General features: G+C 63.4%; 110 protein-coding genes and 1 tRNA gene (1 of these 111 running past the window's edge). 42 read left to right on the top strand and 69 right to left on the bottom strand.

Translation table 11 applies throughout. From position 1 onward, the window contains the following. Positions 1–121 precede the first annotated feature (121 nt). Positions 122–625 (top strand): putative toxin-antitoxin system toxin component, PIN family, encoded by a 504-nt coding sequence (locus FFS45_RS10465; protein WP_137954557.1) that lies wholly within the window; start codon positions 122–124, stop codon positions 623–625. Positions 626–703: 78 nt separating this feature from the next. Further along, entirely contained in the window at positions 704–1,876 is a 1,173-nt protein-coding gene (locus FFS45_RS10460) for a pyridoxal phosphate-dependent aminotransferase (RefSeq protein WP_137954556.1), read from the top strand. A 157-nt stretch (positions 1,877–2,033) separates the two neighbouring features. On the opposite strand, the gene FFS45_RS10455 is transcribed toward FFS45_RS10460, so the two are convergent. Next, positions 2,034–2,678 carry a glutathione S-transferase gene (locus tag FFS45_RS10455; RefSeq protein ID WP_137954555.1) on the bottom strand — a complete coding sequence of 215 codons (645 nt, stop codon included), beginning with the start codon at positions 2,676–2,678 and terminating at the stop codon, positions 2,034–2,036. 126 nt (positions 2,679–2,804) lie between these two features. Here FFS45_RS10455 and FFS45_RS10450 point away from each other — a divergent pair, with 126 nt between their 5' ends. The 6 genes from FFS45_RS10450 (at position 2,805) to FFS45_RS10425 (ending at position 9,231) form a co-directional block, all read left to right on the top strand. After that, entirely contained in the window at positions 2,805–4,361 is a 1,557-nt protein-coding gene (locus FFS45_RS10450) for a 3-hydroxyacyl-CoA dehydrogenase (RefSeq protein ID WP_137954554.1), read from the top strand. Next, complete coding sequence (locus tag FFS45_RS10445; RefSeq protein ID WP_137954553.1) at positions 4,358–5,146, top strand: oxepin-CoA hydrolase, alternative type; 789 nt, start codon at positions 4,358–4,360, stop codon at positions 5,144–5,146. The genes FFS45_RS10450 and FFS45_RS10445 overlap by 4 nt, the downstream gene beginning before the upstream one ends. 33 nt (positions 5,147–5,179) lie before the next feature. Next, complete coding sequence (locus FFS45_RS10440; protein ID WP_137954552.1) at positions 5,180–5,899, top strand: histidine phosphatase family protein; 720 nt, start codon at positions 5,180–5,182, stop codon at positions 5,897–5,899. 24 nt (positions 5,900–5,923) lie between these two features. Further along, complete coding sequence (locus FFS45_RS10435; protein WP_137954551.1) at positions 5,924–7,030, top strand: phosphotransferase; 1,107 nt, start codon at positions 5,924–5,926, stop codon at positions 7,028–7,030. Between the two features lie 30 nt (positions 7,031–7,060). Beyond that, complete coding sequence (locus FFS45_RS10430) at positions 7,061–8,320, top strand: acyl-CoA dehydrogenase family protein (RefSeq protein ID WP_137954550.1); 1,260 nt, start codon at positions 7,061–7,063, stop codon at positions 8,318–8,320. A 209-nt stretch (positions 8,321–8,529) separates the two neighbouring features. Continuing rightward, positions 8,530–9,231, top strand: coding sequence for a glutathione binding-like protein (locus FFS45_RS10425; RefSeq protein WP_137954549.1), 702 nt, complete (start codon positions 8,530–8,532; stop codon positions 9,229–9,231). A 141-nt stretch (positions 9,232–9,372) separates the two neighbouring features. Here the strand turns inward: FFS45_RS10425 and FFS45_RS10420 are convergent, their stop codons facing one another. The 28 genes from FFS45_RS10420 to FFS45_RS10285 form a co-directional block, all read right to left on the bottom strand. After that, on the bottom strand, positions 9,373–9,837 hold the full coding sequence (locus tag FFS45_RS10420; protein ID WP_137954548.1) for a MaoC family dehydratase: 465 nt from the start codon (positions 9,835–9,837) through the stop codon (positions 9,373–9,375). Continuing rightward, positions 9,834–10,292, bottom strand: coding sequence for a MaoC family dehydratase (locus tag FFS45_RS10415; protein ID WP_137954547.1), 459 nt, complete (start codon positions 10,290–10,292; stop codon positions 9,834–9,836). The genes FFS45_RS10420 and FFS45_RS10415 overlap by 4 nt, the downstream gene beginning before the upstream one ends. Before the next feature lie 41 nt (positions 10,293–10,333). After that, the gene (locus FFS45_RS10410) at positions 10,334–11,470 is read right to left on the bottom strand and encodes an acyl-CoA dehydrogenase (protein ID WP_137954546.1); all 1,137 of its coding nucleotides are present in this window, start codon (positions 11,468–11,470) and stop codon (positions 10,334–10,336) included. Between the two features lie 10 nt (positions 11,471–11,480). After that, positions 11,481–12,677: an acyl-CoA dehydrogenase family protein gene (locus tag FFS45_RS10405; RefSeq protein ID WP_137954545.1), complete on the bottom strand. Its 1,197-nt coding sequence runs from the start codon at positions 12,675–12,677 to the stop codon at positions 11,481–11,483. Between the two features lie 48 nt (positions 12,678–12,725). After that, a complete protein-coding gene (locus tag FFS45_RS10400; RefSeq protein ID WP_137954544.1) occupies positions 12,726–13,151 on the bottom strand; it encodes a DUF1178 family protein in 426 nt (141 codons plus the stop codon). A gap of 270 nt (positions 13,152–13,421) precedes the next feature. Beyond that, positions 13,422–14,012, bottom strand: coding sequence for an NUDIX hydrolase (locus tag FFS45_RS10395; RefSeq protein ID WP_137954543.1), 591 nt, complete (start codon positions 14,010–14,012; stop codon positions 13,422–13,424). Positions 14,013–14,053: 41 nt separating this feature from the next. Further along, positions 14,054–14,350 carry a DUF2818 family protein gene (locus FFS45_RS10390; RefSeq protein WP_137954542.1) on the bottom strand — a complete coding sequence of 99 codons (297 nt, stop codon included), beginning with the start codon at positions 14,348–14,350 and terminating at the stop codon, positions 14,054–14,056. Continuing rightward, positions 14,350–15,822: an NADH-quinone oxidoreductase subunit NuoN gene (gene nuoN / locus FFS45_RS10385; protein WP_137954541.1), complete on the bottom strand. Its 1,473-nt coding sequence runs from the start codon at positions 15,820–15,822 to the stop codon at positions 14,350–14,352. Before nuoN ends, FFS45_RS10390 begins: the two co-directional genes overlap by 1 nt. Positions 15,823–15,847: 25 nt before the next feature. Then, positions 15,848–17,338 (bottom strand): NADH-quinone oxidoreductase subunit M, encoded by a 1,491-nt coding sequence (locus tag FFS45_RS10380; RefSeq protein ID WP_137954540.1) that lies wholly within the window; start codon positions 17,336–17,338, stop codon positions 15,848–15,850. A gap of 24 nt (positions 17,339–17,362) precedes the next feature. Further along, complete coding sequence (gene nuoL, locus FFS45_RS10375) at positions 17,363–19,444, bottom strand: NADH-quinone oxidoreductase subunit L (RefSeq protein ID WP_137954539.1); 2,082 nt, start codon at positions 19,442–19,444, stop codon at positions 17,363–17,365. Positions 19,445–19,462: 18 nt separating this feature from the next. Beyond that, on the bottom strand, positions 19,463–19,768 hold the full coding sequence (gene nuoK, locus FFS45_RS10370) for an NADH-quinone oxidoreductase subunit NuoK (RefSeq protein WP_090687962.1): 306 nt from the start codon (positions 19,766–19,768) through the stop codon (positions 19,463–19,465). A gap of 20 nt (positions 19,769–19,788) precedes the next feature. Beyond that, positions 19,789–20,505, bottom strand: coding sequence for an NADH-quinone oxidoreductase subunit J (locus tag FFS45_RS10365; protein WP_137954538.1), 717 nt, complete (start codon positions 20,503–20,505; stop codon positions 19,789–19,791). A gap of 139 nt (positions 20,506–20,644) precedes the next feature. Continuing rightward, positions 20,645–21,133, bottom strand: a complete 489-nt coding sequence (nuoI, locus tag FFS45_RS10360) for an NADH-quinone oxidoreductase subunit NuoI (RefSeq protein WP_012401389.1) — start codon at positions 21,131–21,133, stop codon at positions 20,645–20,647. Positions 21,134–21,148: 15 nt separating this feature from the next. Next, positions 21,149–22,207 carry an NADH-quinone oxidoreductase subunit NuoH gene (nuoH, locus tag FFS45_RS10355; RefSeq protein ID WP_137954537.1) on the bottom strand — a complete coding sequence of 353 codons (1,059 nt, stop codon included), beginning with the start codon at positions 22,205–22,207 and terminating at the stop codon, positions 21,149–21,151. Next, positions 22,208–24,541, bottom strand: coding sequence for an NADH-quinone oxidoreductase subunit NuoG (gene nuoG, locus FFS45_RS10350; RefSeq protein ID WP_137954536.1), 2,334 nt, complete (start codon positions 24,539–24,541; stop codon positions 22,208–22,210). A gap of 110 nt (positions 24,542–24,651) precedes the next feature. After that, positions 24,652–25,980 (bottom strand): NADH-quinone oxidoreductase subunit NuoF, encoded by a 1,329-nt coding sequence (gene nuoF / locus FFS45_RS10345; protein WP_137954535.1) that lies wholly within the window; start codon positions 25,978–25,980, stop codon positions 24,652–24,654. Next, positions 25,977–26,462 (bottom strand): NADH-quinone oxidoreductase subunit NuoE, encoded by a 486-nt coding sequence (gene nuoE, locus FFS45_RS10340; RefSeq protein ID WP_137954534.1) that lies wholly within the window; start codon positions 26,460–26,462, stop codon positions 25,977–25,979. The genes nuoF and nuoE overlap by 4 nt, the downstream gene beginning before the upstream one ends. A gap of 133 nt (positions 26,463–26,595) precedes the next feature. Next, positions 26,596–27,849 (bottom strand): NADH-quinone oxidoreductase subunit D, encoded by a 1,254-nt coding sequence (locus FFS45_RS10335; protein WP_137954533.1) that lies wholly within the window; start codon positions 27,847–27,849, stop codon positions 26,596–26,598. A 9-nt stretch (positions 27,850–27,858) separates the two neighbouring features. Then, positions 27,859–28,461, bottom strand: a complete 603-nt coding sequence (locus FFS45_RS10330; protein WP_137954532.1) for an NADH-quinone oxidoreductase subunit C — start codon at positions 28,459–28,461, stop codon at positions 27,859–27,861. Positions 28,462–28,481: 20 nt separating this feature from the next. After that, on the bottom strand, positions 28,482–28,961 hold the full coding sequence (locus FFS45_RS10325; protein WP_006052903.1) for an NADH-quinone oxidoreductase subunit B: 480 nt from the start codon (positions 28,959–28,961) through the stop codon (positions 28,482–28,484). A 63-nt stretch (positions 28,962–29,024) separates the two neighbouring features. Continuing rightward, a complete protein-coding gene (locus FFS45_RS10320; RefSeq protein WP_137954531.1) occupies positions 29,025–29,384 on the bottom strand; it encodes an NADH-quinone oxidoreductase subunit A in 360 nt (119 codons plus the stop codon). A 158-nt stretch (positions 29,385–29,542) separates the two neighbouring features. Beyond that, positions 29,543–29,627: transfer RNA gene (locus FFS45_RS10315), tRNA-Leu, on the bottom strand. A gap of 112 nt (positions 29,628–29,739) precedes the next feature. Continuing rightward, positions 29,740–30,117 (bottom strand): preprotein translocase subunit SecG, encoded by a 378-nt coding sequence (gene secG / locus FFS45_RS10310; RefSeq protein ID WP_137954530.1) that lies wholly within the window; start codon positions 30,115–30,117, stop codon positions 29,740–29,742. Positions 30,118–30,197: 80 nt separating this feature from the next. Further along, positions 30,198–30,977 carry a triose-phosphate isomerase gene (gene tpiA / locus FFS45_RS10305; protein ID WP_137954529.1) on the bottom strand — a complete coding sequence of 260 codons (780 nt, stop codon included), beginning with the start codon at positions 30,975–30,977 and terminating at the stop codon, positions 30,198–30,200. 263 nt (positions 30,978–31,240) lie between these two features. Continuing rightward, positions 31,241–32,266: an NAD(P)H-quinone oxidoreductase gene (locus FFS45_RS10300; protein ID WP_137954528.1), complete on the bottom strand. Its 1,026-nt coding sequence runs from the start codon at positions 32,264–32,266 to the stop codon at positions 31,241–31,243. 126 nt (positions 32,267–32,392) lie between these two features. Then, positions 32,393–34,540, bottom strand: coding sequence for a polyribonucleotide nucleotidyltransferase (pnp, locus tag FFS45_RS10295; RefSeq protein ID WP_171029620.1), 2,148 nt, complete (start codon positions 34,538–34,540; stop codon positions 32,393–32,395). A 316-nt stretch (positions 34,541–34,856) separates the two neighbouring features. Continuing rightward, complete coding sequence (gene rpsO, locus FFS45_RS10290; protein WP_090688003.1) at positions 34,857–35,129, bottom strand: 30S ribosomal protein S15; 273 nt, start codon at positions 35,127–35,129, stop codon at positions 34,857–34,859. 164 nt (positions 35,130–35,293) lie between these two features. Further along, entirely contained in the window at positions 35,294–36,616 is a 1,323-nt protein-coding gene (locus tag FFS45_RS10285) for a branched-chain amino acid ABC transporter substrate-binding protein (protein WP_137954527.1), read from the bottom strand. Positions 36,617–36,831: 215 nt separating this feature from the next. Between FFS45_RS10285 and FFS45_RS10280 the strand changes: the two genes are divergently transcribed. Next, positions 36,832–37,389, top strand: a complete 558-nt coding sequence (locus tag FFS45_RS10280) for a hypothetical protein (protein ID WP_137954526.1) — start codon at positions 36,832–36,834, stop codon at positions 37,387–37,389. Positions 37,390–37,502: 113 nt separating this feature from the next. Here the strand turns inward: FFS45_RS10280 and FFS45_RS10275 are convergent, their stop codons facing one another. The 6 genes from FFS45_RS10275 to FFS45_RS10250 form a co-directional block, all read right to left on the bottom strand. Continuing rightward, positions 37,503–39,056 carry a 2-isopropylmalate synthase gene (locus tag FFS45_RS10275; protein WP_137954525.1) on the bottom strand — a complete coding sequence of 518 codons (1,554 nt, stop codon included), beginning with the start codon at positions 39,054–39,056 and terminating at the stop codon, positions 37,503–37,505. 375 nt (positions 39,057–39,431) lie between these two features. Then, entirely contained in the window at positions 39,432–40,301 is an 870-nt protein-coding gene (gene pssA / locus FFS45_RS10270) for a CDP-diacylglycerol--serine O-phosphatidyltransferase (protein ID WP_137954524.1), read from the bottom strand. Positions 40,302–40,324: 23 nt separating this feature from the next. Beyond that, positions 40,325–40,969, bottom strand: a complete 645-nt coding sequence (locus tag FFS45_RS10265) for a phosphatidylserine decarboxylase (protein ID WP_137954523.1) — start codon at positions 40,967–40,969, stop codon at positions 40,325–40,327. 135 nt (positions 40,970–41,104) lie between these two features. Then, positions 41,105–42,121, bottom strand: coding sequence for a ketol-acid reductoisomerase (ilvC, locus tag FFS45_RS10260; RefSeq protein ID WP_137954522.1), 1,017 nt, complete (start codon positions 42,119–42,121; stop codon positions 41,105–41,107). Positions 42,122–42,236: 115 nt separating this feature from the next. Beyond that, the gene (ilvN, locus tag FFS45_RS10255) at positions 42,237–42,728 is read right to left on the bottom strand and encodes an acetolactate synthase small subunit (RefSeq protein ID WP_137954521.1); all 492 of its coding nucleotides are present in this window, start codon (positions 42,726–42,728) and stop codon (positions 42,237–42,239) included. Between the two features lie 114 nt (positions 42,729–42,842). Beyond that, positions 42,843–44,606, bottom strand: a complete 1,764-nt coding sequence (locus tag FFS45_RS10250) for an acetolactate synthase 3 catalytic subunit (protein WP_137954520.1) — start codon at positions 44,604–44,606, stop codon at positions 42,843–42,845. A 351-nt stretch (positions 44,607–44,957) separates the two neighbouring features. Here FFS45_RS10250 and FFS45_RS10245 point away from each other — a divergent pair, with 351 nt between their 5' ends. From FFS45_RS10245 to FFS45_RS10200, 10 genes are all read left to right on the top strand, one after another. After that, the gene (locus tag FFS45_RS10245; protein WP_137954519.1) at positions 44,958–45,521 is read left to right on the top strand and encodes an RNA polymerase sigma factor; all 564 of its coding nucleotides are present in this window, start codon (positions 44,958–44,960) and stop codon (positions 45,519–45,521) included. Further along, positions 45,518–45,952: a DUF3619 family protein gene (locus FFS45_RS10240; protein ID WP_137954518.1), complete on the top strand. Its 435-nt coding sequence runs from the start codon at positions 45,518–45,520 to the stop codon at positions 45,950–45,952. The genes FFS45_RS10245 and FFS45_RS10240 overlap by 4 nt, the downstream gene beginning before the upstream one ends. A 16-nt stretch (positions 45,953–45,968) precedes the next feature. Beyond that, a complete protein-coding gene (locus FFS45_RS10235) occupies positions 45,969–46,721 on the top strand; it encodes a DUF3106 domain-containing protein (RefSeq protein WP_137954517.1) in 753 nt (250 codons plus the stop codon). Between the two features lie 71 nt (positions 46,722–46,792). Beyond that, positions 46,793–47,314: an RDD family protein gene (locus tag FFS45_RS10230; protein WP_283204754.1), complete on the top strand. Its 522-nt coding sequence runs from the start codon at positions 46,793–46,795 to the stop codon at positions 47,312–47,314. A gap of 78 nt (positions 47,315–47,392) precedes the next feature. Then, complete coding sequence (locus FFS45_RS10225) at positions 47,393–48,337, top strand: UDP-2,3-diacylglucosamine diphosphatase (RefSeq protein WP_137954515.1); 945 nt, start codon at positions 47,393–47,395, stop codon at positions 48,335–48,337. A gap of 77 nt (positions 48,338–48,414) precedes the next feature. Further along, on the top strand, positions 48,415–49,446 hold the full coding sequence (locus tag FFS45_RS10220) for a glycosyltransferase family 1 protein (RefSeq protein WP_137954514.1): 1,032 nt from the start codon (positions 48,415–48,417) through the stop codon (positions 49,444–49,446). A gap of 20 nt (positions 49,447–49,466) precedes the next feature. Next, complete coding sequence (locus FFS45_RS10215) at positions 49,467–50,135, top strand: diacylglycerol kinase (protein ID WP_137954513.1); 669 nt, start codon at positions 49,467–49,469, stop codon at positions 50,133–50,135. A 142-nt stretch (positions 50,136–50,277) separates the two neighbouring features. Beyond that, complete coding sequence (locus FFS45_RS10210; protein ID WP_137954512.1) at positions 50,278–51,003, top strand: TetR/AcrR family transcriptional regulator; 726 nt, start codon at positions 50,278–50,280, stop codon at positions 51,001–51,003. A 2-nt stretch (positions 51,004–51,005) separates the two neighbouring features. Beyond that, positions 51,006–51,590, top strand: a complete 585-nt coding sequence (locus tag FFS45_RS10205) for a TIGR00730 family Rossman fold protein (protein WP_137954511.1) — start codon at positions 51,006–51,008, stop codon at positions 51,588–51,590. Between the two features lie 55 nt (positions 51,591–51,645). Further along, positions 51,646–52,392, top strand: coding sequence for an SDR family oxidoreductase (locus FFS45_RS10200; protein ID WP_137954510.1), 747 nt, complete (start codon positions 51,646–51,648; stop codon positions 52,390–52,392). A gap of 35 nt (positions 52,393–52,427) precedes the next feature. Here FFS45_RS10200 and FFS45_RS10195 read toward each other — a convergent pair whose 3' ends face one another. From FFS45_RS10195 to FFS45_RS10120, 16 genes are all read right to left on the bottom strand, one after another. Next, entirely contained in the window at positions 52,428–53,063 is a 636-nt protein-coding gene (locus FFS45_RS10195) for a DUF924 family protein (RefSeq protein WP_137954509.1), read from the bottom strand. Next, the gene (locus FFS45_RS10190) at positions 53,060–53,791 is read right to left on the bottom strand and encodes an alanyl-tRNA editing protein (protein WP_137954508.1); all 732 of its coding nucleotides are present in this window, start codon (positions 53,789–53,791) and stop codon (positions 53,060–53,062) included. Before FFS45_RS10190 ends, FFS45_RS10195 begins: the two co-directional genes overlap by 4 nt. A 188-nt stretch (positions 53,792–53,979) precedes the next feature. Beyond that, the gene (locus FFS45_RS10185; protein ID WP_137954507.1) at positions 53,980–54,390 is read right to left on the bottom strand and encodes a group II truncated hemoglobin; all 411 of its coding nucleotides are present in this window, start codon (positions 54,388–54,390) and stop codon (positions 53,980–53,982) included. A gap of 86 nt (positions 54,391–54,476) precedes the next feature. After that, positions 54,477–57,071, bottom strand: a complete 2,595-nt coding sequence (locus FFS45_RS10180; RefSeq protein WP_171029619.1) for an FtsX-like permease family protein — start codon at positions 57,069–57,071, stop codon at positions 54,477–54,479. Beyond that, positions 57,068–57,679 carry a DUF4126 domain-containing protein gene (locus FFS45_RS10175; RefSeq protein ID WP_137954506.1) on the bottom strand — a complete coding sequence of 204 codons (612 nt, stop codon included), beginning with the start codon at positions 57,677–57,679 and terminating at the stop codon, positions 57,068–57,070. Before FFS45_RS10175 ends, FFS45_RS10180 begins: the two co-directional genes overlap by 4 nt. Before the next feature lie 286 nt (positions 57,680–57,965). Then, on the bottom strand, positions 57,966–58,286 hold the full coding sequence (gene sugE, locus FFS45_RS10170) for a quaternary ammonium compound efflux SMR transporter SugE (protein WP_090688075.1): 321 nt from the start codon (positions 58,284–58,286) through the stop codon (positions 57,966–57,968). A 96-nt stretch (positions 58,287–58,382) separates the two neighbouring features. Further along, positions 58,383–59,081 carry a two-component system response regulator KdpE gene (gene kdpE, locus FFS45_RS10165; protein ID WP_137954505.1) on the bottom strand — a complete coding sequence of 233 codons (699 nt, stop codon included), beginning with the start codon at positions 59,079–59,081 and terminating at the stop codon, positions 58,383–58,385. Further along, on the bottom strand, positions 59,074–61,956 hold the full coding sequence (locus FFS45_RS10160) for a DUF4118 domain-containing protein (RefSeq protein ID WP_137954504.1): 2,883 nt from the start codon (positions 61,954–61,956) through the stop codon (positions 59,074–59,076). The genes kdpE and FFS45_RS10160 overlap by 8 nt, the downstream gene beginning before the upstream one ends. 252 nt (positions 61,957–62,208) lie before the next feature. Further along, positions 62,209–62,787 carry a potassium-transporting ATPase subunit KdpC gene (kdpC, locus tag FFS45_RS10155; protein ID WP_137954581.1) on the bottom strand — a complete coding sequence of 193 codons (579 nt, stop codon included), beginning with the start codon at positions 62,785–62,787 and terminating at the stop codon, positions 62,209–62,211. Positions 62,788–62,838: 51 nt separating this feature from the next. After that, on the bottom strand, positions 62,839–64,923 hold the full coding sequence (gene kdpB / locus FFS45_RS10150; protein ID WP_137954503.1) for a potassium-transporting ATPase subunit KdpB: 2,085 nt from the start codon (positions 64,921–64,923) through the stop codon (positions 62,839–62,841). A 44-nt stretch (positions 64,924–64,967) separates the two neighbouring features. Further along, positions 64,968–66,773 carry a potassium-transporting ATPase subunit KdpA gene (kdpA, locus tag FFS45_RS10145; protein ID WP_137954502.1) on the bottom strand — a complete coding sequence of 602 codons (1,806 nt, stop codon included), beginning with the start codon at positions 66,771–66,773 and terminating at the stop codon, positions 64,968–64,970. Beyond that, a complete protein-coding gene (gene kdpF, locus FFS45_RS10140) occupies positions 66,770–66,862 on the bottom strand; it encodes a K(+)-transporting ATPase subunit F (RefSeq protein WP_007175651.1) in 93 nt (30 codons plus the stop codon). Before kdpF ends, kdpA begins: the two co-directional genes overlap by 4 nt. Next, on the bottom strand, positions 66,859–66,972 hold the full coding sequence (locus FFS45_RS10135) for a hypothetical protein (protein ID WP_063495261.1): 114 nt from the start codon (positions 66,970–66,972) through the stop codon (positions 66,859–66,861). The genes kdpF and FFS45_RS10135 overlap by 4 nt, the downstream gene beginning before the upstream one ends. A gap of 287 nt (positions 66,973–67,259) precedes the next feature. Then, on the bottom strand, positions 67,260–68,234 hold the full coding sequence (locus tag FFS45_RS10130) for a quinone oxidoreductase (protein WP_137954580.1): 975 nt from the start codon (positions 68,232–68,234) through the stop codon (positions 67,260–67,262). 59 nt (positions 68,235–68,293) lie between these two features. After that, entirely contained in the window at positions 68,294–68,683 is a 390-nt protein-coding gene (locus FFS45_RS10125; protein ID WP_137954501.1) for a methylglyoxal synthase, read from the bottom strand. Between the two features lie 75 nt (positions 68,684–68,758). Then, entirely contained in the window at positions 68,759–69,538 is a 780-nt protein-coding gene (locus tag FFS45_RS10120) for an SDR family oxidoreductase (RefSeq protein ID WP_137954500.1), read from the bottom strand. 267 nt (positions 69,539–69,805) lie between these two features. Between FFS45_RS10120 and upp the strand changes: the two genes are divergently transcribed. The 9 genes from upp to rng all read left to right on the top strand — a co-directional run bounded on the left by upp (position 69,806) and on the right by rng (position 78,204). Continuing rightward, entirely contained in the window at positions 69,806–70,456 is a 651-nt protein-coding gene (upp, locus tag FFS45_RS10115) for a uracil phosphoribosyltransferase (protein ID WP_137954499.1), read from the top strand. A 427-nt stretch (positions 70,457–70,883) separates the two neighbouring features. Continuing rightward, positions 70,884–71,612 carry a YebC/PmpR family DNA-binding transcriptional regulator gene (locus FFS45_RS10110; RefSeq protein ID WP_137954498.1) on the top strand — a complete coding sequence of 243 codons (729 nt, stop codon included), beginning with the start codon at positions 70,884–70,886 and terminating at the stop codon, positions 71,610–71,612. A 246-nt stretch (positions 71,613–71,858) separates the two neighbouring features. Beyond that, entirely contained in the window at positions 71,859–73,136 is a 1,278-nt protein-coding gene (purD, locus tag FFS45_RS10105; RefSeq protein WP_137954497.1) for a phosphoribosylamine--glycine ligase, read from the top strand. Between the two features lie 49 nt (positions 73,137–73,185). Continuing rightward, on the top strand, positions 73,186–74,109 hold the full coding sequence (gene hemF / locus FFS45_RS10100; RefSeq protein WP_137954496.1) for an oxygen-dependent coproporphyrinogen oxidase: 924 nt from the start codon (positions 73,186–73,188) through the stop codon (positions 74,107–74,109). 88 nt (positions 74,110–74,197) lie between these two features. Beyond that, on the top strand, positions 74,198–74,905 hold the full coding sequence (locus tag FFS45_RS10095; RefSeq protein WP_249362746.1) for a nicotinate-nucleotide adenylyltransferase: 708 nt from the start codon (positions 74,198–74,200) through the stop codon (positions 74,903–74,905). A 4-nt stretch (positions 74,906–74,909) separates the two neighbouring features. Further along, positions 74,910–75,362: a ribosome silencing factor gene (gene rsfS / locus FFS45_RS10090; RefSeq protein WP_137954494.1), complete on the top strand. Its 453-nt coding sequence runs from the start codon at positions 74,910–74,912 to the stop codon at positions 75,360–75,362. A gap of 54 nt (positions 75,363–75,416) precedes the next feature. After that, positions 75,417–75,887: a 23S rRNA (pseudouridine(1915)-N(3))-methyltransferase RlmH gene (gene rlmH, locus FFS45_RS10085; RefSeq protein WP_137954493.1), complete on the top strand. Its 471-nt coding sequence runs from the start codon at positions 75,417–75,419 to the stop codon at positions 75,885–75,887. A 208-nt stretch (positions 75,888–76,095) separates the two neighbouring features. Next, a complete protein-coding gene (locus FFS45_RS10080) occupies positions 76,096–76,725 on the top strand; it encodes a Maf family protein (protein ID WP_137954492.1) in 630 nt (209 codons plus the stop codon). A 9-nt stretch (positions 76,726–76,734) separates the two neighbouring features. Then, the gene (rng, locus tag FFS45_RS10075; RefSeq protein WP_137954491.1) at positions 76,735–78,204 is read left to right on the top strand and encodes a ribonuclease G; all 1,470 of its coding nucleotides are present in this window, start codon (positions 76,735–76,737) and stop codon (positions 78,202–78,204) included. 89 nt (positions 78,205–78,293) lie between these two features. On the opposite strand, the gene FFS45_RS10070 is transcribed toward rng, so the two are convergent. The 3 genes from FFS45_RS10070 to FFS45_RS10060 form a co-directional block, all read right to left on the bottom strand. Beyond that, entirely contained in the window at positions 78,294–80,093 is a 1,800-nt protein-coding gene (locus FFS45_RS10070) for a chloride channel protein (protein WP_137954490.1), read from the bottom strand. Positions 80,094–80,095: 2 nt separating this feature from the next. Beyond that, positions 80,096–80,512 carry a helix-turn-helix domain-containing protein gene (locus tag FFS45_RS10065; RefSeq protein ID WP_137954489.1) on the bottom strand — a complete coding sequence of 139 codons (417 nt, stop codon included), beginning with the start codon at positions 80,510–80,512 and terminating at the stop codon, positions 80,096–80,098. 168 nt (positions 80,513–80,680) lie between these two features. Further along, positions 80,681–81,703 carry an aldo/keto reductase gene (locus FFS45_RS10060; RefSeq protein ID WP_137954488.1) on the bottom strand — a complete coding sequence of 341 codons (1,023 nt, stop codon included), beginning with the start codon at positions 81,701–81,703 and terminating at the stop codon, positions 80,681–80,683. Between the two features lie 112 nt (positions 81,704–81,815). Here FFS45_RS10060 and FFS45_RS10055 point away from each other — a divergent pair, with 112 nt between their 5' ends. From FFS45_RS10055 to FFS45_RS10035, 5 genes are all read left to right on the top strand, one after another. Beyond that, positions 81,816–82,733: a LysR family transcriptional regulator gene (locus FFS45_RS10055; RefSeq protein ID WP_137954487.1), complete on the top strand. Its 918-nt coding sequence runs from the start codon at positions 81,816–81,818 to the stop codon at positions 82,731–82,733. 325 nt (positions 82,734–83,058) lie between these two features. After that, positions 83,059–83,799, top strand: coding sequence for a response regulator (locus FFS45_RS10050; protein ID WP_137954486.1), 741 nt, complete (start codon positions 83,059–83,061; stop codon positions 83,797–83,799). A gap of 90 nt (positions 83,800–83,889) precedes the next feature. Then, positions 83,890–84,411 carry a low molecular weight phosphatase family protein gene (locus FFS45_RS10045; RefSeq protein WP_137954579.1) on the top strand — a complete coding sequence of 174 codons (522 nt, stop codon included), beginning with the start codon at positions 83,890–83,892 and terminating at the stop codon, positions 84,409–84,411. A gap of 379 nt (positions 84,412–84,790) precedes the next feature. After that, entirely contained in the window at positions 84,791–85,666 is an 876-nt protein-coding gene (locus FFS45_RS10040; RefSeq protein ID WP_137954485.1) for a GyrI-like domain-containing protein, read from the top strand. A gap of 2 nt (positions 85,667–85,668) precedes the next feature. Beyond that, positions 85,669–86,787, top strand: coding sequence for a peptidase (locus FFS45_RS10035; RefSeq protein ID WP_137954484.1), 1,119 nt, complete (start codon positions 85,669–85,671; stop codon positions 86,785–86,787). A 12-nt stretch (positions 86,788–86,799) separates the two neighbouring features. Here the strand turns inward: FFS45_RS10035 and aspS are convergent, their stop codons facing one another. Together aspS and FFS45_RS10025 are read right to left on the bottom strand one after the other, a co-directional pair. Next, on the bottom strand, positions 86,800–88,071 hold the full coding sequence (gene aspS / locus FFS45_RS10030; protein WP_137954483.1) for an aspartate--tRNA(Asn) ligase: 1,272 nt from the start codon (positions 88,069–88,071) through the stop codon (positions 86,800–86,802). Positions 88,072–88,374: 303 nt separating this feature from the next. Continuing rightward, complete coding sequence (locus FFS45_RS10025) at positions 88,375–89,286, bottom strand: LysR family transcriptional regulator (RefSeq protein ID WP_137954482.1); 912 nt, start codon at positions 89,284–89,286, stop codon at positions 88,375–88,377. Positions 89,287–89,441: 155 nt separating this feature from the next. Here FFS45_RS10025 and FFS45_RS10020 point away from each other — a divergent pair, with 155 nt between their 5' ends. Beyond that, positions 89,442–90,224, top strand: a complete 783-nt coding sequence (locus FFS45_RS10020) for a class I SAM-dependent methyltransferase (RefSeq protein ID WP_137954481.1) — start codon at positions 89,442–89,444, stop codon at positions 90,222–90,224. Positions 90,225–90,327: 103 nt separating this feature from the next. On the opposite strand, the gene FFS45_RS10015 is transcribed toward FFS45_RS10020, so the two are convergent. The 5 genes from FFS45_RS10015 to FFS45_RS09995 all read right to left on the bottom strand — a co-directional run bounded on the left by FFS45_RS10015 (position 90,328) and on the right by FFS45_RS09995 (position 95,027). Beyond that, positions 90,328–91,095, bottom strand: a complete 768-nt coding sequence (locus FFS45_RS10015) for an ATP-binding cassette domain-containing protein (protein ID WP_171029618.1) — start codon at positions 91,093–91,095, stop codon at positions 90,328–90,330. Continuing rightward, positions 91,095–92,093 (bottom strand): ABC transporter permease, encoded by a 999-nt coding sequence (locus FFS45_RS10010; RefSeq protein ID WP_137954479.1) that lies wholly within the window; start codon positions 92,091–92,093, stop codon positions 91,095–91,097. The genes FFS45_RS10015 and FFS45_RS10010 overlap by 1 nt, the downstream gene beginning before the upstream one ends. Continuing rightward, complete coding sequence (locus FFS45_RS10005; RefSeq protein WP_137954478.1) at positions 92,093–93,187, bottom strand: sugar ABC transporter substrate-binding protein; 1,095 nt, start codon at positions 93,185–93,187, stop codon at positions 92,093–92,095. The genes FFS45_RS10010 and FFS45_RS10005 overlap by 1 nt, the downstream gene beginning before the upstream one ends. A 576-nt stretch (positions 93,188–93,763) precedes the next feature. Next, entirely contained in the window at positions 93,764–94,492 is a 729-nt protein-coding gene (locus FFS45_RS10000; RefSeq protein ID WP_137954477.1) for a FadR/GntR family transcriptional regulator, read from the bottom strand. Positions 94,493–94,640: 148 nt separating this feature from the next. Beyond that, positions 94,641–95,027 (bottom strand): DUF488 family protein, encoded by a 387-nt coding sequence (locus tag FFS45_RS09995; RefSeq protein ID WP_137954476.1) that lies wholly within the window; start codon positions 95,025–95,027, stop codon positions 94,641–94,643. A gap of 158 nt (positions 95,028–95,185) precedes the next feature. Between FFS45_RS09995 and FFS45_RS09990 the strand changes: the two genes are divergently transcribed. Further along, entirely contained in the window at positions 95,186–95,728 is a 543-nt protein-coding gene (locus FFS45_RS09990) for a dihydrofolate reductase (protein WP_249362743.1), read from the top strand. A gap of 47 nt (positions 95,729–95,775) precedes the next feature. Here FFS45_RS09990 and FFS45_RS09985 read toward each other — a convergent pair whose 3' ends face one another. Beyond that, positions 95,776–97,134 (bottom strand): MFS transporter, encoded by a 1,359-nt coding sequence (locus FFS45_RS09985; protein ID WP_137954475.1) that lies wholly within the window; start codon positions 97,132–97,134, stop codon positions 95,776–95,778. A 242-nt stretch (positions 97,135–97,376) separates the two neighbouring features. On the opposite strand from FFS45_RS09985, the gene FFS45_RS09980 reads away from it, so the two are divergent. Next, positions 97,377–99,098 carry a tannase/feruloyl esterase family alpha/beta hydrolase gene (locus FFS45_RS09980; RefSeq protein WP_137954474.1) on the top strand — a complete coding sequence of 574 codons (1,722 nt, stop codon included), beginning with the start codon at positions 97,377–97,379 and terminating at the stop codon, positions 99,096–99,098. 172 nt (positions 99,099–99,270) lie between these two features. After that, complete coding sequence (locus tag FFS45_RS09975) at positions 99,271–99,615, top strand: hypothetical protein (protein ID WP_249362742.1); 345 nt, start codon at positions 99,271–99,273, stop codon at positions 99,613–99,615. A 108-nt stretch (positions 99,616–99,723) separates the two neighbouring features. On the opposite strand, the gene bamA is transcribed toward FFS45_RS09975, so the two are convergent. From bamA to FFS45_RS09960, 3 genes are all read right to left on the bottom strand, one after another. Beyond that, a complete protein-coding gene (bamA, locus tag FFS45_RS09970) occupies positions 99,724–102,039 on the bottom strand; it encodes an outer membrane protein assembly factor BamA (protein WP_137954473.1) in 2,316 nt (771 codons plus the stop codon). A gap of 763 nt (positions 102,040–102,802) precedes the next feature. Further along, positions 102,803–104,602 (bottom strand): EAL domain-containing protein, encoded by a 1,800-nt coding sequence (locus FFS45_RS09965; RefSeq protein ID WP_137954472.1) that lies wholly within the window; start codon positions 104,600–104,602, stop codon positions 102,803–102,805. Positions 104,603–104,756: 154 nt separating this feature from the next. Beyond that, on the bottom strand, positions 104,757–105,674 hold the full coding sequence (locus FFS45_RS09960) for a LysR family transcriptional regulator (protein WP_137954471.1): 918 nt from the start codon (positions 105,672–105,674) through the stop codon (positions 104,757–104,759). A gap of 194 nt (positions 105,675–105,868) precedes the next feature. On the opposite strand from FFS45_RS09960, the gene FFS45_RS09955 reads away from it, so the two are divergent. The 4 genes from FFS45_RS09955 to FFS45_RS09940 all read left to right on the top strand — a co-directional run bounded on the left by FFS45_RS09955 (position 105,869) and on the right by FFS45_RS09940 (position 110,278). Beyond that, on the top strand, positions 105,869–106,816 hold the full coding sequence (locus FFS45_RS09955; RefSeq protein ID WP_137954470.1) for a hydroxymethylglutaryl-CoA lyase: 948 nt from the start codon (positions 105,869–105,871) through the stop codon (positions 106,814–106,816). 59 nt (positions 106,817–106,875) lie between these two features. After that, the gene (locus FFS45_RS09950) at positions 106,876–108,027 is read left to right on the top strand and encodes a CaiB/BaiF CoA-transferase family protein (protein WP_137954469.1); all 1,152 of its coding nucleotides are present in this window, start codon (positions 106,876–106,878) and stop codon (positions 108,025–108,027) included. A gap of 134 nt (positions 108,028–108,161) precedes the next feature. Next, positions 108,162–109,598 (top strand): MFS transporter, encoded by a 1,437-nt coding sequence (locus FFS45_RS09945; RefSeq protein WP_137954468.1) that lies wholly within the window; start codon positions 108,162–108,164, stop codon positions 109,596–109,598. Between the two features lie 212 nt (positions 109,599–109,810). After that, positions 109,811–110,278, top strand: coding sequence for a VOC family protein (locus FFS45_RS09940; protein WP_137954467.1), 468 nt, complete (start codon positions 109,811–109,813; stop codon positions 110,276–110,278). Positions 110,279–110,428: 150 nt separating this feature from the next. On the opposite strand, the gene trpS is transcribed toward FFS45_RS09940, so the two are convergent. Both trpS and FFS45_RS09930 read right to left on the bottom strand, forming a co-directional pair. Next, on the bottom strand, positions 110,429–111,466 hold the full coding sequence (trpS, locus tag FFS45_RS09935) for a tryptophan--tRNA ligase (RefSeq protein WP_137954466.1): 1,038 nt from the start codon (positions 111,464–111,466) through the stop codon (positions 110,429–110,431). 274 nt (positions 111,467–111,740) lie between these two features. Continuing rightward, on the bottom strand, positions 111,741–112,142 hold the full coding sequence (locus FFS45_RS09930; protein ID WP_137954465.1) for a type II TA system antitoxin MqsA family protein: 402 nt from the start codon (positions 112,140–112,142) through the stop codon (positions 111,741–111,743). On the opposite strand from FFS45_RS09930, the gene FFS45_RS09925 reads away from it, so the two are divergent. After that, positions 112,141–112,362: a hypothetical protein gene (locus FFS45_RS09925; RefSeq protein ID WP_137954464.1), complete on the top strand. Its 222-nt coding sequence runs from the start codon at positions 112,141–112,143 to the stop codon at positions 112,360–112,362. The genes FFS45_RS09930 and FFS45_RS09925 overlap by 2 nt on opposite strands. A gap of 42 nt (positions 112,363–112,404) precedes the next feature. On the opposite strand, the gene FFS45_RS09920 is transcribed toward FFS45_RS09925, so the two are convergent. Together FFS45_RS09920 and FFS45_RS09915 are read right to left on the bottom strand one after the other, a co-directional pair. After that, positions 112,405–112,629 (bottom strand): hypothetical protein, encoded by a 225-nt coding sequence (locus FFS45_RS09920; RefSeq protein WP_137954463.1) that lies wholly within the window; start codon positions 112,627–112,629, stop codon positions 112,405–112,407. 136 nt (positions 112,630–112,765) lie between these two features. After that, a protein-coding gene (locus FFS45_RS09915) for an alpha/beta hydrolase (RefSeq protein WP_137954462.1) crosses the window boundary here: on the bottom strand, positions 112,766–113,442 show its 3' portion. 76 nt of this gene lie beyond the right edge of the window; the window shows 677 of its 753 coding nt (coding positions 77–753); its start codon lies beyond the right edge, outside the window — the gene reads right to left on this strand; the stop codon is at positions 112,766–112,768.

Raw genomic sequence — 113,442 nt, 5'->3', positions numbered from 1 at the left:
ATCCGCTTGATTTTTCTTATAAATCAAGGCCTTGTGACGCCGCTCAGAATCAGAACGATTATCATAGAGGCTTGCAGGCACGCCGTGCCTGGCGTTAATGACGAAAGCCAGATTGTAACGAATGCCCGCCTCCCCTGCCGCACCCGCCCTGCGCGTGGTCCTCGATTCGAACGTATGGATCGACATCCTCGTCTTCGACGATCCACACACGCGTCCCATCCGCGCCGCCCTTGAAAGCGGCGCGCTCGAAGCGTTGATCGACGCCCGCTGTCTCGCGGAGCTCACCTACGTGCTCGACTACCCGCAGTTTGCCAAACGCGAGGTGGACAAGGCGGAGGCGCTTGCAACCGTGACGCGCCTCGCACAACTGGTCGAGCAAGCCGAGCCGGCGCTAGCCGCCGCGCCGGCTGAAAACGTCCGCCCGCTGCCGAAGTGCAAGGACCGCGACGACCAGAAGTTCCTCGAGCTGGCGCACGCCGCGCAAGCCGACTGGCTGGTGTCGAAAGACCGTGCGGTGCTGAAACTGGCGCGCCGCATCGCCCGCGACTTCGGTTTCCAGATTGCAGAGCCGAGGCCGTTCGTCGCCTCCTGCGTCCTGCAGGCCGACGAGCCCGCGCCGGCCTGACGCGCACACTACGCGCAGATTCCCTACAATCGAGCTTCACCCTGTCCTCAAGACCATCGTTTAAGCACCGATAGCGCCATGAATGCACCGCACGACACGCCGATGATCCCGTCGTTTCCGTCCCGTCTGCCGGACGTGGGCACCACCATTTTCACCGTGATGAGCGCGCTCGCCGCGGAAAAAGGGGCCGTGAACCTCGGCCAGGGCTTTCCGGACTTCGGTTGCGATCCGCGTATCGTCGACGCGGTGGCAAAGGCCATGCGCGACGGCCACAACCAGTACCCGCCAATGGCAGGCGCGGCGCCCCTGCGCCAGGCAATCTCGGACAAGATCGCCAGCCTGTACGGCCGCCGCTATGACGCGAACAGCGAGATCACCGTCACGGCGGGCGCCACCCAGGCGCTCCTGACTGCGATTCTCTGCACCGTGCACCCGGGCGACGAAGTGGTCGTGGTCGAACCCACCTATGACAGCTACGTGCCGTCGATCGAACTGGCCGGCGGCAAGCCGGTGTTCGTCACGCTGGAAGCGCCCGAGTACAGCATCCCGTTCGACAGGCTCGCCGCCGCGATCACGCCGAAAACCCGCCTGTTGCTGATCAACACGCCGCACAACCCGACCGGCACGGTCTGGCGCGCCGAGGACATGCGCAAGCTCGAAGAAATCGTCCGCGGCACCAACGTGCTGATCCTGTCCGATGAGGTCTACGAGCACATGGTGTATGACGGCGCGCCGCATGAGAGCGTCGCGCGCTACCCGGAGCTCGCGCAGCGCAGCTTTGTGGTGTCGAGCTTCGGCAAGACCTATCACGTGACGGGCTGGAAGGTGGGCTACGTGGCCGCGCCCGCCGCGCTCACAGCCGAATTCCGCAAGGTCCATCAGTTCAACGTGTTCACGGTGAACACGCCCATGCAGGTGGGCCTCGCGGACTACATGCGCGACCCGGCGCCGTATCTGGACCTGCCGGCCTTCTATCAGAAGAAACGCGATTTCTTCCGCGCCGGCCTCGCCAACACCCGTTTCAAGCTGCTGCCGTGCACCGGCACCTACTTCCAGTGCGTCGACTATTCGGCCATCAGCGACCTGCCGGAAGCCGAATTCGCGCAATGGTTGACCGCCGAGATCGGCGTCGCCGCAATTCCGGTGTCGGCGTTCTATCACGAGACGCATGAATCGGGGGTGGTGCGCTTCTGCTTCGCGAAGCAGGAAAGCACACTCGCCACGGCGCTCGAACGGCTGGCGCGTCTCTAGAATGACGCCCGCGATGCCGCGAACGAACCTGCGTTCTGCGCCATCGCCAGCGGCAGCGGCGCGCGTCTGCGCCTGTGCGCCGCTGGGCAAGACAAGCAGAGCGAGCCGCCCGAGCTTCTCACACCAGCGAGACAGTTCGAACGGCTGCCGCCCCTCGCTACTTCGCGGTCGCCGCGATGTAAGCCTTGCGGTCCGCCGTCACACGCTGCGCCGCGGGCCGCTCGCCCACCGCCTTCACGTAGCGTTTCCAGTCCACGCCCGCATCGAGCAGAAAGTCGCGGCCGTAGATGATCTGCGTCGTCATGCCGACCAGCGGCAGGCTCACGAACCCGGCTATATCGGCCACGCTGAATCTGTCCCCGCGCAGAAACGGCTCGAACTTCGCGAGCCGTTTGAAGCCGGCAATATGCCGCGTCAGCAGCTTTTCCACTCGCCCCTTGGTTGCGTCGGTCACCGTGCCGCCGAAGAAGGCTTCCTTGTAGAGATCGCGCGCCACCAGTTCCAGGTGCAGATCGACGAACGTGATCAACTCGCGCTCTTTGGCAGCTTCCCATGGGTCTGCGGAAAAAATCCCCTTCTCGGGAAAGCGCGCGTGCAGGTACTCGATAATCGCCTGCGATTCGCACAGGTCGCCCTGCCCGGTCTGAATGAACGGCACCTTGCCGAGCGGCGAATGCGCGAGCAGCGACTCTTCCTGGCCCGTCATCACGAAAGACTCCTCGAACGGGATGTCATGTTCGAGCAGCACGAATTTGACTTTGTTGTAGTAGTTGGACAGCGCAAAGCCGCACAGTTTGATCACCGGGTGTCTCCTTGTGTCAGGTGGTCGGGGCCGCTCATTAGAACCGAACTGGTGGCCTTTGAATCAATCATCCAGTAAATTGCACGATCGTGCTATTCTAAAATAACCATGGAGTCGAGCAACCCAATGACCTCTCGCAATTACAGCATCGAGACTATCGGCATTGTCGGAACGGGCGCAATGGGGCGCGGCATCGCGCAGATCGCCGCGCTGGCGGGCCTGACGGTCCGTTTGTACGACACCAACCCGGCTGCCGTCGGAGCGGCGCGCGACTACCTCGCAGAGACCTTCGCCAAACTCACCGCCAAAGGCAAGCTCGACCAGGCCCGCTCGCTCGCGGCGCTTGCCAACGTGACCGGCGCACAGGCGGTCGGCGACCTGGCGGACTGCGACCTGGTAGTCGAGGCCATCGTCGAAAAGCTCGATGTCAAGCAGACCCTCTTTCGCGAACTGGAAACCGTCGTCAGCGGCCGCTGCCTGCTGGCGTCGAACACGTCGTCGCTGTCGATCACGGCAATTGCCGCCGGCTGCACCGACCCGTCGCGCGTGGTCGGCTATCACTTCTTCAACCCCGTGCCGCTGATGAAGGTCGTCGAAGTAATCGACGGACTGCGCAGCGACCCTGCCGCCGGCGATGCGTTGATGGACCTCGCGCGCCGCATGGGGCATACGCCGGTGCGGGCGAAAGATATGCCGGGCTTCATCGTCAATCACGCCGGGCGCGGCATGAATACCGAGGGCCTGCGCGTGGCCGGCGAAGGCGTCGCGAGCTTTGTCGAGATCGATCGCATCATGCGCGAGCAGGCCGGCTTTCGACTCGGCCCGTTCGAGCTGCTCGATCTGACTGCGCTCGACGTGTCGCATCCGGTGATGGAATCGATCTATCATCAGTTCTACGAAGAACCGCGTTTCACGCCGTCACCGATCACCGGCACGCGGCTCGCGGGTGGCCTGATCGGCCGCAAGACAGGCGAAGGTTTTTATCGCTACGACGACGGCAAGCAACAGGTGCCTGACGAAGCGGCCGCGCCGACGGTGTTGCCTGAGCGCGTGTGGGTCAGCAGGCGCTATCCCGAAGCACGTGAGGCTTTGTTGCAACTGATCGCCAAGGCCGGAGTTGCGCTCGATGAGGGCAATACGCCCGCGGCAGACTCGCTTATCATCGTCACACCGTTTGGCCACGATGCAACCACCGCAGCCGTCGACGAAGGCCTCGATGCGCGCCGCGTCGTCGCCGTGGACGCACTGTTCCCGTTCGCCGCCGCGCAACGCCGCACGTTGATGACCACGCCGGCCACGACCCGGATCGCACGCGACACCGCGCATGCGCTGCTCGCCGCAGACGGCATCCCCGTAACGGTGATCCGGGATTCGACCGGCTTCGTGGCGCAGCGCGTGGTGGCGACGATCGTCAACATCGGCTGCGAGATCGCGCAGAAGCAGATTGCCACGCCCGCAGACATCGACCTCGCGGTCACGCTCGGCCTCGGCTATCCGCGCGGCCCGCTCGCGCTCGGAGACGCACTCGGCGCACGCACCATTCTCACGATTCTGCGCAACATGTTCAGCGTGCTGGGCGACCCGCGCTACCGTCCGTCGCCGTGGCTCGCGCGGCGCGCGCAACTGGGTCTGTCATTGACGCAAGGCGACGCCGCCGATGCACAACCGGAGGACCAGTCATGAGCGCCGAACTGCTCACCTCACGCCCGGATGAAAGCGAATCGACGCTCGTCCTCACGCTCTCGAACCCCGGTCTGCGCAACGCCTTGCATCCCGACATGTACGCAGCGGGCATCGAGGCGCTCAATAGCGCCGAACGCGATCCATCGGTGCGCGCGGTGGTCATCACGGGTGCGGACCAGTTCTTTTGCGCCGGCGGCAACCTGAACCGGCTGCTGGAGAATCGCGCGAAAGATCCTTCCGTGCAGGCACAAAGCATCGACCTGCTGGGCGAGTGGATCGAGTCTGTACGCGGATTGTCGAAGCCGGTCATCGCCGCAGTGGAAGGCGCCGCGGCCGGCGCGGGCTTCTCGCTGGCGCTGGCGTGCGATCTGCTGGTCGCCGCCGACGATGCCAAGTTCGTGATGTCGTACTCACGCGTCGGCCTGACGCCCGACGGCGGCGGCTCGTGGTTTCTCGCCCAAGCCTTGCCTTACCAGCTTGCCACTGAAGTTCTGCTCGAAGGCAAACCAATCGGCGCCGCGCGCCTGGCCGAACTTGGCGTGGTCAACCGTCTCGCCAAACCCGGTGCGGTACGCGAGACCGCGATCAGCTGGGCCGACGATCTCGGCAAGATTTCGCCCAACGCCACGGCCCGCATCAAGGGCTTGATCGCCACGGCCCGCACGCAGCCGCTCGCCAATCATCTGGTGGCCGAACGCGACAACTTCGTCGCCTCGCTGCATCACCGCGACGCACTCGAAGGCATCAGCGCGTTCCTCGAAAAACGCGCCCCCCGGTACAAGTGAGCACCCATTTGCGAGTAAGCCAGCGAGGCCGACATGCCTGAGTACCAACTGCCCAAACGGCGTCGCATCTACCTGATGCGCCATGGCGACGTAACGTACTTCGATGCCACGGGGCGCGCCATCGATCCGGAAACGGTGCCGCTGAACGCCCACGGCCGCGACCAGGCGAGCGCCGCCGGGCACGCATTCGCCGCGCATCAGATCCGCTTCGACCGGGTCATTGTCAGCGGCTTGCCGCGCACCGTCGAAACTGCCCAGCGTGTGCTGGCTGAAACCCATCAGCACATCGACCTCGATGTCGAACCCGCGTGGCAGGAAATTCGCGGCGGCAGGCTAAACGATATTCCGGCGGCCGATATTGAAGCCGCCTTCCTCAGCGTATTCGACGGCGTGGTCCCTGAGAGCACGCGCTTTCTTGGCGGTGAAACGATCGGCGAGCTATTCGACCGCGTGCTGCCGGCGCTCGCGACGCTGCGCGAGGACACGTCGTGGGACACCGTGCTGCTGGTTCTGCATGGCGGCGTGAATCGCGCGCTCCTTTCGCATGCCATCACGGCAGGCGGGCGCACGTTCTTCGGCCATCTTTCGCAGGCCACCGGTTGCATCAACGCACTGGACGTAGGCGAGGCCCCGCACGACTGGGTGCTGCGCACGCTCAACTACGCCCCGCCGTCGCCGCTGCATCGCGATGTACGGAACACGACGATGGAAATGCTCTACGCCCAGTTCATCCAATACAAGCGCGAGGCGTAGCGAACACTCACCTGGAGGAGACAAATGGGCGAAGCCACGAAGACGGGCGAACCTGAACACAAACCGGATTACTCGGCGTTCGTCGGCACGCGGCCGGTTACAGAGCGGCAGCGCTTCGACAGTGACGCGCTCGGCGCCTGGCTGGCACAACATGTGGATGGCTTCGCGGGACCGCTCACTATCGAGCAGTTTGCGGGTGGCCAGTCGAATCCCACCTTCAAGCTGATCACGCCGTCGCGCACCTATGTGATGCGCGCGAAACCCGGGCCTACGGCGAAACTGCTGCCGTCCGCACATGCAATCGAGCGCGAGTACCGCGTCATGCATGCGCTCGCCGGCACCGACGTGCCGGTCGCGCAGATGCTCGCGCTGTGCGAGGACGAAAGCGTGATCGGCCGCGCATTCTACGTGATGGAGTTCGTCGAGGGCCGCGTACTGTGGGACCAGTCGCTGCCCGGCATGACACCCACTGAGCGCAGCGAGATCTACGACGAGATGAACCGCGTGATCGCCGCACTGCATAGCGTCGATGTGGCCGCGCTCGGTCTCGCCGACTACGGCAAACCGGGCAACTACTTCGCACGGCAGATCGGCCGCTGGAGCAAACAGTATCTCGCTTCGGAGACCGAGCCGATCGAAGCCATGACACGCCTCATTGAATGGCTGCCGCAGCATATGCCGGATGAAACCGGCGCGCGTGTCTCGATCGTCCACGGCGACTACCGGCTCGACAACCTGATCTTCCATCCGCATGAACCACGCGTACTCGCCGTGCTCGACTGGGAGCTGTCGACGCTCGGCGACCCGCTTGCCGACTTCGCTTATCACTGCATGGCGTGGCACGTCGATCCGGCGCAGTTCCGCGGCATTGCAGGGCTCGACTGGGCCGCGCTCGGCATCCCCGATGAAGCACAGTACGTGGAACGCTATTGCGCACGCACCGGCTTTGAGATTCACGGCGACTGGAACTTCTATCTGGCCTACAACATGTTCCGGATCGCGGCGATCCTGCAAGGCATCATGAAACGCGTCGTCGACGGCACCGCGGCAAGCGCGCAAGCGCTCGATGCAGGCCGGCGCGCAAAGCCCATGGCGGAGCTCGCCTGGCGCTACGCGCAGAAAGTGCGCTAACCGACACCCCCGTCATCCGCGAGGTCTTACATGAATTTCGATTACACCCCGAAGGTTCAGGCACTGCGCGAGAAACTGCTCGCCTTCTTCGACGAACACATCTACCCGAACGAAAAGGCCTTCGCCGGCGAAATCGCCCGTAACCGCGCAAACGGTAATGCGTGGTTGCCGACTGAGCTGATCGAGCAACTGAAGCAGAAAGCGCGCGACGCCGGCCTATGGAATCTGTTCCTGCCCGACTCCGCACGCGGCGCCGGCCTGACGAACCTCGAATACGCGCCGCTGTGCGAGATCATGGGACGCGTGCCCTGGGCGCCGGAAGTGTTCAATTGCAACGCACCCGACACCGGCAATATGGAGACCATCGAGCGTTACGGCAGCGAGGCGAACAAACACGAGTGGCTCGAGCCGTTGCTGCAAGGTCAGATTCGTTCTGCATTCCTGATGACCGAGCCCGAAGTGGCTTCGTCCGATGCAACCAACATCCAGACGAGCATCGTGCGCGACGGCGACCACTATGTGATCAATGGCCACAAGTGGTGGTCGTCCGGTGCGGGCGATCCGCGCTGCAAGGTGTACATCGTGATGGGCAAGACGGACCCTGAGGCGCCGCGCCACCAGCAGCAATCGATGATCCTGGTGCCCGCCGACGCAACCGGCATTACCGTGCACCGTCCGTTGACCGTGTTCGGCTATGACGACGCGCCGCACGGCCACATGGAGATCACGCTCGAAAACGTGCGCGTACCGGCCTCCAACATGCTGCTCGGCGAAGGGCGCGGCTTCGAGATCGCGCAAGGCCGGCTCGGGCCGGGCCGGATTCACCACTGCATGCGCCTGATCGGGCTTGCCGAACGCGCGCTCGAACTGATGGCGAAGCGCTCGCTGCAACGTGTGGCGTTCGGCAAGCCGGTGGCTGCCCAGGGCGTCACGCTGGAGCGTATCGCCGAAGCACGCTGCATGATCGAGCAGGCGCGGCTGCTGACGCTCAAGACTGCGTACATGATGGACACGGTCGGCAACAAGGGCGCACGCGGCGAGATTGCCATGATCAAGGTGGTGGCGCCGAACATGGCGTGCCAGGTAATCGACTGGGCCATGCAGGCGCACGGCGCGGCCGGTCTCAGCGAAGACTTTCCGCTCGCCTATGCCTACACGTCGGCACGCACGCTGCGCTTCGCCGATGGCCCGGATGAGGTGCACCGCAACGCTATCGCCAAGCTCGAACTCGCGCGCTATATGGATGCCGGGGCAGCGGCACGCGTGGAGACGCCGATTACCCGTTCGTGATACGGGACCGACCGCAACGCGGCGGTCGCGCCGGGTTCCCACCGTGGTCCCGCCGCGGTCTCACGGCCATTCGGCAGCTGCCCTGCAGCGTCGCCCGATCTATGCTCTAATTTTTGCCTGCTTCGGCGCCGCGTAGTGCGGCGCCGCTTTCATGCATGGGACCAGGGCCGCGCGCCTAAGCGCCTACTCCGGTCGACACAGGAGCCACAATGATCGACGTCTATAGCTGGGCGACCCCCAACGGCCACAAGGTTCACATCATGCTCGAAGAGACTGGGCTCGCCTACACCGCACACCCGGTCGACATCGGCGCCGGCGACCAGTTCAAGCCGGAATTTCTCGCCATCAGCCCGAACAACAAGATTCCCGCCATCGTCGATCCGGACGGCCCGAAAGGCGTCGACGGCAAGCCGTTCTCGCTATTCGAGTCAGGCGCAATCCTGGTCTATCTGGCCGAAAAAACCGGCAAGCTCCTGCCTGCCGATCCGGCCGGGCGCTACGCCACCCTGCAGTGGCTGATGTTCCAGATGGGCGGCATCGGTCCTATGCTCGGGCAGACGCATCATTTCCGCATCTATGCGCCGCAGCCGATCGAATACGCGATCAACCGCTATACGAACGAGACGCGACGTCTATATGGCGTGATGGACACGCAACTGGGCAAGACCCGTTATCTCGCAGGCAACGACTATACGATTGCAGATATTGCGTCGTTCCCCTGGACACGCTCGTGGCAAAACCAGGGTATCGAACTGGACACGTTCCCGCATGTGAAACGCTGGCACGAAGAAATCGCCGCGAGGCCGGCCGTGCTGCGCGGTGTGGAAGTACTGGCTTCGGCGCGCAAGCCGTTGATGGACGAGAAGGCGAAGGAAGTGCTGTTCGGCGCGACGCAGTACGCCAAGCACTGAGATTCAGTAGAACGGATGCGTGGACGGCGGGAAACCGTCCGCGCAATCCGCGAGTCGCATACCGTGTATGCGTCCGTCGTACTGACCTGGCTAGTACGACGGACGCTGCGACATGAATATCACCGCTTTTGCAGCCAACTGCTAGAAATAATGCCGCGTGATGAACTCCGCCACGCACACCGGCCGCTCACTACCTTGCCGTTCCAGCGTCACGTTCCACACCACCTGGACGCCCGACTCTTCCACATCATCCACGCTTGCCACGGCAAAACGCGCGCGAATTTCCGAGCCGACCGGCACGGGTGCGGTGAACCGCACCCGGTTCAGGCCATAATTGACGCCCATCCGTTGCTTGAGCGCCACCGTCTTTTCCAGCAGTCCCGGAATTAGCGACAAGGTCAGAAAGCCATGCGCGATCGGCCCGCCAAACGGCGATTCGCGCCGCGCCCGCTCGGGGTCGACATGAATCCATTGATGATCGCTGGTTGCGTCGGCAAAGCCGTTCACGCTCGCTTGATCAACGCGTAGCCATTCACTGACGAGCGGCTCGGCGCCCACCAGCGAACGGAGCGCCTGTGCGTCGAGCACGACCACCTCGCGCTTCATGCGCTTGACCCAGGATGGCGCAAGCCGAACAGCGCTTTGGAGCGCACGGTAATCACCGTCTCGCCGTGCTGGTTGATCCCCGCCCATTCGGTTGCAACGATGCCGCGGTCCGGCTTGCTCGACGACACGCGCTTGTCGAGCACCGCATTGGTCATGCGAATCGTATCGCCAACCCGCACCGGCTTGAACCAGCGGATTTCATCGACGCCCGGTGAACCCATCGAGGTTGAACCCGCGAGCACGTTGCGCACCAGCAGACCCATCATCACCGAACAGGTATGCCAACCGCTCGCGACCAGACCGCCGAAGGACGAAGCCGCCGCAGCGGCGTCGTCAACGTGAAACGGCTGCGGATCAAACTGCTCGGCAAACCGGACGATCTCGTCGTGAGTGAACGTGTGCTCACCGCATTCGACCACCGTACCGACTTCCATATCTTCGAAACTCAATCCCATCCCGATACCTCACTCGTTAGAGCCAGCGGCCAGCCAAGGGGTCATGCTTCAGCGCTGGCAAAATGTGACAGCGCGGCGAAACGCGCCAGATGATGGTCGACGTCGCCCAGCGTGGTTTCGATAATCGCCAGGCGCTTGAACAGGTGGGCTGCCGCCACTTCGTTCGTCACGCCCATGCCGCCGTGCAACTGCACCGCCTGCTGACCGACGAAACGCGCCGCCTGACCCACCCGCACCTTAGCCGCCGAGACCGCGCGGCGCCGTTCATCGGCATCGCTGCTCGCATAGCGCACGGTGGCCAGGTACGTCGCCGAACGCGCCTGCTCGGCATGAATCAGCATCTCCACCATCCGGTGTTGCAGAGCCTGAAAACGCGCAATCGGCTGACCGAATTGCTGCCGTGTCCTGGTGTATTCGACGGTGGCGTGATTCAGCGCGTCGAGTGCACCCACGGCTTCCGCGCACAGCAACACCGTACCATAGTCCGCGATCTGCTCGAGTGCAGCGGCCCCTGCATGCTGGCCGCCCAGACGCCGTGCCGGCGTGCCGGCAAATGCCAATGACGCCGCCCGCTGGCCGTCGATCGTGCGGTAGTCGGTGACCTGCGTGCCGGCCGCGTCGCGCGCGACCACGAACAGCGCGATCTCGCCGTTCAGACGCGCGGGCACAATCCAGTGGTCCGCCTGTGCACCGTGCAACACCACCGACTTCTTGCCGCTCAGCGCGTAATGCTCGCCTTGCTGCGTGGCGGTTGTGTCGACGGAAAACAGATCGTAGCGGGCATGCGGCTCATGAAACGCCACGGCGAGCTTGATCTCGCCTTGTGCCGCACGTTCGAGCAACGCAGTATCTTCGCTCTGCCCGGCGCTTGCCGAGCCCGTAACCCGCAGTGCCTCGATACCCACTGCCGTCGCCCAATACGGCTCGACCACCAGCGCCCGGCCCAGCTCCTGCATCACCACCAGCATATCGACAAGGCTGCCATTGAAGCCGCCCTGCTCTTCCGGCACCGGCAATGCGGTCAAACCGAGTTCGGTGAAGGCCGCCCAATGCGTATCGGAGACGCCCGCGTCCGAATAGACAATCGCCTGGCGCGCTTCGAAGCCGTAGTGCTTGTCCAGATAGCGGCGCAGTGCGTCGGCGAATTGCTGTTGTTCGTCGGTAAATGTGAAGTCCATGCGCCGCTCCTCAGAGTCCGAGAATCATCTGCGCGATGATGTTCTTTTGAATTTCGTTCGAGCCACCGTAAATCGACGTCTTGCGGAAGTTGAAGTAATACGCGGCCAGCGGCGCGGCATCGTCATCACCGGCCGTGCTGTGGGCGTGTTCGCCTTCGAGGAACGCGACATCGAACGGTGCCGCCATCGGTCCAACGGCTTCGAACATCAGTTCGGTCAAGCCTTGCTGAACCTCGGTGCCCTTGATTTTCAGCATCGACGCTTCCGGTCCCGGCCCGCGCCCGCCCACCTCATTGGCGACCACGCGCTGAACCGTCACTTCCAGCGCCATCAACTCGATTTCCAGGCTCGCGACCTTCGCAGCGAACACCGGGTCGTGCAGCAGCGGCTTGCCGTTTTTCTTCTGCTCGAGCGCGAGACGCTTCAGGAACATCAGTTCGCGCTTCGATTGCCCCACACGTGCAATGCCGGTGCGCTCGTGTCCGAGCAGGTACTTCGCGTAGGTCCAGCCGCGATTTTCTTCGCCGACCAGATTCTCGAGCGGCACCTTCACGTCCTCGAAGAACACTTCGTTGACTTCGTGATCTTCGTCGAGCGTGATGATTGGGCGCACGGTAATGCCCGGCGTCTTCATGTCGATCAGCAGGAACGAGATGCCCTCCTGCTTTTTCGCTCCGCTGTCGGTGCGCACGAGGCAGAACATCATGTCGGCGTGCTGGCCGAGCGTGGTCCAAGTCTTCTGGCCGTTGACGACGTAGTGGTCGCCAACGCGCTCGGCGCGCGTGCGCAGCGACGCCAGATCCGAGCCCGAGCCCGGTTCGGAATAGCCCTGACACCACCAGTCCGAGCCGTCCAGAATGCGCGGCAAGTAGCGGCGCTTTTGCGCCTCGTTGCCGTATTTCATCAGCACGGGCGCGACCATCGCGACGCCGAACGGCAGCACGGGAGGCGCGCCAATGCGGGCGCATTCTTCGTCCCAGATGTGCCGTTGTGTAGCGTCCCAGCCCGGACCGCCGTACTCCTTGGGCCAGGCAGTGGCCGACCAGCCGCGTGGGCCGAGCAGCTTGTGCCAGCTCGCGATGTCTTCGCGATTCAGACGCTTGTGATTGAGTACTTTGTCGCTCAGTTCGCGAGGCAGATTCGCTTCGAGCCAGGCGCGGATGTCGGCGCGGAACGCGTCGTCAGCGGGAGAGTAATTCAGATTCATGCGCAGTGTCTCCTGGCCGCGGCTGCCCGCCGCCAGTGAGCCGCTGCGCTATTGCAACGGTTCCTTCAGAGCGGCCGGGATCGGCAACGGCATCACTTCAATGCCTTCCTCGACCAAGGCTTTCGCATCTTCCGCTGTGGTGACACCGCGAATGTTGCGAGCGGGCGCTTCGTTGTAGTGAATGCGCCGCGCTTCCTCGGCGAAGCGGTCACCCACGTTCTCGGTCTTTTCCAGTACCTCGCGCAGCGCGCGCATGACGCGCGCCTGCATTTCCCCGGCGCCCGCAGGGGCTGGCGCCTCGGTCGCGCCCGACAGGTTCAGCCGGGGCGCCGACGGCAAACGGCTCACTTCGGTCGCGCCGCAAATCGGACATTCAACCAGCTTGCGGGACAACTGCGACTCAAAGTCTTCGGCGGAAGCAAACCAGCCTTCAAACCGATGGCCGTGCGGGCACTGTAAATCGAGGACCTTCATGTGGAATCAGGGCTTGCGTATGAGTTTAGCGCAAAATGGAAATTTGTGAACGATCGTTCGGAAATTTTGCGTGGCGCGCCTTTGGTACGTCAGTCCAGCGTATTTCCGCGTCCAGCAGCAATCGAGCACGCGTGCGCGATTTTAACGCTTCGGACCGATGCTCGCCGACCGGCCATAAATGACCACGGCAGCCGCGAGGGCTGCCGTGGTTTGCTGCGTGCCGGGCTGGTCCGGCGGCTTAGCCCGGATCCCGGGCCGCGCCGCCTGCAATCAGTTCGGCTCAGGCTCAGCGGCCGGCCATGTACCCGACAACACTTTCTCCAGCCAGAACGTGCCGATGATCGTCTTCACGTCGGTGATCTTGCCGGTCCGAACCCATTCGGAAACTTCAGGAACGGTTGCGGTGAACAGTTCGAGAAACTCGCCGTCGTCGAGCTTGCGCTCGCCGGCGGTCAAGCCGCGTGCGAGGTAGATGTCGATAAATTCAGTTGAGTACGAGATGATCGGATGAATCCGCGTCAAAAACACGTACTCGCGCGCCGTATAGCCGGTTTCTTCGCGCAGTTCACGCTTGGCACAGGCAAGCGCGCCCTCGTTCGGATCAAGCTTGCCAGCCGGATATTCATACATCACCTTGCCGATCGGATAGCGATACTGGCATTCCAGCAGCACGCGGCCATCGTCGAACAGCGGGATCACCATCACGGCGCCCGGGTGCTTCACGTACTCGCGTGTTGCGCTCTTGCCGTCCGGCAAGCGGACCGTGTCGCACTTGAGTGTCAGGAACGGACCCTGGTGGATCGTCTTGCTCTCGAGACAGGTCTCGGTAAGCGCTGCGTCGTGATCGGGAAGTTCAGCCATGTGCAACCTCAGGACAGCGTGGTGCGCGACAGCGCGAGCCGTCAGCGCCGTTTGACGAGATACTGGAAAGTGAAACCGGGAAACCCGAACACCAGAAACAGGCTGAAGGTGATCGCGTAGAACTGCCAGCCTTGCTCGAAACGGTTACCCGCGCGAGCTTCGAGCATGAAGCCGAATGCGCCCACTACAAAGTACAGTGCAATCAGCTCGGCAATTCGCAGCCACGCACTCTTCTTCTCCGCCTTGAGCGGCACGACGGCGAAGAGGCGTTGATTCAGGAACGGCAGGTTGGCGCCCGCGAGCGCCAACAACACAATAAACCAGCCAGCAGCAGACATCAGAGCGTCAGCGTATGGGTGATCGCTTGCAGACAGACCTTCAGCAGCGGATCCGGCACGATGCCGAGCACCAGCACGGCGAGACCGTTCAGCGCGAGCAGCGCACGGTTGCACGCATCACCCTTGATCGGCGTGGTGTCGAGCGGGTCGTCGAAGTACATGAGCTTGACGATACGCAGGTAGTAGAACGCGCCGAACAGCGAGGTGATCACGGCCAGCACGGCCAGCCACGTCAGACCGGCGTTCATCGTCGCTTGCAGCACGGCGAGCTTGGCGTAGAAGCCAACCGCCGGCGGAATGCCCGCGAGCGAGAACATCATGATCATCATCACGAACGCGAACACCGGGCTACGCTGATTCAGGCCCTTGAAGTCGTCGAGCGTCTCGGCTTCGAAGTCGCGGCGTGCCAGCAGCATGACGATGCCGAAAGTGCCGAGCGTCGTCACCAGGTAGACGATGCTGTAGAACATGGCCGAACCGTACGCGCTTGCGGCGCTGGCCGTCTTGCCGTCCACCACCCCGGCCAGCAGGCCGAGCAGGACGAAGCCCATGTTCGAGATCGCCGAGTAAGCGAGCATCCGCTTGACGTTGCGCTGCACGATACCGGTGATATTGCCGACGATCAGCGACAGCGCCGCAAGGATCACCAGCATTTCCTGCCAGTCCACTGCCAGCGGCAGCAGACCCATCACGAGGAAGCGCAGAGCCCATGCGAAGGCCGCGACCTTCGGGCCACCGCCGGTCAGCAGCGTCATGGCGGTCGGTGCGCCCTGATACACGTCAGGCACCCACATATGGAACGGCACTGCGCCCATCTTGAACGCCACGCCGGCCACGATGAAGATCACGCCGAACAGCAGGACCACGTCGTTGATACGGCCTGATGCCACGGCCTTGAACACTTCGTTGATGTCGAGCGATCCCGTTGCGCCGTAGAGCATCGAGATGCCGTACAGCAGGAAACCGGAGGCCAGCGCGCCGAGCACGTAGTACTTCATGGCCGCTTCGTTCGACTGGGCAGCGTCGCGGCGCAGCGCGATAACCGCATACAGCGACAGCGACATCAGTTCCAGACCGAGGTACAGCGTCAGGAAGTTGTTGCCCGAGATCATCACCAACTGGCCAAGCAGCGAGAACATGCCCAGCAGGAAGAAGTCGCCGCGGTACAGATCGCGGTCTTCCAGATACTTGCGCGAGTAGACGATCGACACCGTATAACCGAGCGATACCACCGCCTTCATCGTGTTGGCGAAGGCGTCCACCACGTACATGTGCCCGAAGAAGTAATGCACTTGCGGGTCGAAGGCATTCACGCCGAACCAGACGCCGGCAACCAGCGTCGAGATGAGGGCGATGAAATACGTGGTGCGTCGGGCCGCCTGGCCGAAGAACGTGTCGTTGAGCCACGCGATAACTACGGCGAGCATCAACAGGCCGTCGGGCAACAGGGCAGTCATAGGTGCGTTTTGCATGGTGTTTAGATTCCTCCGCTCTGCGTTACTGTGGCAACGGCAGTTTCGATTGCGCAACGTGGGAGAGGAGGTTTTCCACGGATACGTGCATCACATCGGTAAAGGGCTTCGGATACAGGCCCATGAACAACGTCAATGCGGCCAGCACGATCAGCATGAAGAACTCGCGATGGTTGATATCGAGCAGTTTCTTCACGTGGTCGTTTGCCACCGCGCCAAAATACACGCGCTTGTACATCCACAGCGTGTAGGCCGCGCCAAGAACCAGCGTGACCGCGGCGCCGCCTGCAATCCAGAAGTTGTACTGGACCGCAGCCAGAATCACCATAAATTCGCCGACAAACCCTGAGGTTCCCGGCAGGCCGCAGTTGGCCATTGCAAACAGCATCACCAGCGCCGCGAACTTCGGCATCGTGTTGACGACGCCGCCGTAATCGGCGATCTGGCGCGAGTGCATCCGGTCGTACAGCACGCCGATGCACAGGAACATCGCGCCGGAGACAAAACCGTGCGAGATCATCTGCACGATTGCGCCTTCCGCGCCGAGCTGGTTGAAGATGAAGAAGCCAAGCGTGACGAAGCCCATGTGCGCAATCGACGAATACGCAACCAGCTTCTTCATGTCGGCCTGCACCATCGCTACCAGACCAATGTAAATAACCGCAATCAGCGACAGCGTGATGACGACCGGTGCCAGGAAGTGGCTTGCGTCCGGCGTGATCGGCAGCGAGAAGCGCAGGAAACCGTAGGCGCCCAGCTTCAGCATGATCGCCGCCAGCACCACCGAGCCGCCGGTCGGCGCTTCCACGTGGGCGTCAGGCAACCAGGTGTGGACCGGCCACATCGGCACCTTCACCGCGAACGCAAGGAAGAACGCAATGAAGAGCAGCACTTGCGGCGTCATGCCGATCTTCAGGTTCTGCCATGTCGCCAGATCGAAGGTGCTGGTCTGCGTGTACAGATACAGCAGCGCGACCAGCATCAGCAGCGAGCCCATCAGCGTGTACAGGAAGAACTTGAACGCCGCATACACGCGGTTCGGGCCGCCCCACACGCCGATGATGATGTACATCGGGATCAGCGTCGCTTCGAAGAACACGTAAAACAGCATCCCGTCCGCTGCGCTGAACACGCCGACCATGATGCCGGAGAGGATCAGGAAAGAGGCGAAATACTGGGCCACGTTCTTCGTAATGACCTGCCACCCGGCAATCACCACGATCACCGTGATCAACGCCGTCAACACCACGAACCACATCGAGATCCCGTCGACCCCGAGGTGATACGCAATGTTGAAGCGCTCGATCCAATGCACATTTTCAACGAACTGCAGATCCGCCGTGCTCGAATCGAAGCTGGTGAACAGCGGAATCGTGACGATGAAGCTGAGAACCGAACCCACCAGAGCCAGCCAACGCGCCGGGCCAGGATTCTTGTCAGAACCGATAGCAAGAACCAGCAGGCCGAACACAATCGGCAACCAGATGGCAATACTTAAAATCGGATACGTGTGCATTGTGTGGTGTCCCCTCGCCTTCTCTTATTTGCCGCCAAGCGTTACAAACAGGGTCAGGAGCCCCAGCATGCCAATGATCATGGCAAACGCGTAGTGGTAGATGTAGCCCGACTGGAGGAAGCGGATCACCCCGGCAAACCAGCCGATAAAGCGTGCGCTGCCATTGACGATGCCGTCGATAACCACCACGTCGCCCTCTTTCCAGAGGCCCCGGCCGATTGCCACCGCGCCGCGTGCGAACACGACCTCGTTGATCTTGTCCATGTAGTACTTGTTATCGAGCAGCGTATAGATCGGGCCAAAGGCGCGGCGCACGACTGCCGGCAGATCCGGACGCTTCAGATACAGGAACCACGCGGTCACGACGCCGGCAAGCGCCAGCCAGACCGGCAGACCCGACACGGAGTACAAGCCCATCCGCGCCCAACCCGGGAATTCATCGGCCATCTCCGCCAACGCCGGATGGTTCGCGCCGATGTAGATCACCTTGTCGAACACCACGCCGTGCGCGAAGAAATCGCCGAACAGCAGCGGGAAAACCGCGATCGCACCGATGATGACCGACGGAATCGCCAGCAGCACCAGCGGCACCCACACCACCCACGGGCTTTCGTGCGGCTCGTGCGCATGGCCGTGATCGTCGTGGCCGTGATCGTCGTGGCCGTGACCATGATCGTCGTGACCGTGCGCAGCGTGGGCGGCGGCCTCGATCGCCATCGGCGATTCCGGATGCTTCGGCTTGCGGAAGCGCTCTTCGCCGTGGAACACCAGGAAGTACATGCGGAACGAGTACAGCGCCGTGACGAACACGCTCGCCACCACCGCGAAGTACGCGAAGCCCGAACCCGGCAGATGCGACAGCTTCACTGCATCGATGATCGAGTCTTTCGAGTAGAAGCCCGAGAAGAACGGCGTGCCAATCAGCGCCAGCGAGCCGATCAGCGACGTGATCCACGTGATCGGCATGTACTTGCGCAAGCCGCCCATGTTGCGCATGTCCTGATCGTGGTGCATGCCGATGATCACCGAACCCGCGCCGAGGAACAGCAGCGCCTTGAAGAACGCGTGTGTCATCAGGTGGAACATGGCGACCGGGTAAGCCGAGACGCCGAGTGCCACGGTCATGTAACCGAGCTGCGATAGCGTGGAGTAGGCCACCACGCGCTTGATGTCATTCTGGACAATCCCGAGGAAGCCCATGAACAGTGCGGTAATCGCGCCGATGATCGTGACGAACGACAGCGCCGTATCCGACAGTTCGAACAGCGGCGACATGCGCGTGACCATGAAGATACCGGCCGTCACCATGGTTGCCGCGTGAATCAGTGCGGAGATCGGCGTCGGGCCTTCCATCGAATCGGGCAGCCACACATGCAGCGGGAACTGCGCCGACTTACCCATCGCGCCGATGAACAGGCAAATACACGCGACCGTCAGCAGACCCCAGTGGGTGCCGGGGAAGGTCAGCGCGGCAAGCTCATGGCTCTTGGCGAACACGTCACCGTAGTTCAGCGAGCCGGCGAACGCCAGCAGGAGGCCAATGCCGAGCAGGAAGCCGAAGTCGCCCACGCGGTTGACGATGAACGCTTTCATGTTCGCGTAGATCGCGCTTTCGCGGGTGAAGTAGAAGCCGATCAGCAGATACGACACGAGGCCCACCGCTTCCCAGCCGAAGAACAGCTGCAGCAGGTTGTTGCTCATCACGAGCATCAGCATCGAGAACGTGAACAGCGCGATGTACGAGAAGAAGCGCTGGTAGCCGTCGTCGTCGGCCATGTAGCCGATCGTGTAGATGTGCACCATTAGCGACACGAAGGTCACCACGCACATCATCATCGCCGTGAGCGAGTCGACCAGGAAGCCGATTTCGAACTTCAGCTTGCCGACCGACATCCACTCGTAGATCGTCGCGTTGAAGCTCGCGCCGTTCATCACGTCGAAGAAGACGATGGCAGACAGAATAAAGGAGATCGCGACGCCGAGAATCGTGACCGTGTGGGCCCCTGCGCGCCCTACCGCCTTACCGAACAACCCTGCGATCAGGGAGCCGGCCAGCGGTGCAAGCGGTACCGCCAGCAACAGGTTTTCGTTGAGTGTCGTTGACATAACAGTCTTGCCTCGAGATTAACCTTTGAGCTGATCGAGATCCTCGACATTGATCGTGTCGAGGCTACGGAACAAGGTCACCAGAATCGCCAGGCCGATTGCCGCTTCCGCTGCCGCAACCGTCAGCACGAAGAAGACGAAGATCTGGCCGTGCACGTCGCCGAGGTAATGCGAGAACGCGACGAAGTTGGTATTCACCGCCAGCAGCATCAGCTCGATCGCCATCAGGATAATGATGACGTTGCGGCGGTTCAGGAAGATGCCCACAACGCTGATCGAAAACAGGATCGCGCCGAGCACAAGGTAGTGAGCAAGGGTCAACATAATTTCTCTCCTGTCTCCTCTCAGCTATTTTTAGCCGTTGCAGCAGCCGCGGCCGTCGCAGCAGCAGCGGCGGCTGCGGCCTCGGCTGCTGCGGCAGCTTCTTCCGCCGCGATCGTAGCCGCGGTCTTTTCGGAAGGCATCTTCACCACGCGCACGCGGTCTTGCGCGCGCACCTTGACCTGATCGCTCACGCGCTGGCGCTTGCTGTCCTTCGCGTGGCGCGTGGTCAGCGCGATGGCGGCGATGATCGCCACCAGCAGCACCAGACCTGCGACTTCGAACGCGAAGATGTAGTCGGTGTAGATCACTTTACCGATCAGGCGCGTATTCGACCAGTCTGCCATCGCGCTGCCGGCCGCAACCGTCGTGTCGCGCAGCGGCGTAACCGTCGCGCCGAAGCCGTGCCAGAGAATCAGCGCGGTTTCGATCACGATGATGCCGCCCACTACCGTGGCCATCGGCACGAAGCGCTTGAAGTCGCGCCGCAGGATGTCGATGTTGATGTCCAGCATCATCACCACGAACAGGAACAGCACCATCACCGCGCCCACATACACGAGCACCAGCAGGATCGCGAGAAACTCCGCCTGCAGCAGCATCCAGATGGCCGCCGCATTGAAGAACGCGAGCACCAGGAACAGCGCGGACGCCACCGGGTTGCGCGAGGTGATCACCTTCAGCCCGGACACCACCAGGAGCAGGGAGAAGATGTAGAACAGTACGGTCGTGAATTCCATGATTACCGGTTCATCGTTAGGCCATCGTCAGGCATTGTTCTTTGGCGCATACGCGCCACGCTACAGCGGTCAAGCAGCAGCCTACGGCCTGACTGCAGGCCGGTACAACCTGAAACGTCAAACTAAAGCGTATTCAACTTCAACGATACGGCGCATCCGCTGCCTTGTTCGCTGCGATCTCCGCTTCGTAGCGGTCGCCCACGGCCAGCAGCATGTCCTTCGTGAAATACAGGTCGCCGCGCTTCTCGCCGTGATACTCGAGAATGTGCGTCTCGACGATCGAGTCGACCGGGCAGCTCTCTTCGCAGAAACCGCAGAAGATGCACTTGGTCAGGTCGATGTCGTAACGCGTCGTGCGACGGGTATTGTCCGCGCGCGTTTCCGATTCGATCGTAATGGCGAGCGCCGGGCACACCGCTTCGCACAGCTTGCAGGCGATGCAGCGCTCTTCGCCGTTTTCATAGCGGCGCAGCGCGTGCAGCCCGCGAAAACGCGGCGAGATCGGCGTCTTCTCCTCGGGGAACTGCACCGTGATCTTGCGCTGGAACGTATAACGTCCGGTCAGCGCGAGACCCTTGAGCAGTTCCGTCAGGAAGAAGGTCTTGAAGAAGTTTTGGATTGCGGTCATAGGTTCGTCCGCCCTTTATTTCCAGATATTCAACGGCGACATGATCCAGAAGCCGACCACCACCAGCCACACCACGCAGACCGGAATAAACACCTTCCAGCCCAGACGCATGATCTGGTCATAGCGGTAGCGCGGGAACGTGGCGCGCGCCCAGATGAATACCGACAGCAGCAAGAAGACCTTGGCGACGAGCCAAACGATGCCCGGGATGAACGACAGGAAGCCGAACGGTGCGCTCCAGCCGCCAAGGAACAGGGTTGATGCGAGTGCCGAGATCACGATCATGTTGATGTACTCGGCGAGGAAGAACAGCGCGAACGCCATCCCCGAGTAATCGATCATGTGACCCGCGACGATTTCCGACTCCCCTTCCACCACGTCGAACGGGTGGCGGTTCGTTTCGGCGATGCCCGAAATGAAGTAGACGACGAACATCGGCAACAGCGGCAGCCAGTTCCATGACAGGAAGTTCAGGCCGTGGGCGGCGAAGAAGCCGCGCTCCTGCGAACCGACGATATCCGAGAGGTTCAGCGTGCCCGCGGTCATCAGCACGACCACCAGCGCGAAGCCCATCGAGATTTCGTACGACACCATCTGCGCCGCAGCGCGCATCGCGCCGAGGAACGCGTACTTCGAGTTCGAGGCCCAGCCGGCGAGAATCACGCCGTACACGCCGATCGACGAGATCGCCATCGCGTACAGCAGACCGGCGTTGATGTTGCCGAGCACCGCGCCCGCCTGGAACGGAATCACCGCCCAGACCGCAAAGGCCGGCACCACCACCATGATCGGCGCGATCAGGTAAATCCAGCGGCTCGCCTGGGCCGGCTGAATCACTTCCTTGAGCAACAGTTTCAGCACGTCGGCGATCGGCTGCAGCATCCCGCCGGGGCCGACGCGGTTCGGACCGAGACGCACGTGCATCCAGCCGATCAGCTTACGTTCCCAGAGAATCAGGTAAGCCACGCACAGCAGGATCACGACGGCTACCACCAGGATGCGCACCAGTGCCCACACCGTGGGCCATGCCGCACCGAGAAGTTGAGTGCCGCCCGAGTTGATCGATTCGAACATTTACGCCTTCTCCACCAGCAGTTCACCGAACAGGCTGCCCAGCGCTGCACCGGCAGGCGTGGCCGCCGATACGCGGACGACTGTCTCCGCAAGATTTGCATCGCGCACGGCCGGCAACTGGACCGAGTGCTCACCCTGGCGCACGCGCACCGCGTCGCCGTCTTTCAAGCCCAGCTTGTCGAACAGCGCAGCCGGCAGGCCGACCGTGTTCGCGGCGCGCGCGGCCGCCGTCAGATGCAGCGATTCCGCGCGGCGCACCAGCGGGTCGGCGTGGTAGATCGGCACATCGGCGATGCGCTCGAACGCGCCTTCGGCCGCCTTCGGCGCCGCACCGCGCGCCACTGCCACACCGGTCTTGTTCGACAGGCGCGCGCTCAGATCGCCGTCGCCCAGCGCCGCCGTGCGCACTTCTTCCGAGGTATCGAATTCGAAGCCCGGCACGCCGAGCAGGCTGCCGAGCACGCGCAACACCTTCCATGCCGGACGCGTGTCGCCGAGCGGGCGCACCACGCCGTTGAAGGTCTGCACCGTGCCTTCCGCGCTCACGAACGTGCCGGCCGTTTCCGTGAACGGTGCGATCGGCAGCAGCACGTCGGCGTAGTCAGCACCAGTCTGGAACGGCGACAGCACCACGACCATTTCAGCCTGGTTCAGCGCGGCCAGTGCCTGCGCCGGGTTGGCCGTGTCGAACTCCGGTTCGACGTTGAGCAGCACATAACCCTTGCGCGGCTGTTCGAACGCTTCGCGAGCGTTCAGGCCGCCCTCGCCCGGCAACGCGCCGACGAGGTGCGCACCCACCGTGTTCGCCGCTTCCGTGAGGAAGCCGAGCGTCGCGCCGGTGGTGTCGGCGATCCATTGAGCCGCCGCATGAATGCGGGCGAAGTCCGGATGGCGGACCGCGCCGTTGCCGAGCAGCACGAAACGCAGCTCACCGGCCGCGAGCGACGCTGCGGCCTGCTTGTGTGCGTCGCTTGCCTGCGTACCGGCGAAAGCTTCCGGCAAAGCCGCGCCGCGCGCTTCCGCAACCGCAGCCGCGATACCGGCAATCTGCTCCAGCCATGCGGACGGCGCAGCGACCACGCGCTTTGCTTGCGGGATCAGTGCGTCGTCATGGGTGGCTTGCACGAGGGTCAGCTCGGCGCCGTTCTTGGCAGCCTGGCGCAGACGAGCGGCAAACAGCGGATGATCGCGGCGCAGGTCCGAGCCGATAATGAGCGCCGCGTCGACGTTCGACAGATCGGCGATCTTCGTGCCGAGCCACGGTGCGCCATTCACCGGCGCCGAGAAATCCGTCTGGCGCAGGCGGAAGTCGACGTTAGGCGTGCCGACCGCTTGCGCGAGTTGCTTGATGAGGAACAGTTCTTCGACCGTGCTGTGCGGGCTGGCCAGTGCGGCCAGCGCTTCCGCGCCGTGATCGCCCTTGATGCCCTTGAGGCCCTTGACGACGTAGTCGAGCGCGCTTTGCCAGTCGGTTTCAACCCACTTGCCGCCTTGCTTCAACATCGGCTTGGTGAGGCGTTCCGGGCTGTTCAGGCCTTCATACGAGAAGCGGTCCTTGTCCGAAATCCAGCATTCGTTGATCGCTTCGTTTTCGAACGGCAGCACGCGCATCACGCGGTTGTTCTTGACCTGCACCACGAGGTTCGCGCCGACCGAATCGTGCGGGCTCACCGACTTGCGGCGCGACAGCTCCCAGGTGCGGGCGCTGTAGCGGAACGGCTTGCTGGTCAGTGCGCCGACCGGGCACAGATCGATCATGTTGCCCGACAGTTCGGAGTCGACCGTCTTGCCGACGAACGAGGTAATTTCCGAATGCTCGCCGCGGCCCAGCATGCCCAGTTCCATCACGCCGGCCACTTCCTGGCCGAAGCGGACGCAACGCGTGCAGTGAATGCAGCGCGTCATTTCTTCCATCGAGATCAGCGGGCCGACGTTCTTATGGAACACCACGCGCTTTTCTTCGCTGTAGCGCGAGGACGACTTGCCGTAGCCCACCGCCAGATCCTGCAACTGGCATTCGCCGCCCTGGTCGCAGATCGGGCAATCGAGCGGGTGGTTGATCAGCAGGAATTCCATCACGGCTTGCTGACCCTGCACGGCCTTTTCGGACTTGGTGCGCACGATCATGCCCGCCGACACCGGCGTGGCGCATGCAGGCACGGCCTTCGGCATCTTTTCGACGTCGACCAGGCACATCCGGCAGTTGGCCGCAATCGACAGCTTCTTGTGATAGCAGAAGTGAGGAATGTACGTGTCGACCTTATGCGCAGCCTGGATCACCATGCTGCCTTCAGGCACCTCTACTTTCTTGCCGTCTATTTCAAGTTCAACCATGATGGTCAATCTTCCTTAACCTGTTACCGCTCAATCGTTCGCCCGTTCATTCGCCACACGGCGATGAACCCCGCGGTTGACGCTTCCGGTGTATGGCCGCTGATTGCTCTTTAAGCCGCCACCGTTTCCGAAGCCGTTGCTGCGCCGGCATGACCGCCTACGAGGCAGCGCTTGTTGGCGACGTGATATTCGAATTCATCCCAGTAGTGCTTGAGCATGCCGCGCACCGGCATGGCCGCTGCATCGCCGAGCGCACAGATCGTACGGCCCATGATGTTGCCGGCCACTGAGTTCAGCAGATCCAGATCTTCCTGGCGGCCGAGGCCGTGCTCGATACGATGCACGACGCGATACAGCCAGCCGGTGCCTTCGCGGCAGGGCGTGCACTGGCCGCAGGACTCTTCGTAATAGAAGTACGACAGACGCAGCAGCGAACGGACCATGCAGCGCGTCTCGTCCATCACGATCACCGCGCCCGAACCGAGCATCGATCCCGCCTTGGCGATCGAGTCGTAGTCCATGTCGGTGTGCATCATCATCTCGCCCGGAATCACCGGAGCGGACGAGCCGCCAGGAATCACGGCCTTGATCTTCTTGCCGCCGCGCACACCGCCGGCGAGTTCCATCAGCGTCGCGAACGGCGTGCCGAGCGGAACTTCGTAGTTGCCCGGACGTTCGACGTCGCCCGAGACCGAGAAAATCTTGGTGCCGCCGTTATTCGGCTTGCCCATTTCCAGGTAAGTCTGCGGGCCGACCGTCAGCAGGAACGGCACTGCCGCGAACGTCTCGGTGTTGTTGATGGTGGTCGGCTTGCCGTACACACCGAAGCTCGCCGGGAACGGCGGCTTGAAGCGCGGCTGGCCCTTCTTGCCTTCCAGCGACTCGAGCAGCGCGGTTTCTTCGCCGCAGATGTAGGCGCCGTAACCGTGGTGCGCATGGAGCTGGAACGAGAAGCCCGAGCCCATGATGTTGTCGCCGAGGAAACCGGCGCGGCGCGCCTCTTCCAGGGCCTGTTCGAAGCGCTGATACACCTCGAAGATTTCACCGTGGATGTAGTTGTAGCCGACCGTAATGCCCATCGCATACGCGCCGATGGCCATGCCTTCGATCAGGGCATGCGGATTCCAGCGCAGGATGTCGCGGTCCTTGAACGTACCCGGTTCGCCTTCGTCCGAGTTGCAGACGAGGTACTTCTGCCCCGGGAACTGGCGCGGCATGAAGCTCCACTTCAGGCCGGTCGGGAAGCCCGCACCGCCCCGGCCGCGCAGACCCGACGCCTTGACGTCGGCAATCACCTGCTCGGGCGGAATCTTCTCTTCCAGAATACGGCGCAGCTGGACGTAACCGCCGCGCGCCACGTAGTCTTCGAGATGCCAGTTGTCGCCGTTCAGGCCGGCGAGAATCAGCGGTTTGATGTGACGATCGTGGAGAGACGTCATTTCGAAAGTTCCTCGAGCAGCTGGTCGATCTTGGCGCGGCTCATGAAGCTGCACATACGGTGATTGTTCACCAGCAGCACCGGTGCGTCGCCGCACGCGCCCATGCATTCGCCTTCTTTCAAGGTGAACTTGCCGTCCGCCGTGGTTTCGCCGAAGTCGATGCCGAGCTTCTGCTTCAGGTACTCGGCAGCGCTTTCCGAGCCGCCATCCGGACCGAGCTGGCACGGCAGGTTCGTGCAAAGCGTGATCTTGTGCTTACCGACCGGCGCCGTCTCGTACATCGTGTAGAAGGTCGCGACCTCCTGCACGGCGACTGCGGGCATGCCGAGATAGTCGCCGACGAACTGCATCAGTTCGGGCGACAGCCAGCCATGCTCTTCCTGAGCGACGGCCAACGCCGCCATCACGGCGGACTGTTGCTGACCGGCGGGATACTTCGCGATCGCACGATCGATTTCTTTCAGGCCTTCAGCTGAGATCATTTTCAGACACGACTCTTTCAATTCCTACCGAACGAAAACCTGTCGCGTGCTGCATGTTGCGACAGACCCGGCGTTCCTTTTTGACCACGCGCACACTACGGCTGCGACGCGCACGCCACGATGAAAACCGCTCTTAACGATCGATTTCGCCGAACACGATGTCCTGCGTGCCGATAATCGTCACGGCATCGGCAATCATGTGACCGCGCGCCATTTCGTCGAGCGCGGACAGATGGGCATAACCCGGTGCGCGAATCTTCAGGCGATACGGCTTGTTGGCGCCGTCCGAGACCAGATAGATGCCGAACTCGCCCTTCGGATGTTCGACAGCCGCATACGCCTCGCCTTCCGGCACGTGGAAGCCTTCCGTGAAGAGCTTGAAGTGGTGAATCAGCTCTTCCATGTTCGACTTCATGCCGACGCGCGACGGCGGCGCAACTTTATGATTGTCGATCATTACGGGGCCCGGATTGTTGCGCAACCACTCAATGCATTGTTTCGCGATACGAGTCGATTGACGCATTTCCTCGACGCGAACCAGGTAGCGGTCGTAACAATCGCCGTTCACGCCCACCGGAATGTCGAAGTCCAGCTTGTCATACACTTCATACGGCTGCTTCTTGCGCAGATCCCACTCGATACCCGAGCCACGCAACATTGCACCGGTCATGCCGAGCTGCAACGCCCGCTCCGGACTCACCACGCCGATGCCGACCAGACGCTGCTTCCAGATCCGGTTGTCGGTGAGGAGCGTTTCGTATTCGTCGACACAATGCGGGAAGCGGGTGAAGAAGTCGTCGATGAAGTCGAGCAACGAACCCTGGCGGGTCTCGTTCATCTTCGAGAGCGCCTTCGCGTTGCGGATCTTCGATGCCTTGTACTGCGGCATCGCTTCCGGCAGATCACGATACACGCCGCCCGGACGGTAGTAAGCCGCGTGCATCCGGGCGCCGGACACCGCTTCGTACACGTCCATCAGGTCTTCGCGTTCGCGGAAGGCGTACAGAAACACCGCCATCGCGCCCACATCGAGCGCATGCGAGCCGATCCACATCAGGTGGTTCAGCACGCGGGTGATTTCGTCGAACAGGACGCGAATGTACTTCGCACGCACCGGCACGTCGATGCCGAGCAGCTTTTCGATGGCCAGCACATAACCGTGCTCGTTGACCATCATCGACACGTAGTCGAGACGGTCCATATACGGCACGGACTGGATGAAGGTCTTGTTTTCCGCGAGCTTTTCAGTAGCGCGGTGCAGGAGGCCGATATGCGGGTCGGCGCGCTGGATCACTTCGCCGTCGAGTTCGAGCACGAGGCGCAGCACACCGTGCGCGGCCGGGTGCTGCGGGCCGAAGTTAAGCGTGTAGTTCTTGATCTCTGCCATGGCGTTCCCTTAGTGTTTCAGACCGCCATAGCGATCCTCGCGGATCACGCGCGGCGTGATTTCCCGCGGCTCGATCGTCACAGGCTGATAGACGACGCGCTTCTCTTCCGGGTCGTAACGCATTTCGACGTAGCCGGAAATCGGGAAATCCTTGCGGAACGGGTGACCGATGAAACCGTAGTCGGTCAGGATACGGCGCAGGTCCGGGTGACCTTCGAAGACAATGCCGTACAGGTCGAACGCTTCGCGCTCGTACCAGTTGGCCGAGCTCCAGATATCGACCACGGACGGGATCAGCGGCACATCGTCGTCCTGTGCGAACACGCGCACACGCAGGCGCCAGTTGTTCGTTACCGACAGCAGATGCAGCACCGCCGCGAAGCGCGGACCGTCGTAAGCACCGTCGCCGTAGGTCTGGTAGTCGATACCGCACAGGTCGACCAGTTGCTCGAAGCGCAGCGACAAATCGTCGCGGAGGCGCGTCGCAATATCTTGATATTCTGTGGCACTCACGACGATCGTGAGCTCGCCGATTGCTTCGGTGACGCTCAGCAGGCGGCCGCCAAAGGCCGCCTCGAGGTTCGCTTTCAGGGTCTCGAGTTTGCTTGCCATTTTGTGGGGAGGCTCTGGCTTTATTGACGGGCGATGGTGTTGGTGCGGCGGATCTTCGCCTGTAGCTGGATCACGCCGTAGACCAGCGCTTCAGCGGTGGGCGGACAACCCGGTACATAGACGTCGACCGGCACGATCCGGTCGCAGCCGCGTACCACCGAATACGAGTAGTGGTAGTAGCCGCCGCCGTTCGCGCACGAGCCCATCGAGATCACCCAGCGCGGTTCGGCCATCTGGTCGTAGACCTTGCGCAGAGCGGGCGCCATCTTGTTGCACAGCGTGCCGGCGACGATCATCACGTCCGACTGACGCGGACTTGGACGAAACACCACGCCGAAACGGTCGAGGTCATAACGGGCTGCGCCCGCATGCATCATCTCGACCGCGCAACACGCGAGACCGAACGTCATCGGCCACAGGGAGCCAGTGCGCGTCCAGTTGATCAGCTTGTCAGCCGTGGTGGTGACAAACCCTTCCTTCAAGACCCCTTCGATACTCATTTGCTTTCCACTCCAGACGGGGCGGCTAGCGTTCGCCGCCCACGCAAACCGGCGATTAATCCATCATTCCCAGTCCAGACCGCCCTTCTTCCAGATGTAGGCGAAGCCTAGCAGGAACTCGAGCAGGAAGATCATCATTGCCATGAAGCCGGGCCAGCCGATATCGCGCAGGGCCACACCCCACGGAAACAGGAACGCGGTTTCAAGATCGAAAATGATGAAGAGAATGGCGACGAGATAGTAGCGCACATCGAATTTCATGCGCGCATCTTCGAACGCTTCGAAGCCGCACTCGTATGGTGCGTTCTTCTCGGTATCAGGCTTGCTCGGACCGAGGATCTTGCCAATACTGACCAGTGCTACGCCTAAACCAGTGCCCACCAGGAGGAACAACAAGACGGGGTAATAGGCTGCGAGGTTCAAGACTATCCTCAATCGGTTGGTTCTGAGTGCCGCCAGGGACAGGATCACCCGGCACGAAATTACTTCGGCGCGCTTGACGCTGCAACTTTAACGCAAACACCGGCCAGAAGCGAAAATGCCAGCCGAAGCGAAGCAAGCGGCTGGCATTTAGATAACATTGGTGCCGACGGCGAGACTCGAACTCGCACAGCTTTCGCCACTACCCCCTCAAGATAGCGTGTCTACCAATTTCACCACGTCGGCACTACTGCAATCCGGGAAATCAACTTGTAAAACCCGCGAATCGCTTCAAGACTTAGATTGTAACTGGTTTAAACAGTTTGTTCAACGCACCACGACCACTTTTCCCGAAAATTTATTTCGGCACGTCCTGGCCCGGCGTCGACGCAGCGACAGCCGGAGCGGCAACCGATGCGCCAGCCGGAGCAGCAGCGGACGACGCCACCACCGGAGCGGTGGCTACCGTGCCGAGCAAGCCTGCAGAAGGCTTGGCGTGATATGAACCGAGGTACGTGAGCGCCAGCGTGGTGACAAAAAAGATCGCTGCAAGCACTGCGGTGGTACGCGACAGAAAGTTTGCCGAACCCGTCGCGCCGAACAGACTGCCCGACGCGCCGCTGCCGAAAGCGGCGCCCATGTCGGCACCCTTACCGTGCTGCAGCAGCACGAGGCCGATGACCCCAAGCGCCGACATTAACTGAACGACGATAATCAAAGTTTTCAAAACCAGCATCACACTCACCTGAGTCTTTATTTAATCGCGCGGCACAAGGGGCGCCACGCGCAATGGGTCTTCCTGCCCGGACAGCCTGCTTACTGCGTGACGCTCACCGCGCCAGCCGCCTTGCAGATTGCCAGGAAATCCTGATCCTTCAACGACGCGCCGCCAATCAGGCCACCGTCGATGTCCGGCTGACGGAACAACTCTTCCGCATTCTCCGGCTTCACACTGCCGCCATACAACAGTGGTACCCGGGCGAGCGCAGCATCCTTCGCCGCGAGACGCGCACGCAGGAACGCATGAACGTCCTGCGCCTGTTGCGACGTGGCGCTCTTGCCGGTGCCGATCGCCCAGACCGGCTCATAAGCGACGACGATACGCGCCGCCTCTTCGACCGACAATTTCACCAGCACTTCGTCCAGTTGCGCGCCGACCACCTGCTCGGTCGTACCCGCTTCACGCTCTTCAAGCGTTTCGCCCACGCAGACGATCGGGGTCAAACCCGCTTCGAGCACGCGCTGCGTCTTGACGGCCACCAGCTCCGAGCTTTCGCGATGATAGGCGCGGCGCTCCGAGTGCCCGACGATTGCCAGCGACGCGCCGAAATCCACCGCCATCGGCGCGGCCACCTCACCGGTGTAGGCGCCGCTCGTGAAGGCCGATACGTCCTGCACACCCCACACAACGCGGCTGCCTTCCAGCAGTGCCTGCGCCTGCGCGAGATACGGACTCGGCACACACACGCCGACATGCACGGTGTCTGCCAATTCACCGGCGCCCTGCGCCACGGCTTCAAGCAGAACCGCGTTCCCGGCAAGCCGCCCGTGCATCTTCCAGTTACCGATTACCAGCTTCGCTCGTTGTTTCGACATCGTCTCGTCTTGTCGTGGCGGCGGACCCGCGTTGCATCGCGCTGCATGATGGACACCTCATTGGTACCGCACCTGCAACACCTGCAACCTTACTGCCCGCCTTTCGAATTCATGCGGCGCACGCAAAACGCGCAATTTTACTGCGAGCAGGTGGATCGGGTCAAACTGCCAGCCACCAACCAATCCCGTCAACCTGGCCCTGTCAAGCGTGCGCGAACGCCCCCGCCTCACACCCGGGCGGCTTTGCAGCCGCCGCGGAACCGTCAGCCCGCTACTTGGGCCACGCCCCAATCCAGCACGATCTTGCCCACGTGCGTGCTGCTTTCCATCAACGCGTGCGCCTCGGCCGCCTGCGCAGCCGGAAACACCTGGTAGATCACCGGCTTGATGCGGCCGTCCTCGAGGTGCGGCCACACGCGCGCCTTGAGTTGCGCGGCAAGCCTCGCCTTGAACTCCACCGGGCGCGGACGCAATGTCGAACCGGTCACCGTCAGACGGCGGCGCATGATCTCCGGCAGATTCAGCTCGGCCTTCGCGCCGCCCAGCGTCGCAATCAGCACGATCCGGCCGCCGTCGGCCAGCGCGCTCAGTTCGCGCGGCACATAGCTGCCCGCCACCATGTCGAGGATCACGTCGACACCGCGATCGTTCGTCAGCGACTTGAGGACTTCGACGAAGTCTTCGGTCTTGTAGTTGATCGCACGCTCGGCGCCAAGCTGTTCGCAGGCGCGGCACTTGTCGTCCGACCCCGCGGTGGCGAACACGCGAAAGCCCAACGCATGGGCAATCTGGATGGCCGTCACACCGATGCCGCTCGACCCGCCCTGCACCAGCAGGGTTTCGTTCGGCCCACCCTCGCCCGCGCCCAGTTGCCCGCGTTCGAAGACGTTGCTCCACACCGTAAAGAAGGTTTCCGGCAACGAAGCCGCCTCAATATCGGAGAGGCCCTTCGGCACCGGCAGACATTGCGCGAGCGGCGCCGCCGCATATTCGGCGTAACCGCCGCCGGCCAGCAACGCGCAGACGCGATCGCCAAGCTTCAGGCCAAACGGGTTGCGCTTCTCGTCGATCGTCCCGCCGACAATTTCCCCCGCCACTTCCAGCCCCGGCAGGTCCGACGCGCCCGGTGGCGGCGCATAGCCGCCCTTGCGCTGGAACACGTCCGGACGATTCACGCCCGAGGCGGCTACCTTGATCAGCACCTCACCCGCTTTAGGCTGCGGCGTGGGCCGCTCAGCGAGCTTCAAGACTTCCGGCGCACCGAATTCAGTAATTTCGATCGCTTTCATCTGCCTCACCTCCAAGGTTTGGATTGCGTTGCACACCCGCGCTTCGCGTCGCCTGCAAGGCAATCCACCCTCATGAAAAACGGCCGGCGCGCATTCACGCTGCCGGCCGTTCTCTACCTTACCGCATTACTGCGGAGTCGGTTCGCTTTGCGGTGCGCCCGACGCTGCGTCGTTCAGCAACGCCTTCGCCGACAAACGCACGCGGCCCTTCTCGTCCGTCTGGATGACCTTGACCTTCACCTGCTGGCCGTCCTTCAGATAGTCGTTGATGTCCTTGATGCGCTCGTTGGCGATCTCGGAGATGTGCAGCAGACCGTCCTTGCCCGGCAGGATGTTCACGATCGCGCCGAAATCGAGCAGCTTGAGCACGGTGCCTTCGTAGACCTGGCCCACTTCGACTTCCAGCGTGATGTTCTCGATGCGCTTCTTCGCTTCGGCCATGCCTTCGCTGCTGGTGCTGGCGATGGTGACGACGCCGTCGTCCGAAATATCGATGGTCGTGCCGGTTTCTTCGGTCAGCGCGCGGATCACCGAACCACCCTTGCCGATCACGTCGCGGATCTTTTCCGGATTGATCTTGATGGTGATCATGCGCGGTGCGAATTCCGACAGCTGGGTGTTCGCGCCCGAGACAGCCGAGGTCATCTTGCCGAGGATATGCAGACGGCCTTCCTTCGCTTGCGCGAGAGCGACCTGCATGATTTCCTTGGTGATGCCCTGGATCTTGATGTCCATCTGCAGCGCGGTCACGCCGTGCTCGGTACCCGCCACCTTGAAGTCCATGTCGCCGAGGTGATCTTCGTCGCCGAGGATGTCGGTCAGCACGGCAAACTTGTTGCCTTCGAGGATCAGGCCCATGGCGATGCCGGCGACGTGCGCCTTCATCGGCACGCCGGCGTCCATCAGTGCGAGGCAGCCGCCGCACACCGAAGCCATCGACGACGAACCGTTCGATTCGGTGATTTCCGACACAACGCGAATCGAGTAGCCGAATTCGTCGGCGCTCGGCAGGCAGGCTGCCAGCGCGCGCTTGGCGAGACGGCCGTGACCGATTTCACGGCGCTTCGGCGAGCCGACGCGGCCCGTTTCGCCCGTCGCGAACGGGGGCATGTTGTAGTGGAGCATGAAGCGTTCGCGGTACTCGCCTTCGAGCGCGTCGATGCTCTGCTCGTCGCCCTTGGTGCCGAGCGTGGCGACCACCAGAGCCTGGGTTTCGCCGCGCGTGAACAGCGCCGAGCCGTGGGTACGCGGCAGCACGCCGGTGCGGATTTCGATCGGGCGCACGGTGCGCGTGTCGCGGCCGTCGATACGCGGTTCGCCGTCGAGGATCTGGGTACGGACGATCTTCGCTTCGATGTCGAACAGCACGTTGCCGACCGCCGCCTTGTCGGCTGCGACCGTGCCGGCTGCAGCGGCTTCTTCTTCCAGCTTCGCCGAGGTGGCGGCGTAGACTTCCTTCAGCTTGGCCGAACGCGCCTGCTTGTCGCGAATCTGGTATGCAGCGAGCAGGTCGGCCTGCGCCAGTTCCGTCACGCGAGCGATCAGCGGCTCGTTCTTGGCGGCCGGTTGCCAATCCCACTCCGGCTTGCCGCCTTCGCGCACGAGCTCATGGATCGCGTCGATCGCGGTCTGCATTTGCTCGTGACCGTAGACCACTGCGCCGAGCATCACTTCTTCGCTCAGTTGCTGCGCTTCCGATTCGACCATCAGCACGGCGCGCTCGGTACCGGCGACGACCAGGTCGAGCGCCGAATCCTTCATCTGGGCGCGCGTCGGGTTCAGGACGTATTCGTTGTTGAGGTAGGCCACGCGTGCTGCGCCGACCGGGCCGTTGAACGGCAGACCGGACACGGCGAGCGCCGCCGACGCGCCGATCAGCGCGGGAATGTCAGCGGGGATTTCGGGGTTCAGCGACAGGACGTGGATCACGACCTGCACTTCGTTGTAGAAGCCTTCCGGGAACAGCGGGCGCAGCGGGCGGTCGATCAGGCGCGAGATCAGCGTTTCGCCTTCCGACGGACGGCCTTCGCGGCGGAAGAAGCCACCGGGGATCTTGCCGGCTGCGTAGGTCTTTTCGAGGTAGTCGACCGTCAGCGGGAAGAAGTCCTGGCCCGGCTTGGCGGTCTTGGCGCCGACCACGGTGGCCAGCACAACGGTATCTTCGACGTCGACAATCACAGCACCGCTTGCCTGACGAGCGATTTCGCCCGTTTCGAGACGAACGTTATGTTGTCCCCACTTAAATTCTTTGACGATTTTATTGAACATAGTCATTTTGTCACTCCATCGTTATGCCGCGCGGACCAGAAGCGGCGCGGCAACGCCAGGACCGGTGCTACATGGGAAGAGGAGTGTTATGCCATTCCAGAGAACCACGCCCTACATCGAGTACGTGCGCGAACCGCTGGAATGACACAAAGCTCTGCCCTGAAGCCCGGCTGTGTTGAGCGTTGCCCGCCGCATGAACCGTCACGCTACCGCGGGCAACTATCGGCACGCCTCACATGAAGCGCACCGTGCAAAAACAAAATGCCTGTATCAGTGAAACTGACACAGGCATCTTGCTGAGAGCGCCTTACTGCGCGCCCAATTACTTACGCAGACCCAGCTTCTCGATCAGTGCGCGGTAACGGTCCGCGTCCTTACCCTTCAGGTAGTCGAGCAGCTTGCGACGACGGCTCACCATGCGCAGCAGACCGCGGCGGCTGTGGTGGTCCTTCGTGTGGGCCTTGAAGTGAACGGTCAGTTCATTGATGCGGGTGGTCAGCAGAGCGACCTGAACTTCGGGGGAGCCGGTATCGTTAGCAGCGCGTGCAAATTGCGCAACAACTTCGGACTTCTTGCTTGCTTCAACTGCGGACATATCAATTTCCTTGAGAACTAGACAGGCGGTCACGGAAGAAAGGCCGTGCCGTGGATTACAACGAGGGGCGTATTGTAGCACAGCCTGAATCGGCCGCGAACCCTGCTGTGGCGGACCGGATTCGCGGGCGCGGGCCGGCTCGACGGCTGGCCCAAAGCAGCGCCTCAAGGCCGTGTCATGCGGCAGGTCGTAGCCGGCACGGTCCGCTCGGGCGGCAACGCCAGCACGGTACGAAAGCCATAGCCAGAACCCTCGTTGTCGAAGCGCACGCCCGGCGTGCCGGCCTTGTCCATCTCCATCACATAAAGGGGCTGGATCATCTGGTGATCGTCGGCGCGCATCCACGAGGGGTGGAAGCCGTTATCGAACTTCATCCCCTCCAGCGCCTTCGCGACCGCCTCCGGCTGGGCGCTGCCGGCCTTGTTCATGGCCGCGGCGAGCATCTCGACCAGCAGTTCCATGCGCAGCACCGGATAGTCGTCCTGGGCAGCCGGGTAGTGGGCGCGGAACGCCTTGTACCACGCGTCCGAGGCAGCGCCACCCGCGTTGGGATGCCAGTCGGCCACCGCGATCACGCGTTTCACGCCAGCCTCGCCGAGCGCCGCCGGCGCCCCGAGGCTGTTGCCGTAGAAGGTGTAGAACTTGGTGTCGAGCCCCTGCTCGCGCGCGGCCTTGACCAGCAGCGTCAGATCGTTGCCCCAGTTGCCCGTGATCACCGCATCGGCTCCGCTCGCGCGGATCTTGGCGATGTAGGGGGCGAAATCCTTGACGCGGCCAATCGGATGAAATTCATCGCCGACAATCGCGATATCCGGGCGCTTGGCCGCCAGCGCCGAGCGCGCCAGCGCGCTGACGTCATGGCCGAAGCTGTAGTCCTGGTTGAGCAGATAGACCTTCCGGACCGACGGGTCGTGCTGGATCACGTCGGCAAGCGCGTCCATACGCATGCCCGCGTGCGCGTCGAAACGGAAGTGCCAGAAACTGCAGCCGGCGTTGGTCAGCGCGGGATCGTCGGCGGAGTAGTTGAGGAACACTTCCTGGTTGTCCGGCTCGCGGCTGTTCTGCTTCCCGATCGCACCGAGCAGCGCCGCCGCCACGGCCGAGCTGTTGCCCTGCAGGATGTAGCCGATATGGCGGTCCGCCGCCGCGCGCAACTGCACCAGCGCCTCGTCGGTGCTGCCCTTGCTGTCCAGCACCACCAGCTCGAGCGGATGCGCGCCGTCGGCCAGCCTGACGCCGCCGCGGGCGTTCACCTGTTCGACGCCGAAGCGCAGATTGCGCTCCACCGCCGCTCCCGCGTTCGCAAACGGGCCGGACATGCCTTCGATCAGCGCTAACTGGACCGGTTTGCCGGCCAGCGCCGGGCTCGACTGCGCGCCGGCGTCAGCGGCGGCCTCCGCCGTCGTCACCAGCACCGCCGTCCCCACCACCGCCGTCACTGCTACCGCCAGCGCCGCCACCGCGGCACGCCCCCACTTCGCCGCCATGCGCAGCTCCTTTGCATCTCGTATGAAGCGCGGATCATAGGATGCGTGGCCTGGAATAAGCAAGCACGGCCGCTCGTTAACACTTTACCGGCGTCGTGCGATGAGGCGCTGCGGCCAGCCCGATCGCGCGATCCACACAATCTTTTGCCGCCGCGCGTGTCAAAATATTGCGTCTCGATGATAAAAACCATCATCTAATGCCATCGGAGGAATTCATGCTTACCCGCCTCACATCCGCGTTCGCGACGACCAGCGCGTCGGCAAGGCGGCGCGGGCATCTGCAGCGCGCTGCGCTGGCGAGCCTCACAGCTTTGCTGCTAGCGGGCTGCGCCCAGCCATGGCAGCAGTTCCAGCAGGGTGACGACGAATCGGCCATCGTCGCGAGGCTCGGCGCCCCGCGCGAAGTCTACGATCTGCCCAACGGCGGCAAGCGCCTGATGTGGCCGACCCAGCCGATGGGCGAAACCACCACCGCCGCGGACATCGACGGCTCCGGCAAGATTGTCAGCGTGCGCCAGGTGCTGCAGCCCAACGAGTTCTACAAGGCGGAAATCGGCAAGTGGACCAAGAGCGACGTGCTGGTCAATTTCGGCCGCCCGGAGGAGACCTCCTACTTCCCGCTCATGAAACGCGAGGTCTGGACCTACCGCTACCTGGAAGACAACGTCTGGTACATGATGTACAGCTTCTACTTCGACGATCAGGGGCTGCTACGGACCACGCAGAAATCACCCGATCCGCTGCACGATCCGGATCGCCGCAGCTTCTTCTAAGCTCGCCGCCCCCGCGCAACCCGGCATTTGAAGAGCAGATGCAACAAGGCCCTCGCCATTGTGTGGCGAGGGCCTTTTGCTGTTGTGCCGTGGCGCGGATAGCGCCGCCTGCCTTACACGCCTTCTGAACGCTGCGGATTGAGCTTGTCGACGTTCGAATAGAGCTTGTTGAGCGCCGAAATATAGGCCTTCGCGGATGCCGCGACGATATCCGGATCGGTGCCGACGCCGTTGACGATGCGTCCGCTCTTGGACAGCCGCACCGTCACTTCGCCCTGCGCCTGGGTGCCGGTGGTAATCGCGTTCACCGAGTACAGCAGCAGTTCGGAGCCGCTGCCGACTTCCGTTTCAATCGCGTTGAGCGTTGCGTCCACCGGGCCGTTGCCGCGCGCCTCACCGGTCACTTCCTTGCCTTCCACCGTGAACACGATGCGCGCATGCGGCTGCTCGCCGGTTTCCGAGTGCTGCGACAGCGACAGGAACTTGTAGTGCTCTTTCTCCTGGGCTTCCGCGGATTCTTCGGTGACGATCGCAATGATGTCTTCGTCGAAAATCTCCGCCTTGCGATCGGCCAGTTCCTTGAAGCGGGCGAACGCGGCGTTCAATTCGCCTTCGCTCTCCAGCGCGACGCCCAGTTCCTGCAGGCGCTGCTTGAACGCGTTGCGGCCCGACAGCTTGCCGAGCACGATCTTGTTTGCGCTCCAGCCCACATCTTCGGCACGCATGATTTCGTAGGTGTCGCGCGCCTTCAGCACGCCGTCCTGGTGGATGCCCGAGGCGTGCGCGAACGCATTCGCGCCGACCACCGCCTTGTTCGGCTGCACCACGAAACCGGTGATCTGCGAGACGAGCTTCGAGGCCGGCACGATCTGCGTCGTATCGATGCCGAGATCGAGACCGAAGTAATCCTTGCGGGTCTTCACCGCCATGACGATTTCTTCGAGCGAGGTATTGCCCGCGCGCTCGCCGAGGCCGTTGATGGTGCACTCCACCTGACGCGCGCCGCCAATCTGCACACCGGCGAGCGAGTTCGCCACCGCCATGCCGAGGTCGTTGTGGCAATGCACCGAGAACACCGCCTTGTCCGAATTGGGAATCCGCTCGCGCAGCGTCTTGACGAGCTGGCCGTACAGTTCCGGCACGCCGTAGCCGACCGTGTCGGCGATATTGATGGTCGTGGCGCCTTCCGCGATCACGGCTTCCAGCACGCGGCACAGGAAATCCATGTCCGAGCGGCTGCCGTCTTCCGGCGAGAATTCCACGTCATTAGTGAACTTGCGGGCAAAACGCACCGCCAGCTTGGCCTGCTCGAACACCTGGTCCGGTGTCATGCGCAGCTTCTTTTCCATATGCAGCGGCGACGTTGCGATGAACGTGTGGATGCGGAAATGATCGGCTGGTTTCAGCGCGTCGGCGGCGCGCTGGATGTCCTTGTCGTTGGCGCGGGCGAGCGAACAGACCGTGCTGTCCTTGATCATCGAGGCGATCGTGTGGATTGCGTCGAAGTCGCCGTTCGAGCTGGCCGCGAAGCCGGCTTCGATGACGTCCACCTTCATCCGCTCCAACTGCTTGGCAATGCGGATTTTTTCTTCCTTCGTCATCGACGCACCGGGCGATTGCTCGCCATCGCGCAACGTCGTGTCGAAAATGATCAGTTTGTCTGCCATCTCGGGTCTCCTGGGGGGATTCGGTCAAATAGGGGGATCGAAAAACGCAATTCGGCTGTTTGCGCCACCGCAGGCGACGCCAGACAACGAACGAGGCAGACGGGGGGCGAAAACGATCAGCGCGGTAGGCGCGCTAGCGCTAGCACGCATAGCAGCGCACCGGCTTGAAGAGACTGGAAGGGGAACTGAAAAGTAACCATCCGGTGACTATAGCGGCATTCGGAAAATCGCGCAATTGGCTTGATTCCCGCCCCAAAGGCGGGCAGAAAGATGTGTGCCGCAACGAAAAACGGCAGCCCGGAGGCCGCCGTTTCGATCTTTCCCGCTCCGCCAGCAAATCGCCTTCAGCGGGCCAGCAAGCGGACCGGGGGGTTGTCAGCGCTCGCGCTGCACCGAGCGGGCCGGATTGGCCCTGCCCCGCAAGGCCTGATAGCCCCAGAACACATAGCCCGACAGGCCATACAGGACAAACAGGCCGAACAGCATCAGCGGCGGATCGGACGACACCAGCACGAACGCCATCACCACCAGCAGGATCACGCCGAACGGCACCCGGTGCCGCACATCGAGCGCCTTGCCGCTGTAGAACGGCGCGTTCGACACCATCGTCACACCGGCGTAGATGGTCAGCACGAAGGCGACCCACGGCAGCCAGACCAGCTTGACCGGCACGCGGTTGTCAGTAGCGAGCCACACAAAACCGGCAATCAGCGCCGCAGCGGCCGGGCTCGGCATACCCTGGAAAAAGCGTTTGTCGACCACGCCGATATTCGTATTGAAGCGCGCCAGACGCAGCGCGGCGCCCGAGCAATAGACGAACGCCGCGAGCCAGCCCCAGCGGCCCAGGTCCTTCAGCACCCACTCGTACATGACGAGCGCCGGCGCAACGCCGAACGACACCATGTCCGAGAGGCTGTCGAACTGCTCGCCGAACGCGCTTTGCGTATGCGTCATCCGCGCGACGCGGCCGTCCATGCCGTCGAGCACCATGGCGACGAAAATCGCAATCGCGGCGACCTCGAAGCGCACGTTCATGGCCTGTACCACCGCGAAGAAGCCGCAGAACAGCGCCGCAGTGGTAAACGAGTTGGGCAGCAGGTAAATGCCGCGCTTCCTCAGAAATTGCTGACGCGCAGCGCGGCGGCTGTCGATCGGCACCGCTTCCTGCACCATCGGCTTGTTGCGGCGAAACGGCCGCGGCTGCGGGGCAGCGTTGTTACGGGGACGACGCTTGAATGCGGCCATCGGAAAACCTCCTTGGTGCCGCTTTACAGTTCGAGTTCAGCCAGAATCGTCGACGACGCCGAAACCTTTTCGCCGATCGACACGCGCGGGCGGCTGCCCACCGGCAGATACACGTCGACGCGCGAGCCGAAACGGATGAAGCCGTAGCGCTGGCCGCGCGTGAGCGGCTCGCCGGCGCGCACGTAACAAAGAATGCGGCGGGCGATCAACCCGGCAATCTGCACCGAAGTCACGGTATGGCCGCTGGCGGTTTCGATCACCAGCGCGTTCCGCTCGTTTTCGGTCGATGCCTTGTCCACGGCGGCGTTCAGATACGCGCCCGGGAAATATTCGACCTTCGAAATCGCACCGTCCACCGGCGAGCGTTGCGAGTGGACATTGAACACGTTCATGAACACGCTGATTTTCAGCGCTTCACGATTGGCATACGGATCGTGCGCCGTTTCGACGGCGACGATGCGGCCGTCCGCCGGGCACAGCACGGCGTTGGCTTGCGAGGGAATCGGACGCGCCGGATCGCGGAAGAACTGTACGACGAAGATCAGCAGCAGCCAGAACGGCCAGGCAAAGCCGAATCCCGCGAAGGCATGGATCAACAACGCAACGACGGCCGCGATGGCGATAAATGGCCAGCCTTCGCGCGCGATGATCGGATGAGGGTAATTCATGGATGGATGGACTTCTGTATTTTTGTAAAACCGTAGGATAGCAAAAGCCGCCCAGGGTTCAGCACCCTTGAGCGGCTTTTTGACATGCCAGGCGCGCGCGGCGGGCCGCCGCGCGAGGCAAGAGTGACAACTGGCTTAGTTCTTCGACTGATCGACCAGCTTGTTCTTGGCGATCCAAGGCATCATCGCGCGCAGCTTCGAACCGACCTGTTCGATCTGGTGCTCGGCCGTCAGGCGGCGGCGCGATTGCAGCGTCGGCGCGCCTGCCTTGTTTTCGATGATGAAGCTCTTGGCGTACTCGCCCGTCTGGATGTCGGTCAGCACCTGCTTCATCGCCTTCTTCGTTTCAGCCGTCACGATCTTCGGACCCGTCACGTACTCGCCGTATTCGGCGTTGTTCGAGATCGAGTAGTTCATGTTGGCGATGCCGCCTTCGTAGATCAGGTCGACGATCAGCTTCAGTTCGTGCAGGCATTCGAAGTACGCCATTTCCGGCGCGTAGCCCGCTTCCACCAGCGTTTCGAAGCCGGCCTTGATGAGGTCGACCGTACCGCCGCACAGCACGGCCTGCTCGCCGAACAGGTCGGTTTCGGTTTCTTCGCGGAAGTTGGTTTCGATGATGCCGGCACGGCCGCCGCCGTTCGCCGCTGCATACGACAGCGCGATGTCACGTGCTGCGCCCGACTTGTCTTGCGCAACCGCGATCAGGTGCGGTACGCCGCCGCCTTGCGAGTAGGTGCCGCGCACCGTGTGGCCCGGCGCCTTCGGCGCGATCATGATGACGTCCAGATCCGCACGCGGGATCACCTGGCCGTAGTGCACGTTGAAGCCGTGCGCGAATGCCAGTGCTGCGCCTTCCTTGATGTTGGCGTGCACTTCCTTGCTGTACACGTCGGCGATCTGCTCGTCCGGCAGCAGCATCATGACGACGTCTGCGCCCTTCACGGCTTCCGCCACTTCCTTGACCTGCAGGCCGGCGTTCGCCGCCTTGCTCCACGATGCGCCGCCCTTGCGCAGGCCGACCGTCACCTTCACGCCGCTTTCGCTCAGGTTCAGTGCGTGCGCATGGCCTTGCGAGCCATAGCCGATGATGGTGACCTGCTTGCCCTTGATGAGGGAAAGGTCGGCGTCCTTGTCGTAGAAAACTTTCATGTCTGTTCCTTGGCTAAATTCAGTGAAATCGGTGAAATTCGGTTAGTGCTTCGGTGTTGCATGGCCGGGCGAGTGCAGGCGCTGCCCGGCCTCGATCGATAAATCAGATCCGGCGTCAGACCTTCAGAATGCGTTCGCCGCGGCCGATCCCCGAGCTGCCCGTGCGGACCGTTTCGAGAATCGCGGTGGCGTCGAGCCCTTCGATGAAGGCATCGAGCTTGTCGCTCGCGCCCGTCAGTTCGATCGTATAGGTCTTTTCGGTGACGTCGATGATACGGCCGCGGAAAATATCCGACATCCGCTTCATCTCTTCACGTTCCTTGCCGACCGCCCTTACCTTGATCAACATCAGCTCGCGTTCGATGTGGGCGCCCTCGGTCAGGTCGACCACTTTCACCACCTCGATCAGGCGGTTCAAATGCTTCGTGATCTGTTCGATCACGTCATCCGAGCCAATGGAAACGATGGTCAGGCGCGACAGCGAATGGTCTTCGGTCGGGGCCACCGTCAAGGTTTCAATGTTGTACCCGCGTGCGGAAAAGAGGCCGACCACGCGCGAGAGCGCGCCCGGTTCGTTTTCCAGCAGGACGGAAATAATGTGTCTCATGATTTCGCTTCTTCCAGATGTTTTGTCGACGTATGCGAGCCGGTTCGCGCCGCCTCGTCCGCCCTCGCCTTTTGTGAAGGCGCGCAGGACGAAGCCGACGCTCGAGAACCGTCGTTATAGATCTTCCGAACCGAGCAGCATCTCCGTGATGCCCTTGCCGGCCTGAACCATTGGCCAGACGTTTTCGGTCGGATCGGTCTGGAAGTCGAGAAACACCGTGCGATCCTTCAGGCGCAGCGCTTCCTTCAGCGCCGGCTCGACGTCCGCGGTCCTCTCGATGCGCATCCCCACATGGCCATAGGCCTCGGCGAGCTTCACGAAATCCGGCAGCGCATCCATGTACGAATGCGAATAGCGCTTGCTGTATTCGATCTGCTGCCACTGGCGCACCATGCCCAGATAGCGGTTGTTCAGCGAAATGATCTTGATGGGCGTCTCGTACTGCTTGCAGGTCGAGAGTTCCTGAATGCACATCTGGATCGAGCCTTCGCCCGTGATGCAGAGCACGTCGTCGTCCGGGTGCGCCATCTTCACGCCCATCGCCGCCGGCAGGCCGAAGCCCATCGTGCCGAGGCCACCGGAATTGATCCAGCGGCGCGGCTTGTTGAAGCGATAGAACTGTGCCGCCCACATCTGGTGCTGGCCGACGTCCGAACACACGAAGGCATTGCCGTCGGTGAGTTCGTAGGCCTTTTCCACCACGTACTGCGGCTTGATGATGTCGCTCTTGCGGTCGAACTTCAGGCAGTCTTTGGCGCGCCAGCCTTCGATGTCCTTCCACCAGTCGGCAAGCGCCGCGGTGTCGGGGCCATGCTCGGCCGTCTGCAACTGCTCGATCAGCTCCTTGAGCACTTCCTTGACGTCGCCGACGATAGGAATGTCGACCTTGACGCGCTTGGAGATGGAGGACGGATCGATGTCGATATGGATGATCTTGCGCGGCCGCGACGAGAAGTGCGCCGGATCGCCGATCACACGGTCGTCGAAGCGCGCGCCGATGGCGATCAGCACGTCGCAGTGCTGCATGGCCATGTTGGCTTCGAACGTGCCGTGCATGCCGAGCATGCCGAGGAATTTCTTGTCGCTCGCGCGGTAGCCGCCGAGACCCATCAACGTATTGGTGACGGGGTAGCCGAGCAGATCGGCGAACTGGTTCAGCTCACGCGCCGCATCCGCGAGGATGATGCCGCCGCCGGTGTAGATATACGGACGCTTCGCGCCGAGCAGCAGGGACACCGCCTTGCGGATCTGGCCGGAGTGGCCCTTCGTCACTGGGTTGTAGGAGCGCAGCGACACGCTCTTGAGCGGTTCGTACTGGCAAGGCGTCTTCGACACGTCTTTCGGAATGTCGATCAGCACCGGGCCGGGCCGGCCGGTACGGGCGATATAGAACGCTTTTTTGACAGTCGCGGCGAGGTCGCGCACGTCCTTCACAAGGAAGTTGTGCTTCACGCAGGGACGCGTGATGCCGACCGTGTCGCACTCCTGGAACGCATCCTGGCCGATGGCGGCAGTCGGCACCTGGCCGCTGATCACCACTAGCGGGATCGAATCCATGTAGGCGGTGGCGATGCCGGTCACCGCATTGGTGACGCCGGGGCCGGAGGTCACGAGACAGACGCCGACCTTGCCCGTGGAACGCGCATAGGCGTCGGCGGCATGGACTGCGGCTTGTTCGTGGCGCACGAGAACGTGCTGGAATTTGTCCTGCTTGTACAGCTCGTCGTAGATGTAGAGTACCGAGCCGCCAGGATAGCCCCAGACAAACTCGACGTCTTCGTCGGCCAGTGCGCGCATGAGCACGGTGGCGCCGATAGAGTCAGTTTCGCGATGGGAAGTCGTATCCGACGTGGAGAATTCCGCGCTGGGCATATTCATTCATTCACCTTTCGAAATTTCGGCAAAAATTTGATCGGGTGCTCTCTGCCGGGCTTGTGGCTCGGGTTCAAGCGGCGCGTCCACTTTGACAGGTGAGCTTCTTGGGCCACACCTCAAATGAGACAAGTCACTTATGTTGCGAACCGTCGAAGATATCTTCTGACGGCAGGATGGTCAAGAAAATATTTCCGCGACGCCTGTGCCCACGCCACGGAAACCGTCGAAAAATTGCCATAAGGGCCGATACGGCTGCGCGTTTTCCCCCAGCAGGGCGAAAGTTTGTTAGCATCCGCCAGTTTTACGACAATTTCGATCGATTACGCGCACGCTCGCTGCGCCGACCCCCAACGGATGGCATCAGACAAGGAACTCGCCGATTTTCTGGCGGGCGTCGAAAGGCGCGCGTTCAAGCAGACGGTCTACGCCGTGCGGGACGACGACGCCTCGCTCGACATCGTGCAAGACGCGATGATCAAGCTCGCCGAAAAATATGGCGACCGCCCAGCAGCCGAACTTCCGCTGCTGTTTCAGCGTATTCTGCAGAATGCGATGCACGACTTTTTTCGTCGGCAGAAAGTGCGCAATACTTGGGTTAGCCTGTTCTCGTCGCTCGGCAACTCCGAGGATGACGAATTCGACCCTCTGGAGACATTCGAAGCACAAGAAGGCTCGGCAGGCGCCGAGAGTAGCGAGCAGAGGCTGGAGCGCGAACAAGTCTTACAGTTGATTGACGACGAGATCCAAAAATTACCGGCACGTCAACGGGAGGCGTTTCTCATGCGTTATTGGGAAGATATGGATGTCGCCGAGACTGCTGCTGCGATGGGCTGTTCCGAAGGCAGTGTAAAGACACACTGCTCGCGGGCTACCCATACGCTGGCACAAGCGCTCAAGGCCAAAGGAATTACGCTATGAGCTCCTCTCTCGATACTAAAGAACTCGAGTTTGCAACGCAGATCCGCCGCGCGCTCGATGAAAACGCCGCCAGCATTTCCCCCGCCGCCGTCGACCGGCTCGCTGTGGCGCGCCGCGCCGCGCTCGCCCGCAAGAAGCCCGAGCCGGTTGCCGCGCCGGTGTTCGTGCACGCCTTTGCCGGTGCGGCCGGTATGCTGTCCGGCACGCCGCAAGCCGAAGTCCCGCTGCGCCGCCGTTCGCCGCTGCGCCGCTTTGCGCTCGCCTGGCCGCTGGCCGCACTGGTTGTGAGCCTGGTGGCAATCGCCTACTGGGAAGACCAGCAACGCACCGCTGAACTCGCCGACATTGATGCGGCCATGCTGAGCGACAACCTGCCGCTCAACGCCTATCTCGATCACGGCTTCAACGCGTATCTGTCGCGCGCGCACTGATCGGGAGACTCTTCGGGTGAGCTACAAGCGCGGCCTCGCCGTTGTTTTCGGGTGCGCAATCGCGGCCCTGGTGTCCTTTGCCGCAACCTATCCGCGCTTCTACCCGAGCGCCTCGAGCGTCGCGCCACCGAGCAATGCCGGCGGCGTGCCTGCCAAGGCCGTCGCGCCGGCCTTGGGCGTCGACCTGCCGGGCCTGCCCAGCACGAGTCCGCTGTCCTGGGCGCGGCTCACCGACGCCGAGCGCGTCGCGCTCGCTCCATTCGCCACCGAGTGGGACACGTTCAGCGACGAACGTAAGCGCAAATGGATCAAGATCGCCTCGCGTTACTCGAAGCTGACGCCTGAACAGCAAAAGGGCCTGCACGAGCGGATGACTGAATGGGTCCGCCTGACGCCGGATCAACGCCGCGTCGCGCGCGAAAACTATCAGGTCTCGAAGGAACTGCCGCGCGAAGCCCGCGAGAAGGCCTGGAAGGCCTATCAGCAACTGACACCCGAACAGAAAGAGCGGCTCGCCGCAACCGAGCGCAAGCGCCGGCCCACCGTGGTCAGCGCGCCGCCGTCGGGAAAAAGCGAGCTGAAGGACATCGAGCGCCTTGTCAACGAGCGCGAGCATACGGCAAGCGGTGTCGTCGCCACAGCGAGTGCGGCGGGCACCGGCGCGGCCTTGCCGGTTGGACCGGCGATTCCCGCCGCCGGCAGCTTTGCCCCCGCCACGCCCGTGCCGGTCTCGCCGCGCGAGGCCCCATCGCTCTACAACGGTTCGTAAGCACGGCGCGCCCGGCCCGCCGTCCTCCCATCGTGCCCTTAGCGCCCAACACCGTGCCTGCTCCGTCCACCCTGCCTGCCACGCCCACACCGTCAGTTCCCGCGCCGCTTGCGACGCCTTCGCTGCGCCGCCGGCTCGCGACGATGCTTTACGAAGCCGTGATCCTGTTCGGCGTGGTATTCCTCGCCGGCTATCTGTTCAGCACGCTCACGCAGCAACGCAACGGCCTCACGCATCACAACCTGCTGGCCGCGTGGATCGGTTTCGTGGTCGGTTTGTACTTTGTGTGGTTTTGGACCCACAGCGGCCAGACCCTGCCGATGAAAACCTGGCGGCTGCGGGTGGTCGCCGCAGACGGCTCGCCGCTCTCCGCGCCGCGGGCCATCGCGCGCTATCTGCTGGCGTGGCTGTGGTTCCTGCCGCCGCTGGCGCTGCACCCCCTGCTCGGCCTGTCGCTGCCGCACACGCTCGCGCTGGCCGGCATCTGGTTCATGCTGTGGGCCGCCACGGGGCGCCTGGGCGCGAGCCGCCAGTTCCTGCACGACCGGCTCGCCGGCACCCGCATCGTCGCTGTCAGCTCCCCTTCCGCGTAATAAGAACTTCTCGTGACTGTCACGGCATAGTCATGTGCGGATGGCGCAATACGGGCACTGCAACTCGACGCGTGAGCCATGGACCCCAACACGTCCGCGACTTCCTTGTTCCGCCAGACTGGCCCGAGCGTCGACCCCGTCGCTTTCCGGCCAGACTCCGGTTCCTTCGGCACCGGAATGCCGCTCCCCCTGCCGCCCGTCTCCTCAGACCCGAAACCCAGCCGTCACGACGACGATCATGCGGACCCGCACCGCTACCGCACGATCTGGCTGTCCGACATCCATCTGGGTTCGAGCGGCTGTCAGGCGCCGTATCTGCTCGATTTCCTGCGTCACAACGATTCTGAATATCTGTACCTGGTCGGCGACATCATCGACGGCTGGCAGTTGAAAAAAGGCTGGTACTGGCCGCAGGCGCACAACGACGTGGTGCAGAAAATCCTGCGTAAAGCGCGCAAAGGCACCCAGGTCGTCTATATCCCGGGCAACCACGACGAAGCAGCGCGCCAGTTCTGCGATCTCGCCTTCGGCGACATCCACGTGCGCGGCGAGGCGTTCCACACCACGCTGGCCGGCAAGCGCCTGTGGATCGTGCACGGCGACCTGTTCGACGGCGTGATCCAGCACGCCAAGTGGCTCGCCTATCTCGGCGACACGCTCTATACGCTGATCCTCGTGCTGAACCGCTGGTTCAACCGCATCCGCAGCCGCTTCGGCTTCCAGTACTGGTCGCTGTCGCAGTACCTGAAGCATCAGGTAAAGAACGCGGTGAACTTCATCTCCTCCTTCGAACGCGTGATGACCGACGAAGCGCGCCGCCGCGGCTGCGACGGCGTGGTCTGCGGTCATATCCACAAGGCCGAGATTCGCGACATCGACGGCGTGCTGTATTGCAACGACGGCGACTGGGTCGAAAGCCTGTCGGCGCTCGTCGAAACCTTCGAAGGCGAACTCAAGGTGATCTACTGGACCGTGATGCGCGCGCCCGAAGTGAGCGCGCAAAAGGCCAAGGCGACCGCGTAGTGAGCATGCCTGGATGCAATGGCTGGCCGCCGCGCATTCCCGTGTAATCCCTTTTAACTTCTATTGGGCCAAAACCGATGAAGATCATGATCGTCACCGATGCATGGGAGCCGCAGGTCAACGGCGTGGTACGCACGCTGAAGAACACGACCCGCGAGCTCACCGCGCTTGGCCACCGCGTCGACCTGTTGACGCCGCTCGAATTCAAGACGATCCCCTGCCCGACCTACCCTGAAATCCGCCTCTCGCTGTTCCCGAAGCGCAAGCTGCACGAGCGCATCGACGCGTTCGCACCGGATGCGCTGCACATCGCCACCGAAGGCCCGCTCGGCATGGCCGCGCGCGCCTATGCGATCAAGCACAAGCTGCCGTTCACGACGGCGTATCACACGCGCTTTCCTGAGTATGTGCAGGCGCGTTTCGGCATTCCGCTGGCCGCCACCTACAAGTTTCTGCACTGGTTCCACAAGGCATCGCTGGCTGTGATGGCGCCGACGCCGGTCGTCAAGGCCGACCTCGAGAAGTTCGGCTTCACGAACGTAGTGCTGTGGACGCGCGGTGTCGACCTGGACATCTTCCACCAGATGGACTCCAAGGTACTCAACACGGCACGGCCGATCTTCCTGTACGTCGGCCGCGTGGCGGTGGAAAAGAACGTCGAGGCGTTCCTCAAGCTCGATTTGCCCGGTTCCAAATGGGTGGCCGGCGAAGGCCCGGCGCTTGCCGAGCTGAAGTCGCGCTATCCGCAGGCGAACTATCTTGGCGTGCTGACCCAGGCCGAACTCGCCAAGGTGTATGCTGCCGCTGACGTGTTCGTGTTCCCGAGCCGCACCGATACTTTTGGCCTCGTGCTGCTCGAAGCGCTTGCCTGCGGCACGCCGGTCGCGGCCTACCCGGTCACCGGTCCGATCGACGTGCTGGGCGACGGTGGCGCTGGCGCGATGCATGAAGACCTGCGCGAAGCCTGCCTCGAAGCGCTGAAGATCGACCGCAATCATGCACGTGCATGGGCCGAGCGCTTCTCGTGGAAGGCCGCCTCCGAGCAGTTTGCCAACCATCTGAAGCCGTTGCCGCGGCCCTCGTTCAGCGAGGAGAGCGCGGCCGCGTAACCCGCCCCGCCAAGCCGCCCATGCGAGCAAGAGCCTCCAGCGTCCGGCGCACGCCGCATCGCGCGCTGCGTTCCGTTGACACAGAAGCGACCGGCATCGAGCCGTTCGACGACGTGCACGAGCACAGCGCGCCGCCCGCGGCGGACGGCACGGCCGACAACCTGCTGCGGGCCCGGCCGCTGCCGCACGACACGCAAGCGGGCTCGGCCGCGGCTGACAGCCACGCGGACTCGGCCCATCACGCCGACGCCCACGAGCCGCTAGGCCCCGACGATCCCCTCGCACCGCTGCCGTTCAATCCCTATAAGGGCAATCGCGGTGTCACGCGCGCATGGCACGCGATGAAAAACTCGCTGGCGGGTTTTCAGGTCGCGATCCGCGAAGAAAGCGCGTTCCGTCAGGAGCTGACGCTCGCGGCCATCCTTGTGCCGTGCGGCCTGATCGTGCCGGTCGATCCGGCCGGGCGTGTGCTGCTGCTGGGCTCGGTGCTGCTGGTGCTGATCGTCGAATTGTTAAATTCAAGCGTCGAAGCGGCCATTGACCGCATCTCGCTCGAGCGGCACGAACTGTCGAGGCGTGCCAAGGATCTCGGCAGCGCAGCCGTGATGGTGGCGCTGGGCATGTGCGTGATGACGTGGGCGCTGATTGTCGGCCCTCTTGTGGTGCATTGGATCAAGGCGTGGCTGTAGCGCCGGCGGCGTGAAAACCCTGACTTGGGCTTTGGTATGAGAACGGTCGGTTTATAATCGGTCGATACACTCACATACCAACCGCGTCAGGGTGGACCGTGCAGCCGCACGGCCAACCCCGGCGCTATCAGGGCCGGACGACATGGAAGCCAAACCTCCCCGCCGCACCCGCGAACGGATTCTCGAACTGTCGTTGAAGCTTTTCAACGAAATCGGCGAGCCGAACGTCACCACCACGACGATCGCCGAGGAAATGGAAATCAGTCCGGGCAATCTGTACTACCACTTCCGCAACAAAGACGACATCATCAACAGCATCTTCAGCCAGTTCGAGCAGGAGATCGAAAAGCGTCTGCGCTTTCCCGACGATCACCGCGCGACGATCGATGAGATGTGGTCCTACTTGCAGTACATGGTCGATTTCACGTGGCGCTACCGCTTCCTGTACCGCGACCTGAACGATCTGCTGGCGCGTAACCGCACGCTGGAGACGCACTTCAAGCAGATCATCAGCCACAAGGTGCGCTTTGCCAGCCAGTTCTGCGACCAGCTGGTCGCGGACGGCGAAATGGTGGCGACGCCCGACGAGCTGCATGTGATTGCAACCAACGTCGGCGTGATCGGCACGTACTGGCTGTCGTACCAGTTTGTGATGAATCCGCGCAAGTACAACGAACAGGAAGCCATCCGCGCCGAACTGCACCAGGTCAGCGTGCAGATCGTTTCGCTAATGGCGCCGTACCTGCGCGGCCGCTCGCGGCAGATCTTCGACGACCTCATTTCAGGCAAGCTGCCCAAGCGCGAGTTCTACGACTACCTGCCGCCCAAGGAAGGCGCCGCGCCTCGCAACGAACCGAAGGACGTCTGAAGATGAAGTCGGTGTGTGTGTACTGCGGCTCCTCCGACGGAGCCAAACCGCTCTACGCCGAAGCCGCGCGCGGCTTCGGCCGTGCTCTGGTCGACGCTGGCCTCGCGCTGGTTTATGGCGGCGGCAAGGTCGGCCTGATGGGTGTGATCGCCGATCAGGTGATGGCCGCCGGCGGCCGTGCGATCGGCGTGATTCCCGAGCTGCTCGTCAACAAGGAAGTCGGCCACAACGGCCTGACCGAACTGCATGTGGTGCCCGACATGCACCAGCGCAAGAAAATGATGGCGGACCTCTCGGATGCGTTCGTGGCCATGCCCGGCGGCGCCGGCACGCTCGAAGAACTGTTCGAGGTCTACACATGGGCGCAGCTCGGCTATCACCAGAAGCCGGTCGCGCTTCTGAACATTGACGGCTACTACGATCCGCTGATCGCGATGCTCGAACATACGGTGCAGGAAGGCTTCATGCGCCGGACCTACTTCGACATCCTGCAGGTCGATGCCGACCCGGCGGCCCTGATCGCGAAGCTGCGGGCCTATCAGCCACCGCCGAAAGACAAATGGGCCGAAAACCGCGACGCGGTTTAAGCAACGCTTTGCATCGCCCGGCGCTGCTCAGCGGGCCACGCGACGGAAGACAACCATGACAAAAGTCGTTCTGATTACCGGCGCAAGCCGCGGCATCGGCCGCGCGACGGCGCGTTTGCTGGGCGCGCGCGGCTGGTCGGTCGGCGTGAACTACGCGCACAACGAAGCCGCTGCGCAGGAAACCGCCGCCGAGGTGGGCCGCGCCGGCGGCCATGCCCGCGTGATCCAGGGCGACGTGGCGCAGGAAGCGGACGTGATCGCCATGTTCGACGCCGTCGAGCAAGCCTACGGGCGGCTCGACGCGCTGGTGAACAACGCCGGCATTGTTGCCCCGTCCATGCCGCTCGCCGACATGGACGCCGCGCGCCTGAAGCGCCTGTTCGACGTGAACGTGCTGGGCGCCTATCTCTGCGCGCGCGAAGCCGCGCGGCGCATGGCGAAAGACCGCGGCGGCGAAGGCGGTGCGATCGTCAACGTGTCGTCGGCGGCCTCGCGCCTCGGCTCGCCGAACGAGTATGTCGACTACGCCGGCTCGAAAGGCGCCATCGACACCCTGACCATCGGCCTTGCCAAGGAACTCGGTCCGCAAGGCGTGCGGGTCAACGCGGTGCGGCCGGGTCTGATCGACACCGAGATTCACGCGAGCGGTGGCCGTCCCGACCGCGCCGCGGTGCTCGGCTCGCAGACGCCGCTGGGGCGCCCCGGCAGCGCCGAGGAAGTGGCCGAGACCATCGTGTGGCTGCTGACCGATGCTGCCTCGTATGTGAACGGAGCGCTGCTCGATGTGAGCGGTGGCCGCTAGGCGGCGGTACAACCAACCCGCCGCTCGGAACGCCCTCAAAACGACGAGCCGGGTTTGCGCAGGAACGCCAACTCTTCTTCCGTTGACGGCCGGCCGAGCAACACGTTGCGATGCGGGAACCGCCCAAAGCGTTCGATTACCGCTGCATGCCTCACTGCCGAGCGGTAATAGCTCGCGCCCGCCGCCTCGGCCTCGAACGGCTTGAATAAACGAAGCGCCTCGTGCTGGCTGGCCAGCGTTTCGTCGTGCTCAAACGGGAGATACGCGAAGGCACGGTGAAACAGGCCTGGCAGTAACAGATCGGCGCCGCTCGCGACGATTTGCCTGGCAATCCTCAAAGCCTGCTCATCTGCCGAAAACGCGTGCGCTGTGCCGCGATAGAGGTTGCGCGAGAACTGATCGAGCAGAATCACCAGCGCCAACGCGCCGAGCGGCGTGCCGGTCCATCCGTCCAGCGCGCCTTGCACGGCTGCCGCGTGCAGCGCGCCGAAGCGCTCGCTCAAGAGGGTGTCGAACGCGGCGTCCCGTGCGAACCAGGTTTTTCTGTCCTGCCCGTAGGTTGCGGACCCCGGCGCGCCGAACCAGCAGTCGAGTACCGCACGGGCACGCGCGTCGAGCGCGGCGTAATCCGCCGCTCCGTCATAGGTTGCAGATTCCGTTGGGCCGCTCATGCCAACTCGAGCACCAGCCGGCGCGTGCGAGCACTTTTTTTCTCGAGCTTGGCGACCCGCACAGCGCCGATTTCCCGCGTATTGCGCACATGGGTGCCGCCGCATGGCTGCAGATCGACGCTTTCGATGCGTAGCAGACGCACACGGCCGAGACCCACCGGTGGCTTCACGCTCATCGTGCGCACGAGTTCGGGACGCTCGGCCATTTGCTCGTCGGTAATCCATTCGGTGAGGACGCCATGCGCCCCGCCAACCAGCTCGGCGAGCCGTGCATCGACCTGCTCGCGCTCGATCGGCTCGACCGTGGCGAAGTCGAGCCGTGCGTACTCGCTCGTAATGCTGCAGCCGTCTACCGCATACGGCAGCACGGCACACATCAGATGACTCGCCGTGTGCAGGCGCATATGGCGATAGCGGCGCGCCCAGTCGATTTCCGCTATGACCCGCTCACCCGGCGAAAGACGCGCAAGCAGCGCTTCTTGCCCCGGCGCGGGCACGTGCACCGCATCGTCCGGCGTTGCACCTTCGAATTTCGCCTTGCGAGTATCCGCGATCGCCACGCGTGTGCCGTCCGCCAGGGTCAGCACCCCGCTATCGCCAGCCTGACCGCCGCCAAGCGGATAAAACACGGTCTGATCGAGATGGATACCCTGCTCGTCGATCGCGGTGAGCGTCGCTTCGCACTGCGTCAGATATGCGTCGTCGCGAAAAAGTGCGCGCGTCGTCATCGTTCGGCTCCCTTTCCAGTAGTCCTGCAAAAGGTCATTATGCCGACCCGGAAAGCCGCGCGGAAGCTGGCCAGGCGGCCAATCGGGCAACCCGTGAGCGTCACTGTATTGGCCGATATGCCGGGCCAATTAGCCACAGCCGCAGCCGCGGATCGCGTGCGACGGAGCGCAATCGGCGCGTGCGCCGTTCAACCGGGACGGTTGCGCATCCAGTCCGCAGTCTCGAAAAACGAATGCAGCAGCCGTTCGCGCAGCGGCTCCGCGAGTCCCACGTCTTCCATCGCCCACGCCATGCAGCGCAACCACTGGTCGCGCTCGTTCGACGCAATCGCAAACGGCAGATGCCGCGCGCGCAGACGCGGGTGGCCGAAGCGGCTGATGTAATGGTCCGGCCCGCCTAGCCAGCCGCACAGGAACCAGAAGAATTTGTCGCGCGAACCGTCGAGGCTCGCCGGATGCAACGCGCGGATACCCGCGAATTCCGGCTCGAGGTCCATCAGGTCGTAAAAGCGGTCGATGAGTTCGCGCACGCGCGCCTCGCCGCCTACCAGTTCGAAGGCCGTCGCCTGGGCCGGCGCTTCGTCGATTGGATCGGTCATACGGTCAACTGCAATCTGCAAGAGGAATCGAAATAGAAAGGCTGTGGTACCGCCGAGATGCCGTCACGGCGCCACGCATGTATCACTCACGCATCGCGCAGCGACTGCAGCGCAGGCCGCGCCAGCACATGACGCAAGCTCAGCCAGCCGCCCACACCCGCACAGGCAACGCCCGCCGCAATACCGGCCGGCAGCAGCCAGGGGTCGAAGTTCAGGTAGAAGAAAAACACCCGCGTGGCAAGTTGCCAGCCAATCACCTGCGCACCCACCGCAGCCATCAGCCCAGCGAGCGCCCCCACGGCCACGAACTCCGCCACCTGCACGGCACGCACCTGCTGATGCGAAGCGCCGAGCGCACGCAGCAGCGCGGATTCTCGCATACGCTCGTCGCGCGTGCCGGCGAGCGCCGCGTACAGCACCAGCACGCCGGCCGCGAGCGTAAAGGCAAACAGGAACTGCACCGCGCCGATCACCTGCTCCAGCATGCGCTGCATCTGCGCGAGAATCGGGCCGACGTCGATCACCGTGAGGTTCGGATAAGCGGCGATCAGGCCGTCGATGGTCGCGCTCTTCTCCGCCGGCAGGTGAAAACTCGTGATGTAGCTGGCCGGGAAATCCTGCAGCGCGGCAGGCGGCATCAGCACGAAAAAGTTGACCTTGAACGAACCCCAGTCGAGCTTGCGCACGCTCGTCACGGGCGCGTCGATCTGCAGGCCGGTCACGTCGAAGCGCAGCGTGTCGCCGGGCTTCACGTGCACCAGCTTGGCGAGGCCCTCCTCGATCGAGATCTGCGGCGTCTTCGTATCGCCGTACCAGTTGCCCGCGACGATGCGATTGTCATCGGGCAGGCTCGTCGTATAGGACAGGTTGAATTCGCGGTCGACGAGACGCTTGGCGTCGTCGCTCTTGTATTGGTCCGGGTTGACCGGCTTGCCGTTGATCGAGATCAGACGGGCGCGCACCATCGGCGAGAGTGCGACGTCGGGCAGGCCGTGGCTCGTGAGGTACTGCATCACGCCTGCGCGTTGATCGGACTGAATGTCGATGATGAACTGGTTCGGCGCATCGGGCGGTGTCGACTTTCGCCAGCCGTCCACGAGGTCGTTGCGGGTCATGGCGATCAGCAACAGGCACATCAGGCCGATCCCGAGCGCGGTGATCTGCAGCGCGCTCGCGCTGCTGCGCCGCTCGAGCGAAGCCAGCGCGTAACGCCAGCCAATGCCCAGGTTAAAGCGCTCGCTGCGGACGATGCGCGAACCCGCCCACAGCGCCACCCGGGCAATCGCGGCGAACACCAGCATGCCGCCGGCAAACCCGCCGGCCACGATCCCGCCCAGTTTCAGCTCGCCGGCCGCCACGATCAGAAGCCCCGCAAACAGCACGATGCCCAGTGCGTATGCAGCCCAGGCCGTGCGCGCTTCGTCGCCCCATTCGCGGCGCAGCACGCGCACCGGCGGCACCCTTGTCAACGGCAGCAACGGCGGCAAGGCGAAACCCAGCAACAGCACGAGCCCCGCCGCGATGCCCTCGAGCGCGGGCCACGCGGTGGGATACGGCAGCACCACGTCGATCAGGCTGCCGAGCCAGCTCAGCAGGGCCAGGTGTCCGGCATAGCCGAGCAGCACGCCGACCGCTCCGCCAATCAGCCCCAGACCGGTGAACTCCAGCAGGAACAGCGAGCGCAGCGTGCGCTGGCTGACGCCCAGACAGCGCATCGCCGCGCAGCCGTCGAGATGGCGGCGCATATAGCGGTGTGCCGCCATCGCAATCGCGACCGCCGCGAGCAGCGCCGTCAGCAACGAGACAAGCGTCAGGAAATGCCCTGCCCGATCGAGCGTCTCGCGCACCTGCGGCTGGCCATCCTTCAGCGATTCGAGTGCGACCCCGCGCATCTTGCCGTCGTCGACGCGCGCATGCGCAAAGGCGGCAAACTTTTCGACCGGCTCGCGCGCGCCGGCCACCAGCAGCCGGTAGGTGACACGGCTGCCGAACACGATCAGCCCGGTCGAGGCGACTTCATCCTCGCGCAGCATCAGACGCGGCGAGAAGTTGACGAAGCCAAAGCCGCGGTCCAGTTCGCGCGTGATGATCGCGCCGATCCTGAACGTGCGATTGCCGACCTTCACGCTATCGCCGACATGCACTTTCAGCGCGTCGAGCAGCGCCTGGTCCACCCAGACTGTGCCGGGTGCGGGAATGCCCTGTGCGGGATGATCGGGCGCGCCGGGCGCCGTCGTAATGCGCAACGCGCCGCGCAGCGGATACGCCGGCGACACGGCCTTGAGCGCCGCCAGCCGCGAGACGGGCTGCGCGTCCATCGTACTGATCATGCTGGGGAAGATGGCGGTGGTCGCCATCTGCAGACCGAGCGTTTTGGCTTCGGCGACGAATTGCGGATCGACGGGGTGATCGGCGCGCACGATGAAATCGGCACCGATCATGCGCCGGGCATCCCGTTCGAGTCCCTGGTGCAAGCGATCAGCAAGGAAACCGACGCTTGAGAGCGCGGCCACCGCCAGCACCAGCGCGAGCAGCAGCATGGTCAGTTCGCCGGCACGCCAGTCGCGCTCGGTCATGCGCGCCGCCTGGCGCAACAGATCAGCCCAGTTAAAACGCCGTTTCGGCGCGCCCCGTGCAACCGGCACTGCCGGCGCAGTCGAAACCCGTGCCTGATCGCTCAATCGTGCCGGCTCCTGACGAGGCGCGACACCATGTGCGTCGCCATGCCGCGAAAGCCACCCTGCACGCCGCGCCACAGGCGCGGCAGCGCCCAGCTCGCCAGCATCAGAAAGCCGACCATCAGCAGCAGGAACAGCACGGGCACGAAGAGCGCCAGCAGCAGGCCGCCGAACACAAGCCCGTCCTCGGCCGTCGAGGTCACGACATTCGACACCGGTTCAGGTGACAGATTGATCAGTGCGCGCGTGCCGGCCTTGGCCAGATGCGCGGTGCCGGCAAGCGTGCCGCCTGCCAGCGCGGCCACGGTAAGGAGTGCCGGATCGGCATGCCCGAGCGCGCCGGCAGCCAGCACGGCGCCGGCGGGAATCCGGATAAAGGTGTGGATGGCGTCCCACAGGGAATCGAACGCGGGGATCTTGTCAGCCAGAAACTCGGCGACCGTCAGAACCCCGGCGACCCCGATCACCCACGGCGAAGCGAGCGCGGACAAGGTGTCGGGCAAGTGGATCAGGCCGAGGCGCGCAAACACGCCGGCGACGAGGACCGTGAGATAGAGGCGCAGGCCACTGCCCCAGGACAGGCCCGCTGCGAGCGAAAGTGGTTCAAGCATGGCCGCCTCCAGGCGCGCTGCGCGTGCCGCGCGCTTCGAGCAACGGAACGCCCCGCGCCGAAGCCGCCAGACCCGCGCCAAGCCGGACGCGGGACAAGTTCAAATTGAGATCGACTTCATTATAGCCACGTTAATTCGCAGACCGCAGAGCGGACTGCAATTTGAGGCTCTAATGCGACGGATGTGGCAGGGAGTGGACGGCTGACGCGCACCGTACCGGGAACTGCGCTCGAAGTGCCGCAAACCGCCGCGCGAGGGGCAATAAAACGGCCGTCCACCCGCTACGTCAATGCCCGGAGGAGAGTTTCAGTCCGATCAGGCCGACCACGATCAGGGCCGCGCTCGCCACCCGTGCCACCGTCAACGCTTCGCCCATTATGACGATGCCAAAAATAAACGCGCCCACCGCGCCGATCCCGGTCCAAACCGCATAGGCGGTGCCGAGCGGCAACTGGCGCATGGCCATGGCAAGCAGCACGAAGCTGCCGAGCGCCGTCACGACCGTAAACACGGACGGCCACAGACGGGTAAAGCCTTCGGAGGTTTTGAGACCGGCCGCCCACGCGACTTCGAGCAAACCGGCAATCAGCAGAAGAATCCACGACATGAGACGACTCCATGGGTTAGATGGGGCCGTCCCCGTTCGATGCGAATGCGTAAGGCCGTCCTTACGATCTGTAATTATATCAGGATTGGAAAACCCTCAGGCTGCGCCGACCAACCGGTATCCGACCCCGGTTTCGGTCACGATATGCTCGGGCTGCGCCGGATCGCGTTCCAGTTTCTGCCGCAGATGCGCCATGTAGATGCGCAGATAGTGGTGGCTTTCCACATGCGACGGCCCCCACACGTCACGCAGCAACTGGCGGTGCGTCAAGACGCGCCCCGCATGCCGCACGAGGGTGGCCAGCAGCCGGTACTCGATCGGCGTCAGATGGACCGCCGCGCCGTCGCGGCTCACCTGGCGCAGCGCCAGGTCGACGGTCACCGCACCGAAGTGCACCTGCGGCGACTCGTTGGCGCCGCCCTGGTTGCGGCGGCGCATGTGGGCGCGGATCCGCGCCATCAGTTCCGACACGCCGAATGGCTTGGTCAGGTAGTCGTCGGCGCCGGCGTCGAGAGCGGCCACCTTTTCGGCCTCCTGGGTGCGCGCCGACAGCACGATCACCGGCAGGTCGCTCCAGCCGCGCAGTTCGCGGATCACGTCGAGTCCGTCGGTGTCCGGCAGGCCCAGATCGACGATCACGAGATCGGGTTTGCGCGTAGCGGCTTCGACGAGCCCCTGTTTGCCAGTCTCGGCATCGTGCACGACGATGCCCTCGCCTTCGAGCGAGGCACGCACGAAACGGCGAATCTGTTTTTCGTCTTCGATCAGGACGACGGTGATGCTTGGGTCACTCATGGGTGGGCTTCGTAGTCTGCTTAGGTGGCAACTCAGTTAACTGCGCAGGTGACAACTCGGGTAACGCCCCGTGCGACAACGTGTCGCCGGCGTCGCTCATCTGCGCTTCGTCTTCGAGCACTTCCGGCGCGGGCGGCGGCGTTTCCACCGGCAGGTTGAACCAGAACCGCGCGCCCTCGACATGGCCGTCGCGCGTCATCCGGTTCAGTGCGCCAATGGTACCGCCGTGCGCTTCGACAATGGCGCGGCAAATCGCGAGACCCAAACCGATACCCGGCTTGGCCGACTCCTTCTCGCCGCGCGTGAACTTCTCGAACACGCGCGCTTCCATGCCGACCGGCAGGCCCGGACCGGTATCGTCGACGGTGACGCGGACGAACGGCTTGCCGTCCTCCTCGATCTCCTCCGCGCCGATCGTGAGCGGTGTATCGGCCGGCGTGTACTTGGCCGCGTTCTCGAACAGGTTCGAAAAGAGCCGTTCCATCAGCACCGCGTCGAGTTGCAGCAGCGGCAAATCACCCGGCAGTTTCACCTGCACCGGATGCCGGGCAAGCACCCGCCGGCAGGCGCGCAGCGCGGCGCCCACCGTCTCCTCCAGCAGCGACCACTGGCGGTTCAGTTGCAGACCGCCGGCCTGCAACCGCGCCATATCGAGCAGGTTGGTGACGATGCCCGTCATGCGCAGCGCTTCTTCGTGGATCGCCTCGACGAGATCGTCGCCGGGCTGCTTGACCGGCTGGCCTTCGCGGGTTTGCGCGAGCATCGACGAGAAGCCGACGATCGTCGTAAGCGGTGTGCGCAGGTCGTGCGAAATCGCCGACAGCAGCGAGTTGCGCAAGCGCTCCGACTCCATGTTGACCAGTGCGTCGCGAGCAATATCCACGTAGTGGACCCGCTCCACGGCAAGCGCAATCTGCGCGGCAAACGCGTCGAGCATGCGCTGCTGCTCCGGCACGTCGAGTTCGTGCTTGTCGCGCATCACCACCGCCAGCACGCCGCGCGTGCGCATCGGCGCCTTGAGCGGCAGATACAGTGCGGCCGCCGCGGGCAGCGTATCGGTGCCGCGGCCGGCCGGCTTCTGCTGGTCGTACACCCACTGGCCCACGTCGATATCGAGCGCCTCGCCTTCAAGGGTCACGGCGGCGTCCGGGTCCTCGATCTTCTGTTTCACCTGATCCGCGCTATCGGGCAACAGGATCGCCACGCGCGCGCCGAACACTTCGCTCACGTGACGGCTGCCGATGCCGACGATCTGCTCCATCGTCAACGCCGCGGCCAGTTCGCGCGCCATCGCATACATCGCGCCGGTGCGCTGCTCGCGGCGCCGCGCGACGCTCGCCTCGCGGCGCAGGCTCGAGGTCAGATGGCTGATCACCAGCGAGGTGAGCAGCATGCTGAAAAAGGTCAACAGATACTGCGTGTCCGACACCGAGAACGACATGCGCGGCGGCACGAAAAAGTAGTCGAAGGCCGCCACGCTCACGAACGACTGCACCACCCCCGGCCCGCGCCCCAGTCTCACTGCGGTAAAGATCACGCCGAGCAGATACAGCATGACGAGGTTGGTCAGGTCGATATGGGCAAACAACTGGCTGGCAATGACGGTGATGCCGAGGCAGATGCTCAGCGCCCAGCCATACGCGCGCGGCGGCGAACGGCGCTCGCGCGCGGCCGAGAGCGCCTCGCGCCATGCGTTCACCCCTTCGTCGACCGCGCTGTGGCGCTCCGGCCCTTCACGTTCCGAGGCGGCGCGAATCAAGGTCAGATCGAGGTCGCCGGCACGCTCTGCGATACGGTCTCCGAGCGGCCGGCGCAGCCAGCGCGCGAGGCCGGTGCGTGGCGAGGCGCCCGCCACCAGCTTGGAGACGTTGCGCACTCGCGCATAACCGATCAGCGCCGCGACCGCGTCCGTGCCCGCGAGTGTGGCTGTTTCCGCGCCGAGCTCGGCGGCGAGTTTCAACGCGTTCAGCGTGCGCTCGCGGCGCGCGTCCGGCAGGCGTTGCAGCTTCGGTGTCTCGACATACACCGCGAGCCAGTCGGCTTTCAGACTGGCGGCCAGACGGGCCGCCGCGCGCACCAGGATGGGCGCTTCCGGGCCCGGCCCGACGCACACCAGCAGCCGCTCGCGGGCCTGCCAGATGCGCTGGATCGAGCGGTCGGCGCGGTACTCGCGCATCTGTGCGTCGACCCGGTCGGCGGTGCGGCGCAGCGCCAGCTCGCGCAGCGCGATCAGGTTGCCCTTGCGGAAGAAATTGCGTACCGCACGTTCGGCCTGCTGCGCCATGTAGACCTTGCCGTCGCGCATGCGGTCGAGCAGTTCCTCGGCCGGCAAGTCGACCAGCGTCACTTCGTCGGCGCGGTCGAACACGCGGTCGGGCACCGTCTCCCAGACGCGGATGCCGGTAATCTGCCCGACCACGTCGTTGAGGCTCTCGAGGTGCTGGACGTTGACCGTCGTGTAGACGTCGATGCCCGCGTCGAGCAATTCGTAGACGTCCTGCCAGCGCTTCAGATGGCGAGCGCCCTGCACGTTCGAATGCGCGAGTTCGTCGACGAGGATCAGCTGCGGCTTGCGGGCCAGTGCGGCGTCGAGATCGAACTCGGCGAGCTTGCGGCCGCGGTACTCGATATGCGCGAGCGGCAGGACATCCAGACCGTCGAGCAGCGCCGCGGTTTCGCTGCGGCCGTGGGTCTCGGCAATCCCGACCACCACATCCACACCCTCGTCGCTGCGGCGCTTCGCGGCCTGCAGCATCGCGTACGTCTTGCCCACCCCGGCCGACGCACCGAAGAATATCTTCAGCTTGCCGCGCTGGCGTTTCTCTTCGTCGCGTTGCAGCTTGTCGAGCAACTCGTCTGGATCGGGTCGGTTCATGCTTTCTGCTTATGGTTCTATGCGATGCCAGCCGGCGTGGGTTCACATCGACCGCATCAGGTACATGGTGGCACGGTCGCGGCTGCATCGCAAATCGCGGCCGCCGCCGGTGCGCATCGCTTGTGGGCATTGCTTGTGGCCACCACGTGCGGCCACCGCGTGCGGCCACCATTGTGACCGTCACAAAACGCCGCGCCACAAAAGGCAAAGACGGCGCCACAGTGGGCGCCGTCCTCGTCTTCCCCCACCCGCTTAGCCTTGATGCGCGGCGTCGAGCGCGAGGTTCAACTCCAGCACGTTGACGCGCGGTTCGCCGAGCACGCCGAACTGACGGCCGGTGGTGTAGCGCTCGACCAGCGCCTGCACGTCGTTCGGGGACATCTTGCGCGCCTTGGCAACGCGATCGACCTGGTAAGCTGCCGCAGCCGGGCTGATTTCCGGATCGAGGCCGCTGCCCGACGAGGTCACGAGGTCGATCGGCACCGGCTTCGACATGTCGGTGCCGGCGGCCTTCAACGCGTCCAGACGGCCCTTGATTTCATCGGACAACGCCGGGTTGGTCGGGCCGAGGTTCGAGCCACCCGAGCTGGTCGGGTCGTACGGCTTCGGGCTGATGGCCGACAGACGGCCCCAGAAGTACTGCGGCGCGTCGAACTGCTGGCCGATCAGCTTCGAGCCGACCACCTTGCCGTTCTGTTCGATCATGCTGCCGTTGGCCTGGTCGTGGAACGCGGCCTGGCCGATGGCGGTCATCACGGCCGGATAAGCGAGTCCCGTGATGGCCGTCAGTACGACGAAGATCACAATAAGCGGGCGAAAAAGTTTCATGATTGGCAATCCTTTTGGACGCGTCCGGCGGCGCACGCCACCGGACACAGCCTGTTAAACCCAGCCGAGCGCGGCCAGCACCATGTCGATCAGCTTGATGCCGATAAACGGCACGATGATCCCGCCAAGGCCATACACCAGCAGATTGCGGCGCAGCAGGATCGAGGCGCCGAGCGGCCGGTACTTCACACCCTTCAGCGCCAGCGGAATCAGCAGCACGATGATCAGTGCGTTGAAGATCACCGCCGACATGATCGCCGAAGCCGGTGTGGCCAGATGCATGACGTTCAGCTTGTTCAGCGCCGGATACGTGCTCGCGAACGCAGCCGGAATGATGGCGAAGTACTTGGAGACGTCGTTGGCAATCGAGAACGTCGTCAGCGAGCCACGCGTCATCAGCATCTGCTTGCCGATCTCGACAATCTCGATCAGCTTGGTCGGGTTCGAATCGAGGTCGACCATGTTGCCGGCTTCCTTCGCCGCCTGCGTGCCGGTATTCATCGCCACGGCCACGTCGGCTTGCGCCAACGCGGGAGCGTCGTTGGTACCGTCGCCGGTCATCGCCACCAGCTTGCCTTCGGCCTGGTGCGCGCGGATCGTCGTCAGCTTGGCTTCCGGGGTCGCTTCCGCGAGGAAGTCGTCCACGCCGGCTTCCGCTGCAATCGCGGCTGCCGTCAGACGGTTATCGCCCGTCACCATGACGGTCTTGATACCCATCTTGCGCAGTTCGGCGAAACGCTCCTTGATGCCGCCCTTGACGATGTCCTTCAACTCGATCACGCCGAGCACGCGTGCACCCTGCTCGCCCTTCTCGGCCACCACCAGCGGCGTGCTGCCGCGGCGCGCCACTTCGGCGACAGCGTTGTTCACTTCAGCCGGGTAACGGCCGCCGTTGGTTTCGACGTAGCTCTTGACCGCATCGGCAGCGCCTTTGCGGATCTCACGGCCCGGCAGGTCCACACCGCTCATGCGCGTCTGCGCAGTAAAGGCGAGGAACACGGCGTGCAGCGAAGCCATGTCGCGAGCGCGAATGTTAAAGCGCTGCTTGGCGAGCACGACGATACTGCGGCCTTCCGGCGTTTCGTCCGACAGCGAAGACAGTTGCGCAGCATCGGCGAGCGCTTCTTCGGTCACGCCCGGCGCCGGTACGAAGGTCGAAGCCTGACGGTTGCCGAGCGTGATCGTGCCGGTCTTGTCGAGCAGCAGCACGTCGACGTCACCGGCCGCTTCCACAGCACGGCCCGACGTGGCAATCACGTTGGCCTGCATCATGCGGCTCATACCGGCCACGCCGATGGCCGACAGCAGGCCGCCGATGGTGGTCGGAATCAGGCACACCAGCAGTGCGACGAGCGCGGTGATGCTCACCACATGGCCAGCCTTGACGGCTTCGACCGAGAACATCGAGAACGGCAGCAGCGTCGCGGTTGCGAGCAGCATCACGATCGTCAGCGCGACCAGCAGAATCGTCAGGGCGATTTCGTTCGGCGTCTTTTGACGCTTCGCGCCTTCGACCATCGCAATCATGCGGTCGAGGAAGGCTTCGCCCGGATTGGCCGTGACGCGCACGACGATCCAATCCGACAGCACGCGCGTGCCGCCCGTCACCGACGAAAAGTCGCCGCCCGATTCGCGGATCACCGGTGCGGATTCGCCGGTAATCGCCGATTCGTCCACCGACGCCACACCTTCGATCACTTCGCCGTCGGCCGGGATCACGTCGCCGGTTTCGACCAGCACGACGTCGCCCTTGCGCAGGTCGGACGCCGTCATGATGCGGATCGGCGCCTTCGGATGCGGCTCGTTGAGCTTCTTGGCCATCACGTCTTTCTTCGCACTGCGCAGCGACGCAGCCTGGGCCTTGGAACGGCCTTCAGCGAGCGCTTCCGCGAAGTTGGCGAAGAGCACCGTGAACCACAGCCACAGCGCAACCGCGAGGATGAACCCCGCAGGCGCTTCGGCCTGGCCGCCCAGCGCGGCGATCCAGAGGATCGTCGTCAGGATGCTGCCGACGTACACGCAGAACATCACCGGGTTACGGAACTGCGTGCGTGGCGTGAGTTTCTTGAATGAGTCCACGATCGCCGGGCGCACTAGCGCCGGATCGAACATGGACCGCGTTGCATTATGTTCAGTCATTGAATCCTCGTTTTTCTCGAATTGCCCGTCTCATTGACCAGTTATCAATGGCCGGCGATCATCATCAGATGTTCGACGCCGGGGCCGAGAGCGAGCGCAGGCACATAAGTCAGTGCGCCGACGAGCAGCACGGTGCCAAGCAGCAGCACCACAAACAGCGGACCATGCGTGGGCAGCGTGCCACCGGTGACAGCCAGGCGCTTCTTGGCTGCCAGCGAACCGGCAATCGCCAGCACCGGAATCAGCGAGCCGAAGCGGCCAAACCACATGGCAATCGCGGTCAACCAGTTGTAGAACGGCGTGCTTACCGTCAGGCCGGCAAACGCGCTACCGTTGTTGTTCGCAGCCGAGCTGAACGCGTAGAGAATTTCCGAGAAGCCGTGCGGACCGGGGTTGGCGATACCCGCCTTACCCGCATCGGTCAGCACCGCGATCGAGGTACCCACCAGCACCAGCAGCGGCGTGAGCAGCACGACGATCGACACCATCTTCATCTCATACGCTTCAATCTTCTTGCCGACGTACTCAGGCGTGCGGCCGATCATCAGGCCTGCCACGAAGACGGCGAGCATCGCGAACACGAGCATCCCGTACATACCGGAGCCCACCCCGCCGAAGATCACTTCGCCCAACTGGATCAGCAGCATCGGATACAGGCCGCCGAGCGGCGTCAGCGAGTCGTGCGTGTTGTCCACCGCACCGCACGATGCCGCCGTCGTGGCGATCGTGAAGATGCCCGACTGCGCGATACCGAAGCGCGTTTCCTTGCCTTCCATGTTGCCGCCCGACTGCAACGCACTGGCGGACTGGTCGACGTTCAGCGAGGCCAAGGTCGGATTGCCGGCCTGCTCCGCGCTGACTTCACCCACCACGCAGGCGGCGAATGCAATCGTCATCACAGCGAGCACGGCAATACCCTGCTTGCGGTCCATGACCATGCGGCCGAACACCAGGGCGAGCGCCGCCGGGATGATCAGCATTGCGAAGATCTGCAGGAAGTTGCTGAACGGCGTCGGGTTTTCGTACGGGTGTGCCGAGTTCGCGTTGAAGAAGCCGCCACCGTTGGTGCCGAGCATCTTGATCGCTTCCTGCGACGCCACCGGGCCCATGGCGATGGTCTGCGTCGTCGCCTTGGTGTCGACCGTCACCGCGTTACCCTTCGCGTCCTTCACCGGGTTGCCTTGCGCATCGAGCTTCGGTGCCGCATAGGTCGTGGTTTGCAGCGTCGGCACGTCCTGATACGACTTGAAGTTCTGGATCACGCCCTGGCTCATCAGCAACGCAGCGACGATGGCGGCCATCGGCAGCAACACGTACAGCGTGACACGGGTCAGATCGACCCAGAAGTTGCCGATGGTCTGCGCCGTATGGCGCGCGAAGCCGCGGATCAGCGCGATCACGACCACGATCCCGGTGGCAGCGGACAGGAAGTTCTGCACCGTCAGGCCGAGCATCTGTGTCAGATAGCCAGCGGTCTGCTCAGGCGTGTAATCCTGCCAGTTCGTGTTGGTGACGAAGCTGACAGCCGTATTGAAAGCGCTGTCGACCGACATCGCGCCGAACTGCTGCGGGTTGCCCGGCAGCCAGCCCTGGATACGCAACAGGAGGTACAGGAACAGCACGCCGAGCACGTTGAACGCAACCGTGGCGATGGCGTAGTGCTTCCAGTTCATTTCCTTCGTTTCGTCCACCCCGGCGATACGGTACAGCAGGCGCTCGAGCGGGCCGCCGAAGCGAACCACGCGCGAAGTGCCATCCATCACGCCAGTGAGGTAACGGGCAACCGGCACGGCGCCCGCGAGCAGCACGACCAGGAAAATAACTATTTGCAGGACATTGTTCGAGTTCATTCAATGTCCTCCGCGCGCAGCAGCGCATAGACGAGGTAGACGAACAGCAGCGCGGTAGCCGCGCCCGATAACCACAGAATCCAGGTCATGAGCGTGCTCCCTGGCCACGCCGGAACTGCATCAACTTCTCGCAGCCGGCAATCAAAGCAAAGGTCAGCGCTGCAAATAGCACCATCCCCCCGACGTACAGCACATCCATTTTGTGTTCTCCAGTAGCGGACTTTGGATGGGTAGAACGTTATGCCGAACTGCGTAAAGGCCTGGTCAAAGATAGGAGAGGCGATATAAAAAACGCGTAAACGAAAAAGGCCGTTCCGGCTGGTGCGGAACGGCCTCAGGCTTGTCGGGCGGGGCGCTGCGGGGAATGGCGGGGTCCGCGCGGGCCCTGTTGCAGCGCGGAATTTTTATGGGCCCGGGTAAAGGTGTCGGGGGTATCGGGGGTATCGGGCCGCTTGCCGGGACGCCTGCATACCCGCTATTGCGCGCTTAAGGCAACAGGATCGTCGAACCGGTGGTGCGGCGCGCGGCCAGCTCGATATGCGCCGTGGCGGCATCCTCGAGCGCGTAGCGCTGGTTGATGCTGGTCTTGACCTTGCCCGACACCAGCATGTCGAACAGTTCCGCCGCCATCGCTTCGTAGTCGCTGCGTTTGGCGATGTAGGTGAACAGCGTCGGCCGGGTGAAGAACAGCGAGCCGCGTCCCGCGAACTCCGACGAGTCGACGGGCGGCAGCGGGCCCGATGCATTGCCGAAGCTCACGAACATGCCGAGCGGCGCGAGGCAGTCGAGCGAAGCCGTAAATGTGTCCTTGCCGATCGAGTCGTATACCACTGGCACGCCCGCGCCATGGGTGATCTCGCGCACCCGTCTGGTGAAGTTCTCGCGGGTGTAGACGATTGCATGATCGCAGCCGTGAGCGCTTGCAATTTCGGCCTTTTCGTCCGAGCCGACTGTGCCGATCACCGTCGCGCCCAGCGCCTTCGCCCACTGACAGACCAGCAGGCCGACGCCGCCGGCCGCGGCCTGGATCAGGATCGTATCGCCCGCTTTCACCGGGTAGGTCCGGCGCAGCAGATATTGCGCGGTCAGCCCTTGCAGCATCACCGAAGCACCCTCTTCATAGCTCAACGCATCGGGCAGCTTGACGGCGTGAGCGGCCGGCAGCAGCCGCTCCTGGATATAGGCGCCGGGCGGGCGCGCCACATAGGCGACACGGTCGCCCACCTGCAAGCCCGTGACGCCCGCACCCACTGCCGTCACCTCGCCGGCCGCCTCCATGCCGAGCCCGCCAGGCAGAGGCTGCGGGTAGAGGCCGGTGCGGAAATAGATATCAATGTAGTTCAGGCCCACCGCATGCTGCCTGATACGGATCTCGCCGTTGCCCGGCTCGCCCACCTCGACGTCGACCCACTTCATGACCTCGGGGCCGCCGGTCTTGTCGTAACGGATTGCCTTGACCATCATGTCTCCCTCGTTATTGATTGAACAGTTTCTTCCGGGCGCCGCACTGCCGGGGCGGCTCAGACCTTCTCGGCGAGCCGCAGGGTCAGCACGTCGAGAATCATGCGCGCAGTCGAGATGTTGGTCGCGCACGGCACGTTATGGACATCGCATGCGCGCACCAGCGCGTTGATGTCCGGTTCGTGCGGCTGCGGCGTCATCGGGTCGCGCAGGAAGATCACCATGTCGACATGGCCCTCGGCCAGTTGCGCGCCGATCTGCAGGTCGCCGCCATGCGGGCCGGAAAGCATTCTTTCGACATTCAGCCCATGCGCCTCGGCAATCCGCGTACCGGTCGTGCCGGTGGCGACGAGTTCGCAGCGCCGGAGCGTGTCGGCGTAATCGCCGGCGAGCTGGACGATGGCGTCTTTTTTATGGTCGTGCGCGATCAGCGCGATGCGGGTGGTCATTGACGTAAGACTCCAGATGCCTGGGTGTTGTTGTGGTTATGGGGGGACGCCGCGGCGTCCCCGGAGCGGGTCCGTTCAGAACGTCCCCGGATAGGTGCCGCCGTCGATCAGCCAGTTCTGCCCCGTGATGTAACCAGCATGCACGCTGCACAAAAACGCACAGGCGCGGCCGAATTCATCGCTGGTGCCGAAGCGCCCTGCCGGGATCGTCGCCATGCGCTGCTTGCGGGCGTCCTCGACGGAGATCTGCTGCGCCTTGGCCTGGGCATCGAAGGTGACGGCGATGCGATCCGTATCGAACAGTCCAGGCAGCAGGTTGTTGACCGTCACGCCGTCGCGCGCCACCTTGCGGGCGAGGCCGGCGACAAAACCCGTCAGCCCCGAGCGCGCGCCGTTCGAGAGGCCCAGCACGTCGATCGGCGCCTTCACCGCCGAGCTGGTGATATTGACGATCCGGCCGAAGCCCTGCGCGCTCATGTGATCGATGGTCGAGCGGATCAGCTCGATCGGCGTCAGCATGTTGGCTTCGAGCGCGCGAATCCAGTCGTCATGGGTGAACTTGCGGAAATCGCCGGGCGGCGGCCCGCCCGCGTTGTTGACGAGGATGTCCGGTTGCGGACAGGCGGCGAGCGCCGCGGCGCGGCCTTCCGGCGTGGTGATGTCGCAGGCGACGGTCTTGACCTCGACGCCGCTTTGCGCGCGGATGGCGGCGGCGGTTGCTTCAAGCGTTTCAGCCGTACGCGCGACGATCACCAGATTCACGCCCTCGGCCGCCAGCGCCTCCGCACAGCCGCGCCCCAATCCCTTGCTCGCCGCGCAAACCAGCGCGGTGCGTCCTGCGATTCCCATGTCCATGTGTCTGTCCTTTTTCCGATTCTGTTCCCGTTTGCGAGCATGCTCGCGCCGGCCTGCGACGGCCCACGCGGGCGCTTTCCCCCGATTCTAGAAGAATCGGTGCCTGGCTGGCGGCCGGTTCGCCGCAATCTCCGGTATCCTGGGGCGGGACTTTCGGTAAACTTGCAGCCGTGGCGCACCCGCCAGCCGGTTATCCGGCCGGGCGGGCCGCCGACCGATTCTGACCGATCCCGACCGATTCCCTTTGCCGCTGCTAGCGCCCCCGCCATGACACAGGACAGCCGTTTCCCCAATCTCTTCATCCTCGATCACCCGCTGATCCAGCACAAGCTGTCGCACATGCGCGACCGGGACACCTCGACACGCACGTTCCGCGAACTGCTGCGCGAGATCACGCTGCTGATGGGCTATGAAATCACCCGCAACCTGCCGATGACCACGCGCCGCGTCACCACCCCGCTCGTCGAGATCGACGCACCGGTGATTGCCGGCAAGAAACTGGCGATCGTGCCGGTGCTGCGGGCCGGCGTCGGCATGTCGGACGGGCTGCTGGAACTGATTCCGTCGGCGCGCGTCGGCCACATCGGCGTGTACCGGGCCGACGACCATCGCCCGGTCGAATATCTGGTGCGGCTGCCGGATCTGGAAGACCGAATTTTCATTCTGTGCGACCCGATGGTGGCAACCGGCTACTCGGCGGTGCACGCGGTGGATGTGCTCAAGCGCCGCGGCGTGCCGGGCGAAAGCATCATGTTCCTTGCGCTGGTGGCCGCCCCGGAAGGCGTCACGGTGTTCCAGGACGCGCATCCGGACGTGAAACTGTACGTGGCGTCGCTCGATTCGCATCTGAACGATCACGCGTATATCGTGCCGGGTCTGGGCGACGCAGGCGACCGGCTGTTCGGGACGAAGAACTGAGGTGAGAGGGCCGGCGGCGCATAAAAACGGCGCCGCAACGTCGTCGGGCACCCTCTTTCCCGGTCCAACCCCACTGCCGCAGCCCCGCGGCATGATAAAATTCGCATCCGCTCATCGAGCGGCTCAACTTGCACAATCGCCCGGCGCATCGCGCCTTTGCGGGGTCCGCGCAAGCCGGCACGGCGCTTTTCGCGCTCAGGCGCCGGTGATCAGCCTCCCCGCGCCGACTGCGCTATAGGCGCGGTGCTGGCGGTCCGCGGAACCCAGTCCAGACCGGTCCGGTCCCGATTGCCGGGCGCTTCAAGTTCAAGCTGAAAACGGTCTGACATCGCGGTCTGACATCGAGGCGCGCCTTCTGAAGCGCCCGACATCGCAACGACAATTGCACTATGCGTGCGCCCCACCGGCGCGCGCGATGGAGAAAGGTATGGCGGGTCATTCGAAATGGGCCAACATCAAGCATAAAAAAGCGGCGGCCGATGCCAAGCGCGGCAAGGTCTGGACGCGTCTCATCAAGGAAATTCAGGTGGCCGCCCGCATGGGCGGAGGCGATATCGACTCGAACCCGCGTCTGCGGCTCGCCGTCGAAAAGGCGTATGACGCCAACATGCCGAAAGACAACGTCAACCGCGCCATCCAGCGTGGCGTCGGCGGCGTCGACGGCGCAAGCTACGAAGAAATCCGCTACGAAGGCTACGGCATCGGCGGCGCGGCGGTGATCGTCGACACCATGACGGACAACCGCACCCGCACCGTGGCGGAAGTGCGTCACGCGTTCTCGAAGAACGGCGGCAACATGGGTACGGACGGCTCGGTGTCGTTCATGTTCGACCACGTCGGCCAGTTCCTGTTTGCGCCGGGCACGGCGGAAGACAAGCTGATGGAAGCGGCGCTCGAAGCCGGCGCCGACGACGTGGTGACGAACGAAGACGGCAGTATCGAAGTGCTGTGCCCGCCGAACGATTTCCCGAAGGTGAAGTCCGCGCTCGAGGCCGCCGGTTTCAAGGCGGAACTGGCTGAGGTGACGATGAAACCTCAAACGGAAGTGGAGTTCACCGGCGAGGACGCGGTGAAGATGCAAAAGCTGCTCGACGCGCTCGAAAATCTGGACGACGTGCAGGAAGTCTATACAAACGCTGCGATCGACGGCGAATAAGCCGCGCGGGCGCGCCAGGCAAGGCAGCGCCCGCAGGCCTTCGCGGCCGGTTGCACGTGTCTTGCATGCTGTTCAAGTGGGGTTGCAAGCGCTGTCGCCACTGCTTTTTGCAAACCTGGGGCACGCCAGCCGTTTTCTTGTGCCGGTGTCACAGGTTAGCCGTTCGCCTTGTGCGAACCTTGCGGATATTCACGGCCGACGTTCACGCGTCGGCCGTTCATGGTTTTTAAGTCTTCGGGGAATCACATGAAGTTACTCGTCGTCGGTTCCGGCGGTCGCGAACACGCGCTCGCATGGAAGCTCGCGCAATCGCCGCGGGTCCAGCTCGTCTACGTGGCTCCAGGCAACGGCGGCACCGCCCAGGACGAGCGTCTGCGCAACGTCGACATTACCGAGCCGGCTGCGCTGGCCGATTTCGTCGAGAAAGAACAGATCGCCTTTACGCTGGTCGGGCCGGAAGCGCCGCTCGCCGCCGGCATCGTCAACCTGTTCCGCGCGCGTGGCCTGAAAATTTTCGGGCCCACGAAGGAAGCGGCGCAGCTCGAAAGCTCGAAAGACTTCGCCAAGGCGTTCATGAAGCGCCATGCAATTCCGACCGCCGAATACGAAACCTTCGCTGACGTCGCCGCCGCGCACGCCTATCTGGACGCCAAGGGTGCGCCGATCGTCATCAAGGCCGACGGCCTCGCCGCCGGCAAGGGCGTGGTGGTCGCGCAAACGCTCGAAGAAGCGCATGCCGCCGTCGACATGATGCTGTCGGACAACAAGCTGGGCGACGCCGGCGCGCGTGTCGTGATCGAGGAATTCCTCGCCGGCGAAGAAGCGAGCTTCATCGTGATGGTGGACGGCAAGCACGTGCTGCCGCTTGCCTCGAGCCAGGATCACAAGCGGCTGCTGGACGCCGATCAGGGCCCGAACACGGGCGGCATGGGCGCCTATTCGCCCGCGCCGATCGTCACGCCGCAACTGCATGCCCGCGTGATGCGCGAAATCATCCTGCCGACCGTGCAGGGCATGGAGAAGGAAGGCATCCGCTACACCGGTTTCCTGTATGCGGGCCTGATGATCGACGCGCACGGCAATCCGAAGACGCTCGAGTTCAACTGCCGCATGGGCGACCCCGAAACGCAGCCGATCATGGCGCGTCTGAAGGGCGATTACTCGAAGGTCGTGGAACAGGCCATCGCCGGGACACTCGATACGGTCGAGCTGGAATGGGACCGCCGCACCGCGCTCGGCGTCGTGCTGGCCGCGCACAACTATCCGGAAAGCCCCCGCAAGGGCGACCGCATCAGCGACATTCCGGCCGAAACGGACGACTCCGTGACGTTCCACGCCGGCACCACGCTGAGCGACGGCAAGCTGACCACCTCGGGCGGCCGTGTGCTGTGCGTGGTCGGGCTGGCGGATTCGGTGCGCAGCGCGCAATCGGTGGCCTACGAAACGATTAACCAGATCTCGTTCGACGGTATGCAGTATCGTCACGACATCGGCTATCGGGCGCTGAACCGCAAACATAGCTGAACACGAACCCGCGGCGCGCCTCGCGCGCCGCACTTGGCATACAGCATTCATGACCGATTCGAACTACGACGTACAGGCTGTACGTAGCTGGCTGCAAGGCCTGCAGACGCACATTGCCGACACGCTCGGCAGGTTCGACGGCACCCCGTTCGCCACCGACGCCTGGCAGCGCGCCCCCGGCGAGAAGCTGCGCGGCGGCGGCATCACACGGATTCTGGAAGGCGGCCAGTTCTTCGAGCGCGCCGGCATCGGCTTTTCCGACGTCGCCGGCGACGCGCTGCCGGGCTCGGCGAGCGCCGCGCGGCCGCAGCTCGCCGGACGCGGCTTCGAGGCGATGGGCGTGTCGCTCGTGCTGCACCCGCACAATCCGTACTGCCCGACGGTGCATATGAACGTGCGCCTGCTGATGGCCACCAAGGCCGGCGAAGCGCCGGTGTTCTGGTTCGGCGGCGGCATGGATCTGACACCGTACTACGGTTTCGAGGAAGACGCGCAGCATTTTCACCGCGTTTGCCGCGACGCGCTGCAACCGTACGGCGCCGAGCTGTACCCGCGCTTCAAGCGCTGGTGCGATGAGTATTTCTTCCTCAAGCACCGCAACGAAGCGCGCGGCATCGGCGGGATTTTCTTCGACGATTTCTCGGAGCCGGGCTTCGAGCAATCGTTCGCGATGCTCAAAAGCGTCGGCGACGCGTTCCTGAAAGCATACCTGCCAATCATCGAAAAGCGCCGCAGCATGCCGTACGGCGAAGCTGAACGCGATTTCCAGGCGTACCGCCGTGGCCGCTACGTCGAGTTCAACCTGGTCTTCGACCGTGGCACACTGTTTGGGCTGCAGAGCGGCGGACGCACCGAGTCGATCCTGATGTCGATGCCGCCTGTGGTGAACTGGCGCTACAACTGGCAGCCGCAGCCGGGCACGCCCGAAGCACGCCTTTACAGCGATTTTCTCGTGCCGCGCGAGTGGGCCTGAAGGCATCTCAGGCACGGCAAGCACTGCAGGCTCCGCCCGCCGGTTTGCCGCGCCGCCCGCTGGCGCCGTCACGACAAAGGACTCTCACCTGAACGCGAACGCTCACCCCGTTGCCCTGCCCCGCCGGATCGGCCTGCTGGGCGGCACTTTCGACCCGATCCACGACGGCCATCTGGCGCTTGCGCGCCGCTTCGCCGAAGTGCTTCACCTGACCGAACTGGTGCTGCTGCCGGCCGGGCAGCCCTGGCAGAAGCCGGACGTGTCGCCGGCGGCGGACCGCCTGGCGATGACCCGCGCCGCGGCCGGCTCGCTCGAACTGCCGGGCGTGACGGTGAGCGTCGCCACTGATGAAATCGAGCACGACGGCCCGACCTACACGGTCGAGACGCTGCAACGCTGGCGCGAGCGCGAGGGTCCGCAGGTCTCGCTGTCGATGCTGATCGGCGCCGACCAGCTCGTACGCCTCGACACATGGCGTGAATGGCGCCGTTTGTTCGAATTCGCGCATATCTGCGTGGCGACCCGTCCGGGCTTCGAGCTCGCCTCGATTCCACCGGTCGTCGCCACCGAGATCGCCGCACGTGGGGCCACGGCCGACGTGCTGCAGGCAACACCCTGTGGTCATCTGCTGATCGATACCACGCTGGCCTTCGACGTTTCGGCCACCGATATCCGCGCGCATCTGCGCGAACGCCTCGTCCAGCATGCCGGCGGCCAGCAACAGAACGAGGCCGCGAGCCATGTCCCCGCTGCGGTGTGGGACTATATTCTTCAACATCATCTGTACCACCGGTAACCCTATGGATATTCGCAAACTGCAACGCGTGATCGTCGACGCCCTCGAAGACGTGAAAGCGCAAGACATCAAGGTGTTCAACACCAGCCACCTGACCGGACTGTTCGATCGCGTGATCGTCGCCTCCGGCACCTCGAACCGTCAGACCAAGGCGCTGGCTTCCAGCGTGCGCGAAAAGGTCAAGGAATCGGGCGGCGAGATCATCAGCACGGAAGGTGAAGACGTGGGCGAATGGGTGCTGGTCGATTGCGGCGACGCGGTCGTGCACATCCTGCAACCGGCGCTGCGCCAGTACTACAACCTCGAGGAAATCTGGGGCGACAAGCCGGTGCGCATCAAGCTGGCCAACCCGAGCCCGTTCGGCGGCGCCCGCGCCAGCGAGCCGCTGGACGAAGACGAGGAAGACGAAGAACCGGCTGCCAAGCCTGCCCGCAAGACGCCGGCACGCCGTCGTTAAGCAGCGCGCAGGTTTGCCGTACGTACCGTACACATCGTCGCCTCAGCGTTATCAATGAAACTGCATATCCTCGCCGTCGGCCACAAGATGCCGGACTGGATCGCCACCGGCTTCGACGAGTACGCGAAGCGCATGCCACCCGAGCTGCGTATCGAACTGCGCGAGATCAAGCCCGAGCAGCGTTCGTCGGGGCGGCCGGCAGAAAGCGTGATGGCCGCTGAGCGCTTGAAGATAGAAGCCGCCTTGCCGAAGAACGCGCGCATCGTCGCGCTCGACGAGCGCGGCCGCGACTGGACCACCATGCAGCTCGCCACCGCCCTGCCCGGCTGGCAGCAGGACGGGCGTGACGTGGCGTTCCTGATCGGCGGGGCCGATGGCCTCGACCCCGACCTCAAGGCGCGCGCCGACCTGCTGCTGCGCGTCTCCAGCCTGACGCTGCCGCATGCCATGGTGCGCGTGCTGCTTGCCGAACAGCTTTACCGCGCGTGGACCATCACGCAAAATCACCCCTATCACCGCGTGTGAGTGCGCGACGGCGCTGATGTGCCGAACGCCTGCGGCCGCCTGCACACCGCAGCGCGCCTTGGACATGGCGTCTCGCGCCTTGCAGTTCGCCGTGCCGTATTCGCGCACGGTGCCTCAACGCGCTGTTCCAGATGTGCCAGCGAGGCGCGCATGTCGAGCCTCTCGCGTGCGCGCATCCTCCACGCAACACGCCTTACCGAGACCCTTTATGGCAACGCCCGCTGCTGCACTGCATCCGTTTGTCTACCTCGCATCCCAAAGTCCGCGCCGTCAGGAGTTGTTGCAACAGCTCGGCGTGCGCTATGAACTGCTGCTGCCGCGCCCCGACGAAGACGCCGAAGCGCTCGAAGCCGAATTGCCCGGCGAGCTCGCCCACGATTACGTGGTGCGGGTGTGCGCAGCCAAGGCGCGGGCAGCGCGGGCGCGGCTTGTCGCCGGCGCTCACGTGCAGGCGCCCATCCTGGTTGCGGACACAACCGTCACCATCGATGACGCGATTCTCGGCAAGCCCGCCGACGCCGCCGACGCCCTGGCGATGCTCACGCGCCTCGCCGGACGCGAACACGAAGTGCTGACCGCACTCGCCGTGGTCAACGCCGATGGAGAGGTGCTGGCCCCCGCCCTGTCGGTGTCGCGAGTACGTTTTGCTGCAGTGCACGCGAGCGCCCTGCAACGCTATGTCGCAAGCGGCGAGCCGCTCGGCAAGGCAGGCGCTTATGGCGTGCAGGGGCGCGCGGCGGAGTTTATCGAGCGTATCGAGGGGTCCTATTCAGGTATCATGGGTTTGCCTCTTTTTGAAACCGCTGCCCTCCTGCGGGCAGCGCGCATCGACTTCTAGAACAACACCATGAATGAAGAAATCCTGATCAATGTCACGCCGCAGGAAACGCGCGTCGCGCTGGTCCAGCAAGGCGCCGTCCAGGAACTTCACGTCGAGCGCACCCTGTCGCGCGGGCGCGTCGGCAACGTCTATCTCGGCAAGGTGGTTCGCGTGTTGCCGGGCATGCAATCGGCCTTTATCGATATCGGCCTCGAGCGCGCCGCGTTCCTGCACGTCGCCGATATCTGGCATCCACGTCTTGCCGGAGAGCCGCAGCATCAGACCACCCATCAGCCGATCGAAAAAATCGTCTTCGAAGGCCAGACCTTGATGGTTCAGGTTGTCAAAGACCCGATCGGCACCAAGGGCGCGCGGCTGTCCACCCAGGTGAGCATCGCCGGACGTACGCTGGTCTATCTGCCGCAGGAACCGCATATCGGCATTTCGCAGAAGATCGAAAGCGAAGCCGAGCGCGAAGCGATCCGCGCGCGGCTGACTGCCGTGCTGCCTGCCGACGAGAAAGGCGGCTACATCGTGCGCACGATCGCCGAGGACGCCACCAGCGAGGAACTGGCCGGCGACGTCGCCTATCTGCGCAAGACGTGGGCGACCATCGTCTCGCAGGGCCAGCGCATGCCGCCGACGAGCCTGCTGTACCAGGACCTGAATCTGGCGCAACGCGTGCTACGCGACTTCGTCAATGACGAGACCACGCGCATCCAGGTCGATTCGCGCGAGACCTTCCAGATGCTGTCCGATTTCGCGACGGAGTTCACGCCGGCGGTGTCGTCGAAGCTGCATCACTACACCGGCGAGCGGCCGCTGTTCGATCTGTACAACATTGAGACGGAGATTCAGCGGGCCTTGTCGCGGCGCGTCGATCTGAAGTCGGGCGGCTACCTCGTGATCGACCAGACCGAGGCGATGACCACCATCGACGTCAATACCGGCGGTTATGTTGGCGCACGCAATTTCGACGATACGATCTTCAAGACCAACCTCGAAGCGGCGCATACGATCGCGCGGCAATTGCGGCTGCGCAATCTGGGCGGCGTGATCATCATCGACTTCATCGATATGGAAAACACCGAGCATCGCGACCAGGTGCTCGGCGAGTTGAAGAAGGCGTTGTCACGCGATCGCACCCGGGTGACGGTGAATGGTTTCTCGCAGCTCGGGCTGGTGGAGATGACACGCAAGCGCACCCGGGAATCGCTTGCCCATGTGCTATGCGAGCCTTGCCCGGTGTGCCAGGGCAAGGGTCAGGTGAAGACGGCGCGCACCGTGTGCTACGACGTGCTGCGCGAGATTCTGCGTGAATCGCGCCAGTTCAATCCGCGCGAGTTCCGCGTGGTGGCGTCGCAGCAGGTGATCGACCTGTTCCTCGAAGAGGAATCGCAACACCTGGCAATGCTGATCGATTTCATCGGCAAGCCGGTGTCGTTGCAGGTGGAGTCGAATTTGAGCCAGGAGCAGTACGATATTGTGCTGATGTAAGCCTCGCCACCCAGCGCGTCCCGCATGCGCGGATGGTCTACCGGTAACGGCGGACCTACGCGCTTACCACCCTCCTCTGATCACCCTCTTTACCCCGCCCGTCGCACCGGTGGAAAGCGCTTCCCATTCCGGTTAAACGTGACGCGCCGGAACCGCTCCCTCTTGTGCTCTTCTTCAAAGTACGCGAGTGAGGGCTTGACCAGATCGCTTCGCGAGACGATCCCCACGAGGCGCAAAGTTTCCCTGTCGGCGACCACGGGCAAGCGTTCAAGACCATGGACCGCGAGCCTCGAGGCGACCAGCCTGCAGGTCTCATCGGACAAGGCGACAACCGGTGCGCTGCCGCTCAGCACGTCAGCCAGGCGCGCGTCGGCGGCCGGCGCAACTCCTTCGCCACCAAAACGCTCGAGCGCCGCGCGATCAATCACGCCAATCACCACGCCGTCTCTGACCACCGGATAGGCCCGGTGCGTTTGCGTCGAGCCAAAGAAGGTCGTCAGCGCCTCGCTCACCGACAGGTTGGCGTCGATGGTCTCGACGGAACGCGACATCACCTCGTCCACGTAGTGTCGCTCGAGCGGATCGACGCCGTATTCACGGTAGATGTGATACCCGCGACGGGCAATCTTCTCCGTCATGATGGAACGGCGCATGACCACGGTCGCAAAGCCGTGCGCCACCAGCGTAGCGGCAAGAAGCGGCAGCAGCGCGTTGCTGTCGTGCGTCAGGCCAAATGCAAAGACGATTGCCGTAAGCGGCGCGCCGAGGGTCGCACCCAGCGTTGCTGCCATACAAACGAGCGGCCACAGCGCCGGTTCACCGCCTGGCAGGACGTGACTGAGCACGGTGCCAAGACCCGCCCCCAACATCAGCAGTGGAGCAAGCACCCCGCCCGACGTGCCGGAGCCTAGCGCGACCACCCAGATAATCGCTTTCACTATCAGGATCGCAGCCGCGGCCTGTAGCAGGATATGCTGGTGCAGCAGGTCGCCGATCACGTCGTACCCAACGCCCAGCGCACGCGGTTCCATAAACCCGCCAATCCCCACGACAAGACCGCCAAGCGCTGGCCACCACATCCAGTGGACGGGAAGCTTGCCGAACAGATCTTCGGTCTTATACAAGGCGGCAGACAAGCCGGAAGCCAGTGCGCCGCTCAGCAGACCGGCAATCACGCAAGAGACAAGCGAGAGCGCATCAGGCGGCGCCGTTTCGAGCGGAAACAGCGGACCGGCGCCGAAGAAGGCCGCACGCGCAAAGCCCGCAACCGCACAGGCCAACGCTACGGGCAGGAAGCTGCGCGGCCGCCATTCGAACAACAGCAGTTCCACCGCGAGCAGCACGGCGGCCACAGGGGTGCCGAAGACTGCCGTCATGCCCGCAGCCGCACCGGCGACCAGCAGCGTCTTGCGTTCCGCCGAGGTGAGCTTCACGCACTGCGCGATCAGTGAACCGAGCGCGCCACCTGTCATGATGATAGGGCCTTCCGCACCGAACGGCCCGCCACTGCCAATCACAATACCCGACGAGAGCGGCTTGAGAATCGCCACTTTAGGCGACATGCGGCTCTTGCCGAACAGGATGGCTTCGATCGCCTCCGGGATACCATGACCGCGGATTTTCTCCGAACCGTAGCGAGCCATCAGACCCACGATCAATCCACCTGCTACCGGTATCAGGATCACCCAGCCGCCGAGTGTGTTCAGTGCCGGCGAGCGATCCGCGAAAGAAAACGAGCCAAAGAAAAACAGGTTCGTGAACAGATGAATCAGGCTGAGCAGCACGAACGCTGCGAGCGTGCTGAGCGCGCCAATCCCCGCAGCGAGCAAGGCAATGCCAGGAAGCCGCGCGTTGGCTGAGAAGTCGCGCTTATGCGTATCGTGGTTCATGGTTACTCGAGATCGATCCGGGGAACGTTAAACGCGCCTTCGAGAGACTTCAATTCGGCACGATGCATTTCGGCGAGGCGCAAGAGCACCTGCTCGCCCGCTTTGAGCAGATGCACCTCGACCTGGCGGCGATCGACGTCACTGATCCTGCGCTGGACGAGATCCAGTGCCTCACACCGGGACACCAGTGCGACCACCCCGTGGTGCTGCGCCTGGAGCCGTTCGGCGAGCTCGCCAATGGTTGCCCACTCGCGCTCCGGATATCCCTTGATATGCAGCAGCAGCAAATACTGCAAAGGCGTGATGCCCTCACCCTGCGCGGCCTGCTCGGAGAAGCGCTCGAAGCGTCGCATCTGGTAGCGAAACTCGGACAGTTGCTCGAAATCCGTCTTCGTCAAACCACGTTTGAGTGTTTTCATCGGAGCCCTGCTGGAACAGTCCAAAATCAAACTATATCACGTTATGATATTTGTGATCGTACTCAGACGTCGCAGCAGCAGATCTCCAGGAAACAAAGGCCGCCCGGCAGAACAAAGTCTGTTCTGCCGGGCGGCCCGCGTCCTGCTGGAAATACAGATCAGCGCAACTTAGCCCGCGTGACCATGACTTCCCTTCTCGCTATCCAGATGCGCCATCTGCGCAGCCGCATAACGCTCGCCTGCCGCAGCGCCTTTCGGCACGGCGTCGGCAATTGCGGCGAGGTCATCGCTACTCAACTGAACCTCCGCCGCACCAAGCGCCTCCGTCAGGCGCTCACGCTTGCGCGCGCCGATCAGCGGCACGATATCGCTGCCCTGCGCGGCGACCCACGCAATCGCGATCTGCGCGACCGTCACGCCTTTGGACTCGGCCACCTTGCGCAGCGCCTCGACAAGCGCGAGATTGTGATCGACATTCTCGCCCTGGAAACGCGGGCTCATGGCGCGGAAATCGCCTTTGCCTGCGGACTCTTTGGTCCAGTGCCCGCTGATCAGTCCACGCGAAAGAACCCCATATGCCGTCACGCCCACCCCAAGCTCGCGGCAGACCGGCAGAATCTCCTCTTCGATACCACGCGAGATCAGCGAGTACTCGATCTGCAGATCGCTCACCGGATGCACCGCCGCCGCACGACGGATAGTCGCCGCGCCCATTTCGGACAGTCCCACGTGCCGCACATAGCCGGCCTTGATCATGTCGGCGATGGCGCCCACCGTCTCTTCGATCGGCACATTGGGATCGAGCCGCGCCGGACGGTAGATGTCAATATGGTCGACACCCAGCCGCTGCAGCGAATACGCGAGAAAGTTTTTCACTGCCGCAGGCCGTGCATCGTAGAGCGACCAGCCGCCCGCGGGATCGCGCATCGCGCCGAATTTCACGCTAATAATCGCTGCATCGCGGCGCGAGGGCGGCGCGCTTTTCAGGGCCTCGCCGATCAGCAGCTCGTTATGGCCCGAACCGTAGAAATCACCGGTGTCGAGCAACGTGACGCCCGCTTCGAGCGCGGCGTGGATCGTGGCGATGCTCTCGGCCCGGTCGGCGGGACCATACATGCCCGACATACCCATACAGCCCAAGCCCAGTGCTGAGCTTTGCGGACCGGTCTTACCCAGTTGAAGTTGCTTCATGATCGTCCTCGGTAGGTGCGCCGCATGTGAGGCGCTTGACCCGAAGTATCGGCTCAAATGCTGCGTGCGATAATCCATCTCAATTCGAATAGCCTGTGCGGAAAAGCGAACAATGCAGGAACCTGACCTTTCCGATCTGAAAGCCTTCGTCGCCGTCACTCAGGCACGCGGCTTCCGGCATGCCGCGACAACCCGCGGCGTCTCGGCATCGTCGCTCAGCGAGGCGATTCGCCGGCTGGAGCAGCAACTGGGCGTGCGTCTGCTCAACCGCACAACCCGCAGCGTCACCCCCACTGAAGCGGGGCAACGCCTGTTCGAGCGGCTGGCGCCGGCCTTCGGCGAAATCGCCACGGCGCTCGATGCCGTCAACCTGTTTCGCGAAAGTCCTACAGGCACGCTGCGCCTGAACGTGCCGTCGATCGCGGCACGGGAGATCCTGCCCACCCTGCTCTCGCGTTTTCTCGCCGCGCATCCTGGCATCACCGTTGATGTCGGCACCAACGACACCTTTATCGATATCCTCGCGGCCGGTTTCGACGCCGGCATTCGCTACGACGAGCGTCTCGAGCGCGACATGATCGCTGTGCCGATTGGCCCGCGCGTGCAGCACTTCATCGCCGCCGCGGCGCCGTCTTACCTCGCGACACGCGGCACGCCGCAGCATCCCCGCGAACTGGTCGACCATGCGTGTATCGGCCATCGCTTCGACAGCGGCGTGCTGGCAACCTGGGAATTCAGACGCGGCGACGAAGTGGTGCGGATCGAGCCGAATGGCCCCATGATCGCCTCGGTGATCGAACTGGAGCGCGGCGCCGCCATCGACGGACTCGGCATCGTCTACACCTTCGACGAGTTTTTGAGGCCGGCAATCGAAAGCGGCAAGCTGGTGCCGATCCTCGACGGCTGGTGGCAGTCTTTCAGCGGACCATTCCTCTACTATCCGAGCCGCTCCCACATGCCGCGCCCGCTGCGCGCCCTGGTGGATTTCATTCTGGGCAAGGATGGTTTGGAGTCCCAAGGTGTGGGTTGAATATCTGCGCCTTTGACGAAAGCATTTTGTTAGAAAGACGGATCATTTGCCCCCGCTGCGGCCGCTACCCGGCACGCACAAAAAAATTCCGTCCATAGCAACGGATTTTGCCGCGCTACCCCGTTAAAGCACTCAAAGGCGGATGCAACGGATCCTGCCGGCGTCTCCCCCAACATCGGAGCGCCGCACAGGATCGATGTTTTGCAACTGCCTGATAACCATAAGCCAACACGGATGAAGTCCACCGCAGAGCAGCACGCTGCGCCGCCGCGGCGCGGCCGTCGATCTGCATGAGCCATCCGTTCCTCGCCTGAATCGGGACGCCATGACCACTCGAATCCTTCTCGTCGACGACGACCTGGAACTGCGCAGCCTCCTGTGTGAATACATGGGACGCCAAGGTATCAAGGTCACCGCCTTGCATGACGCAGGCATGCTGCCGGAGCAGCTCGAACGCGAGCGGCCGGACGCGATCGTGCTGGACGTGCTGATGCCGGGTATCGACGGACTCACAGCCCTTGGGCGGCTGCGCGCCTGCGGCGACGATATTCCGGTGGTCATGCTGACTGGCCGCAACGACGACGTGGACCGCATCATCGGGCTGGAAATGGGCGCTGACGACTACATCAGCAAGCCGTTCAACCCGCGCGAGCTGATTGCACGGGTTGAAGCGATCTTGCGACGCCGCCGCGCGTTGCCCGCGCCGGCCGCGCCCGAGCAACGCCTGCCGTTCCGCTTCGGCCGCTTCGCGCTGGACTTCCAGTCGCGCACCCTGAGCGCGGACAACCGCTCGATCATCCTGTCCGCCACCGAATTCGCCCTGCTCAAGGTGTTCGTCAATCACGCGATGCGCACCCTGACCCGCGAGCGGTTGATCGGCCTGCTGTACGGCCCGGAAGGCGAGCATACCGATCGCGGTGTCGACGTGCAGGTCTGGCGTCTGCGGCAGATCCTCGAAGCCAATCCGTCCGCGCCGCGCCTGATCCAGACGGTGCGTGGCCGTGGCTATGTTTTCGTGCCCGACGGCGAGCACCATGCGCAGGCGCAACCGTCCGCAATGGTCTAGGTTGTCTGCACCACGGCGCTGTCACGCAAGTGCAAGACTGGATCGGCAGAATCCAGGGCACAATGAAAATACATGCAACGGGGCAAGCGCGTGACCACCAAAATCAAAGTGCTGTTTCTCTGCCTTGAGAATTCAGCACGCAGCATCATTGCCGAAGCCTTGCTGCGCGAGCTGGCAGGCCACCGGTTTGAAGTATTCAGTGCGGGTGCCGAGCCAGCCGGACGGGTCCACGCGCAGGCGATCGCGCAACTGCGCCCCGGCATCTCCGAGCTGGGCCTGCTCAACCCCAAGAGCTGGCTTGAGTTTACCGGCGAATGGGCGCCGCGCATGGACCTGATCGTCGCCTTGGACGAGCGGGTATCCGAGTATCACGCGCCCGCGTTCCCGGGCGCCCCGCTGTTCGTCAACTGGGAGTTTGCCGATCCGCTCGCGGAAGGCATGACCCCGGAGGAGCGCGCCCGCTCGTTCGAAAAGGTCTTCTGGCAGATCGTGCGCCGGGTGACGCTGTTCATGGAGCTGCCGCGTTATGCCTTGCCGGCGGCCCCTGCGGTCCCGGCTGCACCCGGCGTGGAGTGCGCGGCTCAGGACAGCGGCGCCGTCTGTCCAGGTTGAGCGCAAACGTTAGCGGGGTGACGCCCCCTACGCGTTGCGAGCCAGTGGTTACTTAATCCGTAGCTGCGGGTCCCGGGTCTGCAGGCGTGTAAATGCACGTTCCCGTCGCGCACCGCACAAATTCAATCGTTTCAGCCACTTGCATGGTTTGCCCGGGAATTGTCCACAGCCTTGGTAACAGTTTATGTGGACAACTCGGCGTGCCGGTCCGTGCGGTGGCACTGCCCATGCAGTTGCACCTCGCCCAACCAGCGCTGGAGTGGCACATGAGTGGCACATAAGCGGCACGTAAGCACCGCTCGCGGCATTGGCCGGCGCAGCTAAAAATCAGCAAGCTCTGCACCGCCGTGCTTCGGCTAACGGACTATGCTACGGCATCATGAAGCCCAGCACAGAACGTGACTACCATCGCCGGATCGCCCGGGTCATCGAGGCGATCCTCGCCGACCCGAGCGCGCCCCACACCGTGGAAAGCCTCGCCGCGGTCGCGCACCTGTCGCCGTTTCACTTCCACCGTATCTACCGCGCGCTGACCGGCGAGAGCATCGTCGAAACCGTGCAGCGCGTGCGGCTCGCCCAGGCGGCTCATCGTCTGACAGTCGCGGGCGATTCGGTCACCACGGTGGCAGGCAAAGTGGGCTACGAGAGTCCGCAGGCGTTCGCGAGGGCGTTTCGTGGCTTTGCCGGCGTCAGCCCAAGCACCTTCCAGATGCGGCAACGGCGCCTGAGCGCGCCCCACGCAAGCGGACCACGAATCGCAGAAGCCGCGCCCGCGGCAACCGGCGCCAATTTGCCGTGCGTCGAGATGGTCGAACTCGCTCCTATCGAGGTGCTTTGTCTTCGTCACGACGGGCCCACCGCCACCATCAGCCAGACCTTCAGGACGTTGTGGCAGTTGCTGGGTTGCACCTCGAGTGAAGCGCTGGCGCAGGGCGCGATCGGCATATGTTCGGGGGACCCGGAAGAGCACGGCAGCTTTCGTTACCTGGCGGCCATCGTCCGAAGCGCCGACATGCCGGTAGCCAGTGCACTTGAGACCGTGCGGATCGAGGGCGGCCTGTATGCGTCGCACCGGCTGGTCGGCCCCTACGCGCTGATTGCGCCGACGTTTCAGGCGCTCTTCGGTGGCTGGCTGCCGCAAAGCGGCTACGAGCCGGCTGACCGGCCGGCTCTTGAGTTCTACCGCAGCCGCCCTGCGCCCCGGCGTCAACCCGAATACGTCACCGATCTGCTGATTCCCGTTCGCAAGGACTAAACATGCTTCGTCGCTACTTGAACGCCGCCGTACTCATCGCCGCGTGCTGGACCGCCACGGCCATAGCCGCGGACAACGACGGTCCGGCACCGTACCATGTGGGCGCGGCCATGCGGGTTTTTCATCCCGCCGTCGCGCGCAACTGGCGCGGAGCGCAAACCGAGGCACTGGTCACGAACATCTGGTACCCCGTGGATGCCGACGTACCCGAAGCAGCGCATACCATCGACGAGCGCGGTGAACCGCTCTTCCTCGGACATGCACTCGCGAACGACGCCCCGCTGTCGGCCGCGCACGCGACCTATCCGCTGGTGCTGTTGTCGCACGGCACCGGCGGTACTGCGGCCAGCCTCGACTGGTTGGCCTCCGCGCTCGCCGCGCATGGCTATATCGTGGCCGGCGTCAATCACCCGGGCAACAATTCGCTAGAACCGCTGACGCGTGATGGATTCATGCTCTGGTGGGAGCGTGCCACCGACCAAAGCGAAGTGCTCGACGGCCTGCTCGCCGATCCGCTGCTGGGCAAGCGGATCGACACCGCGCGCATCGGCGCGGCGGGCTTTTCGCTCGGCGGCTACACCGTGCTCGAACTGGCGGGTGCGCGCACCAATCTTCAAGGATTCCTTAACTTCTGCGCTTCACCCTCTGCGGACGCGATCTGCCACCCGCCCGAGATGCAGCGTCTTCAGGGCGGTGCGACCGCGCCAAGCCAGCCTTCGCCGCCAATGTTAGCGTCCATGTCGCACTCAGGCGCTTCCTACCGCGACACGCGTATCAAGGCCGTCTTCGCGATTGCGCCCGCGTTGGGCGAGGCCTTTAACCAGGCATCCTTTGCGGGAGTCGACATTCCGGTGTCGCTACTGGCCGGCACCAATGATGTGACCGTGCCGGTTGCGACCAACCTCCAGCGCGTAGCGGGCTTCCTGCCCAACGCCAAGGTCGCCTTGCTGCCGGGCGCGACGCATTACACCTTTATCGACACCTGTGTGCCGGCCGTGGTCGAACAGCTGGCGAGAATTTGCCAGGACCCGCCGGGAGTCGACCGCGACGCCATCCATATGCAAGCCAGCGACGCGGCGCTCGACTTCTTCAGCCATACCCTGGCGGCAAGCACACAGTAGCCCGAACCGCTCTCAGGGCACGAGGCGTTCCGGGTCGCGTGGCACGAATGCCGCCTCCTTGACGTTGGCGAGACCCAGCAGCCGCGCGATCACCCGCTCGACACCCAGACCGAAGCCGCCGTGCGGCGGGCAGCCGTAGCGAAAGTTGTCGAGGTAATGAGTGATGGAGTCCAGCTCGATACCCTTCTCGCTCGCCTGTTCGCAAAGCACGTCGTAACGATGCTCGCGCAGCGCGCCGGTGGTGATTTCAATACCCCTGAAGATCAGATCGAAGCTCTGCGTGACGCCCTGCTTGCGGTCCCACGCGTGATAGAACGGACGTTTGGCGATCGGATAGTCGCTCACGAAGATCAGGTCGGAGCCGAGTACTTTATACAGCATGCTCTCGCCCTCGTCGGGCAGGTCCTGCGCCGGGCCCAGAAGCATGCCGTGGGCCGCCAGAATCGCCTTCGCCTCGGACAGGCTCAGATACCTGACGCTCGGCTCAAGCAGCAGATCGACGCCGAATAGCGTTTTGACCTCCGCCGCGAAGCGCTCGAGTCTGGTGAAGGCATAGCGCAGCATCTGCTCCTCGAAAGCCATGACCTGTCCGGTTTCGAAGGCCCATGCAAATTCGACGTCAAGACCCGTAAACTCGGTCATATGCCGGCTGCTGCGGCTCTCCTCCGCGCGAAACACCGGGCCGATCTCGAACACGCCCTCAAGTCCCGACGCGATACCCATCTGCTTATAGAACTGCGGCGACTGTGCGAGAAACGCCTGGGTTTCGAAGTAGCTGACGCGAAATACCTGAGCACCGCTTTCGCTCGCGTTGCCCATCAGCTTGGGGGTGTGCAGTTCGGTGAAGCCGCGCCCTAGCGCGAACTCGCGGCAGGCGAATTCAAACGCGCTGCGCAGACGCAGCATGAGTTGCCACTTGGGCGCCTTCAGGTCCACGACGCGATGGTTAAAGCGCAGGTCGACACTGCTCGCTTCGGTGACCGGATAAGGCTGCGCCCTGGAAAACACCTCCACCGAGTGGACCTGAAGCTCCACGCCGGCCGTCTTGCTCTGCGTGGTGCTCACAACCGTGCCGGTAACCGCGAAGGTCGATCCGGTGAGTAACTGCCCTATCTGGACATGCTGTGCGACGGACGCCTTGTCGACGACCAGTTGCAACGTGCCGGTGGCGTCGTGGGCGAGCAGGAACTGCAGGTTCTTCTGGTCCCTCAGTACATCGAGCGTCAGATAAAGCGTCACCACTTCACCGATACGGTGCTTCACGTCTTCGACTAACGTCCTCATGGTTCTCTGCCTTGATGAAAAGCGTGCGGAAATAAAAAAAGGCACTCAGTTCGTGAGTGCCTTTGGCTTGACGGTGCTTATTTTTCAACAGACAAATAATCTCCTGTCACCCAAAGGCGACAAATTATTATTCCGGTCGAGACGGCTAAAACGGCACATGGTCTGGAGAAAAATAGTCAACGGAGCGGATGTCGGCTTGCCGGGATGCGTACCTGAACGGATCGGATCAGGCTCGGCAAGCTGACCTGAACTAAGGTAACAAACTTTTGGCGAAAGCGCAAAACGGGTTGCGTGCGCAACCAATCAGCGCTTCTGCAAGGCAGCCTTCTGCCTCACCAGTTCACGAAAGCGCGTCAACGCCGGCGAGGGCATGGCACGCCGCATCGCCAGATGCAATGGCGCGCACAAGCCGGGACAATCCTTCAGCGCCCGATACGCGACACCCTCGGTGTTCATGCGGCGCATCGAGGCCGGCACAATCGAAACGCCCAGGCCAGCCGCTACCAGGCTCAAGGTGCCAGGCAAGCGCGGCGCCTCCTGCTTCACGTGCGGACTAAACCCGGCTGCCATGCACGCTGCAAGAATCGCATCATAGAGACCCGGCCCCGCCGGACGCCGGTACAACACAAACGGCTCGCCCGCGAGCCTGCGCAGCGACAGCGGCGCCTCACTACCGGTGGCAAACGCGTGGCCGCGCGGCAACGCGACGACCATCGGCTCTTCGAGTACGGTATCGGCAAGCAGCCCCGCTGTGCCTTGCACCGCCGAGCGGACAAACGCCGCATCGAGCCGCTCGTGCAGAAGCGCATCCACCAGTTCGCCGGTGCCCGCTTCGTCGAGCACGATATCGACGTCCGGCAACGTCTCACGAAACTCGCGCAGCACGGTGGAGACGAACGGATGATGCGCCGCCGAACTCGTGAAGCCGACCGCGAGGCGTCCCTGTTCGCCGCGCGCGACCCGCTGCACCACATCCGCAATGCCCTCTGCGCGAGCCAGCACGATGCGGGCTTCGTCGAGCAAGGCACGCCCTGCATCCGTGGGGCGCACGCCGCGCGGCAGCCGCTGCATCAGCAGGACGCCCAGTTCCGCTTCCAGTCCGCGCAGCAGACGCGTCAAAGGAGGCTGCTGCATGCCGAGACGCTCGGCGGCACGCGTCACGTGCCCTTCCTCTGCAATCGCGACGAACGCGCGCAGCCGACGCAAGTCGATCATGGTCATACCTTCAGGGTATTGAAAACGTCAGAAGCATGCATAGTAAAACATATCGCACTTGTTTATCCTGTGAATGGTTTCCAGGGCGGCAAGCGCAGTCACCGTCGGAGCCGCTGCACAGTCCGAGTCAACGCGTCATCAGCAGGAGCATCACCATGAAGCAAGCCACCCATGCCATTCACCATGCCGCCGCTGAAGGCTATACCGCGACCGCCGACAACTACGTCCGTGGCCGACCCGACTATCCGCCCGAGGTTGCCGACTGGCTGCGCGATACGCTCGGTTTGCAGGCAGGGCGCACGGCGCTCGATCTCGGCGCCGGCACCGGCAAGTTCACACCGCGCCTCGTCGCCACCGGCGCGCGCGTGATCGCCGTGGAACCGGTAGCGCAGATGCGCGACAAACTGTCGGCGGCCTTGCCGCAGGTCGAAGCGCTTCCCGGAACCGCACAGGCTATTCCGTTGCCCGACGCGTCGGTGGACGCAATCGTCTGCGCTCAGGCGTTCCACTGGTTTGCCACGCCAGGCGCACTTGCAGAAATACATCGCGTGCTGAAGCCGGGCGGCAAGCTCGGACTGGTCTGGAACATGCGTGATGCGCGCGTGAGCTGGGTTGCGCAGCTCGACCAGATCGTCAACCGGGTCGAAGGCGACACACCGCGCTATTACACGGGTGCCTGGAGAAAGGTCTTTCCGTTCGACGGTTTTGGACCGTTGCAAGAGCAGCACTTCTCGCACGGCCATACCGGTTCACCGGAAGATGTGATCGTCATGCGGGTGCGCTCGACGAGTTTTATCGCGGCGTTGCCCGATGCGCAACGCGAGATCATCGACGCGCAAGTGCGCGCGCTGATTGCGGCAACGCCCGAACTGAGCAGCAAGGAAGTGGTGACCGTGCCGTATGAAACCGCTGCGTTCCATACGGTTAAAGAGTATTGATCGAGCTCAGGTATCAAGCTCAGGTATCAAACCCAAGTATCAAACTTAGGTAGCCGCATTATCCCTCCACGACGGCGAGACGACGGCCACGCAACCGCCTGAGTCAACTCGCCGTGCGCATGGCGCGATACTCGCGCCGCACGATATCCATCAGCTCCGCGACCGAGGTGCTGGCCGCTTCCTTCTCGTAAGTCACGCGGCCGCGCTGCATCAGCATGACGCGATCCGCAATATCGAGCGTTTGCGCGTAGTTGTGCATGATCATCACAATCGAGAGGCCGCCCTTCTCCTTCAGACGCAGCACCAGATCGATAATCAGGCCGGCTTCGCGAGCGCCCATCGCGGCGAGCGGCTCGTCGAGCAGCAGGATCTTCGCATTCGAATTCACCGCCCGCGCCACCGCAATGGCCTGGCGCTGCCCACCGGAGAGCTGTTCGACCGGCAGGTCCACCGACGGCACGCGCACGCCGATCTCTTCGAGACATTCCGCCGCACGTTGACGCATGGCCCGGTTGTTCAACAAGCGAAACGGCCCCGGCCGGATGATCTCGCGGTTGAGAAACATGTTGTGATAGATGCTCAGCGAGTTGGCCAGCGCGAGGTCCTGATAGACGCATTCGATGCCGAGCGTGCGCGCATGATCCACCGAGCGCAGCAATATCTCCTCGCCGCCGACGAACAGCTTGCCGCTCGTCTGCTGCTGAAAGCCGGTAAGAATCTTGATGAGGGTCGACTTGCCTGCGCCATTGTCGCCGAGTACGCCGAGAATCTCACCGTGCTTGAGCGTGAGCGTCACGCCGTCGAGTGCGGTAACCGCGCCAAATCGTTTGACGATATTTTCGCCACGCAGCGCTTCGGGCGGCTCGGCCATCACAACTCTCCCTTGCGCGCGAGACGGACCACGTGGATGTTGAAGATCATCGCCGCCAGAATCGCTGCGCCGAGAATCATGTTGAAGGTAAACGCATTGATGCCGATCAGCGTAAAGCCGTCGTTCAGGATGCCAAGCACGGCGGCGCCGATCAGGCCGCCGATGATCGTGCCCGAACCACCGGCCAACGGCGTGCCGCCGATCACCGCCGCCGCCACCGCGAGGAACATGATCTGGTTGCCGCCCGCCTGCGGATCGATCGAGGTAATGCGAAAACCTTCGAGAATGCCGGTAAAACCCGCCAGCACCGCGGCCAGAATAAAGTTGCCGAGCTTCAGCCGCTTCACATGGATACCCGCCTCGCTTGCGCCAAGCGGGTTCGCTCCGGAAGCGATCGTGTGCAGGCCCCAGCGGGTATGGCGCAACAGCACGTGCATCACGGTTGCGATCGCAAACGTCCAGATGATCTCGCTATAGCCCCAGCCGCCCATGAACGACGCAAAATTGGCGTCACCCGGTGGCGACACCGGCGTGCCGCGCGAGATGGTCAACGTGAAGCCGTTGACGAAGAACAGCGTGCCGAGCGTTGTCACAAACGAAGGGATGCGCAGATATACGGTCACCACACCGTTGACGATCCCCACCACGGCGGCGGCCGCCACACCGGCCAGCAAAGCGATCCAGGTGGGCGCGCCGGCTTCGTGCGCAAAGTGCATGACGAACGGGGCAAACGCAAACACCATCCCCGCCGAGAGATCGATCTCGCCACCGATCATCAGCATGATTTCGCCGCAGGCGATGATCGCCACCGGCGCGATGAACTGCGAGAGGTTTTCTAGGCTCGCGCTTGTCAGCAGGAAATCGTGATTGGCGGTTTCGAAGTAGGCGCACAGAATCAGCGCCACCGCGAGAATCCGGATCTCGCTGGAGCGGCCGAGCGCGCGAGGCCAGTGCCTCGTGCGCCCGGTAGACTTGGTGGTCTCGCCCACGGACGACATTACGACTTGATCCCGCCGCTGCGCGGCACGATCTGCGGCTTGGTGCTCTTGCCTTCGTAGCGCGTTTCGGTATTCAGATACGGATCCACCGTGCCCTTGGTGACGAACTTCAACCCCGTGTTGACATTAGCCGGACCGACGAGGCCGCCGGAGGCGAGGAACGTGAACGCTTCGACCACCGTATAGAAACCTTGCACATAAGGCTGCTGGTCGATCGTGAAGTCGAGAAAGCCGTCGTGGATCAACTGCACCGTGCGCGGCAACAGATCGAAGCCACCACCATGCACACCCTTGGCCGGCAAATTGGACTCCTTCATCACCTCGGCCACGCCCTGGGTGCTGCCCGCGTCCACGGCAAACATGCCTTTCAGGTCTTGATGGCCCAGGTAGAACGACTTGATCTTCGAGAGCTCTTCGTTGACCGTCGCACCGGTGGCAATCATCTGCGCGTCGATTTTCTTGCCGGATTTCTTGATCGCGTCCATCGCACCATCAAGCCGTGGCTGAATGTTGAGCTGGCCCGGCGTGGCAATAAACAGCGCGACCAGACCGCTGTCGACAAGGCTCGCAATCCGCTCGCCCATCTGATAGCCGGACAGGTACAGGTCCTGACCGATATATGCGAGACGTGGATTGGTGCTGCCGCGCGGCGCGTCGGCGTTATACGCGAAGACTGGAATGCCGGCGTCGAGCGCTTTCTGGATTGGGGCGTCGAACGCTTTCGGATCGACGATCGGCACGGCAATCGCGTCGGCTTTGGCGGCGATCGCCGCATTCACCGCATTGACCATTTCGGCGACGTCGGCGTTTGCCGAGCCGGTCCATTGATAGTCGAATCCCAGCAATGCTGAGGCATCCTCAATACCGTATTGCGTCGGCACGAAGAACGGGTTGGTTGTCACGTGGTTGACGAACACAATCTTCCAACGCTTGTGCGAGGGAAAGGGCGCAGCATCGGCGGCCAGCGCCGGAGTACTTACACCGCCTAGCAAGGCCATCGCCGCAGCGAGGCCCGCGCCTTGCAGCAAACCGCGACGCATGCCCTGCACTTCACCTCGTTGTTCCTGCTGGTCTTCCTTCCGCTCCTCGGCCATGTCAATCTCCCGTCTCTCAGTTGTTCAAACCTCACTGTTCATGACGGCGCAGGCCGGGAAAGCGCCGTTGCCGGGCATCACCACGTCCAACGGGACCCGCCTGCATCAAGGCACGCGCTCCCGCATGACAATCCACCGAAAATGCTATATCACGGGTCTACACCTCATAATCGATGTATACCCTTAACTAGTCGGACTATTTATTCACGCGTCCAGTGGCCTTTCGTGGCACGCGCAGCAGCGGTATCGCGGCACGATCATGACTATCCCAAGCTTGCAGAATGACAGTGTTGCAGTGCGAAAATCCCTATAAACGAAACGCCTTCGGCGCGCATGGAAGCCAGACCCATGGTGTATCAGCGGCGTTGCAAATCCCACACTCCAGGCGGTCGTTAAATTAACCAGGCAAGATAAATAGTATGACTATTTATAAGGTGAAACGAGCACGCAATGAAGAGCGGCCAGCGCCTATCCGGCCTGCCGCCCTGCTCAGTCATACCGCGGCATTCGCCACGCGCGGCACGCGCCACCTGAGGCGCAACGACGCGCGCATTGGCTTCGGATAAAAAGGCAGGTTTAAGCGGGATGGCCGCGGCCGACTTCGAGAATGCTCTCGGCGTCGGCACTGGCGTTTTCGAGCTGAACGAGACTCGCCTGGCGCGCGCCGAGCGGATCGCGGCTCTGGATGGCGGTAAGAATCGCCTTGTGCCGCGGCAACGACAACGCATGCGTGTCCGGATGGCGGCTCGTCAGCTTGATCGATTCCGATAGCGCGAGCGACAGCATATTGCCGATGTACGCCAGCATGTCGTTGTGAGTGGCCGCCATGATGGCGCGGTGAAACTCCAGATCGGGTTCGAGCAGCGCGCTGGCGCTTGTCGCGCGCTCCATGCGCTCGTAAGCGGAGGCGATGCGGGCCAGATCGTCGCTGGTCGCCGCCGTTGCAGCGAGCGCGGCGGCGGCAGGCTCGATGACGCGGCGCACCGTGAGCAGCGAACGAAAAAATTCGCCCTCCGGCACGCTGCTTAGCGTCCAGTACAACACGTCGGGATCGAGTATGTGCCAGTCTTCACGCGGCCGCGCCACGCTGCCCACACGCGGCTTCGATACCACCAGCCCCTTGGCCACCAGCACGCGCGTCGCCTCGCGCAGCACGGGGCGGCTCACGCCATAGCGCTCGCACAGGTCGGCTTCGGCAGGCAGGCGTTGGCCTGGCCGAACCTTGCCGCTGACGATATCCATGCCGAGTTCCTGCACGATCCGTCCGTGCAGGCTCTTGCGCTGTTGCAGATGACGATAATCCATATGAAGAGAATGCGGGCTGGACGCGCGGATGGCACATAGGTGCGCGATCAAGCATAACACGCACGTTTGGCCCACACGGCAGGCCCTCAACCGCTCAGATGCGTGGATGCCTGGATGCCTGGATGCCTGGATACTCAGATGCGCCGCCTCACTTGATCAGCGCGCCACGCTCGCCAAGGAGCTGGCGCAGAATGCTGCGATGGCAACGGCTCTCGTCGTCGCAATAGCAGCCGACCGAAAAGTTCGTGGTCTTCGACATTGCCGCGAGCAGGTCCAGCACTTTGCTGGTGTCGCTATCGTTCATCTCGGCACGAAAGCCGCGTGCGAACTTGTCCCAGTCGGCCTGGCTAGCCGCCGCTTTGGCCTGCGCCATCAAAGGCAGGCTCGGCGACAGGTTGGGCAGCCAGACATCGTAGTAGTTGCGCGTGCCGAATTCCGCTTTCGGCACGCCGCGCGGCGGCCGCCGCACCGTGCCGATGCGCAGCCCCTCGTCGTCCGCCCGCTGCGTGCCAAGTTGCACGATGCGAATCGCCATATTGCCAGTCTCCCATGTTGTGCCGTTTCAGGATGCCTTCGCACTGCAGGCAAAGTTTTTCGAGTACCCGCCGCGAGCCGGTATTCTCCGGATCGCACACCGTCCAGACACCGGTAAGCATCGTGCCTCAGTGCCCAGTCAGCGGCGCGATCATTAAAATGACCCCCTACCTCAGTCAGCGAGACGGCACCATGCTAAACGGCAAGCGTATTTCAATAGTGGCGGCGATGGCAAGAAACCGGGCGATCGGCGCGGCCAACGACATCCCATGGAAAGCGCCCGGCGAGCAGCGGCGCTTCCGTGAGTTGACGCTGGGGCAACTGGTGGTGATGGGCCGGCGCACCTATGAGTCGATCGGCCGGCCCCTGCCTGAGCGCGATGTGCTGGTGATCGGCTCACGCACGATCGACGCCGCGCGGGTGGTGACATGCCGCACGCTGGAGGAAGCCATCCAGACCCTTGGCAACGATGCACGTGAAGAGATTTTTATCGCGGGCGGCGAGCAGATCTACCGCCTGTTCCTGCCGTATGCCGACACGCTCTATCTGACCGAGATCGATCTGGAACCCGCAGGCGACGCCGTGTTTCCGATCTTGCCGCCCGGCTTCGAGTGCATCGAGCGGGTTCCCGTCAGTGGCGAGCCCGCATACACGTTCCTGACTTTTCGGCGCACCGCCAGCGAGAAAGAGAACGCGAATTGAAGCGAGCGGCCGCAGCGACCTGAGCCGCCCCGTTGGCAAGCCCCTCGCTAAACGTGGTGCGGCGCCTCTCCGGCCGTCCCCGCCGGCCCCTCCCTGGCGGACCCAGGAGCATCTTCCAGCGCCGTGTCATGATGCAGCAGCAACACCGCCGCAACGCCCACCAACCCGGCTCCCGCAAGACACAGCAGTCCCGCGCCGAAGCCGCCGGTACTATCCTTGATCCAGCCCATCGCATAAGGACCGAAAAAGCCCGCCAGGTTGCCGAGCGAATTCACCGCGGCAATGCCGCACGCCGCCGCCGCACCGGACAGGAAAGCCGCCGGCAAGGTCCAGATCACCGGCAGGCAACCGAAAATGCCGAAGCCCGCCAGCGAAAGCGCGGCCATCTTCAACACCGGGTTATCCAGTCCCGCTGCCGCACCAATGCCGCCCGCGGCCACCAGCAGCGCGATCGCCACGTGCCACTTGCGTTCGAGCTTGCGGTCCGAGTGCCGGCCCCACAGCACCATGCTGATCACACCGACCACGTAAGGCAAGGAGGTGACAAAGCCGGTCTGCAGATTGCTCAGCCCGAACGCCTTGACGATCTGCGGCAAAAAGAAACTCAGGCCGTAATTGGTTGCATTTGCACCGAAATAGATCAGCGCAATCGCCAGCACGCGCGGATTGAACAGCGCCTCGCGCACACTGAACACGCGCACCGCCTCGCGTTTGGCGCGCTCCTGAGCGAGCCGGCTGACCAGCCACTCGCGCTCGTCGGTCTTCAGCCAGCTCGCGTCGGCAGGTTTGTCGGTCAGGTAGAACAACACCACGAACGACAACAGCACCGCAGGCGCCGCCTCGAGCAGATACACCCATTGCCACCCCCTCATGCCGCCAAGACCATTCAGGCCGAGCAAGGCGCCGGAGACCGGCGCGCCGATCACGGTAGAAAGCGGAATCGCCGCCATGAAATAGCCGACCACGCGAGCGCGATACATGGCGGGGAACCAGAGCGTCAGCAGAAAGATGATGCCTGGGAAAAACCCGGCCTCGGCAACGCCCAGCAGCACTCGCAGCGTATAGAACACGTGGGCGGCCGACATGCCCGTGTAGCGCGCAATATCGGGAATGAACGCCATCGCACCGGCGAGCAGGCCCCACGTGAACATGATGCGAGCAATCCAGCGCCGCGCGCCGAACTTCTCCAGCAGCAGGTTGGAGGGGACCTCGAAAAAAAAGTAAGCGATGAAGAATATCCCTGCGCCGAAGCCGAACGCGCTCGCCGACAAACCCAGGTCCTTGTTCATTTGCAGCGCGGCGAACCCGACGTTGACGCGGTCCAGATAAGCCACGAAATAGCAGACGACCAGAAACGGCACAAGCCGCGCCGTCACGCGCGCCAGAGTACGGGTTTCAATCTCCATGAACGCTCCCCTTAACGAGAAACCCTATGTGGGTCAGCAACGTCTGGGCGTCGATTCGCCCAGGTAGCAAAAAGATTAGTCGCCAGCCGCCCGGCAGCAAAGTGATTTCTGCGGGCCGTACAGCCGCTGGCGGAGTTCGCCGGGATTGACGACGCAGGCGATTGGGCTTTCAATCGTTGCATGATCCCACTCTCCGCCCTTTCTCCTTCGATCGACCGGTTGCTCAGAACCGGCAGCATGGCGTGACTCGCGCAGCGCCGAGCGAGCGTCGCGAACGGCGCCGTACACGCGCACGCACGAGCGCGCGGCGTGCGGTTCATGCGCTGCTGGGCGCGACGCTGCTGCTCGCGCCGCTCGCTGCGGCCGCACTCTCGAAACACGCCGCGTTCGCCGCGCAATGCGGTGCGCTCGCCGGTACCACGATTCCCGCACAACTGATCGCGCTGCCAACCCGCGGCGCGCAGATCGACAGCGCGGCGATGGTGCCCGCCACGGCCACCGGCAACCAGAGCGGCGAATACTGCCGGGTCACCGGCAGCATCCACGCGCTCCAGCCGGGCACGCCCGATATCCACTTCGACCTGAACCTGCCGCTGCACTGGAACGGCCGCGCGCTGCAGATCGGCGGCGGCGGATACGACGGCGTGGTGGTGAGCGGCACCGGCGTGACGCCGTTTTCGCCGGATCATGCGCCGCTCGCCGTCGGCTACGCGACGTTCGGCGACGACTCCGGTCACACCGGCAATTCCGCACTGGCCGACTTCGGACTGGTCAACGAAGCGGTCATCAATTTCGGCTTCGCGCATCTGAAGAAAACCCACGATGTGGTGCTCGCGCTGATAGGACGCGTGTACGGCCGGACTCCCGAGCGGATGTATTTCGGCGGCGGATCGACCGGTGGCCGCGAAGGCTACACGGTGATGCAGCGCTATCCGGATGACTACGACGGTGTGATCGCCAATTCGCCGGCGCTCAATTTTTCCGGTGTGCGCCTGCTTGGCGTCGCGCTTGGACGGGCCGAATACGGCGTGGCGGGTGGCTATCTGCCACCGGCACTGCTCGAGCGGGTTTACCAGCGCACCCTTGAAGTCTGCGACAAACTGGACGGCGCCGCCGACGGCATTGTCAGCAACGTGGAAGAATGCCGCAAACATGAGCAGGAAATCATCGATTCGCTGCGCTGCGCGAGCGCCGGCGCTACAGGCAGCGCAGATGCCGCCGCCTCCGGCAGCAGCGCCGCCTGCCTCACCGAGCCGCAGATTGCGACACTACGTGTGCTGCGCGACGGTCTCGCGCTGCCGTATCCGCTTGCCTGGAACTCGCAGCGCTATGCCGGCTACAACGTGTTCCAGGGCACGCGCCTGACCGGCATGCTCGGCCTCGGACACGAGCCGGCGCGGCAGGCGCTGCCGGGCTTCCTTGCCAACGGCTACCTGTTTACCCAAGGCGACAGTTACATCCGCTATTTCGTCACTCAAAATGCGAATTTCAACTCGCTGAACTTCGACCCGGCACATCCGGGCCGCTACCGCCAGCAACTGTTTGCCCTGTCGGAGACGATCGGCTCCATGGACACAGATCTGTCACGTTACATCGCGCGGGGCGGCAAACTGATTACGCTGCAGGGACTCGCGGACGAGGTCATCAGCCCGAATCAGACCATCGCGTACTACAACGCGCTGATCGCGCGTTTCGGCAGCGAGAAAGTCGATTCGTTCATGCGCCTCTATATGGTGCCCGGCTACCAGCACGGCAATGGTGTGTTCATTCCGTCGCTGGATCTGCTTGGTGCGCTCGACAACTGGGTCACGCACGGCGTCTCGCCGCAGACGCTGACCGCCACGGATATCGCCGCTCCGACCAACGGACGCACGCGTCCCTTGTGCAGGTATCCCATGTTTCCGCGCTACCTCGGCAAGGGTAATGTCAATCGGGCAAGCAGCTTTGTCTGCGCCGGGCCGTAAGTGAACCGGGGTGCGGAAATCGCCGGCGAATCTGCTGGCGAATCGCTGGCGAATCAGTAGGTATCCTCACTCGCTTACCCTTAGCTGGAGCGCCTTGACTTCATTGAATTTGGGCGTACCGTAAACAGCATCACCGCACGTCTGCCGGGACGGCAACTCGCAAGGAAAGACCATGGGTAACCGATATGAACGCTCGCGCCTGTCGCGCTCGTTCACCTACAAAGGCATTCAGTACCATCCCGGCATGCTCCTCGTTCTGGCCGCCCAGGTCGTCTGTCTCGCCGCCTTTTCGTTCGCCGCCAATCTCCTTAGCCATGACAAATGGATGTCATTGACGCTCGGCTTCAGCCTGCTGTTCGGACTGATTCTGTCGCTGGGCTTTTTTGGCACATGGAGTCAATTCCGTGACGACATCGACCTGTGGACGTTCCTCAACACCAATCCGGTGGAGTCCGCGGTGGCAATCGCAACGGCTGGCGAAGTGATTGCCATTCTGATGATGGGCCCGTCCACCTGAGTCTGCCGCAGCGCACGAGCAAAAACAGGGAAAGCGGCGCCGGAAAAGACTGAGGGCAGCACCAGGCTGCCCTCATGACGACGGTACGTACAACGCGCTCGCCGAGACTTAGAACGCCGTCCCGATCTGGAACTGGAACTTCTGATACTGGTCACCCGAGTGCTTGACGAGCGGGAAGCCCAAGCTCAGCTTGAGCGGCCCGATCGGCGAGATCCACGCGAGACCTGCACCGTACGCATAACGCAGACCGTTCGCGCCAATACTGTTGCCTTCATCACCCCAGACGTTACCGCCGTCGAAGAACGTGAAGACACGCAGCGTGCGGTCGTAGCCCGTGCCCGGCAGCGGGAACGTCAGTTCGATGTTGCCCACCAGCATCTTCGAGCCGCCGATCGGGTCGCCCGTAGTTGCGTCACGCGGACCCAGCGAGCTCGGCTCATAGCCGCGCACCGAACCGATACCGCCGGCGTAGTAGTTCTTGAAAATCGGGTACGGCTTGCCGTCGAGGCCGTTACCGTAACCGCCCTGGAAGTTCAGGCCCAGCACGAAGCCGCGCGCGAACGAGTAGTAATACTGCGCCTGCAGGTCCGCCTTATAGTAAGGCGTACTGCCGATCGGCGAACCCCATTCGGCGTTCGCTTGCGTGAAGTAACCGCGGCTCGGTACCAACGCGCTGTCGCGGTTATCGCGCGACCAGCCTACCGTCAGCGGAACGTTGTTCGACACGCGGCCGAAGTCGTTCACGTAGTCGATATAGCTTTGCGGCGTGGTCGAGTCCACGTCGAGCCGGTTCTGCTCGAAGCCGAGACCGAAGTAGACCATGTCCGATTCGGAGAACGGAATACCGAACTTCATGTCCGCGCCCGCCGTGATGATCCGGAAGCTCGTGTCGGTATTGTTCGAGTAGTACAGCGGCTCGCTGGTGCGGTAGTAGACGTCGGTAATGCGCTTGATGCCGTCCACCGTGAAATACGGGTCCACCTGGGTGACCGTCAGCGTCCGGAACGTGGTGGCCGTATTCACGTTCACCGCGAGGCTCGTGCCCGAACCAAACACGTTGTCCTGCGACACGCCCGCCGAAATGATCGGGCCTTCGCCGGAGCCGTAACCGAGACCGAGCGTGACTGAGCCAGTCGGCTTTTCCGTGACCTTGACATCCACGTCCACCTGGTCGGCGGTGCCTTCGACCGGCACCGTTGTCACGTCGACGTCGGTGAAGTAGCCGAGACGGTTGATACGGTCCTTCGACAGCGCCAGACGGCTGGAGTCGAACCACGAGCTTTCGAGCTGGCGCATTTCCCGGCGTACCACTTCGTCACGCGTGCGGGTGTTGCCGACGATGTTGATGCGGCGCACGTAAACGCGGCGGCTCGGGTCCACCTGCAATGTCAGGTCGACCGTATGGTGCTGCTGGTCGATCTGCGGCTGGGCGTTCACCGTGGCGAACGCGTAGCCGTATTCGCCGAGCTTGTCGACCACCGCCTTAGTGGCGGCCTTCAGCTTGGCAGCCGAGAAACGGTCGCCCGCCTTGATCTTGATGAGCTTCGAGAGCTCGGCCTCGCGGTCCAGCAGATTGCCGGACAAATGGACGCCGGAAATCGTGTACGGCTCGCCCTCGTGCAGGGTGAGCGTCAGATACATGTCCTTCTTGTCCGGCGACAGCGAGACCTGGGTCGAATCGATGTTGAACTCGAGGTAGCCGCGGTCGAGATAGTACGCGCGGATGTTCTCGAGGTCGGTGGTCAGCTTGTCTTTCGAGTACAGGTCGTTCTTCGTGTACCACGAGAACCAGTTCGGCGTGGACTGCTGCATTTCGTCACGCAGCGTGCTGTCGCTGAACACCTTGTTACCGATGAAGTTGACCTGGCGGATCTTCGCGCTCGGACCTTCGATCACCGAGAACAGCAGGCCGACGCGATCGCGGTCGATCGGCGTAACCGTGGTGGTGACTTCGGCGGCATAGTAGCCGTGCGTCAGGTACTGGCGCTTGAGTTCCTGCTGGGCGCGGTCGACCAGCGACTTGTCGTAGTAGCGGCCCAGCGACAGCCCGACCGAATTCAGCGCCTTGGTCAGGTTGTCCTTGTCGAATTCGTGGAGCCCCGCGAAATCGATCGTGCCGATTGCCGGGCGCTCCTGCACCTGCACCACGACGACATCGCCTTCGGTCGAAATCTTGACGTCGTTGAAGAAGCCCGTGGCGTAGAGCGCACGGATGGCATCAGAAGCCTTGTCGTCGGTGAAGGTGTCGCCCTGCTTGATGGGCAGATACGCGAAAACGGTATTGGGTTCGACGCGTTGCAGGCCTTCGAGGCGGATGTCGCGCACCACGAACGGGGTGGTGGCAAAGGCCGAGACTGCTGTAGCGCTCAGGCCGATAAATGTCAGCGCCCTGGAGCAGCGGGCCGTTAGTGTTTGAACCTTCATGCAGGATAAGCGACAAGAATTCAATGCAACATGGGAACCGCCGCCGCTTGATTTCCAATCTCTGGCCCACGGCGCGGATGGGGATGTCTCTTGGGTCTACTGCAGTCTGATGCCGGTGGTGTCACCAACGGGCGCAAGCCCGGCAGCCACCGCCAGCAGTTCCGTCATATGGCGTGCTTGCGAACGAGGCACCTGGAACGATAATCCGGCCCTCCCGACAAGCGGAAGGTCTTACCAGATGCGGCGTTTCGCCTGCATCCTTGCCGATTTCCCATGCTTCACAGGGCATCGCAAACTTCACGCTCTGTTTCTTTTGACGGGCCAGTTCGGGAGTATAAAACGGATTAGCTCCTGATCGACCTACCGGGACACCATACGGTTTACTTAAGCTTTCTTACAAAATTAGTACGTTTCCTACGGTCATAGTTGCGATGCCCGGGCACGCTCGAAAAACTTTCATACCATAGCACGAAAAATATCCGAAGCGGCATCCGCGATGTCTGAAGCATCGACAACCTACTCACTAACGCGAGTATTTGCCCAAATCCACCCTTAAACCGGCAACATCCAACCAGTTCGACCGGTAATCTTCGCTAACACACGCCGCCGGGGCGTGCTCAGACGTATACGAATCGTAATTTTACGACAAAGCGCATCGTAATATAGATTACGCGCCACTCTGGCGCAAGCGCGGGGGTCAATCGGAGAAAATTCCAGGACCTACGGGTGAAAGGTTGCAAGAAACAGACAGGCGCGCAGCGCGTCAGGCCTGCTCGTGCCCCAGCGGCGCCAGCAGGTTACGCAACGCCGCCAGATTCAACGGACGCGCGAACCAGAACCCCTGGACTTCGTCGCAACCCAGTTCGCGCAAGCGCTCGGCCTGCTCCTCGGTCTCCACGCCCTCCGCCGTGACGCGCAGCTTCAAGGCGTGCGCCATGGCGATGATCGCGCCGACCAGCGCGGCACATTGTGGATCGCTTGTCATTCGGATCACGAACGACCGGTCGATCTTCAGCCGGTTCAGCGGAAAGCGCGTCAGATACGCGAGGCTCGAATAGCCCGTGCCGAAATCGTCCACCGCCACCTCGACGCCCAGCCTGCGCAGCGCATGCAATGTCTGCAGCGCCTGCTCGGTGTCGCCGAGCAGCACGCCCTCGGTGATCTCCACTTCGAGGTAGGACGGATCGAGCCCGGCGTCCTGCAACGCGCTTTCGATCGTCGACAGCAGGCTCTGCCGCTGGAACTGCTGCGGCGACACATTCACCGCCACACGCGGCAAGCTGCCGTTGAGCCGCAGCAGTTTGCCGGCATCGCGGCAGGCGGTGCGAATCACCCACTCGCCGATCCGCTCGATCAGGCCCACCTCCTCCGCCACCGGCACAAACTCCACCGGACTGATCAGGCCGCGCTCCGGGTGCCGCCAGCGCAGCAAGGTTTCGACCTGCGCGATGCGCCCGGTCGCGAGCGTGATTTGCGGCTGATAAACCAGATGCAGTTGCTGACGGTCGAGCGCCTCGCGCAGCATCGTCTCGAGTTCGAAGCGGCGCGCGGCCTGACCCTCCAGCGCCGCCGAGAAACGCCGCACGACATTGCCGCCCGCGCCGCTCGCCGCCGACAGCGCGACGTGAGCCCGCCGCATCAGCGTCGGCACGTCGGCGCCGTCCTCGGGATACGCGGCACTGCCAAGGCTGGCGGTGATGGCAATGGCGGTGCCCGAGCAGTCGATCGGCTCGGCGACGCGGGCAAGCGCTGCAGCCGCGAGGGCATCCGCCGCAGCGCCTGTCTCGTTCACCAGCAACGCGAATTGCGTGCCGCTGACCGAGGCGATCGTGCCTTCGTAGGCGATCAGGCCGCGCAGGCGCTCACCGACAATCTGCAATGCCAGTTCGGCGGCGTAAGAGCCCAGCGCATCGCGCAGCTTGCGCAAGGTGTTCAGTTCGACCAGCAGTACGGTGAACCCCGCGCCGTCACGCCGGCAACGCGCCAGCGTGAGGTCGAGCCGCTCTGCAAAAAGCGTCTGGTTCGGCAGGCGCGTGACGCCATCGTGGTGCGAGACATACCAGAGCCGCGCTTCGGACTGGGCATAGCGCGTCATCTCGACCGCGATACCCACATAGCCGGCTGGATTGCGCTCAACGCCGTCACTGAAAGCGACGGGCTCGCCTGCACGATGAGGGATTTGCGCGGCCGCCGCATTGCCGGCCGTGAGCGGCGAAAGTGCCAGCATGACCTGAATGCGGTTGTTATTGCGCCGCACGTAGGTCCATTCGCTTTCGTAGCGGGTGGGGGCCATGACCGAGCCGAGCGAGACCGAACCCGGCGTGCCCACACCCCAGCTTCCGATGCCGGGCAGTTCCGCGCGGCGCCTCGCGAGTTCGGCCGGATCGTGCAGCGATTCGAAACCGCGGCGGCCGATCAGTTCCTCGGCCCGGTATCCGGTCAGCTGCTCATAGGCGGCGTTGACGTAGCGGAACCGGCCGTCCGTCTCACAGATAAAGGCGCCATATGGCGCAGCGGCAAGCGCGCTATCGTGCAGCAGCGTTTCGGCGTTGCGATCTGGCATGACGCTATCCCGCTCTCTCAGTAATGTTCGAATGACGACACCTGCAACCGGAATGCTTCCCTCGCGCAACCCCGGCTGAACCGCGCAGCAATGAGCGGCGGCCAGCGCAAATTTCATCATAACGGCTTCTTTGCAGCCATCCGCATTTACGCCGTCATGTCGCGGGCTGCGCGCGGGTGGCGCGCTCGGCAAGGTGGTCGACCATGCGCTGCGCGGCCGGCTGCAACGCGTCGAAGTCCCGGTAGCACACAATGAAGCGGCGCCGCGCCCACGCATCGTCAAGCGGAATCAACCGGATGCCGAGCGTCGGGCGATATGCGTCGCCCACCTCAACGGGCACCACGCTGATGCCGAGGTTGGCCGCGACCACCCGGAACGCCGCATCGAAATTCGACACGATCACCCGGTACGAAACCGTGCGCCCCACCCGGGCCGCCGCGCGTTGCAGCATCGTATGCACGGCGGTGGATGGCGGCAGGCCGACGTGATCGTAGTCGAGCGTCTGCTCGAACGACACGCTCGCACGTCCCGCCAGCGGATGCCCCGGATGAACCGCCAGCGCCAGCCGGTCCTGACGATACGGGCGCGCCTGCAGGCCCTCGAGATCGACGTTGTCCCAGCACACCCCCACCGACGCCGCGCCTTCGCGCAACTGCCGCACCAGATCGGCCGAAATCCGTTCCTCGATATCCACCTTGATGTTCTGGTTGGCGGGCTCACGCATGAAGGCGGCCACATCGTCCAGCAGCGCCTCCGCGATGGCCGAGGCCGACGCGTACAGGCTCACGCGCCCCGCCAGCCCGGCGCTGAACGCGGCCACGTCGGTGGCGATCCGCTCCATGGTGAACAGCACGCTGCGCGCATGCTCGAGCAGCACGAGGCCCGCCGGCGTGGGCTGCACGCCGCGCCGCGAACGGGTCAGGAGCGGCACGCCGAGCTCGCTCTCCAGTTGGGCAATGCGCTTGCTGACCGCCGACGGCTCGATGTGTTCTTCCTGTGCGGCGCGCGCCATGTTGCGGTGCTCGCACACCGCCACCAGCAGGCGCAGCGTTTTCAGGTCGATGTCGCGCATGGGGTCTCCCACATGTTTTGTGAGTTTCCCAATGGGAAACCTGGCGGTTCCAAAATACCTCTTTATAGAAATTCTGGAATGCCTCAACTTAGCACAAAGCCAGCTGAAACAGACTGGCGAGGCACCAGCAAACACTTGCACGGGACTGGAGCAGCGCGCCAAAGCACGCGCTCCGGCCGACAGGAGACACCCTCATGCCCGCATTTCCCTCGAACGTCGTCGTCCGCGAAGTCGGCTTGCGCGACGGCCTGCAGAGCATCCAGACCATTGTCGCGACCGAGCGCAAGATCGAATGGATCGGCGCGGCCTATGCGGCCGGTCAGCGCGAGATCGAGGTCGGCTCGTTCGTGCCGGCCCGGCTGCTGCCGCAACTGGCCGACACAGCCGAGCTGGTTGCGTTTGCCAGAACCCTGCCGGGGTTGTTCGTCTCGGTGCTGGTGCCCAATCTCAAGGGTGCCGAGCGAGCCCTCGAAAGCCGCGCGGATCTGCTGCTCGTGCCGCTCTCGGCAAGTCGCGCGCACAGTCTCGCCAACCTGCGCAAGACGCCCGACGAAGTGATCGCCGAAGTCGCACGCATCCGTGCCGCGCGCGACGCCGCCGGCTCGAAGACGCTGATCGAAGGCGGCATCGGCACCGCCTTCGGCTGCACGCTGCAGGGCGCCGTCGCACCCGCCGAGGTCCTGCGCTGCATGCAGGCGCTGCTCGACGCCGGCGCGGATCGCGTCAGCCTCGCCGATACGGTCGGCTATGGCGGCCCGGCCGCCGTGCGCAGCCTGTTCGAAGCGGCCCGCAAGCTGGCGGGTGAACGGCTCTGGTGCGGCCATTTCCACGACACCCGCGGCCTCGCGCTCGCCAATGTCTATGCCGCGCTGGAGACCGGCGTGGCCCGCTTCGACGCGACCCTCGGCGGCCTGGGCGGCTGCCCGCACGCACCGGGGGCGAGCGGCAATGCCGCCAGCGAAGACCTCGCCTTCATGCTGGCCGACATGGGCATTGCCACCGGCATCGACCTGCCCCGCCTGCTGGCGCTGCGCGTGAGGCTCGCGCAGTGGCTGCCTGACGAGACGCTGCACGGCACCTTGTGGCGAGCGGGGCTGCCGAAGACCTTCGCGGCTCACGCCGATGCGTGTGCATCTGCCTGACGCCAACGCCTGCATCCATTTGCAAACGGATCCGTCCACGATTTCCGCCTGAGGCTTCCATGAGCACTCCCAACAACCTTCCGCTCGATGGCGTGCGTGTCGTCGAATTCACCCATATGGTGATGGGCCCTACCTGCGGCATGATCCTTGCCGATCTGGGCGCCGAAGTCATCAAGATCGAGCCGCCCGGCGGCGACAAGACGCGCAAGCTGCCCGGTCTCGGCATTGGCTTCTTCCGCTCGTTCAACCGCAACAAGAAAAGCGTGGTGCTCGACATCACGACCGCCGATGGCCACGCTGCCGCGCTCGAGCTGATCGGCCAGTACGACGTGATGCTGGAAAACTTCCGCCCCGGCCTGATGAGCCAGTTGGGGCTCGACTACGAGACACTGGCGAAGCGTTATCCGCGCCTGATCTATGTGTCGCACAAAGGCTTTCTGCCCGGCCCATACGAGAAACGCCTCGCGCTCGACGAAGTCGTGCAGATGATGGGCGGCCTTTCGTATATGACCGGCCCGGCGGGCCGCCCGTTGCGGGCCGGCACTTCGGTCAACGACATCATGGGCGGGATGTTCGGCGCCATCGGCGTGCTGGCTGCGCTGCGCGAGCGCGACACCACGGGCCGCGGCCAGGAGGTGCAAAGCGCGCTGTTCGAAAACTGCGTGTTCCTCAGCGCCCAGCATATGCAGCAGTATTCGATGACCCACGAGGCGCCGCCGCCCATGCCCTCGCGCGTCTCGGCATGGAGCGTCTACGACGTGTTCACGCTGGCTGGCGGCGAACAGCTCTTTATCGGCGCGGTCAGCGACAAGCAGTTCGTCACGCTGTGCGACGTGCTGCAGTGCCCCGAGCTCGCTGCCGAGCCGCAGTTCGCCAACAATGCGCTGCGTGTCGCCGCGCGGCCGGAACTGCTGGCACGGCTCGGCGCAATCCTGAAGGACCACCGTGCGGACGAACTCTCGCCGAAGCTGGAGGAAAACGGCATACCGTACGCACCCATCATGCGGCCCGATCAGTTGCTCGACGATCCGCATCTGAGAGCGAGCGGCGGTCTCGTGCCGATGGAGACCGAAGACGGCGGCAGCACCGATGTCGTCCTGCTGCCGCTGCTGATGGGCGGCCGCCGCCCTGGCGTGCGCCAGGCGCTCGCCAGGATCGGCGAGCATACCGAGGAGATTCTCGGCCGGCTAAAGGGACGCGCGGCTTCCTGACCGGGCAGCGGCTTGTCGCCGCCCGTAGATTCAGCCATACCGTCAGGTATCCTAACAAATACCCATGCCGGCGGCTTCAACCAGCAACCCTCCAGCATGAGATCGCACGTATCTTGCGCAGGACAGGAGACAACATGCAGCCAATCGTCGCGGCGCGTCCGCACCCGGCCACCGCGAGGCCGCTCGCCCCAGATACTTCCGCGGCCGCGCTGTCCGCCCGCGTGGACCGGTTGCCGGTCACGCGTTATCTGTGGACGCTGGTATTGCTGATTTCACTCGGCGGCTTCTTCGAGATTTACGACCTTATCTTCACCGGCTATATCGCCCCCGGCATGGTCAAAAGCGGCCTGTTGAAAGCGACCACGGCGAGCTTCTTCGGCTTCGACGGTGTAGCCGGATTTATCGCCGCCACCTTCGCGGGACTCTTCGTCGGCACCTTCGGACTGGGCTGGTTGCCCGACCGCTACGGGCGGCGCGCGGTGTTCACGTTTTCGCTGCTGTGGTACTCGCTCGGCTCGGCCATCATGGCTTGCCAGCACTCGGCCGAGGGACTGGTGCTGTGGCGCTTTATCACCGGCATAGGTGTAGGCATCGAGATCGTCACGATAGACAGCTATATCACCGAACTCGTCCCGCAGCAGATGCGCGGGCGCGCCATGGCCTTCAACCAGGCAGTGATGTTCAGTGCGGCGCCGGTGGCGGCGATTCTGTCCTGGTGGCTGGTGCCCACTACGCTATTCGGAATCGACGGCTGGCGCTGGGTGGTGCTGGCCGGCTCGGCGGGGGCGGTGATCGTCTGGCTGATTCGCCGGGCCGTGCCGGAAAGTCCACGCTGGCTCGCACTGCAAGGCCGCGTGCGCGAAGGCGACGAGGTTGTGCAGACGATCGAGGCGGCAGTCGCGCGGCAATCCGGAACCACCCTACCCACGCCGCTGCCGGTCATCGAGCAACCGCGGCCGGCCACCGCGACTTTTGCTCAACTGTGGCAACCGCCCTACCGCTCGCGCCTGATCTTGCTGATCGTCTTCAACTTCTGCCAGGCCATCGGCTATTACGGCTTCGCCAACTGGGTGCCGACCTTGCTGATCGGCCAGGGCATCACAGTCACGAAGAGTCTGCTTTATTCGTTTGTGATTGCCATCGCATTGCCGGTCGGGCCGCTCGCCGCCATTCTGTACGCCGACAAGGTGCAGCGTAAATGGCTGATCGTCGGCGCGGCGCTTGCGGTGATCGTGTTTGGGCTCTTGTTTGCGCAGATGAGGAGCGCGCTCGCCCTGATCGTGCTCGGCGTGCTCATCAGTCTCGCGGGCCAGACCATCTCGGTTTGCTATCACGCCTATCAGGCCGAGCTGTTCCCAACCGGCGTACGCTGCCGCGCCAATGGTTTTGTTTATTCGGCGAGCCGCGTGGGCGCGATGATGTCGGGTTTTACCATTGCGTTCCTGCTGCGCGACTTCGGCGTGACGGGCGTGTTCTTCGGCGTGACCGCGTGCATGCTGGTCGTGGCGCTGGCGGTTGGCGTGTTCGGGCCGCGAACCAATGGCTTGCGGCTGGAAGAAATTTCGCATTGACGGTGGGCCGGGGCAACCGGCACGGCTTTTGCGCTGGCTCTTGCGCTGACTCTTGCGTTTAATCCTCGCCCTCACCTGCCCTTTTGGCGTCAGCGAAGAAATTTTTTCGGATTGTGTCGATTTCGAGCCCGTTCGCTCGTCATGGTGATGAAGCCCTGCCGAAAACGGCCGGGCCTCCCGGTTCATCCCCCGCCCACTCGAGGAGCGACACCATGTCTGCAACTGCTGTAAAACCGATTCCGGAAGGAATGCACTCGCTGACCCCGCATCTGGTTTGCGCCGGCGCCGCCGAAGCGATCCGGTTCTACGCCGAGGCCTTCGGCGCCGTCGAACAGTTCCGCCTGCCCGGGCCGCAAGGCAAATTGATGCACGCTTGCGTGAAAATCGGCGATTCGATGCTTATGCTGGTCGACGAAATGGCCGACTGCGGGATGCTCGGACCGCGTTCGCTGAAAGGCTCGCCGGTCTCGATTCACCTGTACGTGACCAATGTCGATACTGTGGTCGAACAGGCGGTCAAGGCAGGCGCCCGCGTCACCATGCCCGCCGCCGACATGTTCTGGGGCGACCGCTTCGCCCAGCTCGAAGATCCGTTCGGACACCGCTGGTCCGTGGCGACGCATCAACGCGATGCGTCGATGGAGGAGATGCAGGAAGCCGTTCGCGCGATGCAGAAGTGATGGCCGTGGTTATGCGGCAATCTGCGGACACTAAGGATGTGCCCGCAGATTGCCCCGCGTCGAAGTGACCTCTTCGTGCAAACGACTGAGCCAAAGGTCTGATGGATTACTGCGGGGTCACTTCGGGGCTACCGCGGGGTCACTACAGGGCTACCGCGGAGTTACCGCATCGAACGAAAACGTCCCGAGCGCCGCGCGCACTTCGTCAAGCGTGGCCTGAGTGACGGCTTTGGCGCGCTGCGTACCTTCGCGCAGCACGTCGAACACATAGCCCGGCTCGCGCGCGAGCTGTTCGCGCCGCTCGCGGATCGGTGCGATCAGCGCCTGCAACTGCTCTTCGAGGCGGCGCTTGACCACCATGTCGCCGAGGCCGCCCGCGCGGTACTCCGCCTTCAGACGCTCGACGGTGGCGCGGTCTTCGTCGAAGGCATCCAGGTAGGTGAAGACCATGTTGCCCTCCACCGTGCCGGGGTCGGACGCACGCAGATGGTTTGGATCGGTGTACATGCTCTTGACTGAATCGCGGATCGCGTCGGCGGAGGACGAGAGCGGAATCGAGTTGCCTTGCGACTTGCTCATCTTGGCCTTGCCGTCGACACCGGGCAGGCGGCCCATGGTCGGAATCAGCGCTTCTGCTTCGGGCAGCACGTCCTTGCCGACTTGCCGGTTGATACGGCGCACGATTTCGTTGGTCTGCTCGATCAGCGGCGCCTGGTCCTCTCCGACCGGTACGACGTGAGCCTTGAAGCCGGTGATGTCGGCGGCCTGGGCGACCGGATAGCAGAGAAAGCCAGCCGGGATATCGCGGCCGAACCCACGAGCCTGAATCTCGTCCTTGATCGTCGGATTGCGCTCGAGGCGCGCGACGGTCACGAAGTTCATATACAGCAAGGTCAGCTCGGCCAGCGCCGGCAGCGCCGATTGCACCGCGATAATGGTCTTTTGCGGGTCGATGCCGACTGCCAGATAGTCGAGCGCGACCTCCAGCACATTGCGTCGCACCTTGTCGGGGTCGTGCGCGTTGTCGGTCATCGCCTGGGTGTCCGCGACCAGCACGAATTGCTGGTGCGTCTCCTGCAGCGCGAGGCGCGTCTTCAGCGAACCGACGTAGTGGCCGAGGTGGAGCGCGCCGGTTGGACGGTCGCCGGTGAGTACGGTACGGCGCGGGGAGGTGCTGTTGTCTTGCATAAACGGGCTCTCTTGAAACGCCGCCGCAGGACAGGCTAACCGGGGATATAACACCATGTCAGCCGGACTGCGGCGGTCATGGTCGTAGTAAAGACGTGACGATGCCGCTCCTTCAGGAGCGCCACCAGGCGTGAAGCAGGGAGAGGTTCATCGGGTACATGGCGTAAGGATGCCATATCCGGGCGGGGGTTGCCAACGAGGGGGCGATTACAACGTCGTTAATGCGAATAACGTAGCGACAGAGAAGAATCTGAATCAGTCAATGGACGTGCGGCTACGCCGCCCTCACCTCGGCCAACAGTTCCGGATGACGATCCAGCACCTTCAGCAGTTTCACCAATGCCAAGGGAGGTTTCGTCTTGCCATTTTCGTAACGCGAGAACGCATTGATGCCACCGCCGAAAATCTCGGCGGCTTCTCGCTGATCCAATGCGAGTTTCTTACGAACACTGGCAATAAAGGCAGAATCGACGATAGACGCGTTAACCTGCTTGTTGAACTCGAGCATCGCGGCACTCGTGCGAACCGACTCGGACACGCCCAGCACAGCCTCACCACAAGCCGGGCAAAAGTCGCCTGTTACGGCAGGGATGATAGTCGGCTCACCTTTGTACACATAGGGCACGTCCCGCGTGTCACGTACCAGTTGAGCAACCGCGCAAGACGGACACATCATGCTCATAACTCCTTCGCTGAGTATCCCGTCGAAGTCAAATCCTGGCGCGGCGGCACCTGCCAACGCCTACATGGTTGAACGGACCTTCCGTGCCACGATTAACGAGGGAAACCATAGCAAACTTTTGATTGAAAAGTGCATCCCGAAATTACCCCTGACGAGCGATATCAACGTCCTCCTGGACGGAGATATCTTCAACGCAGCAAGCGGGACTCAATGAAGGCCCAATGGCGACGCACAGGGCCTCGGAAACGGAGAAGAACTACGAGAAAAACGCAAACGGCAGCGTAACCGCCAGATAAACGGCCAGCCCCGTCGCCGGCAGGCCGGCAGAAATCGCGGCGACCGCCAGCACACTGGCCGCGACTGTCAGCAGGAGCAAACGCATGCGGCGAGCGCGCCGCGCCGCCAACACCTCGCAGCATGCCGGGGCCGGCAAATCCTCGGATGCCGGCGCGATACGCTGACCGGGATTCATCCTTGCCATGATCGTGCCTCATTGATTGAGACATTCATTCTGGCAGCGCCGGCATATCGGACGTCTAAATAGCGCGGCGTGAAATGCAAAGGAAATGTATAGGGCGACGAGGCGCGGCACCCAGAACAAGCGGCGCCCTGTGCCTCTAAGCCGGTTCGAGCAAACGCTGAATCGCTTCTGCAAAGCGGCGCGGCTTCTCCATCATCATCAGATGCCCGCAACCGGGCAACTCCGTATAAGACGCTGCGCGTTGCCGGACCCACGGTGGGACATGCCAGCCGGCAGCCGAACGCTCGCCGCTTAGCAGATGCAGCGGGATCGTATCGATCCAGCCATCGATCATCTCCAGATAGCTGGCGCGGCCGGTGATCTCCACCACCGATGCGGCCACGCGCTGCAAGGTGCTGGCCGGCTGGAAGTCCAGATGCGCCCGGGCCTGCGCCAGCAGCGCTTCGCTTGGGGCGATACCCGCGCCCTCTAGCCACTTGCCCGGATCGGCGCGATCGGCTGCGAGGATCGCGCGCGCTTCGTCGAGCGACATGCGCGCCAGCTTCTGCGACCAGAAGGCGTCGTCGAGCGTGAAATTGCCTTCGATGCTCACCACCGACTCGACCCGTTCCGGATAGCGGGCCGCAAACAGCGCGGCAATCGCGCCGCCCACCGAATGACCGATCACATGCCAGCGTTCGCCCGCTTCGGCGTGCGACTGGATCAGGTCATGAAGAAACTCGACCTGGCCGGGCAGGCTGATCGACTCAGGCGCGACGTCGGCATAGGCGCCGTAGCCGGGCATGTCGGGAGCAATGACCGTCGCCTCGCCCA

It is taken from the genome of Burkholderia sp. 4M9327F10, assembly GCF_005503145.1.
Taxonomy (GTDB): Bacteria; Pseudomonadota; Gammaproteobacteria; order Burkholderiales; family Burkholderiaceae; genus Paraburkholderia.
The sequence above is the reverse complement of the archived record's forward strand: the minus strand, read 5'-3'. Positions and strand labels throughout refer to the sequence as shown.

Coding starts and splice junctions, on each gene's coding strand:
- nuoK (WP_090687962.1), bottom strand. CDS start 19,768: ATGTTGACCCTTGCTCACTACCTTGTGCTCGGCGCGATCCTGTTTTCG.
- FFS45_RS10430 (WP_137954550.1), top strand. CDS start 7,061: ATGAATTTCGATTACACCCCGAAGGTTCAGGCACTGCGCGAGAAACTG.
- FFS45_RS09955 (WP_137954470.1), top strand. CDS start 105,869: ATGCCCGCATTTCCCTCGAACGTCGTCGTCCGCGAAGTCGGCTTGCGC.
- FFS45_RS10425 (WP_137954549.1), top strand. CDS start 8,530: ATGATCGACGTCTATAGCTGGGCGACCCCCAACGGCCACAAGGTTCAC.
- FFS45_RS09950 (WP_137954469.1), top strand. CDS start 106,876: ATGAGCACTCCCAACAACCTTCCGCTCGATGGCGTGCGTGTCGTCGAA.
- sugE (WP_090688075.1), bottom strand. CDS start 58,286: ATGTCGTGGATTCTTCTGCTGATTGCCGGTTTGCTCGAAGTCGCGTGG.
- kdpB (WP_137954503.1), bottom strand. CDS start 64,923: ATGACTGAACATAATGCAACGCGGTCCATGTTCGATCCGGCGCTAGTG.
- FFS45_RS10160 (WP_137954504.1), bottom strand. CDS start 61,956: ATGAACCGACCCGATCCAGACGAGTTGCTCGACAAGCTGCAACGCGAC.
- FFS45_RS10225 (WP_137954515.1), top strand. CDS start 47,393: ATGGACCCCAACACGTCCGCGACTTCCTTGTTCCGCCAGACTGGCCCG.
- FFS45_RS10060 (WP_137954488.1), bottom strand. CDS start 81,703: ATGAAGCAACTTCAACTGGGTAAGACCGGTCCGCAAAGCTCAGCACTG.
- FFS45_RS10070 (WP_137954490.1), bottom strand. CDS start 80,093: ATGAACCACGATACGCATAAGCGCGACTTCTCAGCCAACGCGCGGCTT.
- FFS45_RS10175 (WP_137954506.1), bottom strand. CDS start 57,679: ATGCTTGAACCACTTTCGCTCGCAGCGGGCCTGTCCTGGGGCAGTGGC.
- FFS45_RS10410 (WP_137954546.1), bottom strand. CDS start 11,470: ATGGACTTCACATTTACCGACGAACAACAGCAATTCGCCGACGCACTG.
- nuoE (WP_137954534.1), bottom strand. CDS start 26,462: ATGATCTCAGCTGAAGGCCTGAAAGAAATCGATCGTGCGATCGCGAAG.
- FFS45_RS10120 (WP_137954500.1), bottom strand. CDS start 69,538: ATGGACATGGGAATCGCAGGACGCACCGCGCTGGTTTGCGCGGCGAGC.
- FFS45_RS10000 (WP_137954477.1), bottom strand. CDS start 94,492: ATGGATTATCGTCATCTGCAACAGCGCAAGAGCCTGCACGGACGGATC.
- FFS45_RS10420 (WP_137954548.1), bottom strand. CDS start 9,837: ATGAAGCGCGAGGTGGTCGTGCTCGACGCACAGGCGCTCCGTTCGCTG.
- FFS45_RS10080 (WP_137954492.1), top strand. CDS start 76,096: ATGGCAACGCCCGCTGCTGCACTGCATCCGTTTGTCTACCTCGCATCC.
- pssA (WP_137954524.1), bottom strand. CDS start 40,301: ATGGCCGCATTCAAGCGTCGTCCCCGTAACAACGCTGCCCCGCAGCCG.
- ilvN (WP_137954521.1), bottom strand. CDS start 42,728: ATGAGACACATTATTTCCGTCCTGCTGGAAAACGAACCGGGCGCGCTC.
- nuoN (WP_137954541.1), bottom strand. CDS start 15,822: ATGCAAAACGCACCTATGACTGCCCTGTTGCCCGACGGCCTGTTGATG.
- FFS45_RS10390 (WP_137954542.1), bottom strand. CDS start 14,350: ATGTCTGCTGCTGGCTGGTTTATTGTGTTGTTGGCGCTCGCGGGCGCC.
- FFS45_RS10025 (WP_137954482.1), bottom strand. CDS start 89,286: ATGATCGACTTGCGTCGGCTGCGCGCGTTCGTCGCGATTGCAGAGGAA.
- FFS45_RS10185 (WP_137954507.1), bottom strand. CDS start 54,390: ATGACCGATCCAATCGACGAAGCGCCGGCCCAGGCGACGGCCTTCGAA.
- FFS45_RS10435 (WP_137954551.1), top strand. CDS start 5,924: ATGGGCGAAGCCACGAAGACGGGCGAACCTGAACACAAACCGGATTAC.
- FFS45_RS10015 (WP_171029618.1), bottom strand. CDS start 91,095: ATGGCCGAGCCGCCCGAAGCGCTGCGTGGCGAAAATATCGTCAAACGA.
- FFS45_RS10205 (WP_137954511.1), top strand. CDS start 51,006: ATGAAGTCGGTGTGTGTGTACTGCGGCTCCTCCGACGGAGCCAAACCG.
- FFS45_RS09945 (WP_137954468.1), top strand. CDS start 108,162: ATGCAGCCAATCGTCGCGGCGCGTCCGCACCCGGCCACCGCGAGGCCG.
- kdpF (WP_007175651.1), bottom strand. CDS start 66,862: ATGACCTGGATTCTGTGGTTATCGGGCGCGGCTACCGCGCTGCTGTTC.
- trpS (WP_137954466.1), bottom strand. CDS start 111,466: ATGCAAGACAACAGCACCTCCCCGCGCCGTACCGTACTCACCGGCGAC.
- FFS45_RS09975 (WP_249362742.1), top strand. CDS start 99,271: ATGGGTAACCGATATGAACGCTCGCGCCTGTCGCGCTCGTTCACCTAC.
- secG (WP_137954530.1), bottom strand. CDS start 30,117: ATGCTGGTTTTGAAAACTTTGATTATCGTCGTTCAGTTAATGTCGGCG.
- FFS45_RS10200 (WP_137954510.1), top strand. CDS start 51,646: ATGACAAAAGTCGTTCTGATTACCGGCGCAAGCCGCGGCATCGGCCGC.
- FFS45_RS10405 (WP_137954545.1), bottom strand. CDS start 12,677: ATGAATCTGAATTACTCTCCCGCTGACGACGCGTTCCGCGCCGACATC.
- ilvC (WP_137954522.1), bottom strand. CDS start 42,121: ATGAAAGTTTTCTACGACAAGGACGCCGACCTTTCCCTCATCAAGGGC.
- FFS45_RS10280 (WP_137954526.1), top strand. CDS start 36,832: ATGCTTACCCGCCTCACATCCGCGTTCGCGACGACCAGCGCGTCGGCA.
- FFS45_RS10395 (WP_137954543.1), bottom strand. CDS start 14,012: ATGGCTGAACTTCCCGATCACGACGCAGCGCTTACCGAGACCTGTCTC.
- FFS45_RS09965 (WP_137954472.1), bottom strand. CDS start 104,602: ATGCCAGATCGCAACGCCGAAACGCTGCTGCACGATAGCGCGCTTGCC.
- FFS45_RS10450 (WP_137954554.1), top strand. CDS start 2,805: ATGACCTCTCGCAATTACAGCATCGAGACTATCGGCATTGTCGGAACG.
- FFS45_RS10065 (WP_137954489.1), bottom strand. CDS start 80,512: ATGAAAACACTCAAACGTGGTTTGACGAAGACGGATTTCGAGCAACTG.
- FFS45_RS10265 (WP_137954523.1), bottom strand. CDS start 40,969: ATGAATTACCCTCATCCGATCATCGCGCGCGAAGGCTGGCCATTTATC.
- nuoF (WP_137954535.1), bottom strand. CDS start 25,980: ATGACGTCTCTCCACGATCGTCACATCAAACCGCTGATTCTCGCCGGC.
- FFS45_RS10195 (WP_137954509.1), bottom strand. CDS start 53,063: ATGAGCGGCCCAACGGAATCTGCAACCTATGACGGAGCGGCGGATTAC.
- nuoH (WP_137954537.1), bottom strand. CDS start 22,207: ATGTTCGAATCGATCAACTCGGGCGGCACTCAACTTCTCGGTGCGGCA.
- FFS45_RS09930 (WP_137954465.1), bottom strand. CDS start 112,142: ATGATGTGTCCGTCTTGCGCGGTTGCTCAACTGGTACGTGACACGCGG.
- tpiA (WP_137954529.1), bottom strand. CDS start 30,977: ATGTCGAAACAACGAGCGAAGCTGGTAATCGGTAACTGGAAGATGCAC.
- FFS45_RS10300 (WP_137954528.1), bottom strand. CDS start 32,266: ATGAAAGCGATCGAAATTACTGAATTCGGTGCGCCGGAAGTCTTGAAG.
- FFS45_RS10330 (WP_137954532.1), bottom strand. CDS start 28,461: ATGGCAAGCAAACTCGAGACCCTGAAAGCGAACCTCGAGGCGGCCTTT.
- FFS45_RS10215 (WP_137954513.1), top strand. CDS start 49,467: ATGCGAGCAAGAGCCTCCAGCGTCCGGCGCACGCCGCATCGCGCGCTG.
- FFS45_RS10135 (WP_063495261.1), bottom strand. CDS start 66,972: ATGGATGTGCTGTACGTCGGGGGGATGGTGCTATTTGCAGCGCTGACC.
- FFS45_RS09920 (WP_137954463.1), bottom strand. CDS start 112,629: ATGGCAAGGATGAATCCCGGTCAGCGTATCGCGCCGGCATCCGAGGAT.
- rng (WP_137954491.1), top strand. CDS start 76,735: ATGAATGAAGAAATCCTGATCAATGTCACGCCGCAGGAAACGCGCGTC.
- kdpE (WP_137954505.1), bottom strand. CDS start 59,081: ATGAGTGACCCAAGCATCACCGTCGTCCTGATCGAAGACGAAAAACAG.
- FFS45_RS10380 (WP_137954540.1), bottom strand. CDS start 17,338: ATGCACACGTATCCGATTTTAAGTATTGCCATCTGGTTGCCGATTGTG.
- FFS45_RS10220 (WP_137954514.1), top strand. CDS start 48,415: ATGAAGATCATGATCGTCACCGATGCATGGGAGCCGCAGGTCAACGGC.
- FFS45_RS10285 (WP_137954527.1), bottom strand. CDS start 36,616: ATGGCGGCGAAGTGGGGGCGTGCCGCGGTGGCGGCGCTGGCGGTAGCA.
- FFS45_RS10250 (WP_137954520.1), bottom strand. CDS start 44,606: ATGAATATGCCCAGCGCGGAATTCTCCACGTCGGATACGACTTCCCAT.
- nuoL (WP_137954539.1), bottom strand. CDS start 19,444: ATGTCAACGACACTCAACGAAAACCTGTTGCTGGCGGTACCGCTTGCA.
- aspS (WP_137954483.1), bottom strand. CDS start 88,071: ATGAGGACGTTAGTCGAAGACGTGAAGCACCGTATCGGTGAAGTGGTG.
- nuoI (WP_012401389.1), bottom strand. CDS start 21,133: ATGACCGCAATCCAAAACTTCTTCAAGACCTTCTTCCTGACGGAACTG.
- FFS45_RS10055 (WP_137954487.1), top strand. CDS start 81,816: ATGCAGGAACCTGACCTTTCCGATCTGAAAGCCTTCGTCGCCGTCACT.
- FFS45_RS10275 (WP_137954525.1), bottom strand. CDS start 39,056: ATGGCAGACAAACTGATCATTTTCGACACGACGTTGCGCGATGGCGAG.
- FFS45_RS09940 (WP_137954467.1), top strand. CDS start 109,811: ATGTCTGCAACTGCTGTAAAACCGATTCCGGAAGGAATGCACTCGCTG.
- FFS45_RS10240 (WP_137954518.1), top strand. CDS start 45,518: ATGAGCTCCTCTCTCGATACTAAAGAACTCGAGTTTGCAACGCAGATC.
- kdpA (WP_137954502.1), bottom strand. CDS start 66,773: ATGAACTCGAACAATGTCCTGCAAATAGTTATTTTCCTGGTCGTGCTG.
- rpsO (WP_090688003.1), bottom strand. CDS start 35,129: ATGTCCGCAGTTGAAGCAAGCAAGAAGTCCGAAGTTGTTGCGCAATTT.
- FFS45_RS10125 (WP_137954501.1), bottom strand. CDS start 68,683: ATGACCACCCGCATCGCGCTGATCGCGCACGACCATAAAAAAGACGCC.
- FFS45_RS09985 (WP_137954475.1), bottom strand. CDS start 97,134: ATGGAGATTGAAACCCGTACTCTGGCGCGCGTGACGGCGCGGCTTGTG.
- nuoG (WP_137954536.1), bottom strand. CDS start 24,541: ATGGTTGAACTTGAAATAGACGGCAAGAAAGTAGAGGTGCCTGAAGGC.
- FFS45_RS10440 (WP_137954552.1), top strand. CDS start 5,180: ATGCCTGAGTACCAACTGCCCAAACGGCGTCGCATCTACCTGATGCGC.
- upp (WP_137954499.1), top strand. CDS start 69,806: ATGACACAGGACAGCCGTTTCCCCAATCTCTTCATCCTCGATCACCCG.
- FFS45_RS10335 (WP_137954533.1), bottom strand. CDS start 27,849: ATGGCAGAGATCAAGAACTACACGCTTAACTTCGGCCCGCAGCACCCG.
- FFS45_RS10365 (WP_137954538.1), bottom strand. CDS start 20,505: ATGGAATTCACGACCGTACTGTTCTACATCTTCTCCCTGCTCCTGGTG.
- rsfS (WP_137954494.1), top strand. CDS start 74,910: ATGGATATTCGCAAACTGCAACGCGTGATCGTCGACGCCCTCGAAGAC.
- pnp (WP_171029620.1), bottom strand. CDS start 34,540: ATGACTATGTTCAATAAAATCGTCAAAGAATTTAAGTGGGGACAACAT.
- FFS45_RS10445 (WP_137954553.1), top strand. CDS start 4,358: ATGAGCGCCGAACTGCTCACCTCACGCCCGGATGAAAGCGAATCGACG.
- bamA (WP_137954473.1), bottom strand. CDS start 102,039: ATGAAGGTTCAAACACTAACGGCCCGCTGCTCCAGGGCGCTGACATTT.
- FFS45_RS10465 (WP_137954557.1), top strand. CDS start 122: ATGCCCGCCTCCCCTGCCGCACCCGCCCTGCGCGTGGTCCTCGATTCG.
- FFS45_RS10400 (WP_137954544.1), bottom strand. CDS start 13,151: ATGAAGGTCCTCGATTTACAGTGCCCGCACGGCCATCGGTTTGAAGGC.
- FFS45_RS10130 (WP_137954580.1), bottom strand. CDS start 68,234: ATGGTCAAGGCAATCCGTTACGACAAGACCGGCGGCCCCGAGGTCATG.
- FFS45_RS10110 (WP_137954498.1), top strand. CDS start 70,884: ATGGCGGGTCATTCGAAATGGGCCAACATCAAGCATAAAAAAGCGGCG.
- FFS45_RS10020 (WP_137954481.1), top strand. CDS start 89,442: ATGAAGCAAGCCACCCATGCCATTCACCATGCCGCCGCTGAAGGCTAT.
- FFS45_RS10010 (WP_137954479.1), bottom strand. CDS start 92,093: ATGTCGTCCGTGGGCGAGACCACCAAGTCTACCGGGCGCACGAGGCAC.
- hemF (WP_137954496.1), top strand. CDS start 73,186: ATGACCGATTCGAACTACGACGTACAGGCTGTACGTAGCTGGCTGCAA.
- FFS45_RS10415 (WP_137954547.1), bottom strand. CDS start 10,292: ATGGGATTGAGTTTCGAAGATATGGAAGTCGGTACGGTGGTCGAATGC.
- FFS45_RS10325 (WP_006052903.1), bottom strand. CDS start 28,961: ATGAGTATCGAAGGGGTCTTGAAGGAAGGGTTTGTCACCACCACGGCT.
- FFS45_RS10035 (WP_137954484.1), top strand. CDS start 85,669: ATGCTTCGTCGCTACTTGAACGCCGCCGTACTCATCGCCGCGTGCTGG.
- rlmH (WP_137954493.1), top strand. CDS start 75,417: ATGAAACTGCATATCCTCGCCGTCGGCCACAAGATGCCGGACTGGATC.
- FFS45_RS10245 (WP_137954519.1), top strand. CDS start 44,958: ATGGCATCAGACAAGGAACTCGCCGATTTTCTGGCGGGCGTCGAAAGG.
- FFS45_RS10050 (WP_137954486.1), top strand. CDS start 83,059: ATGACCACTCGAATCCTTCTCGTCGACGACGACCTGGAACTGCGCAGC.
- FFS45_RS09925 (WP_137954464.1), top strand. CDS start 112,141: ATGCTCATAACTCCTTCGCTGAGTATCCCGTCGAAGTCAAATCCTGGC.
- FFS45_RS09960 (WP_137954471.1), bottom strand. CDS start 105,674: ATGCGCGACATCGACCTGAAAACGCTGCGCCTGCTGGTGGCGGTGTGC.
- FFS45_RS10005 (WP_137954478.1), bottom strand. CDS start 93,187: ATGGCCGAGGAGCGGAAGGAAGACCAGCAGGAACAACGAGGTGAAGTG.
- FFS45_RS10210 (WP_137954512.1), top strand. CDS start 50,278: ATGGAAGCCAAACCTCCCCGCCGCACCCGCGAACGGATTCTCGAACTG.
- FFS45_RS10460 (WP_137954556.1), top strand. CDS start 704: ATGAATGCACCGCACGACACGCCGATGATCCCGTCGTTTCCGTCCCGT.
- FFS45_RS09995 (WP_137954476.1), bottom strand. CDS start 95,027: ATGGCGATTCGCATCGTGCAACTTGGCACGCAGCGGGCGGACGACGAG.
- purD (WP_137954497.1), top strand. CDS start 71,859: ATGAAGTTACTCGTCGTCGGTTCCGGCGGTCGCGAACACGCGCTCGCA.
- FFS45_RS10190 (WP_137954508.1), bottom strand. CDS start 53,791: ATGACGACGCGCGCACTTTTTCGCGACGACGCATATCTGACGCAGTGC.
- FFS45_RS09990 (WP_249362743.1), top strand. CDS start 95,186: ATGACCCCCTACCTCAGTCAGCGAGACGGCACCATGCTAAACGGCAAG.
- FFS45_RS10040 (WP_137954485.1), top strand. CDS start 84,791: ATGAAGCCCAGCACAGAACGTGACTACCATCGCCGGATCGCCCGGGTC.